A 115,343-nucleotide genomic window follows, 5' to 3' on the forward strand; every position below is an offset into this window, starting at 1 on the left:
TTCGAACCAGCTGAGGCCATGCAGGAGCGCCTCTTTCCAGGGCCCCTGCCAGCCGTGCTGGCCGGCGGCGGCGAAACAATAGGCCTGACGCGGCTGCACGCGGGCGCGACGATCATCGGAAAAAACCGGTTTGGCATCCTGGCCGAGGCGCTCGTAAAAGCCGCCGTTCGGGCGGGCCGAACCTGCCTCCCACCACAGCGGCAGGGCATCCTCATCCAGCCATTTCCGTAATGTCCCGATCTCTTCGGCAAGCGCCTGGGCGGCACTCGGAAATTGCACTGTCATCAGTTAACTCTCTGTTTTTACAGTCGAATGAAAAAATAGATCAATAAAAATACGTGATTATAGAAGCAAGTAGACCATGGGACATATTGCGCTGCAACCGTAAAATCATCGACCTCACCCTGAGCCAACCCGCATTCGTGCGTTTGGTTCCACGGTCCTCAGTGGCAAATAGCGCGTCCAGAGTGATTCGGAATCCACAAAGTGTCGGAAATTACAACGAAAATTTGAGATTGCTTATTCGTAGTCCTCACGTATTTCGTAGCAATGGTCTCGTCATTAGTGATTCGGCCTCTTTTTAATATGGGCGGCGTTGGGGAAATAGAGGGGCACAAGGCAGTGAGATTTTCTGCCTATACTTCATTGCTGTTCTCCATTGTGGTTCTTACGGGCTGCAATACTCCCGCGGGCGTTCGCTCGTTCGGGGGCGCACAGATGTTGTCTCCGTCCGAAGCGCTGGTTTTCCCGCCGCCTGGTGGTCCGGAAATCGTCACCGTGGTCAACCGCACCTATTCCAATGCGGTGGCGCAACAGGTCATATTGCGATCCGAGGCTGCCACGCCCGGACAGAACTACATCAAGGCGGAGTTTTTCGGCCCGCAGCAGGCCGGTGATACCGATCGCGACGCTCTTGGTTTCAGCGGTTTCCGCGCAGCGTCGGTCGCGCGTGAAATCCGCACCGAATTTCCGGGGCAAAACATCGCCTTGTCGGCGAACTACCTGCAGAATGGCTATGGCGCCTTTTCTTATGCCGCCGGCAGCGGCCGGGGTGATGATAACTGCCTTTATGGCTGGCAGGATATACGCTCGCCGGAAAGCATGCGGCAGGATTTCCGCAATCTCGGCCGCATCAAGGTCCGGCTGCGCCTGTGCCAGTCCGGCGCGAGTGTCGAGCGACTTCTGGCGGTCATGTATAATTACACGATCACCGGCACCTATGCGTCTGAAAGCTGGAACCCTTACGGCACGCCGCAGGCGGTGGACAAAAACCTCGGACGGCCGGGCAATCCGGTCTATCCCCTGAAGACAAACGAGGTGCCGATGCAGCCCGGCGGCGAAGTGACTGCCAGCGTGCCGACAACGCCGCCAGTCCGTCGCGCGGTTGCCGCCCCGCCGGTGCAGCCGGAACCACAGCCGCTGCCGCCCGTTGCTGCTGTCAATATTCCGTCGCCCACATCGGCTGGCGCGCCCGTTCAGCCTGCACGACCAGCAGCAATGGGCCAGCGCGCCGAGAGCGGAACGGCAAGGAGCGGCCAGCAACCATCACAGGTTCCGCAGGTGTCCATTCCCTCGCCAGCATGTCTGGCCGGTTCGGGAGTGGCCCAGGGATGCAGATGATCACCGGGAATAAAGCGGAAATTCCGGGCCGAAATTCCGGATGGGGAAGAGAACGGAAAGTTTCTGGATGAACAAGGCCATCACAGTCATTGTCTGGTTGCTTGTGTCGCTTTGCGTTCTGGCCATCGTCACGATGCCGGTCAGCCTGCAGACGCATCTGGTCGCGACCGCGATCTCGCTGGTTCTTCTGGCGACCATCAAAGGGTTCAACGGGCAGGGGGCCTGGCGTCTGGTGGCGCTGGGTTTCGGCACGGCCATCGTTCTGCGTTACGTCTATTGGCGCACCACCAGCACGCTGCCGCCCGTCAACCAGCTCGAGAACTTCATTCCCGGCTTTCTGCTTTATCTGGCGGAAATGTACAGCGTCGTGATGCTGGGCCTCAGCCTTGTCATCGTCTCCATGCCGCTGCCGTCGCGCAAGACGCGGCCCGGCTCGCCGGACTATCGGCCGACGGTCGATGTCTTCGTGCCGAGTTATAATGAGGATGCCGAGCTTCTGGCCAACACGCTGGCGGCGGCCAAGAACATGGATTATCCGGCCGACCGGTTCACGGTGTGGCTGCTGGATGATGGCGGCTCGGTGCAGAAGCGCAATTCCAGCAACATCGTCGAGGCGCAGGCGGCGCAGCGTCGCCACGAGGAACTGAAGCAGCTCTGCGAGGATCTCGACGTGCGTTATCTGACGCGCGAGCGCAACGTCCACGCCAAGGCCGGCAATCTCAATAATGGTCTTGCCCATTCGACCGGCGAACTGGTGACGGTGTTTGACGCCGACCATGCGCCCGCCCGCGATTTTCTTCTGGAGACGGTTGGTTATTTCGAGGAAGACCCCCGGCTCTTCCTGGTGCAGACGCCGCATTTCTTCGTCAATCCGGATCCGATCGAGCGCAATCTGCGCACCTTCGAGACGATGCCCAGCGAAAACGAGATGTTTTACGGCATCATCCAGCGTGGTCTCGACAAGTGGAACGGCGCGTTTTTCTGCGGTTCCGCCGCCGTGCTGCGGCGCGAGGCGCTGCAGGATACCGAAGGTTTCAGCGGTGTCAGCATCACCGAGGATTGCGAAACGGCACTGGCGCTGCATTCGCGCGGCTGGAACAGCATCTATGTCGACAAACCGCTGATCGCCGGTCTGCAGCCGGCCACGTTTGCCAGCTTCATCGGCCAGCGCAGCCGCTGGGCGCAGGGCATGATGCAGATCCTGATCTTCCGTCAGCCTTTGTTCAAGCGTGGCCTCTCCTTCACGCAGCGCCTCTGTTACATGTCGTCGACGCTGTTCTGGCTGTTTCCGTTCCCGCGCACGATCTTCCTGTTCGCACCGCTGTTCTACCTGTTCTTCGACCTTCAGATTTTCGTGGCTTCGGGTGGCGAATTCCTCGCCTATACGGCTGCCTACATGCTCGTGAACCTGATGATGCAGAACTATCTCTATGGCAGCTTCCGCTGGCCGTGGATTTCCGAACTTTACGAATATGTTCAGACGGTCCACCTTCTGCCTGCGGTCGTCTCCGTGATTTTCAATCCCGGCAAACCGACCTTCAAGGTGACGGCCAAGGACGAATCCATTGCCGAGGCGCGGCTATCGGAAATCAGCCGTCCCTTCTTCGTGATTTTCGCACTTCTGGTGGTCGCGATGGCCTTTGCCATCTGGCGCATCTATAGCGAGCCCTACAAGGCCGATGTGACGCTGGTCGTCGGCGGCTGGAACCTGCTCAACCTCATCTTTGCCGGCTGCGCGCTCGGTGTCGTCTCGGAACGCGGCGACAAGTCGGCGTCGCGACGCATCACCGTCAAGCGGCGCTGTGAGGTCAAGCTCGAGGGCAGTGACGCATGGTTGCCAGCCTCCATCGACAACGTATCGGTGCATGGGCTGCTGATCAATCTGTTCGACAGTGCCACGACCGTCGAAAAGAACACGACGGCGATCGTGAAGGTGAAGCCCCACAGCGAGGGCGTGCCGGAAACCATGCCCGTCAAGGTGGTCCGGACGGTGCGCGGCGAAGGACTGGTTTCAATCGGCTGCACCTTCTCACCACAGCGCGCCGTCGATCATCGCCTGATCGCCGACCTGATCTTCGCCAATTCAGAACAGTGGAGCGAGTTTCAGCGCGTGCGCCGCAGGAACCCCGGCCTCATTCGCGGTACGGCTATCTTCCTCGCCATATCGCTGTTCCAGACGCAGCGCGGTCTCTTCTACCTGGTCAAGGCGCTCCGGCCCGCGGCCAAAAACGTCAAACCTGCCGGAGCTGTAAAATGACCGGCGTTAAAAAGATCAGGGGTTCGCTGACAGCATTGATGTGGGGTGCCGCCGCAAGCGGGGCGATGGCGCAGTCCTCGCCCTTTGATATGTCGCCGGAAAGGCCGGCGCAGACTGCGCCTGCACCGGTGTCGCCGCCCGTCGTCGTTCCTCCAGCGGCACCCAGACAGCCGCCTGCCATACCACCGGCGCAGCCGCCCTTTGTGATTCAGCCGGCGCCCGTTTCGCCAGCGCCGCAGCGCCCCGTCGTTCCGCCGGTTACTGTTCCTCCGCGTCAGGAGGGAGTGAGACCAGCTACGGTGCAGACCCCCTTGTCCCCTGCTGATAGCCGCCGCCGTTACATTTTGCCCTATGAGAAGCTCAGCCTTTCCGGCGAGACGGACCGGCGGCAATGGGGCATCTATCTGACGCCGGAGCAGGCCAATGCCGCCGTTTCGCTTAATATCGGGTATCAGAACGCCATTGTGGTTGCGCCTGAAAGCTCGAATTTTCAGGTCAGCCTGAACAATGTTCCACTGGATGTGGCGCGCATTGAAGCGCCTGACGGTGAAGGCAATGTCTCCCTGAAAATCCCGCCCGGCGTGCTGCAGGTCGGATCGAATGTCGTGACGCTCGGCGTGCAGCAGCGACACAGGACCGATTGCACGATCCAATCCACCTACGATCTGTGGACCGACGTCAGTCCGGCGAACACCTATATCGGCTTCAATGCCGATGTTGCCGGCGCTTTCACTAACATAGACGACATTCAGGCAACTGGACCTGATGGTAAAGCCGCGACCTCGATCGAGATCATCGCGCCGTCGCTCGGTAATCCGGCATTTGCGGATTCACTCCTGCGCCTTTCGCAGGCGCTGGCGCTCCGAACCCTGATGCCGAACCAGTCGATCCGCTTCGTGACGGCCCCTTCATCCGAACGCAAGCCCGGAACGCTGACGGTTCTGGTAGGCACCGCCCGTGAGATTGCGGGTATAGCCGGGGCGTTGCCGCCGGAAGCATCGGCGGGCGCCTTTGCCGGTTTTGGCAGTGCGGTGCCCAGCGGGTTTTCGCCGCTTTTCGTCAGCGGCCCCACTCCGCAGGCGGTGCAGGCGGCCATTGAGACACTGTTTTCCTCGATCTCGCGCGCGCCCGGCTCCCAGAGAACGGCTTTTTCGACCCGCAGCTGGCATGCGCCGGACGTTCCGCTCATCACCTCGGATCGCCGCATCGCGCTTTCCGAACTTGGTCTCGAAAGCAGCGAGTTTAGCGGACGTCGTTTCCGCAACGAGTTTTACATCGGCATGCCCGCGGATTTTTATGCGTCCGCCTATGGTGAGGCATCGCTGCTGCTCGACGCTGCCTATTCCTCGCAGGTCTTGCCCGGCAGCCATATCGACATCTACGTTAATAACGAGATTGCTTCGACGGTGCCGATCTCCAACAATGGCGGCGGTATTTTCCGGCATCTGCCCATCAATGTCACGATGCGCCATCTGAAGCCGGGACCGAACAAGATAACGATCGAGGCGGTGTTGATGACGGCGCAGGATCAAGCCTGCGCGCCGGGTGCGCCGGCCAGCACGACCCCGCGGTTTGCCCTGTTCGACACCACCGAAATCCATATTCCGGATTATGCCCGGATCGGTCGCAAGCCCGATCTCGCGGCGATGGCAGGTGCCGGCCAGCCTTACAGGGCTGCCGGAAGCCCGGTTGCCCTCTCGCTCGATCGGTTCGATACGGACACCATGTCGGCGGCGGCAACTCTCGTCAGCCGGCTTGCGAGTGTTGCGGGACATCCGATCAATGTTGAGACCGTCGCTTCGCCCCTGGTCATCGGCGATCGCGATGCACTGTTTGTCGGAACGATTTCGCAATTTCCGCAGGCGTTGATCAGCCAGTTCAATCTCGTTCCCTCCAGCCAGATATCCTGGAAAGTCGGAACCGGTGTCCAGCCACCCGCGCAAAACAGCGAGACCCTGTTCAACGACTGGCGGGAGAGGGTGGATGGCGGCGTCTGGGAGGGGCAGGTCTCGTCCTTCGAGGACTGGATGAAGCGGAATTTCGATCTAAGTTCGGATACGCTGCGTTTCCTGCCGGCCGCCGAGCAGCCCTATGCCCCGCCTGCCAACGCCTCCTTCATGCTGGCGCAGGGGCTCAGCCCCTCTGGAGAAGGCGTCTGGACGCTTGCCACCGCGCCAACGTCGGCAGAGCTTCTCGACGGCATGTCGGCCATGACGCGCGAGAACCGCTGGGGCGACGTCACGGGACGGGTTGCCGCTTACGATGCGGCTGCTGGAAAGGTCGAAACAGTTGAGGTGGAACGGCCGTATTTCTATATTACCGGGGCGTTTTCGCTCTCCAACTGGAGACTGATCGCTGCCAACTGGCTGTCCTCCAATGTGCTTTCCTATTCGCTGGCATTCATTGGCTTCGTGTCGCTTCTGGGCTTTGCCACCTTCGTGATGCTGCGCCTGATGGGACGACATCGATGACGGGCGGGGTTTCGAAACTTGCCCGCATCATCTGCCTGTCCATGATGGCATTGGTTGCCGGCATCTCCGTCGCCCGCGCCGCGTCGGTGTCGCCGGAGGCCTGGTCCGCGTATAAAAGTGCCTTCCTTGATCCCGGCGGGCGCATCATCGATACCGGTAACGGCAATATCAGCCACAGCGAAGGGCAGGGTTACGGCATGTGGCTCGCTGTGCTCTCCGACAACCTTGCCGATTTCGAACTGATCTGGAGCTTTACCCGCACAGAACTGCTGGTGCGCGACGACGGACTTTCCGCCTGGAAATGGGATCCGCGCACAAGGCCGCACGTCACTGATATCAACAACGCAACCGATGGCGATATCCTGATCGCCTATGCGCTGGCGCTCGCCGCGGGCCAGTGGAACCGGCAGGATTATGCCGAGGCATCCGCAGCCATCGCATCCGCCATCCTCAGGAAGACCGTGGTGCAGCGCGGCGGGCGAACGCTGCTTTTGCCGGCTGCCAGCGGTTTTGGTGAGGATGACCGAGGCGATGGCCCGGTGGTCAACCCCTCCTATCTGATTTTCGAAGCGTTTCCGGTCCTTGATCTGGTTGCGCCATCACCGCTGTGGAAAGCGGTTGCCGATGACGGCGTGGCGCAGGTCGGCGCTTTTGCCTTCAGCGACAGAAAGTTGCCGGCCGACTGGGTGTCGGTGAAGACGAAGCCGGAGCCGGCTTCGGGTTTTCCGCCGGAATTCGGTTATAATGCGGTGCGCATCCCGCTTTATCTCTCAAGGGCAAAAATGGGAGCGCCGGAACTGCTTGCGCGGCTGAAGGATGGCATGATGCTGGAAAGCGGTGCCGCAGGGACTTTCGACCTGAAGAGCGGAGCGGTCAAGGACGTCCTGTCGGATCCCGGCTACCGCATCATCCCGGCGCTGGCGTCCTGCGTTGCCGGCGGTCCGGCCATTCCCGCCGAACTTAAAAGCTTCCAGCCAACACTTTATTATCCTTCCACATTGCATCTTCTGGCATTGTCGTTTCTGGCAAGGAATAACGGGGAATGCCGATGAACAAGCCACTGTCGACCTCGGCTCTCATCCTGCTTCTGATTGCGCTTGCCGCCTTCCACTGGCGCGACAGCATTCTCGGGCGGGTGTCTGACGTGCATACGTCGGCGGTTGGCGACAACCGTGCGGTGCCGCGCCCATCCCCGGCTGCGGCCAATCCCGCGCAGATCAATGCCTTCCTGAAAAATCGCGAGATGGCGCAGGTCACGCCGCCCGTCACGGTGCCGGCCGCAACGCCGCCGGTAACGGTGCCGGCGATGGACCGCCCGTCACAGACCGGCTGGCAATCACCACAGCCGCAAATGGCGCAGGCGCCCACTCCCCGCGCGGCTGAGCCGGTTGCGGCCGATATGCCCGAGGTCGATCTCAGCGCGCTGCGTTACTTCGCGGCCAGAGGCGATACCCAGCGCCTTCAGGCCGAGATTGCCCGGCTGCGCACGCTTTATCCGAACTGGACGCCGCCGGCCGATCCGCTCGCCATTCCCGAAAATGGCGATCCCAAACTCGATGCCATGTGGCAGCTTTATACCGACGGCCGTTATGCCGAAGTGCGAAAGGCGATTGCCGACCGCCAGCAGACGGAACCCGGCTGGCAGCCGCCCGACAATCTGACCGGCATGTTGTCTCTCGCCGAAGCGCGCCAGCGCCTCGTCAATGCGTCTGATCTCAAGCAATATGCGACGGTGGTTGATGCGGCGGCAAACAATCCCGGCCTGCTGACCTGCAGCGAAGTCGATGTTTTATGGCGGGTCGCCGATGCATTTGCCAATACCGACCGCATGGGGCGGGCGCGGGACGCCTATCTCTACATTCTCAACAATTGCACGATGCCAAGCGACAGGCTGGCCACGGTGCAGAAGGCATCCGCGCTTTTGCCGGCGGAGATGATGAGCGAGCTGCTGGCCAAGGAAAAGCCCGGCGCCGATGGCCAGCTGGAATTCGAACCGGTCAAGAACGATCTCGCCCGCCAGTTCGTGGCAAAGGCGGGGGAGAAGGAAGGCATTTCCGTTCCTTCCGCTTACCTGATGCGGCTTGAAAGACTTGCCGAAACTGACAGGCTGGCCAGCGACGCCCTGCTGCTCGGCTGGTACAATATTCGCCAGAAAAACATGACAGAGGCGGAAAAATGGTTCCGCAAGGCGCGGGAAGAGGAAGACAGCGCGTCTGCCTCGCAGGGGTTGGCGCTCGCCTTGATCGACCGCAACGAGCCGCGTGAGGCCGAGGACGTCATGTATGAGTGGCGCACCTCTTCCGATGACGCGCTCGCCACCTATCTTGCCGCGACGGCCAATCTTCTGGCGCTTGAACCGCCTGTCGTGCTGCCGCCGGATGTGCTGCAACGCATCGCCGCCGAAACGGTGGCGCGCAAGGATGCGGCGACGGCGCAGCAATTCGGCTGGTATTCGCTCGCTTTCCGGCAGACGCCGCTTGCCTTGCAATGGTTCAGTACGGCGCTTGGCTGGAAACCGGATGACGAACCTTCGGCCTATGGCGTGGCGCTCAGCTATCATGACCTGCGCAATCTTGCCGGTCTGCGCGGCATCCAGCAGCAATGGGCAAGCCGCTCGCAGCGCATCGCCGATGTGGGAACGGCACGCATGGTGGACCAGTCCGGCCAGCCGCTGGCGCCGGTAACCTCACCGCCTGTTGCCGCGGCTTCTCCGATGACAGCACCCGCGCCCTATGTGCCGCAGGCGGAGACAGCGGTGGTGTACAGCCAGCCAGCCGTTCAGCAATCCGCTCCGGAGCCTTCGCGCAAACAGGCACGCCGCCCGGCGCAAGCGCAACGGGAAGCCCGCGCCGCATCGCGCCCCCGTTCCTGCGCAGCCTATCCCGATCCGCAGCGACTGCCGCCGCAGCAGGCGCTCGATCTCGGCTGGTGCCTGATGGAGACAAACCGGCCGGCGGAGGCCCTGAAAGCCTTCGAATCCGCCATTGAAGGTGGCCAGTCGACGGTCAAAAGCGATGCGGCCTATGGCCAGAGCCTTGCTTATCTACGCATGGGGCTGACGGACCATGCGGCCGTTTCGGCGACGAAATCGGGCATGGACCGGTCCCGCGCGACCGAATTGCAGGTCTCGATCCTGGCGGACAGGGCGGTTTCCGCCTTCCAGTCGAAACGCTATGCGGAGACGCTGCTGCTGCTCGATCAGCGTTCTCGGCTTGCCGATGAGCGTGCGGATCTGATGGTGCTGCGCGGTTATTCCTATCTCGCCATGCGCCGTTACGGCGAAGCGACTCAGATTTTCGAAAGCCTGACGTCCATCGGCAATAAGGACGGTATCCGCGGACTGGCGGCGGTGCGCGCGGCCCGGCCGAGCAACGGTCCGCAAGGCGGCTGACGTTGGGCCAGAAGGCGGCGGCCAGAAAATGGCCGCTGTTATCCCGCATCCGTCAGGTTGCGGATGATGCGCATGAAAATGCCTGCGCCGATGCCGATCAGCGCGTCCGGAAAATCATAATCGGGATTGTGCAGGTTGGGATAATCCTTGCCTGCGCCTAAAAAGAACATGGCCGATGACGAGACGGCACGGAAGCGGCCGAAATCCTCGGAAGCGCGCATGGGAAGCCCTTCCGAACTATGGGAGATTTTCTCCTCATCCACCGCCCGCAGGATGTGATCGACCGCGTCAGGCGCATTTTCGCAATGCAGGAAAATATCGTCGTAGGTGATGTCGAGCGTCAGTTTCTGTTCGTCCGCCAGCTTTCTTGCAAGCGCTTCCGCAGCCGCACAGAGCTTTTCCATCCGGTCGTCGGTGAGTGTGCGCAGCGTCGCCCAGATTTCCGCGTCGGCCGGCGAGATGCCGAAGGCCGCTTCGCCCATCACCGCATGGGTGATCGTCACCATCGAAAAATCGGGCTCTGGCGGAAAGCCGGAGCCGAGATCGGTCAAGGCCGGCATCAACTGCGATATCGCCCGCATCGGCGAAACGCCGTGCTCCGGCGAGGAGGCATGCGCCGTCTTGCCGGAAAAACGGATTTTGATGCCACGCGAAGCGCAATTGACCGGCCCTTCCACCACGCTGACATGGCCGAATGGCAGGCCTGGAAGATTGTGGAGGGAAAAGGCGTAATCCGGTTTTATCTCGCCAAAGCGCGGATCGGCGATGACGGCTGCCGCCCCTGCGCCAGTTTCTTCCGCCGGCTGGTAAAGGAGAATGACGCTGCCGGTTTGCGGTCGGTTGCGGGAAAAGCCAAGCGCCAGCGCCGTCAAGATGGTCGAATGGCCGTCATGGCCGCAAAGGTGGCCCTTGCCGTCGGTGCCGGAACGGTGGTCGGCCTCGCTTTTTTCGTGGATGGGCAGGGCATCGAGTTCCGAGCGGATCAGAACCGCCGGGCCGCTTTTGCCGCTGTCATAGACCGCCGCGACGCCATGGCCACCCAGATCGGCATAAAGCCGGTCGGGTTTTGCCTGTTCGAGGAAAGCGCGGATGCGTCGGGCTGTTTCCTTTTCTTCGCCGGAGATTTCCGGATGGCGATGGAGATCATGGCGAAGCTCGATGAGATCGAGCATGTCCTTATTGGTCAGAAACATAAAAATCCCTGCGGGTTGCGGCCGGTTTTTCCTGCCGCAACTTACAGATCATTGCCTTCAATGCAAAACCTTTGGCGGGTGCCAGCGTTTGCCGGTTGTCTTGGGCTTGGCGGCTAGGGTGATGACATCGGCAGGCATAGCGGCCTTTGGTTTGGCCAATTCCAGCCGTGCAAGGGCCGCGCGTGCTTTCTCGGCATATTCCAGATGTGCGGCGTCGTCCGAATGGTAATGCTGCAGCCTGTCGAGGATTTCGGCACCTTCCACCGCCCTTTCGGCGGCGATGAGGGCGACGGCGCATTTATAAAGCGCCTCGCGGTGGAAAGGCGCGCGATTGGTCACCTGCCGGAAAGCCTCTGATGCCTCGTGATAATGTTGCTGCGCCAGCCGCGCCTCTCCGATGCGCATCCACAGCAGAACCGGGTCCTGACCGCTGGCGAGAAGTGCCAGAAAGGCGATTTCCGCCTCCCGGAACTCACCCCGGTCGAAAGACAGGTTGGCGAGACCGAATTGCGCGCCGGAATGGTCGGGTGCTGCCGCCAGCACCTGGGCAAAGGCGATGTTGGCGGCGGGTTTCTTGCCGGTCTTGTAAAATTTGAGACCCTGTTCATAGACGAAACGGATACTGCGTGGATGCAGCGTGCCGCCAAGATTTTCGCCCGAGCGGGTGCGGAACAGCGTGCAGCTGAGCTTCTGCTCTTCCGGTCCGAAGAAATATTTATAGGGCTCGTTACCGCGCAGGAAGTCATAGGTTTTGAAACCCTGCTCGATGGCCCTGCGGATGCAGTGCCCGTGCAGCACGAGGCCGGGCGAGGGGGTCTTCCAGTTTTCGTCGCGGCCGGTGATGTAGAACAGCACAGACTTTTTCTGCCGGTCGATGATGTTGGCGAGTGCACCGAGCGGCTGGTCGCCGAACCACAGGACAGGCACTTCCAGATCGCCTCGGATATAGACATCCATCAGCATCTGCCGTGTTGCGCCGATCAGCAGTTCCGTGCGCTCCTTGCCCTTGTGCGGCGCCCAGCGGATGCGCCAGAAATCGAACAGGATATCCATGTCCCGTTTGATCGTTTCTTTCGTTGCGAAAGTGATGCGATATTCATCGCCGCCCTCCACTTTCCGCAGGAAGCGCCTGAGCTTCTGGCGGGTCTGGCTGCTCATATGGCTGTCGAGATAGCCGTCGAACGTGTCGGGCAGGGCGACCACCGGGCAGATGCAATTGTTGATGTTATAGGGGTTGGTCGGCATGTTGTCGCGAAACATGACGAGTGGCCCCTGCAGCGCACGGACCATCGCACTGTGACGTTCCGGCGGGCCGGAGAGGTAATCGAGCTTCAGTTCGGTCCAGTTCTGCTGGCGAATGTAGGAACAGAAACCGGCGACGGCGTGATTTTCATAGTCCGGCAGGGTGATGAAGCCGGTGTAATCCGCCGCCGCATTGCCGGCCATGACGATGCTGTCATGGAAGCGACCGGTTTTCTTGTCCGGCTCGGTGACGAGGCGCAGCGGGAAAAACGCCACATAGGGCGAGCCTTCCGGGCGTTCACGCAGAGCCAGAATGAACCAGCGCTTGCGGCGTGGCATATAATCCCTGAGCCAGCCCCAGGAGAGGAAATGCCGTGCATGGGGATCGGCCATGAAAACCGCGTCCCAGTTTTGCCGGATCGCCTCGAAACCGGCGTCGGTGTCGATGATGTCGATACGCATTCTTGCCCCCTCCCAATACAGATCACAAATTCGGGAGACTTCATTTTATGGGCAAACGGCCGGCTTCAAATATTCCCTTCGGGTGAAAGGCGCCCATCAAATGGGATTAGCCCGTGGCGGTTTTCTCGCCGGCGCGCCGCGACAAAAAAGCCCTTGTCCACCGGTTGTAACTCTCTAACATGCGGGCTGAATGTTCGATCGGCTCAACGATCCGCATGGCACGGGAGTTTTCAATGGCAGTTCCTTTTATGCTTCTGACCGGCGCCAGCCGTGGAATAGGACATGCCACCGTCAAGCTGTTTCAGGAGAAGGGCTGGAGAATCCTCACCGTATCGCGGCAACCATTCTCGGAGGAATGCCGCTGGCCATCGGCGCGGGAGAGCCATATTCAGGCAGATCTCGAGGACTTATCCGGCATTGAAGATCTGGCGGCGGAGGTGCGTTCGCGCCTGCCGGAAGGAAAACTCGCGGCTCTCGTCAACAATGCCGGGATTTCACCGAAGGGCGAAGGCGGCAGTCGACTTGGTGTGGCGGATACCACGGCTGACATCTGGACGCGTGTGCTCAACGTCAACCTCGTTTCCACGGCATTGCTTGCCCGCGCACTTTTGCCGGAGCTGGAGGCCGCGAAAGGCTCCATCGTCAATGTCACCTCGATTGTCGGCTCGCGGGTGCATCCTTTTGCCGGCGTGGCCTATGCCACCTCGAAGGCAGCGCTTGCGGCGCTGACGCGGGAACTGGCGCATGAATTCGGCCCGCGCGGCGTGCGCGCCAATGCCATTGCCCCGGGCGAAATCAACACCGCCATCCTCTCTCCCGGAACGGCGGAGCTGGTTGAAGCCCAGGTGCCGCTCGGCCGGCTGGGCACCACGGCGGAGGTGGCGCAGACCATCTATTTCCTCTGCTCGGACCAGTCGCGCTACATTAACGGCGCGGAAATTCACATCAATGGCGGCCAGCACGTCTGACGCCTCAGCCCAATCCAACCGAAACGGAGCCCTTACCGATGACCATCCTGCCGAATTCCGTCGAGGCACGCGATATCGCCTATCAGATGCACCCGAACGTCAACCTGCGCAAATTCGAAAAGACCGGCGGTCTGGTGATCGAAAGCGGCGAGGGCATCTATGTCACCGACAGCAGTGGCAAGCGTTATATAGAGGCGATGGCGGGGCTGTGGTCGGTGGCGCTTGGTTTTGGCGAACAGCGGCTGGTGGATGCTGCAACGAAGCAGATGCAGAAGCTACCCTATTACCACACCTTCTCCTACAAGACGCATGGCCCATCCGTTGATCTCGCCGAATTGCTGATCGAGCTTTCGCCGGTGCCGATGTCGAAGGTGCACTTCACCTCGTCCGGTTCCGAGGCGAATGATCTTGCCGCCAAGATGGTGTGGTATCGTTCCAATGCGCTGGGCAGACGAGACAAGAAAAAGATCATCGGCCGCATCAAGGGTTACCATGGCGTGACCATCGCATCAGCCTCGATCACCGGCCTGCCGCGCAACCATGAAAGCTTCGATCTGCCGCTGGACCGTATGCTGCATACGGCTTGCCCCTCCTATGTGCATTTCGGCAAGGATGGGGAAAGCGAAGCGGATTTCACCACGCGTATCCTGAAGGAGTTGGAGGACCTGATCCTTCGCGAAGGTCCCGAAACCGTCGCCGCCTTCTGGGGCGAGCCAGTGATGGGCGCCGGCGGGGTTCTCCTGCCGCCGGAAGGATATTGGGAAGGCGTGCAGGCGATCCTGAAGAAATACGACATTCTGCTTGTCGTGGATGAGGTGATCTGCGGTTTTGGTCGCACCGGCAAGATGTTTGCCTGCGAGACCTATGGCATCAAGCCGGATGTGCTTGTCGTTTCCAAGCAGATTTCGTCGTCCTACATGCCGCTTTCGGCGATCATCATGAATGACAGTTTTTACCAGCCGATCGCCGATGAGTCCGACCGGATCGGCTCCTTCGGCCATGGTTACACCGCTTCCGGTCATCCGGTCGCGACGGCGGTGGGGCTGGAAAACCTGAAGATCATTCAGGAGCGTGATCTGGTCGGCAATGTCGCCCGGCTGGAGGGCAAATTTCTCGATCATCTGAAGGCGCTTGCCGATCATCCGCTCATTCATTCCTCGCGCGGCGTCGGTCTCCTTGGCGCGCTGGAAGTGAAGCCATGGGAAGGCTTGAAGGCCGGCGATACGACGCTCGCTATTGCCGTGGCCATCGAGGAAGAGGGTGTCATCACCCGGCCGATCGGCGAATCCATCTGCTTCTGCCCGCCGCTGATCATCACGGCCGAGCAGCTGGACGAGCTGTTTGCTGGTGTGAAACGTGGTCTCGACAAGGTCGCGGCCGCACGCGGCTAAAGATTCCCGCAGATATTGCCGGTCGGTTCATCCGGCCGGCATCGTTCTATCCCCTGTAGGCCACGAGCACTGCGCCGCAGGCGATCAGGACAACGCCGAGCCAATTGGGCAATGACAGCCTTTCCCCTAGAAACAGCACCGCAAAGACGGCGACGAAGACGACGCTCAGCTTGTCGATGGGGGCGACGCGGGCGGCATCGCCGATTTTCAGTGCCCGGAAATAACATATCCACGATGCGCCGGTCGCCAGGCCTGAAAGCACGAGGAACAACCAGGTGCGCCCGGAAATGGTGGAGGGCTGCTGCCAGTTGCCGGTGATGTAAACCATCAGGCCGGCGGCGGCGAGGATGACGATGGTGCGGATGAAGGTGGCGAAATCGGAGTTGACGTTTTCGATGCCGATCTTCGCAAAAATGGCGGTGAGCGCCGCAAAAGCCGCTGACAGCAGCGCCCAGAATTGCCAGGCGAGAAACAGGTTCTTCATGTGATGCCGACTCCGTTCATCCATTCGCTCCCGTCTGGCTCTATAACATCTGCCCGGCGATAAGAACTGTTTTCACGACTATATCTGAACGTGGAAGGCCGGCGCATCGATCCTGATGCGCCGGCCTTCATGTAAGAGCCTGTCCGGACGGAGCCGCGACAGGCCGGACCTTGGGAGGTCGTATTATTCGGCGGGCTGAACCGATGCCGGCAGTGCCGTATCCACATCGGCGATGCCGGAGATTTCTTCCTGGCCGCTGAGCACGCGGGCAAGCTGGTCCTGATCCAGTTCACCTTCCCAGCGGGCGACGACGATGGTTGCGACGGCGTTGCCGACGAAGTTGGTGAGCGCGCGGCATTCCGACATGAAGCGGTCGATACCGAGGATCAGCGCCATGCCGGCAACCGGAACAGAAGGCACGACGGAGAGCGTTGCAGCGAGCGTGATGAAGCCTGCGCCGGTGATGCCGGCCGCGCCCTTGGAGGAGAGCATGGCGACGAGCAGCAGCAGGATCTGTTCACCGAAGGACAGGTGGATACCGGTTGCCTGGGCGATGAAGAGGGCCGCCAGCGTCATGTAGATGTTGGTGCCGTCGAGGTTGAAGGAGTAACCGGTGGGAATGACGAGGCCGACGACGGAGCGCTTGCAGCCGGCCTTTTCCATCTTGCTCATCAGGCCCGGCAGGGCGGCTTCGGAAGACGAGGTGCCGAGAACCAGCAGCAGTTCTTCCTTGATGTAGCGGATGAGCGCGACGATGGAGAAGCCGTTGTAGCGGCAGACGGCGCCGAGAACCACGAACACGAACAGGGCCGACGTGACGTAGAAGGTGCCGATCAGCATTGCGAGGTTGGTGACGGACGAGATGCCGTATTTGCCGATGGTGAACGCCATGGCGCCGAAAGCGCCGATGGGGGCGGCCTTCATCAGGATCGCGACCAGCTTGAAGATCGGATACATCATGGCATGCATGAAATCGGTGACGGGCTTGCCCTTTTCGCCGACGATGCCGAGCGCGATGCCGAACAGAACCGAGAAGAACAGCACCTGCAGAATGTCACCGCTGGCAAATGCGCCGACGATGGTGGTCGGGATGATGTTCATCAGGAAGCCGGTGATGGTCTGCTCATGGGCCTTGTCGGCGTAGGTCGCGACGGCCTTGGCATCCAGCGTCGAAGGATCGATGTTCATGCCCGCACCCGGCTGCACGGTATTGGCGACGATGAGGCCGACAACGAGCGCGAGGGTGGAGAACACCAGGAAGTAGATCATGGCCTTGCCGGCCACGCGTCCAACCTTCTTCATGTCGTTCATACCGGCGATGCCGGTTGCGACGGTGAGGAAGATGACGGGAGCGATGATCATCTTGACGAGGCGGATGAAGCCGTCGCCGAGCGGCTTCAGCTGCTCACCGAAGGTCGGATAGAAATGGCCAAGCGCGATACCGGCGATGATGGCGACCAGAACCTGGAAATACAGGTGCTTGTAAAATGGCTGCTTGGCGTGGCCTGCGGCCACGGCTGTGCTGTCGATCATGTTTTTTCCTCCTCGGCCTCACCCTGCCTTTATTGGCCTCCCGGGATCGCCGTGACGTTGACGGCTTCGCGCCGATTGCGGAGTCATGTGCAATACGCATGCCAGACTTGCTTATTTGTCTTAACTGCCTGATTTAAAAAGTACTTTTTATTAGTGCTTTGCCGGCTCACAGGCATTTGTGCGGAATTCCGGACAAATTCTCTTGCGGTCTGTGTGTAAATCCGCACAATTAGCGCATGACCTATCAGGATCAGGCACCTCATTCTCAGGCGAAACGTCGCGCGCAGTGGCTGGCGCTGGCCGGCCTGTGGCTGCTCGTCAGTCTTGGTGCCCTGCTGGTGGCCGATGAATTCGCCCGTCATCAGGCAATGCGAACGGCGGGTTTCGAGGCGTCAACCGATGCCGAACTGAAGATTGCGTTGCTGAATGTCGCGCTGGAGCGGCCGCGGGCCATTCCGCTGGTTCTGTCAGGTGATCCCGATCTTTCCACCGCGCTGGATGGCGGCGACGCCGTCGCGGTCGACCGGCTGAACCGTAAGCTGGAAGGGCTGATTGAAGGCACGCAGTCGTCGGTCATCTATGTGACCGGGCCGACCGGTCTCACCATCGCTTCCAGCAACTGGCGGGAGGAGGACAGCTTCGTCGGCTCCAACTACGCATTCCGCGAATATTTTCAGGCGGCAATGAAGACCGGCATGTCCGAACATTACGCGCTCGGCAATGTCAGCCGGCGGCCGGGTCTTTATATTTCCCGCCGCATCGATGCCGCGGACGGGCGGCCGCTTGGTGTTGTCATCGCCAAGGTGGAGTTCAACCGTCTGGAATCGGACTGGAACATTGGCGGCAAGCCGGTTTATGTGGTCGACAGAAACGGCGTCGTGCTGATGACGAGCGTGCCGGAATGGCGCTTCAAGACCGTTGCGCCGATTGACGAAGCGCGGCGAAAGGTGATTTCCGAAAGCCTGCAATTCGGCAATGAGACGCTGGCAACCCTGCCGTTCCGGCCGGCCCGCTCATCGGGCGATGATGTTCCACTCATCCATGTCGATGAGCCGGGGCGGGAGCGCGGCGATTATCTGCGGCTGGAAACGCCGGTGCCGACGACCACATGGACGCTGCATTACCTGCAACCCGTAGCGCCTGCGCTGAACGCCGCAATCCGCGAGGGCCGGGTGGTGGCGCTGGCGACGTTGATGCCGCTGATGGGTCTTTCGGCCCTGTGGCTGTGGCGCCGGCACAAGACGCTCAAGGAAAAGGAAGAGGAGCAGCGCGCCCGCGCGGAGCTGGAAATGAAGGTGCAGGAGCGGACCCGTGACCTGACGAAGACCCGCGACCATCTGCAGGCGGAAATCGCTTTGCATGAAAAAACAACAGGCGAATTGCGCAATGTGCAGCACGAGCTGGTGCAGGCCAACCGCCTTTCGATTCTGGGCCAGGTGGCGGCGGGTGTGGCGCATGAGATCAACCAGCCGGTGGCGACGATCCGCGCCTTTGCCGACAATGCCTGCACCCTGCTGAAACGTGACCGTTTGTCCGAGGCGACCGAAAATCTCGAAAATATCGCGGCGCTGACCGAGCGCATCGGCACGATTACCGGTGACCTGAAGATTTTGGCCCGCAAGGGCCGCACCGCCGCCGAGCCGGTGAGCCTCAAACTGGTCATCGAAGGCGCGGTCATGCTGTTGCGCAGCCGTTTTTCCGGGCAGATGGATGCGCTGGATATCGCGCTTCCGGATCAGGATTTGAAGGTGCTCGGCAGTCGTATCCGGCTGGAGCAGATCCTCATCAACCTTCTGCAAAACGCGCTGGAAGCCACCGAAGAGATTGGCTCTGCCCGCGTGGAAGTGCGCGTGCGCGAGGAAGGCGACATGGTCGTGCTTTCGGTCAGCGACAATGGCGGGGGTATTCCCGAGGCCATCCGCGCTCAGCTGTTTTCGCCCTTCAACACCTCAAAGGAAAGCGGCCTCGGTCTCGGCCTCGTCATCTCCAACGATATTGCCTCGGATTATGGCGGACGTATCGAGGTGACGAGCAGCGGAGCGGGCACGTCTTTTTCCGTATATCTGAAGCGAGCATGACATGACGGTGGATGGAACCATATTCCTGGTGGATGACGACTCGCAGCTGCGCAAGGCGATGGTGCAGACGCTGGAACTCGACGGATTGCCGGTCACCTCCTTTTCCCGCGCCGAACAGGCGCTTGCGGCGCTGAACGAGGATTTCGACGGCATCGTCATCACGGATGTGCGCATGCCCGGCATGACCGGCCTCGAATTCTTCGACCATGTCCGCAAGATCGATGCCGATCTGCCTGTCATCCTCATCACCGGCCATGGCGACGTGCCTATGGCGGTCGATGCGCTTCATAACGGCGCCTATGATTTCATTGCCAAGCCCTTTCCGGCTGAACGCATGGTGGAGAGTGCCCGTCGGGCGCTGGAGAAGCGCCGCCTCGTGCTGGAAAACCGCGCGCTTCGCCGCGCGGCCGGGCAGGCGGAAGACGATCTGCCGCTGATTGGCCAGACGCCGGCCATGGAGCGTCTGCGCACCACGCTCAGGCACATTGCCGATACGGATGTGGATGTGCTGGTGGCGGGTGAGACAGGCAGCGGCAAGGAAGTGGTGGCGACGGCGCTGCACCGCTGGAGCAAGAAGCGCTCGCGGGGAAATTTCGTGGCGCTGAATTGCGGTGCACTGCCGGAAACGGTGATCGAAAGCGAGCTTTTCGGCCATGAGCCCGGCGCTTTTACCGGCGCGCAGAAGAAACGTGTCGGCCGTATCGAGCATTCCAGCGGCGGCACGCTGTTTCTGGACGAGATTGAAAGCATGCCGCTTGCGGTGCAGGTGAAGATGCTGCGCGTGCTGGAAATGCGCGAGGTGTCGCCGCTGGGTTCAAACGAGGAACGACCGGTCGATATCCGCGTGGTGGCGGCGGCCAAGGTCGATCTCGGCGATCCCGCCGAGCGCGGCACCTTTCGCGAGGATCTTTATTACCGGCTGAATGTGGTGACGCTGTCGATACCGCCGCTGCGGGAACGCAAGGCGGATATTCCGCTGTTGTTTTCCCACTTCGTCACCAAGGCCGCCAATCGCTTCAACATGCACGTGCCGCAAATCAGCGCCGGCATTTCCCGTCGGCTTCAGGAGCATGACTGGCCGGGCAATGTGCGCGAACTCGGGCATTTCGCCGAAAGAGTGGTTCTGGGACTGGAAACTGAAGCGGCCGCCGCACCCGTTGCGCAGGCTGCCATTCCCGCATCCGGCACCTTGCCCGAACGCATGGATGCAATCGAGGCGCGGATCATTCGCGAAACGCTGGAACAGTCGAATGGGGATGTGGCGGAGACAATTGCGACGCTCGGCATTGCCCGCAAGACGTTTTATGACAAGCTGCAACGCCACGGCATCAACCGGGCGGATTATGTGAAGAACTGAGGGGGCGTGAAAGAGCCGCAACGCTTTAGACGGCTTTCACACACTCGGTGTCATCCTCGCCCCTGAGGCGAGGATCCATCGGCCCTCGAAAGTGTGGATCCTCGCCTCAAGGGCGAGGATGACGGAGGAGGCATTGGCGCGCATCGCCAGTATGACGCTCAGCTTTTCTGCTGTCGCTCCTGCTGGAAGTCGCTGGCGCTATTAGCCCGCCACGCAGAAATGACGCTGGCCGTCATAATCCGTATAGGTGCCGGTGCGGGTGTTGAAGCTGCGGTAACGCTGCGAGCAATAGTCGTACCAGGCGTTGGTCCACGGCTCGATGGTGCGATAGGTGGCGCGCTGGCCATAGACCGGGCGGCTGTCATAAACCGGCTGCGGGCGATAGACCGGTGCCGGACGATAGACGGGAGCGGGACGGTAGACGGGGGTCGGGCGGTATTCCTGGTAATCCGGCTCGTCATAGACATAGCTCGGCTCGTAACGGCGCGGCGGGTCGATGTAGACGCGCTCATCGTCAACAGGCGCCGGGCGGGAAAGGGCGGAGCCGACGGCAACACCGGCAGCAAGGCCAAGTACGCCACCCAGAATGGCGGCGTCGCGGCGGTCACGGCGACCCCAGTCGTCGGCAGACGCGGTGTTGAAAGGAACGATGGTGGCGGCGGCTACGGCGACGGCCAGAACGGTTTTAGCTGCAAAGGACGACATGGTCTTCTTCCATCCAGATGGCAGGGGCGCTGCCAGTTGCAAATTCGATGGTTAAAGAAATATAGCGCTGCTGCTGAACGGGCGCTGAATGAATTGTGGCGTGTTGACGGCCGAAATTCGCGCGGGCCGGCCTGACTTTCGCAAGCCGCGCCGCCAGGTGGCGGCGCGGCAAGCGTTGATCATGCGGCGTAACGGCTGATCGCCAGATCGTGCGTGTCGATCTCCGGCTTGGTCCCGCTGATGAGATCGGCAAGTACGCGGGCGGAACCGCAGGACATGGTCCAGCCAAGCGTGCCGTGGCCGGTGTTGAGGTAAAGATTGCTATAGCGGGTAGCGCCGATGACTGGCGTACCATCCGGTGTCATCGGGCGCAGGCCAGACCAGAATTTCGCCTGGCTCTGATCCCCCGCGCCACCGAACAGGTCCTCCACCGAATGGGTCAGCGTTCCCTGCCGCGCGGCCGGCAGATCCTTGCTGAAACCGGCGATCTCGGCCATGCCGCCGACGCGGATGCGCGAACCCAGCCGCGTGATCGCCACCTTGTAGGCCTCGTCCATCACGGTGGAGACGGGCGCGCGCTCCTCCTTCACGACCGGAACGGTGATGGAGTAACCCTTGACCGGATAAACCGGCAGGTTGAGGCCGAGCTGGCGCACGAATTGCGGGGAATAGCTGCCGAGTGCAGCGACGAAAACATCGGCTTCCACCAGACCCTTGGTGGTTTCCACGGCCTTGATGCGGCCGGCTTCAACGATAGGACGCATGATGCCGGTATCATAGATGAAGGTAACACCGGCCTCTTCCGCCATGCGGGCGAGCTCGGTGGTGAACATGAAGCAGTCGCCGGTCTCATCGCCGGGCAGACGCAGGCCACCGACGATCTTCTCCTTGGCGGGTGCAAGACCGGGCTCAATGGCAGCGCACCCGTCGCGGTCGAGAATTTCGAAGGGTACACCGCCGGCCGTCAGCACGTCGACATCCTTGCCGATGGCATCGAACTGCTTCTGGGTGCGGAAGACCTCAAGCGTGCCCTGCATGCGCTGGTCATATTGAATGCCGGTCTCGTCGCGCAGCGCCATCAGGCAATCGCGGCTATATTCGGCGACGCGCACCATGCGGCTTTTGTTGATGGCATAACGCGCCGAGGTGCAGTTGCGCAGCATCTGGCTCATCCAGCGCCACGCCGCCGGATCGGCCGTCGGGCGGATGATGAGGGGGGCATGTTTCATGAACAGCCATTTCATCGCCTTCATCGGAATGCCGGGCGCTGCCCATGGCGAGGAGTAGCCGGGGGAGACCTCACCGGCATTGGCGAAGCTGGTTTCCAGCGCTGCGGCCGGCTGGCGGTCGATCACCGTCACCTTGTGTCCGGCTTTGGCCAGGTACCAGGCGGATGTCACGCCGACAACGCCGGCTCCGAGGATAGTGACGTTCATGATCGTCTCACTTATGATTGACTGATGTTGAAGCGGTTACCGGGGGTTTCTCCCGGCTGAATATAGCTGCGGCGGTAACGGCGTCCGAGGCCGGTCAGGATTTCATAGGCAATCGTGCCCGCATCCTCGGCGATGTCTTCCAAAGTCTGGTCAGGCCCTATCATCTGAACGAGGCTGCCCTGGGTTAATGTTCCCTCGGGCAGGGCCGATATGTCGAGAATGATGCTGTCCATCGAAACACGCCCGGCAATTGGCAGGCGAACACCATTATACCACGCCGCCCCGCGATTGCTGAGCGAGCGTGGCAGGCCATCGGCATAACCGGCGGCGATTGTTGCGAGACGTGTGGGGCCTGCGGCTTCGAAAGAGCCGCCATAACCGACCAGCGAGCCGGCGGACACGGTGCGTGTCTGGATGACGGCGAGATCGAGACGCACGACCGGCTTCATCGGGTTCGGGCGGGCAACGGAGGGCGCGCCGCCATAAAGCGCGATGCCGGGGCGCAGCAGATGATTGTGGTAGTCATTGCCGAGAAAGATGCCGCCGGAGTTGGAGAAGCAGACGGGCACATCAGGAAAAGCAATGGCAGCTTTACGCATCACCGCAAGCTGCGCGGCATTGGCGGAATGATCCGGCTCGTCGGCGCAGGCGAGGTGGCTCATCACGAAGGCGATGTCGAGACCTTCGAGCAATTGCGGCTGGGACGTGAGGATTTCCAGCTCTGCGGGGGAGAGGCCAAGACGGCACATGCCGGTATCGATCTGCACCGCCGCCGGCAGTATCCTGCCAAGCTTTTTCGCATGGGCCGACCATTGCGCAATCTGCTCCAGCGAGTTCAGAACCGGGGTGACGGCCATGGCGGCGCAGGAGGTCTCATTGCCGGGCTGAAGACCGTTGAGCACGAAAATCCGCGCCTGTGCCGACAGGCGAAGCCGGAGTGCCAGCGCCTCATCGATATGGGCGACAAAGAAATTGCGACAGCCTGCGTCGAACAGGGTTTGCGAGACGATATCAGCGCCGAGGCCATAAGCGTCTGCCTTGACGACCGCTGCCGTCTGCGATGCGGGGGCCATGGCCGCAAGCGTCAGGTAATTGTCGCGTAATGCGCCGAGATCGATGCTCAGATGGCCGCTTGCACCACCGGCTGCCTGCTGGCGGCTGATCTGCATGTCCATGGTCGTTCACCCTCATTTTTATCCCATGAGAGTATTGCAACGATTATCGAATTTCTTGGCGATTGTTCGAAGGAAATGCGATAGAGTTCAAAATGGCGCAATTTTCTTTGTCTGATTGGAATTTTCTATGTCGTCACTTGATGCGACCGACCGCCACATCATCCGCCTGCTTCGGCTCAACGCCCGTATCAGCAATGCGAAGCTGGCCGCGGAAGTCGGGCTTTCGGCCTCTGCCTGCCTGCGCCGGGTCGATATTCTCGAACGGGAGGGCATTATCCGCGGATATACGGCGCTGACCAGCGGCCTTGCGGGCGGCGAGGTCATCTCGGTCATCGTGCAGATTACGCTCGACCGCCAGACGGAGGATTTTCTCAACCGGTTCGAGAATGCCGTGCGGCGGTATCCGGAAATCCGCGAATGTTACCTGATGACGGGCGGCTCGGATTATTTCCTGCGCTGTGAGGCGGAAAGTGCGGGGGATTTCGAGCGGATTCACAAGGAGATTCTATCGAAACTGCCGGGGGTTTCGCGGATTCATTCGAGTTTTGCGATCCGGAATGTGTTGGCGACACCGAAGGCGAGGTAGCGTCAAGGTTGGGGCTTACCCCCCTCTGTCCTGCCGGACATCTCCCCCTCAAGGGGGGAGATCGACTCGAGGCTAGGTTTCGCTCATCTCAACATTTGCGAATGAAGTGGCGATAAAGCGTCTTGCCGATCTCCCTCCTTGTGGGGGAGATGTCCGGCAGGACAGAGGGGGGTAAGCCGCACGCGCCACCCTCGCTTCGCTACCTCCACCACCGATAAAAATGATGCACCGGCCCCCGCCCATTCCCGACGGCAAGCCCGCGCCCAGCCTCAAGCGCTCCGTTCAAATATTCCTTCGAAAGCCCGACCGCCTCCCGCAGCTCACAACCCCTGGCAATGTGGGCCGTAATCGCCGCCGCCAGCGTGCAGCCGGTGCCGTGGTCGTTCTTCGTGTCCACCCGCGGCGCGGCAAGCGCCAGCATGGTGCCATCAGCAAACAGATAATCCGTGCTCTCCGGTCCATCACCGTGACCGCCCTTGATGAGCACGGCTTTTGCACCGGCCTTGAGGATCGTCTCGGCCTGTCGGTTGATGTCCGTCTGCGTCTGTGCCATCGGCGTGCCGGTCAGCAGCGCCGCTTCGGGCAGGTTTGGCGTGACGATGGCGGCAAGCGGCAAAAGCTCCCGCCGCAATGTCTCGATGGCGTCCTCATGCAGCAGCCGGTCGCCTGATGTCGCCACCATGACGGGGTCGAGCACCACCGGTTGCGATTGCCGCCGCAGCCGTTCCGCGATGGCGGCGATGGTTTCGATGCGTGAGACCATGCCGATCTTCACCGCATTGACGGCGAGATCGGAAAAAACCGCATCCATCTGGGCAACGATGGTGGCCACCGAAATATCCTCCACCGCCGTCACGCCCCTGGTGTTCTGGGCGGTGATGGCGGTGATGACGCTGGCGGCATAGACGCCGAGCGCTGAGAAGGTCTTGATGTCGGCCTGAATGCCGGCACCGCCGCTGCTGTCGGAGCCGGCAATGGTCAATGCAATGGATGTCATGGCTGTCTCGCTTTCAGCGCCGCGTCAATTGCAGAGCGGAAGCCCTTGGTTGCGCTGGCAATATCGCCTGCCCGGAAAATCGCGGAAATGATCGCGACGCCATTCGCGCCGGCCTCGATGACTGACGGTACACGGGCAAGGTCGATACCGGCGATGGCGCCGACAGGCATATCCGGCCGCCATTCGCGCAGCAGGGCGCGAAGCGTCGTAAAACCATCGATACCGACCGGCTTGTCCGGATTCACCTTGGAAACCGTTTCGAACACGCCGCCAATGCAGGCGTAATCGGCGGGCATGGAGGCCGCTCGCTCGGCATCGGCGTGGTTCTTGACGGTGAGACCGATGATCGCCTTTTCGCCGAGAATGCGCCGTGCGGTCTTCGCATCCATGTCATCGGCACCGAGATGCACGCCATCAGCGCCGGAGGCGAGTGCCACATCCACGCGGTCGTTGATAACAAGCGGCACACCGGTGCCGGCGATAGCCTCATGAATGGCGCGGGCGTTGTCGATCATTTCGCGCGTCGAGCCGTGCTTGTCGCGATATTGCAGAATGGTCGCACCGTTGAGCGCGGCCGCCAAAGCAAGCTCGGGTAAGGGCGCGACATCGGCAAGACTGGCATCGACCAATGCGTTGAGGCGGTAATCAACCTTGTTCATGCTCTATCCTCGCGTGGTTGATGATGTCATCACCGGAAATTTCAGAAAGCGCATCCAGAAATGCCGGTTCGAAGGTGCCGGGGCCTTTCGCCTGTTTCGCAGCGAACTCGGCGGAAACCCCTGTCACGGCAAGGGCGGAGGCCGCCGCCGACAGCGCATCTTTCTCCACGGCCATGAAAGCGGCGATGATGCCGCCCGAGAGGCAACCGGTGCCGGTGACCTTTGCCATCCATGGATGACCGTTGACGATCCTGACGCCACGGGTCGTGTCGCGGAGATGATCGACCGGTCCGGTTTCGATCCGCACCGCGTCGGGCACATCGCCGATCAGGCTCATTTCGGCGCGGTTACCGCGCACGATCGTCGGGGAAAGTGCGATGAGTTCGCGGGCAAACTCCAGACGGGATGGCGAATAATCGCAATGGACGGGGTCGACGATCCATGGTTTGCCGGATGCACTGGCGATCTCGATCGCCAGCCGGATGACCTTGCGCCGCTCGGCATCCAGCGTGCCGAGATTGACGGTCAATGCATCCGCCTTGGTGACGAAGCTCTCGATTTCCTCGAGCGAGGTAGTCATCGAGGGAATGCCGCCGACCACGGTGATGCCGTCGGCGGTGAATTTCTGCACCACTGTGTTCATCAGGCAATGCACGCGCGGGCGCGTCTGCCGCACGCGCTCCAGAATCTCGGCGGCTTTTGCCGCTGTCGGGAAATTCCTCGTCATGGCTGCTGCAGCTCCACGGCGATATCGTCCGCCTTCGGTGCCTGCTTGATCAGCTGCATCTCCTGCATGAAGGCGCCGAAGCGGTCGTAGCGCGCGCGGTCGAGTGCGGCGGGACGTTTGGCGAAACGCGGTAGCGTGTCGAAGAAGGCCTGCTTGTTCAGCGCATCGTCAAGGTTCGGATAGGCTTTGATGAAAAGCTGCCAGGAGTCCTGCGGGTGATTGGTGATGAAGATCGCGGCCTGCTCCACGGCAGAGAGGAAACGCGGCAGGCGGCTGTCTTTTACGAGATCGCGATGGGTGACGAAGATCAGCTCGTCATAGGCCGGCACGCCATGTTCTTCCGGGAAGAAGGAGCGGCCCTCATGGCCTTCAAGCTTCATCTGCGTCAGTTCGAAATTGCGGAAACCGCCGAGTGTCGCATCCACCTTGCCGGCGATCAGCGACGGCGAGAGCGAGAAATTGACGTTGATGAGTTCGACATCATCCTTCGTCAGGCCGTCCTTTTCCAGCATGCGCTTCAGCATCGCATCCTCAAAGCCGGAAACGGAAAAACCGACCTTCTTGCCCTTCAGGTCCTTCAGGCTTTTGATCGGCCCATCGGCAAGAACGGTGACGGTGTTCAGCGGGGTTTCGACCAGCGTGCCGAAACGTACGAGCGGCAGGCCGGCATCGTGATCGAGATAGAGGTTCGGCTGGTAATGCACGCCGATATCGGCCTGTTTTGCCGAGACGAGACGCGGCACGGCGGAAGGGTCTGCTGGCGGCACCAGTTCCACCTCCAGCCCGGCATCGGCAAACAGGCCACGTTCCCTGGCTATCACCATCGGCGCATGATCGGGGTTCACGAACCATTCGAGCAATACGGTAAGCTTGTCGGCGGCCTGTGATTGCATGGGGGCAAATGCGCCTGCTGCCGCGACGACGAGGGAAAGAAGCGTTCGTTTCATGGTGCCGAAAGTCTCCGTAAATATCTGAGAGGAATGGTATGTTCTGTTTCCTTGGCCCAGGGGGCCAGATTGGCGGTCGCCCGGTCGACGATGAGCCGCAGCAGCACCGCCATGACGGCAAGAATGGCCATGGCGGCGAACATGGTGTCGGTCTGCATGCGGGCATTGGACTGGATCATGACGAAACCGAGCCCGGCTGAAGCCCCCACCCATTCGCCGATGACGGCACCCAGCGGGGCGAGCGGGGCGGCCACCCTCAACCCGGAAATGAGCGATGGCAACGCCAGCGGTACGCGCAGCCGGGTGAGGATCTGCCAATGGCTCGCCTTCGTCAGCGAGGCGGCGTCGAGAATGGCGCGATCCGTGCGGTTAAGGCCATCGGTGAAGGAGGAGGCGACGGGGAAGAAGATGATGATCGCCGTCATCACCACTTTTGAGGCCATGCCGAAACCGAACCAGAGCACGAGAATGGGCGCGAGCACGAAGACCGGGAAGGCCTGGAGCACCAGAACCATGGGCCAGACGAGGCGGCCAAGACGCGGGATAGCGGCGATGGTGAAGGCGACGAGGATGCCAGCCGTAACACCGGCCGCTAGCCCAAGCGCCATTTCGCCAAGCGTTACCATGGCCTGGCCGAACAGGAAGCCGGGCTGACGCCAGAAGGCGGCGGCGACATCGGCGGGCGACGGGAGGATATAGCGCGGCGGCGCAAACAGCCAAGTGCCTGCCTGCCACAGAAGCAGCAGGAGACCGATACCGTTCAATGCATGAGTGGCACGCATGAGCCGGACCTCAGACGCAAACGCACCATGTGCGAAGGACAGAAGGTTTCAGCATCATCATTCAGTCTCCAGATGTGACAATCACGGAGATCATGGCCAAGCGGAGAAGAGAAAGGGCAGCGCCTGAAGGGTGCGACAGTTTCCGTTCCTACGCCGGCATGACCCGGATCAGGTTCAAGGGTCCGGCTCATCGCCATCTCAGCACCGTGCGGTGCTCCCCTCGGAATGCGTCGGAAACTGTCGCTTTTTTAGCTGGCTGTCAACGGCTCAGATGCTGCGAAGCTGTTCAAACAGGGCGATATGTCGGCTATCGGCTCGATAGAAAACCGCCGGCTGGCCGAGCGGTGCTTCGATGGTGACTTCGCGTCCGCCGGGATGGTGCGCGCCGCTCCACAGGTGCACCCAATCGCCGTTGCCCGGAAGATGAAGCGTGCGCTGCGTTTCGACCGCTTTCCAGATAGGCGCAACCAGCATGTCGGCTCCATAGAGATAGCTGTCCTGAATGGCGTAGGTCTGCCGGTCATCCTCGAAATGCAGGAAAAGCGGGCGTTGCACCGGCAGGCCCGTTTCAGCCGCCTCTGCGGAAAGCGATTTCAGATAGGGGGCGAGCGCGACGTAAATTGCCGTCATGCGGGCGAAATGGGCGAGAACCGTTTCGTCCTGATCGATCTGGAGATTGTCGCGCGGGCGATTGCCCTCATGGGTGCGCATGACAGGCGTGAAGGCGGCCATTTCCGTCCAGCGCATGATGAGCTCCGCTGTCCGGACATTGCCGAACAGGCTGGTGTATCCACCGATATCGGAATGGTGATAGGCGTTGCCCATCAGGCCGGAAGAGAGTGCACCGCAGATGACGGTGACAAGGCCGTCGTGGCGCGAGAAATCGACCGACTGGTCGCCGCCCCAGATCAGCGGGCAATGGGCCTGCACGCCGGTGAAGCCTGCGCGCATGAAGAACAGCGCTTCACCCGTCTTGCCCCGGCTTTCGACGGCCTTCGCGTTAACCTCGGCCCAGAGGGTGGGCCAGGCATTGTGCATCAGCTTGGCATCGACGCCGTTGGAAAGGTTGATGTCGATCGGCAGATATTCGCCAAAATCGGCCATCCAGCCGGAAAGGCCGAAATCCAGCATGTTTTTGCCGATGATCTCTTCGGCAAACCAGTCGGCGGCGGCCGGATTGGTGAAATCGACGACGCCGCAGTCGAATTCGCCGAAATCCACCAGCGCCGTCTTGCCGTCCGCGCCAGTTGCGAAGTAACCGGCTTCTTCGGCGACCGGGAATAGCGGGCCGTCAACGCAGAGATAGGGGTTCACATAGCCCAGGAAACGAATGTCGTGATCGGCCAGCTCGGCGATCTTCTGGCGCAGATGCGGGTAGCGGGTGTCATTGGCCTGCCAGTCCCAGAAGAGACGCGCGCCGAAAGATGTCTGGCGCAGGCCCACCCAGTCCTCGCACCAGAGGCCGGAAACCTTCGTTCCGGCCGCACGGATTTTCTCCAATCGGGCAAAGGAGTTGACGCCGTCCTTTAATCCGATGATCGCGCCGTTATAGACCCATTCCGGCAGTTCCGGCTGGCGTCCGAACCGCAGCGACAGGGCGGAGACGATATCGGTGAAGGCATCGCCGGCGAAGAATTCGATCTTTTCCGGGATCGCCCATATTTCGATTTCGTGGAAATCGCCGTTGCGAAAATCGAACACCGAATAGGCGCTCGTTTCCACATGCAGGGCGTATTTGCGCGACGAGAGATACGTCGGCTGCGGGTAGTTGGTATTGTAATAATCACCACCCGCCTTGCCGCTCACATCGGCCTTGAAGGTGATCTCCGAGGTCTTGTCACGGCCGACGCCGGGTTCAGAAGTCCAGAGCGGAAAACGCCGGCCGCGCATGTCGAAATAGGACATCTGCTCGCCGCCGCCCCAGACGTGCTCGTCCGTTTCCGCGGCAATCCGCAGCCACAGCCGATTGATGGTTTCATCCAGAGCCGTCAGCCTGATGGCGTTGCCGTCCAGCGTCAGGCGAAGACGCGGTGCCTGTCCGGGTGCAGAAGAGAGCGTGACGCTGTCGCCATTCAACTCGGCGTGGCGCAGGGCGGTTCGCTCGATGACATAGTCCTCGATATCGAAATTGCCGCGATACATATCCATCCGCTCGCGGCCGAAACCGGCGAAGAAGGCGGGGTTCTCAGGCGAATGGGACAGGATGGTGCGGCCGCCGATTGCGAGCGTGAAGCCGTCTTTGGTCTTTTCGAAATGCATGACTGTACCTGTTCAGAGCGTTTCCAGTAAAAGCGAGAACGCTTTTACGTCCGGACAACGCGTAAAATCAAAGAGATAGATCGGTTTGGCGATTCGAAGAAAAGCCAAAACGATCTAGCCCTTGAGACCGCCGGCGGTGAGGCCGGAGACAACCCGTTCCTGAAAGATGACGATCAGGATCGCGACCGGCACGATGCCAACCACCAGCGCCGCCGAAATGACCGGCCATGGGAAGGCGAATTCGCCCTGATAAAGCTGGATGCCGACGGGCAGGGTGCGGAGGGCCGGATTGGAATTGAAGGAAAGCGCCAGCAGGAATTCATCCCAGGCATTAACGAAGGCGAGAATACCGGCGGTGAAAACGCCCGGTGCGCAGAGCGGCACGACCACCTTGAACAGCGCGCCGATGCGGGTGCAGCCATCGATCATGGCGGCGTTTTCGAGATCGCGCGGGATGCTTTCGAAGAAGGAGACCAGCATCAACGTGCAGACCGGCAGCGAAAGCACGGTGTAGGGCAGGATCAGCGCCGTCCAGCTGTTGAGCAGGTTCAGCGCCCGCATGATTTCGAACAGCGGCACCAGCAGGGTCACCAGCGGAAAGGTGGAAACGGCGATGATGAGCGAGAGGATCAGCGCCCGGTATTTGAGGTTGAGCCGCGCCAGCGCGTAAGCCGCCAGCACCGAGATCAGGATGGTGAGTGCGGTCGAAAGCAGTGCCACCATGAAGCTGTTGAACAGGAAGAGGTGCAGCGGCTGATCGGAAAAGGCCTGCATGTAGTTGGCCAGCGTCGGCGCATGCGGAAACCAGGTGATCGGCTTCGCCGCCAGTTCCGCTTCGGTCTTCAGCGAGGTGAAGAGGATCCAGATTGCCGGAAACAGGCCGTTGACCAAAAGGATGGAGGCCGCGATGAAGCGCAGCGGCTTGCCGGAGAAGAACGAGGACAGACCGGAATTTGCAACGGTGCTCATGGGATCAGTCCTTCGTCCTGATGATGCGGAGATAAACGGCGGTGACGCACATGGAGAGCGCAAACATCATGACAGCGAGCGCCGAACCGTAACCGAGATCGAGGAAGGAAACGGTGTTCTGGTGAATGTACATGGCAAGCGTCGCGGTGGATGTGCCGGGGCCACCGCCGGTCATCATGTAAGGAATATCAAAGGTCTGCAGCGCCGTGATCGTGCGGAAGATGAGGGCGACGACGATCGAGGGCTTGAGCAGCGGCAGGGTGATTTCGAAGAACTGCCGGATTTTGCCGGCGCCATCCACATCCGCCGCCTCATAGAGCGAGCGCGGAATGGTCTGCAGGCCGGCAAGGATCATCAGCGCCATGAAAGAGGATGTCTTCCAGATGATCGTCAGGCAGATGGCCGCAAACGCCCAGTTGGGGGAGTTGAACCAGATGACGCCTTCAAAGCCCAGCCGGTTCAGCACATCATTGACCACGCCATACTCGTAGTGGAAGAACCACGCAAAGATCAGGCCGGCAAAAGAGAGCGGCAGCGCCCAGGGGATGAGCAGCGACAGCCGCATCGGCCATTGCATGGAAAAGGGCAGGTTGGCGAGCAGCGCGAGGCCAAGGCCCATGAACAGGGCGCCGGGCACGGTAATCAGCGTTATCAGAACCGTGTTCCAGGTCGTTTCCCAGAAGATCGGATCGTCGAACATCGCCGTGTAGTTTTCAAAGCCGATGAATTCCGCCGGCAGGCCCGATGTCAGCGACAGGCTGAAAAACGAGGTATAAACGAGCCGCGCCACCGGATAGACGATGATCAGCGACAGAAGAATGGCAGCAGGCGCCAGCAGAAGCACGGCAAGCGACCGGTCGCCGAGATCGAGCCACCGCGTCCAGCGCGGCAGCTGCTTTTCGTCCACCCGGACCATGGTTCTTTCCGGCATTGTCACACCTGCCACTCCCGCAACTGGATTCACGTCATCGTCTCCCGATCGGACCGGTTCATACCCGGCCCGTTTATCGCACCGCCCGGGCGCGTTTATTCCTGTCCGTCGAAGCAGCCGGAAAGGGCATGAAACCACGCCGCTTTCCGGCCTTGAAGCTTAGCGCAACACGCGCCGCAGACGGCTTTCCATCTGTTTTGCGCCGTCCTCCGGCGTCATGACGCCGGCAAGTACGCCGTTGACGGTGGTGCGGATCGTCTCGCTGACCTCGTTGTAACGCGGCGTCACGGGACGGGCCTTGGCGGTTTCAACCACGGGCAGGGCATCGGCGAACCACGGGATTGCCTTGGTCACGTCGGCATCCTTGTAAAGCGCGGCATAGGTCGGCAGTAGCGTGGCGTTGATGGCCATGAACTTCGACACATCCTGACCGGAGAGATATTCCACCAGCTTCTTGGCTTCATCCTGCTGTTTGGAATAGGCGGAAACGCCGAATTCCCAGCCGCCGAGGCAGGTTGTCTGCTCGCCGCCCTTGACGGCCGGCAGGCGGGCGACGCCAACCTTGTCATTCACCTGCGATTCCTTGCCCTGGAAATGCGTCCAGGCGTAGGACCAGTTGACGGCGAAGAGAACCTTGCCGGCCTGGAATTCCTTGCGGGTGTCGTCGGTCGCGACTTCGGAAATGTTCTTCTTGGAAATGCCTTCATCGACGAAGCTCTTCCAGAGCTTCAGCGAATCCACGGCCGCCTGGTTATCGAAGTTCAGCTTGCCGTTTTCGACCAGCGACTTGCCTTCGCTCCAATAGGGCAGGAGGAAGGTGCAGACCGCGCCTTCGATCGCCTTGCCTTGGAAGGACAGGCCCTGAAGCTCGGGGTTCTTTTCACCCTCCATCACCTTCTTGGATGCTTCCTTTAGCTCGTCCCAGGTGGTTGGCGGCTGAATGCCATATTTGTCCAGCAGGTCCTTGCGGTAATAAAGGAACATGGAGTCGGCGAAGGCGGGCAATGCCACGATCTTGCCGTCAACGGTGTTGGCTTCGGCATAGGTCGGCAGATAGGCGGACATGTCCTTGCCGGAGAAATCGCTGGTCCAGCCGGCGGTGGCGAATTGCGCCGGACGGATGACGTCGAGCATCAGCACGTCGAGGCTGGAATCCTTCGCCGACATCACGGTGTTGAGATATTGCGCCTGCATTTCCGAGGTGTTGCCGCCTGTCTCGATGACAACCTTCACGCCCGGCGTCTTCGCCTCATATTGATCGAGCGCCTTGCGCCAGACATCCGGCTGATGCTGGCTGGAAACGAAAACTTTCAGTTCGGCATCGGCAAAGGCCTGTCCCGAGAAAGTGAGCATGGTTGCGCAGAGCGCTGCCCTGGTTATAGCTTTGAATTTCATGTGTTCCTCCCGTTATTAAACCCGTTGGCCGCAGCGTTTCCACGCCCGGCAATCAGTGGATAGAGCGCTCCGTCGCGGCGTCGAAAAGATGAACCTTGGACGGATCGAGCCCGATCTTAAGCTCCTCGTTCGGCGCCGGGCGAAGCTGCGGCGGCATTCTGGCGGTCAGCGCCGCATCGCCGAGGCTGAAATGGACGAGCGTATCGGAACCCAGCGGCTCCACCACCTGTACCTTGACCGCAAGCTGCGTATCGAAGCCCTCGGCGGGGCCGAAATGTTCCGGGCGAATGCCGACAATGACTTCGCGCCCTTCGAGGCCAGTTTCGCGGGCTGGCCGGATGGCCGCCATCGGCAGGGAATTGCCGTCGGAAAATGTCAGCCGGTCGCCGTTTACCCTGGCGCGGGCGAAATTCATGGCGGGTGCACCGACGAAACCGCCGACAAAGACGCTTTCCGGACGGTTATAGACCTCGTCCGGCGTGCCGACCTGCTCGATATCGCCGCCACGCAGAATGACGATGCGGTCGGCGAGCGTCATGGCCTCCACCTGGTCATGGGTGACATAGATGATCGTCGTGCCGAGCTGCTGGTGCAGCCGCTTGATTTCCGTGCGCACCTGTCCGCGGAGTTTGGCGTCAAGGTTGGAAAGCGGCTCGTCGAACAGAAACACCTGCGGGCGGCGCACGATGGCGCGGCCCATGGCCACACGCTGGCGCTGGCCGCCGGAAAGCTGGCCGGGCCGGCGGTCGAGCAGATGCTCGATGCCGAGCATCTTTGCCGCCTCATCGATGCTGGCATTGGCCTGCGAAGCGCTCACGCCGCGCACCTTCAGGCTGAAACCCATGTTTTCGCGCACGGTCTTGTGCGGATAAAGCGCATAATCCTGAAACACCATGGCGATGTCCCGTTCGCGCGGCGGCAGCCGGTTGACGACGCGGTCACCGATCATGACCTCCCCGCCGCTGATGCTTTCCAGACCCGCAACCATACGCAGCGTCGTGGATTTTCCGCAGCCGGAAGGGCCGACGAACACCACGAATTCACCGTCGTTGATCTCAAGGTCGATGCCCTTGACGATGCGCAGGGCACCGTAACTCTTATCCAGCTTGCGCAGGCTGACTGAAGCCATATTTTCCTCCTCACAACCGACGCGTCCAAAATCCCGATGGACGCAAAAGCCGGTATCAACCTTCAAGTTCCACGTATCGCTCTGTCGAAAATCTGTCCCGATTATCCGGCGATAGCGTGGGATGGCGAAACGCCTGTCTCCCTAATTCCGTGATATTACCTTTCACAAAAAGGAAATCAATAGTGTATCAATTTTATTTCTGACAGAAATCAAAAACTATTAAGTCGTTGATTTAAAGAAATATAGTGGCGAAACTCGCCGCAAGGCAGGTCGTCGCTTCCTTGCCTCCCGTCAAATTCTTGTCCTCATGTGGATCACGCGAATATGCGGCGATCTCAACGTATGCGGGAAACGTAGCGGGCAACCGTATGGTCGAACCATGTCCATGAAACTTCGGCCACCGCGCCATCCTGCGCCTGGCTGAGACGCAGCACGCGCGGCACCGGCGCGCCCGGCTTCTGGCCGAAGGCCTCGGGTGCCCATTCGGGCACGTCGCCCAGATCGATGCGGTCTTCCGCCTTCGAGATCCAGAGATTGAGACGGGTGCGATAATAAAGATAGAGGGATTCCGACATGTTCTCGATGGCGATCGTGTCGACATAAGATCCATCGAGCCAGATTTCCTCGATGGCCGCCGGTTTTCCGGCAATGCGCCGGAGGCGGCGGATGCGATGCCCTTCGGCGGACGTGCCGAAAGCGGGCAGGGCGGCGGGTTTGGCAAGCCGCGCCACATCCAGAACCTCCGCCGTTGGCAGGCCGCCGCCCTCGATCATCTCGAGGCGGAAGAAGGCATAAACGCTTTGCGGATCGCTGACGGCGCGGATGTAATTGCCCGAACCCTGCACGCGCTCCAGCAGACCACGCTCCTGCAATTCGGCGAGTGACTTGCGAAGCGTGCCGACGGCAATGCCGAGATCGGCCGCCATATCACGCTCCGGCGCCAGCTTTTCGCCGTCGATCAGCCGGCCCGCCGCCACCTCGCGCACCAGCATTTCGGCGATCTGCAGATACATGGGCAGGCTGCCGCCAGTGTTTTTCATGATGTCGTTTCCTCCCCGAAACAAAAATTGATACATCATTGATTTACATATTTCTTGATGTTATGCAAGAAAAACAAGAGCGGCCCTGAGGAGGAATTGCATGACCGTCGTACCCGTTACATCCGCTGATCTCGATGCTGCCGAGGTCTCCTGGTTTTCCGCTTTGTGCTCCGATGATTACGCCTATCTGGGCGTGCCTGATGGTAGCCTGCGCTCCAGTTTCGACCATTGCTCCGATATCGTCAAAAAGGCCGAGGAACTCGGTTTTCGCAACATCCTCTGCCCCTCATCCTATCAGGTCGGGCAGGATACGCTGAGCTTCGTTGCAGGCTGTGCGCCGATCAGTGACCGCATCAATTTCCTCGCGGCCATCCGCTGCGGCGAGATGCAGCCGATCATGCTGGCGCGCACGGTGGCGACGCTCGATCACATGCTGAAGGGCCGCCTGACGCTCAACGTCATCAGCTCCGATTTTCCCGGAGAAGTGGCCGATAGTGCGTTTCGTTACAAGCGCAGCCACGAGGTCGTTGAGATCCTGCGTCAGGCCTGGACGCGCGACACCATCGACCATGACGGTGAAATCTACCAGTTCAAGGGCGTTTCCACCGAGCCGGCACGGCCTTACCAGCAGAATGGCGGACCGCTGCTTTATTTCGGCGGTTATTCGCCGGATGCGCTGGAACTCTGTGGCGCGCAGTGTGACGTCTATCTGATGTGGCCGGAAACGAAGGACCAGCTGGCGGACCGCATGCGCGCCGCCAATGAACGTGCAGCCGCCCATGGCCGCACGCTGGATTACGGCCTGCGCGTCCACATGGTGGTGCGCGATACCGAACAGGAAGCGCGCGAATACGCCGAACATCTGGTCTCGAAGCTTGATGACGAATATGGCCAGCTGATCCGCAACCGCGCCCATGACAGTGGCTCGCTCGGCGTGTCGCATCAGGCGCGTGCCCGCGAACTGGCTGACAAGTTCGGTTATGTCGAACCCAATCTGTGGACCGGCATCGGTCGGGCGCGCTCCGGCTGCGGCGCGGCTCTCGTCGGTTCGACGGATCAGGTTCTGTCGACGCTGGAGGAATACCAGAAGATGGGCATTCGCGCCTTCATTCTTTCCGGCTATCCGCATATTGATGAGGCGGAACACTTCGGCACCAAGGTTCTGCCGCAGATGAAAACCTGCTCCCTGCCGCATGCTTACGGCCGGGTACCTTCTGAAACGCCTGCCACGCCGCTCGGCAACGGGGAACGCCACTGATGGAACGCATCGCTCTTTCCGACAAACTCGAACTCAGCCGCATCGTTTATGGCATGTGGCGCATCGGCGACGATAAGGACACTTCGCCCGCCCATGTGCAGGCCAAGATCGAAGCCTGCCTGGCGCAGGGCATCACCACCATGGATCAGGCCGATATTTACGGCGGATACACGGCGGAAGCCATTCTGGGTAACGGCCTCAAGGCTGCTCCGGGACTGCGCGACAAAATAGAGATCGTCACCAAATGCGGCATCGTCGCACCGGCCGGCCGGCATTCCGCCGCCCGCGTCAAGCACTATGATACGACGGCAGGCCATATCAATGCCTCGGTCGAGGCGTCGCTGCGCGACATGGGAACCGATTATGTCGATCTCCTGCTCATTCATCGCCCTGATCCGCTTGTTGATGCGGAGGAAACCGGCAAGGCGCTCGACGCACTGGTCGCGTCGGGCAAGGTGAAGGCCGTTGGTGTCTCCAACTTCCGGCCATGGGATTTCTCGCTGCTGCAATCGGCCATGAAAAACCGGCTGGTGACGAACCAGATCGAAATGAGCCTGCTTGCCACGGATAGTTTCACCAATGGCGATCTCGCCTTCCTGCAGGAAAAGCGCGTTTCGCCGATGGCCTGGTCACCGCTTGGCGGCGGCTCGCTATTTTCCGGCGCCCATGGGGGAACGATGGCGGCGCTGCAGCGCATCGGCAAAGAGCAGGGCGTGGATGCCACCGCTGTCGCCATCGCCTGGCTTTTGCGCCATCCGGCCAAGATCGTGCCGGTGCTCGGCACCAACAATATCGAGCGCATCAAAACGGCGGCCGACGCCCTGCGCGTCACGATCGACCGCCAGACATGGTTTGAGCTTTATACACTCGCAATCGGAAACGAGGTGCCATGATGACAGTGGCAATGGCAGAGGCGATCAAAATGCCCAATGAGCATGTATTTGTTCCCGGCGGCGAGAACAGCCGCAGCTTTCGCAATGCGCTCGGCGCCTTCACGACGGGGGTTACGGTTGTGACGGCAACGACGCCGGACGGACCGATCGGCATGACGGTCAACAGCTTCGCGTCGGTATCGCTTGATCCGCCGCTGGTGCTGTGGTCGCCTGCCAAAAACTCGTCGCGTTATCAGGCCTTCAGCGGTGCCACCCATTTCGCCATTCATGTGCTGAGCGCCGATCAGGACGTGCTGAGCGCCCGCTTCACCCGCAATGGCCGTGCCTTTGACGATCTGGACTGGGAATTGAACGATGAGGGTGTGCCGGTCATTCCCGGAACGCTCGCCCGGTTTGAATGCCGGCAGGCCGCCGCCCATGATGCGGGCGACCACACCATCATCGTCGGCGAGGTTTTGCGCGCCGCACACCGTGATGGCGATCCCCTGTGCTTTTCAGGCGGAGCCTTTGGGCGGTTTTCCCGGCAGTAGTAGAAACTGCCGTTTCCGCTTCGGTTTTCGGCAAAAATCCTGCTGCTCAAGCAATCTTTCCAACTATTTCATGGAGCGTGCCTGTCACGCTCCATTTTATATTTACGCAGACGTTCAGAGCAATTTTTATGCTGTTTATACTATCAATTATCTTTCAGAGTGGGCTAATTGATTTGTCTGAAACAGTGATTCGCCGGTCAGGGCAGGGCGGCGTAATGCGCCGGTGAGGGAGCTTGGATGTCCGGTTGGTTCTGTGGTGTTTCTGAAGAGAAAGATCCGCAGAAGGCGCCCTTGAAGCCAGCGCCCGTATCCTGGCGCTCTCTGCGTGGCTCGACGAGCCTTTTTGCCCTGATGTTTTCCGCCGCACTCGCGTCACCCGCGCTGGCGGAGACGATCGTCTGGGTTGGATCATCGACGGACGACTGGTTCTTGCCCTCCAACTGGTACGGCTATACGCGAGTTCCTGGACCAAACGATACTGCCGGCTTCAATTCCGCGGGGCCGACGATTGCAGCGGGGAAGCATGCCGATATCTCAGATCTGTTGATCGGGATCGACACCGATGGTTCGCTTTCAGTCAATGGCGACCTGACGACAGTCGGGATCGACATTGGCTACAATGCCGGCGTTACCGGAGAATTGAACTTTTCGGGGGGGACCTGGTCGAATGCCGACGATGTAACCGTGGGCGGAAGCGGCGTCGGTGAGCTTTCACTCAGTGGAAGCTCGGCCACGTCTGCGGGAAATATCTACGTCGGTAAGGACGGGTTGGGATATGGCACCGTCAAACTGGACAATTCGTCCAGCTTTGACAATTCCGGCACCGTTTTCGTGGGTTATGGCGGATTCGGTTTGCTGGAGGTGCTGGGCGCAAGCGAGTTTACCACCGGCGGACTGGTTGTCGCCAACGGAGTTGGCTCCATGGGGACCGTATCCGTGGAGGGTGCCGGCAGCACAGTGACAGGCTCCGGCGATATGATCATCGGCGGTGGCGGGCTAGCCTCTTTCTCCATCGCTGGCGGGGGCGTGGTGATCAGCCAAGGCAAAACGGTCGTTGGCAATCTGGGGTCATCGGATGGAAGTGGGCTCAGGATAGATGGCGCTGGTTCCGTATTGGAAACCCAGGGCACATTGGTTGTCGGCAATGAGGGCGCGGCCACTATGGTTGTCAGTACAGCCGCGACCGTCACCAGCGGCGCCGTCACCATCGGCCGCCATTCGATTGCCGTGGTGGATGTAACCGGCGGCGGCACGCAATGGACGACGGGTGATTTGCAGATTGGCGGCGATGCGTCAGACCCGGTGGGAACGCCTGGTTATGGCACGCTGAATGTGAAGTCGGGAGGCGCGGTGGACAGTGCATCCGCGCGTCTCGGCAATGCCGCGGGTGCGACGGGGAATGTTGGCGTGGATGGCAGCGGTTCCGTATGGACGGTCGGCAACGGCAGTCTCGGCGTTGGCGTCAACGGCACAGGCCGCCTGACAATAACCGGCGGCGGGCTTGTCGAAGCGGTCGATACGGTTCTCGGGGTAAATGCCGGCGGCGTCGGCTCCGCCAGTATCTCCGGTTCGGGGAGCGCTCTGCAAAACTCCGGAAATCTCCATGTCGGCAATGCCGGCGAGGGCTCGCTGCAGATCGATACGGGCGGCTCCGTCGACAGCGATACCGGTTATGTCGCAACACTTAGCGGTTCGAGATCTTCCGTGATCGTCGACGGCGGCGGATCGAGCTGGACGGTGGCGAAGACCCTTTTCGTCGGATATCAGAATGATGCCGAGGGAGAGGTGGTGGTCAGTACCGGCGGCGGCATTGAGGCACGGCAGATAACCCTGGGCGAACTTGCCGGTTCTTCCGGCACAATGACTATCGAAGGCACCGGCTCGAATGTCACGGTTGCGGTCGATAACAACCTTGCCGGTTCCGGCTCCATGAATATCGGCCGCTCCGGCAGCGGCTCCGTAACGGTATTCAATGGCGCTTCCCTGAATGCCAATCAGCTTTTTCTCGGCGCGGAGGCCGGTTCGGACGGTGCATTGCAGGTCGTCGGTGCGGGCTCACAAGCGGAGATCGGCAACACCCTCGTTATCGGGAAAAGCGGCAGCGGCATGGTGGAGGTGACAGGCGGCGGTTCCCTTGCCGCGACGACCATCGTGATCGCATCGGCGGCGGGTTCCACCGGCGTTTTGAATATCGGCGCTGCCGCCGGGCAGACGGCGCGTTCTGCCGGGGAGGTTGAGGCGAATGCGATTGCCTTCGGTTCCGGCAACGGCAGCATCGTCCTCAACCACTCGGAAAGCGACTACGAACTTTCCGCGGATATTTCCGGCGCTGGCCGGATCAATGCCGAAAACGGCGTCACGACGCTCAGCGGCAACAACAGCTATTCCGGTGGAACGATGATTTCGGGCGGCACGCTGAAGGGAGCCGCCACCAGTTTCGGTTCGGGCGAGATCGCCAATAATGCGCAGCTTATCGTGGATGGGGCCGGTAGGCTTTCCAATGTCATCAGCGGTTCCGGCTCGTTTGAAAAGACGGGTACCGGCAATCTCCTTCTCGCCGGCGACAACAGCTATTCCGGCGGCACCACTGTTTCGGCCGGCACGCTGACGGGAACCGCAAAAAGCTTCGGCTCGGGGAACATCGTCAATAATGCGAAACTCGCCGTAGATGGTGCCGGCACGTTTTCGAACATCGTCAGCGGCACCGGTGCTTTCGAAAAGACCGGTGAGGGCAATCTGGTCCTTTCCGGAAACAGCACCTATTCAGGCCCCACCGAGGTCTCGTCGGGCAAGCTCAGCGTCAATGGATCACTCACAAGCGTGGTTTCGGTCGGCGGCGGTGCGGTGCTCGGCGGGTCCGGCACCATCGGCGGCCTGACCGTCGCCTCGGGCGGCACGCTTTCGCCCGGCAATTCCATCGGCACGCTCACCTCCACGGGCGATGTGACATTCGCCAGCGGCTCGGCCTATGCGGTCGAAATCGACGCATCAGGCAGTTCCGACAGGCTTGATGTCGATGGCGCCATCACCATCGATAACAATGTCCGTCTCGTCGTCACACCGCTTTCAAACTATGCGGCCTACAGTCTCGACACCCAATATCGAATCCTGACGGCGACGGGCGGTATTGTTGGCACATTCTCCGGTGTGGATGATAATTTCGCTTACGTAATTGCGAGTGTCACAAAGAGCGCAGATAACGGCAACGCCTATCTCTCCTTCAATCGGGCATCATCGGAGAACGGGCTTTTTGCTGCTGCAACATCGTCGGATAACGCGCGCAGCGCCGCCAAGGCCGTCGAGGCGCTTGGGGAGGCTTCCTCGCTTTATCAGGCGGCGTTGTTTCTGCAGGACGGCGAAACCCAATCCGCCTTCTCACAGCTTGCCGGTGAACTGCATCCTTCAATTGCCATGGCATTGATAAACCGCAGTCAGTTGACCCGCGACGTTATTCTCAACCGGCTGCGCAGCGCCTTCAAGGGTATCGATGCGCGTCCGATCCTGCCCGCTGTCGGAAGGGCGGGTGCATCGGATCCGATGAATATCGATGAAGGCTCCCTCACGTTCTGGTCCAATGGTTTCGGGTCGCGCGGACATATCGATGGCGATGGCAACGGCTCGTCGGTCAGTATGAAGGGTGGCGGCGTCTTTTTTGGTCTCGATGGTGATTGGGGCGACGGTTGGCGCGCCGGTGTTGCTGCCGGTTATGGCCGCGATGTCATCAGCCAGAAGTCTTTTTTGGCGTCGGCGGATGTGGACAGCTATTATGCGGCCGCCTATGCGGGCGGGGCAATTGGCCCGGCCTCGCTGCGCCTCGGAGCTATCCATGCTTTTCAGGACGTCGAAACCCGCCGGGCGGTGTCGTTTTCGACATTGCAGGAAAATCTGACCGCCGGCTATGACGCCTCCACAACGCAGGTCTTTGCCGAGGCCGCCTGGCGTTTCGATTTTGATCTCGTCCAGTTCGAGCCCTATGCCAATATCAGCTATGTGAACACACGGTCGGATGCCTTCGGCGAGAAGGGCGGCATGGCCGCCGTTTCTTCCGGCTCCGCCAGCCATGACCAGCTTTATTCGACGCTTGGTGCGCGTTTCAGCCGTGATATCGCATTTGAGGGTATGACTGGGCAGGCGATGTTCGATATTGGCTGGCGTCATGCCTATGGCGATCCGATGGTCGAGAGCACCTTGTTCTACACGGGCGGCCAAGGCTTTTCCGTTACAAGTGCGGCGATGGCGCAGGATGTGGCGTTGATCAATCTGGGACTGCGCTACGACCTCAATCCTGCCGCCACTTTGACATTCCGTTATGGCGCTGTTTTCGGAGCAGGCATGCTGGATCAATCCGCCTCTGCCGAACTGGGAGTCCGTTTTTGATGAGGCGTGGTCAAAACTTGGTTGGGAAGACAACCCTCGCTGCCTTCCTCTTCGCCAGTGTTGCAGCGAGTGCGCTTGCGCAGGAGGCAGCGAAGATTGCTGCGCCCATGCACGAGGTTTATGGAAGCTGGCAGCTCGCCTGCGCGGCGCAAGCGAAAAACGACGAGGCCGATCCGAACGCTTCAGTGGCGGCGGAAAAGCCGGCCTGCGCCATAGCCCAGGTGCAGCTTGAAGAGAAAACCCGCAAACTTGTCGTCTCGGTCGAATTCCGGATTGATGATCCGAAAATGCCGGACAAATTGTCCGGCACCATCGTCATGCCTTTCGGCCTTGCCGTCACAAAGTTGTTTTCGGTGAAATCCGGAACTGTGCGGCTGCAGGAAGTGCAGGTCAGCACCTGCCTGCCCGTTGGCTGCATCGTGTCCTTCACGCCCTTTGTCGAGCTTGTCTCGGCGCTTGAGGCGGGAAAGACATTGACGATTGAAGCCCCCGATCTGCAGGGTCGCGCGGTGTCGTTCCAGTTGCAGGCGGCGGGTTTTTCCGAGGCGCTGAAGCGCCTCGGAAACCTGCGTTAGAGCGTTTCCAGTAAAAGCGGAAACGCTTTTGCGTCCGGACAACGCGTAAAATCAAAACGGTCTAGGCAGCGACGGAATCAGGCTCGCCTTCACCCTCCGGCTTTTGCGGCTCGGCATGCTTGCCGGCTGATTTCTTGCGGGAAAACAGACCGGCGAGGAAGTTGCCGAACCGGTCCATTTCCACGAAGATAACAGGGGTGATGAACAGCGTCAGCAATTGCGAGACGATAAGGCCGCCAACCACGGCGACGCCGAGCGGCTGGCGCAGCTCCGAACTGGCACCCGAGCCAAGCGCGATTGGCAGCGCACCCAGCAACGCGCAGAAGGTCGTCATCATGATCGGCCGAAACCGGCGAACGCAGGCTTCGTGAATGGCGGTGACGGCCGGTTCGGCCTTTTCGCGCATCAATTCCACCGCCACGTCGATCATCATGATCGCGTTTTTCTTGACGATGCCTATCAGCATCAACAGGCCGATAAGCGCGATGATCGAGAAATCCATGCCCATCACCTTCAACGCCACCAGCGCGCCGAAGGCCGCTGCCGGCAGGCCGGACAGAATGGTCAGCGGGTGAATGAAGCTCTCGTAGAGAACGCCGAGAACCACATAGATGGTCAGCACCGCCGCAAGAATGAGGATGCCGGTATTGCCCTGGCTCTGCTGGAAGATTGCCGCCGTGCCGCCATAGCTGGTGAAAACGTCCTGCGGCAGGCCGATCGTGGTTTTGAGCTGATCGATCCGGCTGGTGGCATCGGACAACGCCACCCCATCCGGCAGGTTGAAGGAAATCGTCGTGGAAACGAGCTGGCCCGTCTGATTGATGGTGACCGGTGCCTGGGTGCGGGTGAGGGCGGCGAAATTGGAAAGCGGAACCAGAACGCCGGATTTGGCCGAGAGAATATTGATATCGCTCAGGAAATCATCATTCCACTGTTTCGAACTGTCGAACTCCACGATCACATCATAGCTGTCACCGGTCGACTGGATTTGGGCGGCCGTATAACCGCCGAAGGACATTTCCAGCGTCTTGCGCAATTGGTCATTGGTGATGCCGAAGGCGGCGGCTTTTTCCGGATCGACGGAGATCGTTGCGGCGATGGCGCCGTTCTGGGCGTCGGAAGTGACGGCGGTGAATGTGTGGTCGCGGCGCATCGCTTCCATCAACTTGTTCGACCAGTCATTGGTCGTATCGGCATTCAGGCCCTGAACGACGAGCTGATACTGGCTGGCGGAACTGCGCCCGCCGAAACGCAGGCTCTGCTGCGGATTGATATAGGTGCGGATGCCGGCCACTTTCGATGTGGCCTGCCCCAGTTCCGCCAGCACCTGGCTGAGCGGCGCGCGTTGTTCCTTGGGTTTCAGTTCAACGAACATCGAACCATTGTTCAGCGGATTGCGGGAGTTGCCGCCGACAATGGAGGTGACATGCACAACGGCCGGGTTCTTGCGGATCTGGTCGGCGACCTGTGCCTGAAGGTCCCGCATCGCAGTATAGGAAATATCCTCGCGCGCCTGCGTCGACACGGAAAGGCGGCCAATATCCTCCTGCGGGAAGAAACTGGAGGGCAGGGTCTCGAACAGATAGAGCGAGGCGGCAATCGAGGCCAGAAACGAAGCCAGAACCACACGGCGGTGGGAAAGGCACCAGCCGACTGCACGGCCATAACCACGCAGCGTGCGCTCGAAACCGGCATCAAACCACCGGACGATGGCTGGCGGTCTGGACGAATTGCCGGAAAGGCGCGAGGCGAGCATCGGCGTTACCGTCAGCGACACCAGCGCCGAGGCCATGATTGCGAGCGTGACGACCATGCCGAATTCGTTGAAGAGCCTGCCGATCACCCCACCCATCAACAGGATGGGAATAAACACGGCAACCAGCGAGATGGACATGGACAGGATGGTATTGCTGACTTCGGCCGCCCCCTGAAGGGCAGCTTCCCGCATGGTCAGCCCTTTTTCATGCAGGCGTAATATGTTTTCCAGCATGACGATGGCATCGTCCACCACCAGCCCCACGGACAATGTCAGGCCAAGCAGTGAGATATTGTCGATGCTGTAACCCAGCACATACATGGCGCCGAAGGCGGTGATCAGCGACAAAGGTACGGCAAGGCCCGGAATGATGGTCGCCGTCAGGTGGCCGGTGAAAAGATAGATGACCGCGACGACCAGCCCGATGGTGAGGAAAAGCGTGAACTGGACATCGGAGATCGCATCCGTGATGGCGGTCGAGGCATCATTCATGACGTTGATGTTCACCGAGGGCGGCAATTGCTGGCGAAGTGCCGGCAGCTTGGCCTTGATGGCATCGACAACGTCGACGGTATTGGCGTCCGGCTGTCGCTGGACGGCAAGGATGATCGCCTGTTCGCCGTCAAACCAGCTACCGGCATTGGTGTTGTCGATGCTGTCGGTGACATTGGCGATGTCACCGAGATGGATAGGTGCGCCGTTATTCGTCGCCACGACCAGGGTGCGGAAGGCCGCGGCATCCGTGCGCTGGGTATCGGCCTCGATTGTCAGGCGCTGGTTGTCGTTCTGCAATGCGCCAACGGGCACCTGATTATTCGCCTGCGCTATGGCATTGGTAACGGTATCGACGCCGAGCCCGCGCGCCTGAAGCTGCGCCGGATCGAGGCCGATGCGCACGGCATAGGTCTGCGCACCATAGACACTGACCTGGGCGACGCCGGAAATGGTGGAAAGCAGCGGCGAGATGATATCTTCGGCGATCTCATCCACCTTGCTGGTTGGCAGTTCCTTGCTGTTTATCGCCAGCAACAGCACCGGGGCATCGGCCGGGTTGGTCTTGCGGTAGCTTGGCGTCGTCGTCATGTTGCTTGGCAATTGCCGTTGCGCGCGCGAAATCGCGGCCTGAACATCGGCAGCCGCAGCATCGATATCGCGGTTAAGGTCGAATTGCAGCACGATCGAGCTGTTGCCCAACGTATTGGTGGCGCTGATCTCGCTGACGCCCGGAATGGTCTCGAACTGCTTGACCAGCGGGGTGGTGACCGATGTGGCCATGGTCTGCGGCGAAGCGCCCGATAGCGACGACGAGACGCTGATCGTCGGAAAATCGACCTTCGGCAGTGCGGCGACGGGTAGCAGGCGGAAACCGGCAAGCCCGGCCAGCACGAGGCCGATGGCGAGAAGGGTGGTTGCGACGGGCCGGTTGATGCAGAAATTCGAGATCATGGGGTGCCAGCCTTTTCCTGCGGAACATTGGCGGCCAGATTGCCGTCTGCGCCACCCTTGTCGGAAAACTGCTCGACAACCTGCTGGCCATCGGCGAGTTCCGACTGGCCTTCGATGATGACATGTTCTCCACCGGACAGGCCGCTGGCGATGGCGGTGAGATCGCCGTTCGAACGGGCGACTTCGACCGTTGTCATATGAACACGGTGGTTCTCATCGACGGTATAGACAAAACTTCCCTTCGGCCCCGGCCGAACCGCAACCGTCGGCACGACGATCATCTCTTCATCCGAGACGAAGTGGGCTGTGACGTTGACGGATTGGCCGGGCCATAAAAGGCCGCGATCGTTCTTGAATTCGGCTTTCACCAGCACGGTGCCGGAGGTCTGGTCCACCGTATTGTCGTAAAAGCGCAGTACGCCCTGCATGGCTTCACCGCCGGTTGCCGCCGGATCTACATCCACAGTTGCGCCCTTCTCGAGGCCTTCGCGCAATTGCGGCAGATAACGTTGGGACAGACGGAAACTGACATCGATGGGGTCGTATTTCGTGATCGTCACGATATTGACGCCGGCGCTGAGATAAGCGCCGGGACTGACGCTGATATCGCCCAGCCGACCGTCAAAGGGCGCACGGATTTCCATATTCTCGAGCGTCACCTGGTCGGCGGCCAGTGCCGCGCGGTCAGCACCGATCTTGGCGCTGGCCGAATCCCGCGCCGCCTTGGCGAGATCCAGCACTTGCTGGGCTTCGGCATTCTGCTTGACCAGATTGGCGGCGCGCTGGAAAGCCGCCTCGGCCTGATCGAGCGTCGCCTGATCGGCGGCAATATTGGCCTTGTCCTTATCGACTGCGGCGCGGGCGATGCGGTCATCCATTTTCAGGATCAGATCACCGGCCTTGATATGCTGGCCGTCTTTTGCCGCGATTTCCGTGACGAGACCGGCCTGAAGCGGGGCGATATTGGTAATATCGGCGGCAACCGCCCAGCCTGTCGCCATGGCATCCATCGGCAGCGTCGCCTTTTCGACAGCGATGGTGCTGACGGTGGGCGGTCCGCCATTGCGCCGCCCGCCACCCTGTCTTTGGCCCTGTTGTGGGGCGGCCTGGCCGTTTTGTGCGTGCTGCGCCCTGGTATCAGCCGTGGCAGGGGCCGTCTGTTGCGAGACGCTGGCGAATTGCTTGAGATAGGGAATTTGATCGAGCGGCAGGCGGTCTTTGAAATACCACGCGCCGATGGCTGCGATGGCAAGAACGCTGAGGGCGGTCCAGAAACGTTTCATCTGACGATTCCGCATAATGAGAGCGATACATGTTTCCCGAACATGTGCGGCAAGCCTTGGGAGCAGCTTGCCACCCAGAAGATACCCATTGCGCTGCGAAATCACCTTAAACTTTTGTAATGGCGGCGACAATGGCCACGGCGCTACGCCTTGCGGAGCAGGGGGTGTGGCGGTTCTTGGCCGATGCCGGTCGCCGGCTTACCACGCGACAGCCGCTGCCTGAGCGTCGGCCTCTGCCTCCACGATCAGCATCTGTGTTCACCGGTGCCGTCAGTTGCTGGAGCGGAATGTCGTCGATATGCACCCTGACCGGCAGACAATTCCCGCTAATGGTTTCAGCCAAAAAAGCCGCCTCGTTTCCGGGGCGGCTTTGGTGTCAGCGGGGCGATGCCATGGGTCAGAAGGCCCGGATGGCATTGCGCGTCGCAAGTACATCCTCGGCCACATTGCCCGTCGTTGCGGGAACGGAGCCGACGAGATCGAGGAACTTGTAAAGTTCGGTTGCCTGCGAATTCGTGACGTAGATGATGTCGCGATCCTGCATCGGGAATTTCGTGCTGGCGAAGAAGGTGGACGGATCGCGCAGATTGGCGCGGAAGATGACCGGAACGTCCTGCCCGGGGAACTTGGACGTATTGATGCCGAGTTTGACCAGAAGCTCGCGCTTGACGGTGCGATAGACATAGACCTGGGCCGGATCCGCACGGGAATCGAGCAATCCGCCCGCCTTGCCGAGCGCATCCGAAAGCTTGAGATCGGCGTCCTCGAATTCGAAACGGCCGTTGAGGCCGGAAGCGCCGAAGGCGAGATAAGTGCGGCGCTCACGTTCCACCATGATCGTGTCGCCCGGAACCACATAGATGTTCTCGCTCGGCGTGCTGACGAGGTGATTATAGTTGACGCGCGCAGTCTTGCCGCGGCGGATCAGCGTTACATAGGATTCGATATTGGGCGCGCTGAGGCCCTTGGCATAGGAGATCACGTCAAGAACGCGATCGCCCGCTTCCGACAGCTGGACCTTTGTCGGCTCCTTGACATCGCCAAGCACGGAAGCCTGCGCCGAACGGCTGGAAATCTTGGTGATGAGAACCTGCGGTTCGATGGCGCGGTTGGCAAGTCGCTCCTCGATTTCGCTCTGCACATCCTCGACATTGCGGCCGGTCGCGCGGATCTTGCCGGCATAGGGCACGCTGATATTGCCTTCCCGATCCACCGTCTGGTTGGGCAGGCTGATAAAGTTGCCTGGGCGGCTGCCCGCATCACTCGGGATGAACAGACCACCCGCCTGGCTTTCGAAGATCGCCACCTGCACCACGTCGCCGACACCCATTGGCAGCGCAGGCACACCGCCCTTGCCACCGCCGAAGCTGCCGAGCAGGGTCGTCGTCGTGGTATCGCCGACATAATTCAGGACGGAGCTGTTTATGTCGATCAGCGCGTAGTCCACGCCTGCGGTTTTCTGCTTGTCCTTGGAACCAAATTTTACCGAAGCGTTGGATTCGATTGACGCCGCATCAGGCCCGGACGCCGCTGTGACCGTGCAGCCTGCCAGTGCTGCGGAGGCAAGCAGAATCGAAACATTCAATAAACGCATTTGGTCCTCAAAATGAATTTCGTCCGAAAAGTAAAACAGTCCGGACATCGTATAATTTTTAAAAAATAGACACGTCATAAACAGAGCCGGTAAAGGAAACTCCACCGGTATTACATTCTTTAAGCAGAATCGTATTTAGAAACTGCTTCTGCCCGCATCAGGCATATGCCCAATTCCAGGCGATGCTTCAAGTTCATTCACCGATCATCTGTGCCAGAAAGCTGCAATCGCGCACATTCGTGGTTCAGAGGAGCGTTGATGTCTTTGCTTTTAATATTCAGTCAGAGCCATAATCTCTTCGATTGCTGCATTGCGCTAGTGCAGTTTTGTCACGCTTGCGAAGTTTCTTTATGTCTTGATATCACGAATTGGTAATTATTTGTTTTACGAATGTTTTTTCAGCTTTTTACGGATGCGTCCGAAAGACGGTGTGATGTCGTTTGATCTTCTATGGGCCGAGGCGGGCAATGCCAGCCACTCATGGATGCCAAGGCGGATGGCGGCCATTTGAACGATGGCCGGCAGCGCAACACCGATGATTGTCGTGATTGCCAGAAGGCTTGCCATATCTGTCACCTGAAACAGTTTTACTGCGACAGCCCGGCCAAAGCCGATGGCGATGATGTGCATGACATAAATGCCGACGGACAGTCTCCCAAGCGTTTCAAATACGGACGATATCGCGTTTTCGCTCCTCGCGAGAATTTGCGATAGTGCGATCACCAGAAAGATGCCGAGAACGGCGGAGATAAAAGGGAGCCTTTCGGGAATCTCGGCTTGCCATGACAAATAGGCTGAAATTGCAAAGGCTACGAGCAGTCCGAGAAATGAGCGCGTATCGTATCGTCTCTGCTGAAAACCATATTGTTTCGCGACGATGCCGAGTGTGAAATACACGAAGCCGTAGGCGATATCCCACAGGACGGAATGGCCGAGTGAATAAAGCAATGTGAAAACAACGAGTGCGAGTGCCAGGCGGACAATCGCGGATAGCTGTGTTAAAACAAAGGATGCGAGCTGGCAGAAAAACAGCGCGTAGAGAAACCAGAAGGGACTGATCGGATTCCACAGGATTTCGAGAATTCTGGTAAAATCAATGACCGTATTTGTGAGGCCGAGACGCCCCATGGCAACCATGAGGCTGCCGTGCAGGAGCGACCAGAACAGATAGGGATAAGCGATATTTTTTCCCAGCTTGCCCAGGAAATCTCTGGGGTCCGTCGTTTTGCCGGATGAGAAAAACAGCCCCGAAACGAAGAAAAAAAACGGCATATGAAAAGTATAGATCGTGTAGTCGACAAATCCCAGAAGGCTGAATTGCGGTGGTGCGCCGGAAACGCTTAGTCCCCTTTCCGCGTGACCGAAAACCACAAGGATCATGCACAGGCCTTTGGCGACATCATAACTATTGTCGCGCGACTTTTTCTGTTCCATGTCGGTGCTCTGAAAAGTTTTTGATAAAATCTAAAAGTTCAAAAGAGAATGAGAAATTTCAGGACAAAAAAATCGTGGTCCGGATATACGGTCCGGACCACGATCATTTTAGGCAATGGCGCTGCTAATGCAAATTCTCTTTGAGAGAATTATGCGGTGAACCAGCCGCTGCCGGTAAGGTGAACACCTGAAACGATGATCTTTTCACCCTTGTGCGCGCCGTCCACATGGTAGTCGAGGACGGTGTCGTCGCCGAAGTTCGACAGCGTCCAGTCCGAGATTGTCGTGCCAACCAGCTTGAGCTTGTCCACGCTGGCGTTGAAGCCACTGATGGAGTCGGTGGCAAGGCTCTTGGCCATGTCGCCGAGATTGAACACGAAAGTATCGGCACCGCCGCTGGCGATGATGTGATCGATGCCCTTGCCGCCGGTTACCAGCGACGAAGCGAGCTTGACGCCGCTAAGATCGATCGTGTCGTTGCCGTCACCGGCGTTGATCGTGACAGAGGTTGCGCTACCGTCGGTGATGCCCTTGCCACCGTTTACGACATTGGTGCCGGCAGCAACGCCGCCTGCGCCCGCCGAAGACAGATCATTAAGGGCAGAGCCCGCCTTGACGATGATGGTGTCGTTGCCGGCACCGGTGTCGATGTTGAAGGCGTTTACCCAGGCTTTGTCGTTCGACAGAAGTGAGAGGGTGACCGTGTCATTGCCCGAGCCGGTGGAGATATTACCACGCTTGGCATTGAGAACTTCAACGTTGGAAGCGGTGGTGCCGCCAAGGTGAACGTCAACCTGCACGAAATCCTTGAACGAAAGGTTTTCTGCGGAGTCGGACTTGGCGAGAACGTTTTTCACCGAGTTCCATGCCGACGTCACGTCGAAATTGAAGCTGTTGGTGCTGGCGTTGTATCCAACATCGACCTTGCCGCCCACGCTGCTGCCGGGAACCGAAACGGCGCCGACATCAACGACGCCGGAATTGAGCGAGGAGCCGTTTTTGGTCTGCGTCGTCGATTCCGTGAGGAGCTTGTAAGCTTCCTGATCGATGAGATTGGTGAGCGACGAAACCGTCGAAGCGCCGCCATTACCGAAAGTGACAGTTAATGCCATGTTACTCTCCTATAAATTTTTGAGACTGAAATGAATTGAAATTTACTCTAAACTTAGCAATGCCTACGATATTTAATCCATAAAAAATAATAAAACAAGAGACTAATTTACGCTTATTTTTAACTATACTGAGTGTCTACCCGCATATTTTGTGAATGTTTTCATTCGGATAACCTGCAGCATAAAGAAGCTTATTCCTGTATGAACGTTTTATTAAGTCGGTCCTGAAACGGTTTCACGAAATAGGACAGAACGCTTCTCTCACTCGTCTGTATGAAGACTTCGGCCGGCATTCCCGGGTACAGTTTTCCGCCCGGAAGATGCTGCATCCCGATCTTATCCGGTTTGATCCGCAGGGTGTAAAAGGAGGCCCCGGTTCGGGAATCCATCTGTAGATCGGGAGCGACGACGGCGACTTCGGCAACGACATCAGGTGTCGTGCTCTGGTTGAAGGCCGTGAACCGGATGGTGACCGGCTGGCCGACGTAAATCTGGTCAATGTCCCGCGGAAGTATGTCCGCTTCGATTGCAAGGTCGTCTTTCTCCGGCACCACCAGCATCAGCACTTCACCCGGCTGAATGACGCCATTTATATTGTGCACGGAAAGCTGATAGACACGCCCGGCGATCGGTGAACGAATATCAAGGCGATCCAGCTGATCGCGTGTTGCGGCAAGCCGTTCTTCGTATTCGGCGACCGTTGCCTCGACCGATGTGAGGTCTTTGGTAACTTCAGACTTGCGGTCTTCGTCGAGCTGCAGCAGCTGCAGGTCCATTTCACTCATCTTGCCCACCGTCTGGGCGCGGGCCGCCATATATTGGCCCTGCTGGCCTTCGAGGTTGGACAGCTGCCGCTTCAAGAGATTGAGCCGCTGAAGCGTGACGAGCCCCTTGCTGTAAAGTTCCTGCGTCTTGGAAACATCCTCCTTGACGATGGCAAGCTCGTTTTCGGTTGCCTCAACCTGAACGCCCATGCCTCGCGCTTCGTCAAGAAGTTGCTCCTTGCGCGTTGCCAGCTGTTTTTTCATGCCGGTCAGCGCGCTGAGGCGGCTGTTAAAAAGCCCCTGTTCGCTGTCGATGAATGTCCTGGCGGATTTCGGATTGGTCAATTCCACCAGATCTTCCGGCACGGTGAAAGACGCGGCCTCGGTAATTTCGGCGCGCAGTCGGGCACGGCGCGAATAAAGTTGCGCGAGCGTGTTCTCCACGATGGATAAATTGGCCTGAACGATCGTGTCGCTCAGCCGCAGCAAAATCTGGCCTGCATCGACCCTGTCACCTTCGGCGACCCTGATCTCGCTGACAATGCCGCCGGAAAGGTGCTGGATTTTCTTGGAGTTGCCTTCGACGACGACCCGTCCCGTGGCGACGACTGCGCCGGCAAGCTTTGCCATGGCTGCCCAGCCGCCCAATCCGACGAGCAGGGCGACGGCGAGAACCATCACTGCGGCGGAATGCTTTATGAGAGACGCATTCGTGACGCCGGCTTTTTCCTGCTCAACCATTTTCGCCCACCCGATTTTCGATCCTGCGCGTTTCTTCCTCCGCGGCCGGCACCTGATGCAGGTTTTGCCGCAGGATTTGCGCCAGCACTTCTTCCTTGGTGCCGAAGCGCAGCATCCGGCCGCCGCTCATGACCATCACGAGATTGACGCTTTCAATGGCGCTGGGACGATGGGCGATGACGACAACGATGCCGCCCCGCGCCCTGATGTCGCCGATTGCATTGCGCAGCGCCATCTCGCCTTCGCTGTCCAGATTGGAGTTTGGCTCATCCAGAATCACAAAAAACGGTTCGCCGAAAAGCGCGCGCGCAAGGCCGATGCGCTGCTTCTGCCCGCCCGATAAGGCCTCGCCACGATCGCCGATATAGGTGTCGTAGCCGCTTGGCAGGCTCAGGATCAGGTCATGAACCTGAGCCGCCTTGGCCGCCGCAACGATTGCTTCCGCTGTCGCATCACGGTCAAATCGCGCGATATTCTGCGCGACGGTTCCCGCCATCAACTCCACCTGCTGGGGCATGTAACCGATGGATTTTCCGAGAACCTCGAAATCCCATTGGTTCAACGCTGCGCCATCGAAGCGCACGGAACCGCGCTCATAGGGCCAGATCCCCGTCATCAGGCGCGCCAGCGTTGATTTTCCGGACGCGCTTGGACCAATGATACCAAGCCCGTCGCCAGCATTCAGCGTAAAGGAAATATCGGCAACCGTATCGCGCGCAGCACTCGGCGGCCCACCCGTCACACGATCGACGGCAACGGTATATTGCGGCCGCGGCAGGGAAAGTGGCGGCGGCGGCTCAGGCACCAGTTCAAGAAATTCGTTGATGCGTTTCCAGCCCTGTCGCGCCGTCATGAAACTGCGCCAGTTGGCTATTGCATGTTCGACGGGGCCAAGCGCCTTTGCCGAAAGGATCGAGCCCGCGATGATGCTGCCCGCCGATGCATTGCCATCGATGACCAGCACGGCGCCGATTGCCATGACGCCGGATTGCAGCAGCAGGCGGAATGTGCGCGATATCGCGCCAAGCATGCCCGCCGTATCGGAGGTCGAAAGGGTGACGGCACGATATTGAGAATGCAGATCGCTCCACATCGAGGTCACCGCACCCATCATGCCCATGGTTCTGATGGATTCAATATTGCGCTGACTGTTGCCGACGAGCGTGTTTCTCTGCCCACGCGCGGCATAAGCCTGTTTGGTCGCCTTTTCGGTGAGCCAATTGGTCAAAAGCGTCAAGATGACGAGAATGACGGCGCCGCCAAGCACGGCAAAGCCGATCCACGGGTGCAGGGCAAAACAGATCAGCAGATATATAGGGAGCCAGGGAATGTCGAAAAATGCTCCGGGGCCCGGACCGGACAAAAACTGACGTATCTGATCGAGATCGCCGACGATCTGCAAGCCATCGATCTTGGCGGAGGCAAGAAGAGGAGCGCCGATCGATGCCCTGAAAAGCTTCTGATTGAGCGCGTCGTCGATGGTATCGGCGATACGCGCCAATATCCGGCTGCGCAAAACGTCAAAGCCCATCAGAAAGGCGTAAAGGATGATGAGGAGAACGACCAGCGCGACAAGCGAAGGGATGCTCTTGCTGGGCAAAATGCGATCGTAAACCTCCAGCATGAAGAGCGAGCCGGAAAGATTAAGAATATTCATCAGCGCACTGGCAAGGCCAACAGCGAAAAAAGCGCGCCTATTTTTTGTTAAAAAAGAATTAAATAAAAACATATTAACACCTAAAACTGCGCGAAAATCGCACAATAAATAAAATTAGGCAATGCTGTTTGAGAATGAACTGGATAAACCGATTAACGCATCTTAGGATTAGTGCCGCTGGGCCAACCTGCAACAATAAATCCGGCTAATAATTAGCACTGGCCTTTGTGTGTGTATCCTCGATATTTAAATGCTTCGCGCTGAGGCGGGATCGCTGATCTGGATCTACTTCGGCGCTGTCATTAACAGGCGTGCCGCTAGCGGTTTAGCATTATCGATCGGCACGGCTCGGTCTTCAGCCGCGCAACGGGTCGTCGACGTTCAGGCCCGTTCCGCCAGTGCAAAATTCACGGTATCGGCAAATTCCCGCAGGAAACGTTCCCGTGAGAAGCGGGCGGCATTGTCGATGCAGGCGTTCTTGTCGAAGCGCTCGGAATTATCGACGAATTCCTGCACGGCGGCACAGATCGCTTCCGGTGTCTGTTCGCCGAAATAGAGGCCCGTCGGCTGGTTTGAAGCGCCAAGCGGGATGACCGTTTCAAGCACGCCGCCTCTGCCATAGGCGATAACCGGTGTTCCCAGCGCCTGCGATTCCACCGGCACGATGCCGAAGTCATCTTCTGCCGCAAAAACGAAGGCCCTGGCTTCCGCCATGTATTTATGAAGCTCCTCATTGCCGACGAAGCCAAGGATTTCAACGTTGGGCGCGGCGATGTCGCGAATACGTTTCATGTCGGGCCCGTCGCCGATGACGACGAGGCGCTTTTCGGGCATCTTCGCAAAGGCTTCGACGATCAGGTGCACCTTCTTGTAGGGCACTAGCCGCGAAGCGGTAACGAAATAGTCGCCTTTCCATTCGGAAGGAGACAGATGCGAGGTGTCCACCGGCGGATAGATCACCGTTGAATCGCGCCCGTAACATTTGCGCACCCGGTTGCGAATGAATTTGGAATTGACCGTCATCAGGTCAACGCCGTTGGCGGTGCGTATATCCCACATGCGAATATAATGCAGGATGGCGCGCGCAATCCATGAGGCGAAGCCGCGATTGAGTTTTGTTTCTTTCAGATATTGGTGTTGGAGATCCCAGGCATAGCGGATGGGGCTGTGGATATAGGAGACGTGGAACTGGCCCGGACCGGTGATGACACCCTTGGCGACGGCATAGCTTGAGGAGATCACCAGATCGTAACCGCTGAGATCAAATTGTTCGATGGCAAGCGGCATCAACGGCAGATAGGAACGGTATTTCTTTCGGGCGAAGGGCAGTTTCTGGATGAAAGAGGTGTTGACGGGCCGGCCGCCGAGGAAACCCCGGTCGCGCTCGCTCATGAAATCGACAAGGCAGTAAAGATCCGCGTGAGGATAGATTTCGAGAAGGTTGTGAAGCACCTTTTCAGCCCCACCTCGGTCGGTGAGCCAGTCATGGACGATTGCCGTCTTCATAATTTCCTCAATAATTTCAACGTAATAAAAATTTATAATCCGCCCTGGAAAAAACTCGGCGGTATAGAATGGCCTGCTTGTCTCCAGTCCTGAAAAAGCGGCTGCCGGAGACGGAATGATATGAAAATAATAGGAATGCTAAGCGATGTCGGTCGAAAACTGGTCTTGGTTCGATCTTCAATAGCAGTTTGTTCGCAAATGCGAAATATCCCGACCTGTTAATTCTCTTCTGTCTCGCCCGGAAGATGTGGCCGTCATTCCCAAAAGCTTGGTTTTAACGCTGGCAAAGATTTCCTGCTGGTTCCTCAACCCATGAATTCCGAGATCTCGCCACGAGGTCATTGACAAGGCGTCTTATCAAGATATTCTGTTATAAAGATGCATATAACATAATAATAGAACATCGAGTTGATAAAAAAAGCTGGGAGCTTCAACATGAGACGTAAAATTGCATTTCTCGCCACCGCCGCGCTGTTGCTGGCGCCGGGTGTGATGATGGCTGCGGAGAAGGGTGGCGTCATCAACGTCGCGACGATCGGCGAGCCGCCGACACTCGATCCCATGGCCTCGACCGCCGATCTGGTCGGCATCGTCACGCAGCATATTTTCGAAACGCTTTACACCTTCGACAAGGGCTGGAAGGTGACGCCGCTTCTGGCCGAAAGTCTGCCGGAAATCAGTGCGGATGGCAAAACTTACACGATCAAGCTGCGCCAGGGCATCAAGTTCCATGATGGAAGCGACATGACCTCGGAAGATGTCGTCGCCTCGCTCGGCCGCTGGATGAAGATCGCCTCGCGCGGCAAGCAGGCCGCCGGTTTCATCGACAATATTTCCGCGCCCGATGCCGGAACGGTGACGATCACCCTCAAGCAGGCCTATGCGCCGCTGACCTCGCTTCTGGCTTTCAACAACTCCGCCGCCATCATTCTGCCGGCTGAAAAACAGGCGGAGCCGATGGCCGAATTTGTCGGCACCGGTCCTTATATGCTGAAGGAACGCAAGGCGGACCAATATATCCAGCTCGTGCGGTTCGATGGTTACAAATCCCGTGATGGCGAAAGCGACGGTTATGGTGGTGCACGCCATCAGTATCTCGATGAAATCCGCTTCGTTCCGGTGCCTGATCCGAATACCCGCGTGGAAGCCGCTGTTTCCGGACAATATGACTATGTCGATTCCATTCCGGTGGAATCCTTCGACAAGGTGAAGTCCTCGTCGGCCTCGCAGCCGATGATGCTGAAACCATTCGGTTTCCCGGTCTTCGTGTTCAACACCAAGGAGGGGCTTGCTTCCAAGCTCGAGGTCCGCAAGGCCGTGACCGAAGCTCTGAACATGGAAGACATGCTCGCAGCCGCTTTCGGCAGCACGGATTTCTACGCGCTGGATGGTGCCTATTACCCCGACAATTTCTCCTGGCACACGGAAGAGGGTGTCGAGGGCAATTATAATGTCGGCAACCCGGAAGCCGCCGCCGAAAAGCTGAAGGCAGCCGGTTATAATGGCGAGCCGCTGCGCATCCTCACCAGCCGCCAATACGAGTTCCATTACAAGATGGCGCAGGTGGCGGCGGAATATTTGAAGCTCGCCGGTTTCAAGGTGGATATGCAGGTGGTGGACTGGGCGACGCTGACGCAGCGCCGCGCCGATCCGAAGCTTTGGGACATCTATATCAGCCACAGCCCCTTCCTGCCGGAACCGGCGCTGATGGGAGCTCTGTCCACCAGCTCGCCGGGCTGGTGGGATACGCCGGCACGCAAGGCGGCAGTTGACGCTTTCACGTCGGAAGCCGATCCGGAAAAGCGCCTCGCGCTTTGGGCCAACGTGCAGAAGACGATCTATGCCGAGCTGCCGCTCATCAAGATCGGTGACTTCAATGCCGCAGCGGCCAAGTCCAACAAGCTTGATGGTGTCGACCCGGCTCCGTGGCCGTATTTCTGGAACGCTTCGGTCACGAAATAGGATCAGCTTGGTCTCGGGGTGCTGGGTGCTACGGCCGCACCCCGTCATCCCGGCCTTGAGCCGGGATCCAGCGCGATCAAGTCCTTGATCGCAAGGGATTCTTTTACCACGCCGACGCGTGGTAGCTGGATGCCGGATCAAGTCCGGCATGACGGAAGTAAGCGTTTTTCCCGACCCTGAGTGCCGGAGGTGTCGGCATTCATCTTTAACTCAGTTCAACCGTCGCCTGGTCGCGGCCTATCACCCGCTTCGGAGCCTTGATACGTGATACGGTATATTTTCCAAAGACTTGCAGGAATGATCGTGGTGATGTTCCTCGTCGTCACCATCGTTTTCGTCATCCTGCGCGTCACCCCCGGAGACCCGGCCGCCGTGATGCTGGGGCCGGATGCCTCGGCGCAGGATATTGCCGAGCTGCGCACCCGGCTCGGTCTCGATCAGTCGCTTGGTGTGCAATATGTCTATTATATCGGCCAGTTGCTGAAGGGCGATCTCGGCCAGTCGATCTTCCTCAACATGCCGGTTGGATCGGCACTGCTGGACCGGGCGGAGCCGACTTTCTTCCTGACGATCTTTTCGCTGCTGATTGCCAGCGTCATCGCGCTGCCCATCGGCATCTACGCCGCTTACCGGCGTGGCTCCTTCGTGGATCAGGCAGCCACCACCATTGCAATGCTTGCGGCGAGCATTCCGAGCTTCTGGCTCGGCCTCATCCTCATGCAGGTCTTTGCCGTGCGGCTCGATCTGTTTCCGGTTTCGGGTTATGGCGGGCCGGGTGCCAGCTTCTTGCAGCGCATGTATCACCTGACCTTGCCGGCCATCGCGCTCGGCCTCGTTTCCTCCGCGCTCATTCTGCGCTTCACCCGCGCCTCGATGCTGGATGTTCTCGGTGACGATTATGTCCGCACCGCCAGAGCCAAGGGCGTCAAGGAGCGCCGGGTGGTGATGAAACATGCGCTGAAGAATGCGCTCATTCCCATTCTCACCGTGCTTGGCCTCACCGCCGCCGTGCTGATTTCCGGTGCAGTGGTAACGGAAACCGTCTTCGGCCTGCCGGGCGTCGGCAATCTTGTCGTCTCAGCCGTGCTGCGGCGGGATTATCCGGTCATTCAGGGTGCGCTTCTCATCATCGCCGGGCTTTACGTGCTCATCAATTTTGCAATCGACATGCTTTATCTGCTGGTCGATCCGAGGGTTCGTTACTGATGGCCGATATTGTTTCCACCACCCCGCCGGCGCGCAACCCGACCATCCTGTTCATTCGGCGTCTCCTGAAGCGGAAGACGGTCGCTGCCGGTCTTATCGTTCTCGTCGTCTTCGTGCTGCTTGCCGTTTTCGCGCCGATGATTGCGCCTTATTCGCCGTCGAAACTGTCGATTGTGAACCGTCTGAAGCCGCCGAGCGAAATTTACTGGTTCGGCACCGACGAGTTCGGCCGCGACGTGTTTTCCCGCACCATCTATGCCGGAAGGCTGTCGCTTCTGGTCGGGGCCGCCGTGGTGGCGCTTTCGGCGCTGATCGGCATCACGCTCGGCCTGCTTGCCGGTTTCTTCCAGAAGCTGGATACGCCGATTGCGCGCCTGATCGATGCGATGATGGCCTTTCCGGATATTCTGCTGGCGATTGCGCTGGTGGCGGCACTCGGCCCGTCGCTGACGACTGTCATCATCGCGCTTGCAGTCGTTTATTCGCCGCGCCTTGCCCGCATCGTGCGCGCCTCGACACTGGTGATCCGTGAGTTGCCCTATGTGGAGGCGGCGAAGGCGCTTGGCATTTCCACCTTCCACATCATGACGCGGCATGTGCTGCGCAATCTGGTCTCGCCCATCCTCGTGCAATGCACCTTCCTTTTTGCCAGCGCCATGCTGGCCGAGGCGGGCCTTTCCTTTCTGGGGCTCGGTGTCAGCCCCGAAATTCCCACCTGGGGAACCATGATCTCCGCTGGCCGCCAATATATCGGTCAGGCTGACTGGATGACCTATTTCCCCGGCTTTGCCATCATTCTTTCCGTGCTGTCGCTGCAAATGGTCGGCGACGGGCTGCGGGACATGCTCGACCCAAGACTGCGAAGGGATTTGTAATATGACGTCCGGCGAACAGGCAAACACGCCTCTTCAAGCTCCCATTCTTCTCACCAATGTCAAACCCGTCGGTTTCGGAAAGGGGGCGTCCCAGGCCTCGACCGATATTCTGATCGGCGGCGACGGCAAGATCGCCGCGGTAGGCTCTGCCCTGCAGGCGCCTGCGGATGCACAGCGTATCGATGCCAAGGGCGCCTTCATATCGCCCGGCTGGGTGGATCTGCACGTGCACATCTGGCACGGCGGCACCGATATCTCCATCCGCCCCTCCGAATGCGGGGCGGAACGCGGCGTCACGACGCTGGTGGATGCCGGTTCGGCAGGCGAGGCGAATTTCCATGGTTTCCGCGAATATATCATCGAACCCTCGAGAGAGCGCATCAAGGCCTTTCTCAATCTCGGTTCCATCGGCCTTGTTGCCTGCAACCGGGTGCCGGAACTGCGCGACATCAAGGATATCGACCTTGATCGTATCCTCGAATGTTACGCCGAAAACAGCGAGCATATTGTCGGCCTGAAGGTGCGGGCGAGCCATGTCATCACCGGCTCCTGGGGTGTGACGCCGGTCAAGCTCGGCAAGAAGATCGCCAAGATCCTGAAAGTGCCGATGATGGTGCATGTGGGCGAACCGCCGGCACTCTATGACGAGGTGCTGGAAATCCTCGGCCCCGGTGATGTCGTGACCCATTGCTTTAACGGCAAATCGGGCTCCAGCATCATGGAAGACGAGGACCTGTTCAACCTTGCCGAACGCTGCGCCGGTGAAGGCATCCGGCTGGATATCGGCCATGGCGGCGCCTCCTTCTCCTTCAAGGTGGCGGAAGCGGCGATTGCACGCGGCCTGTTGCCGTTCTCGATCTCGACGGATTTGCATGGCCATTCGATGAATTTCCCGGTCTGGGATCTGGCGACGACCATGTCGAAGCTGCTGTCGGTCGATATGCCCTTCGAAAATGTCATCGAGGCCGTTACCCGCAATCCGGCCTCCGTCATCCGCCTCGATATGGAAAACCGTCTCGATGTTGGCCAGCGCGCCGACTTCACCATTTTCGATCTCGTGGATTCCGATCTGGAAGCGACCGATTCCAATGGCGATGTGGCGCGCCTGACGCGTCTGTTCGAGCCGCGTTACGCGGTCATCGGCACGGAAGCGATTGCCGCCAGCCGTTATATTCCAAGGGCGCGCAAGCTGGTGCGCCACAGCCATGGTTATTCCTGGCGCTGAACCCGAATGGAATGGCGGGGCATACTCCGCCTTCCGCAGACATTACGGGATACCCGTCCCGGCATTATGAGGAATTCGCGTGAAACAGTCTTCGCTTGATGCAGAAGGGCACCTTTCGCCCTATGACCGGCTCGCTGCGCTCGGCATCTCCCTGCCGCCGCCGCCGCCGCCAATTGCCAATTTCGTCACCCATGTGGTGGAAGGCAACATGCTTTATCTCTCGGGCCAGGGGCCACGGGAAGAAAACGGCCATCTCTATGCCGGCAAGGTGGGCGCGGAAATCGGGCTGGAAGAGGCCTATAACCATGCGCGTCTCACCGGCATCAATCTGCTTGCCGTCATGCATGAGGCGCTGGGTGATCTGTCGCGGGTGAAAAAAGTGGTCAAGCTGCTCGGCATGGTCAATGCCGTCAGCGATTTCCGCGATCATCCGAGCGTTATCAATGGCTGCTCCGATCTCTTCATCGATGTATTCGGCGATGCGGGACAACATGCCCGCTCCGCCGTTGGTTTCGGCTCATTGCCGGGCAACATCACCGTTGAGATCGAAGCCATCGTCGCGCTCAAGGGGTGAGGCCGTTTAATGGTTGCGCCAGCCCATCAGCTTTTCGATTCGTTCTGCCGAGACCCTGACCTGTTCGGTGTAATGGTTTTCGTCCGCCAGCACCTTCTGTTCCGGCAGCACGATGGAAATCGTCGCAACGCATTCGCCCCTGTTGTCGCAGATCGGCGAGGCAATGCAGGCGACGGCGTAATCGGATTCGGCGACCTGTATCGACAGCCGGTCATGGAAAGCGGCGCCTGCCGATTGCGACAGGGTCTCCGGGTTGATTTCCGCGCGGCCAGTGGGCGAGGTGCGGGCGCAGCGCTTGAACAGTTCGACACGCTCCGCCTCCGGCAAATGACCGACGAGCAGGCGGCCGGAGGCCGTCCAGTTCAGGGGAACACGGGTGCCGACGCGCGACGCGACCTGAAAATGGCTTGGACCATCGGCCATGGCCAGAACAAGCATATGGTCGCCATCGCGGCCGCAAAGCTGCACGGTCTCGCCCGCATGGCGGCACAGATCGTGCATTTCGTGGGTGGCGACACCCATGAAATCCAGCGAGCGGGCATAGGCAAGGCCATAATGGTAAAGCCGCGCGCCGAGCCAGATATTGCCATCGGCATTGCGTGCCAGCATGTTCTTTTCGACGAGATCGTCAATGATCACATAGACGGTGGAAAGTGGCGCCTTGATCGCCTTGGCAATCGCGTAAGCGCCGGCTGGCGATCCGGTTTCGTAAAGGTAATCAATAACCTGAAGCGCACGGTCGATGCCGCTGACGCGCGAGCGCTTGGCCGTCTTCGCGTCCGGATTTTCCTCCGTGGGAGACACGGCGGTTGAAGGCATTTCGTCCAGTCTATGGGCGTCCAATTTTGGCTCCTCATGGTTTTGAGAAGCTATTACATTATTATGGCATATATGTCGATGCCTATCGCATCGCAAAGACAGGAGAAAGACATGACCGAGGATATCAGAAGCAGGATCGGCCTTCGCCCGGTCATCAACGTCTCGGGCACCATGACCTCGCTCGGCGCGTCGATTGTCGTTCCCGAGGCCGTGCAGGCCATGGCGGCCATCCTGCCGCAATTCGTCGAAATCAATGATCTGCAACGCAAGGCGAGCGCGATCATTGCACGGCTGACGGGCGGCGAGGCCGGTTTCGTCACGGCGTCCTGCTCCTCCGGCATCAGCCTTGCGGTGGCGGGCGCCATTACCGGCAATAATCTGCTGGCCATCGAAAAGCTGCCCGATGTCGCGCCTGAGAAGAACGAAGTGCTGGTGCAGATGGGGCATGTGGTGAGCTATGGCGCGCCGGTGGATCAGGCAATCCGTCTCGGCGGCGGCAAGGTGGTGCTGATCGGGCAGGCGACATCGACCCATCGTTTCCACATGGAAAACGCCATCACCGAAAAGACGGCGGCGGCGGTCTATGTCGTCTCGCACCATGTGGTGAATTACGGTTTGCTGCACCTTTCCGAATTCGTCGAGATTGCCCACGCCAAGGGCGTTCCTGTTATCGTCGATGCGGCGTCCGAATATGACCTGGAGCTGTTTCTGGCGACGGGCGCGGATGTTGTCCTCTATTCCGGCCACAAGTTCCTTGGCGGTCCCACTTCCGGCATCGTCGCCGGCAAAAAGGAACTGGTGCGCAATGCCTTCCTCCAGAATATGGGCATCGGCCGCGGCATGAAGGTCGGCAAGGAAAGCATTTATGGCGTCATGGCGGCGCTGGAAGCCTGGGAAAAGCGTGACCATGACGGCATCCGCGAGCGTGAAACCGGCTATCTCAACCTCTGGAAAAAGACGCTGGATGGACGCCCCGGCGTGACGGCGCTGATCGAGCCCGACCCGACCAATAACCCGCTCGACCGGCTTCGCGTCATCATCGATGCCGAAGAAGCCCATATCACGGCATGGGACCTGACGACGGCGCTGGCCAGAGGTAATCCGCCGATCATTACCCGCGATCACGAGGTGGAACACCGTTATTTCTATCTCGACCCCTGCAACCTGCATCCCGGCCAGGAAACCATCGTGGCTTCCCGTCTGGCGGAAGAGCTGGACAAGGCGCGCGCCTCCAACGAGGTGATCGCCACACCGTTCGAAGACCGCAGCCGCCACCGCTTCGACGGCATGCTGCGCTGGCCGGACTAATAACGACTGCATATGGAACGAGCGGGTGCCGCGAGCTTCTTCTCCCCGAGGGGGAGAAGTCCGCGGCAGCGGGATGAGGGGGCAAGGGTAGAGATATCCGGAGAGCTAGCCCCCTCATCCGACCCTTCGGGCCACCTTCTCCCCGGCGGGGAGAAGAAACAAGCCGCGAGGCCGTGCCTGAGTTCAAACGAGAAGAAATGAAGGGAACGATCATGACCATGCCGCAGGCAGCACCGCTTAGTGCCGAAGATGCCGTGCTTTCCGTCCGCAATCTCACCACGTCCTTTCACGTGGATGGCGGCTGGAAACCCGTGGTGCGTGATATTTCCTTTGATGTCGGGCCGGGTGAGACGGTTGCGATCGTCGGTGAAAGTGGTTCGGGCAAAAGCGTCACATCGCTTTCCATCATGCGGCTGCTGGACCGCGAAAGCAGCAGGGTGCAGGGTGAAATCCTGCTTGGCGGTCGCAACCTGCTCTCGCTTTCCGAGGACGCCATGCGGCGGGTGCGGGGCAATGAGGTGGCGATGATCTTTCAGGAGCCGATGACCAGCCTCAATCCGCTCTTCACCATCGGCGGCCAGATTTCCGAGGCTCTGCTGTGCCATCAGCCGATGTCGAAAGCCGATGCGCGGGCCGAGACGATCCGCCTGCTGGAAAAGGTCCGCATACCCTCCGCCGCCTCGCGTTTCGATGAATATCCGCACCGCTTTTCCGGCGGCATGCGCCAGCGCGTGATGATCGCCATGGCGCTCGCGTCCCGGCCGAAGCTCCTGATCGCCGACGAGCCGACGACGGCGCTCGATGTGACCATTCAGGGTCAAATTCTCGACCTCATCAAGACGCTTCAGGAAGAGGAGGGCACCTCCGTCCTGTTCATCACCCATGACATGGGCGTGGTGGCTGAGATTGCCGACCGTACCGTCGTCATGTATCGTGGCGAACAGGTGGAAGTCGGCGCGACGGCGGATATCTTCCACCGTGGCAAACATCCCTATACCCGCGCACTTTTGTCCGCCGTTCCGGTTCTTGGGTCGATGACGGGTGAGGAAAGACCGCTCCGGTTTCCCATCGTCAACACCACCACGGGTGAAACACAGGAGCCGGCGCGTCCGGCCGATACCGTTGACGCCAGCGCCCAGCCGGTGCTGAAGGTGGAGGGGCTGACCAAGCGTTTCGACATTCACTCCGGCCTGCTGGGTCGGCTCAGCGGCCGGGTGCATGCGGTGGAAAACGTGTCCTTCGATCTGAGGGCCGGGGAGACTCTATCGCTGGTGGGCGAAAGCGGCTGTGGCAAGTCCACCACCGGTCGCGCCATCATGCGGCTGATCGAGCCGGATGCCGGTTCGGTGGTGGTGAATGGCGAGAATATTCTCGCCCTCGACAAGATGGGCATGCGCGAAATGCGCAAGACGGTGCAGATGATCTTTCAGGACCCTTTCGCCTCGCTCAACCCGCGCATGACGGTGGGTGCGGCGATTGCCGAACCGTTTCTGGAACACCGCATGGGCAGCGCCCGCGAGGCGAAGGATGTGGTGGCCGACATGCTGGAAAAGGTCGGTCTCTCGCCGGATATGGCGGCGCGTTACCCGCACGAGTTTTCCGGCGGCCAACGCCAGCGGATCTGCATTGCCCGCGCGCTGGCGCTGAAGCCGAAGGTCATCGTCGCCGATGAAAGCGTCTCGGCGCTGGATGTCTCGATCAAGGCGCAGGTCATCAACCTGATGCTGGATCTGCAGCAAAGCCTCGATCTTGCCTTCCTGTTCATATCCCATGACATGGCGGTGGTGGAACGCGTCAGCCACCGGGTGGCGGTGATGTATCTCGGCGAGATCGTCGAAATCGGCCCGCGTGCGGCGGTGTTTGACAATCCGCAGCACGACTATACCCGCAAGTTGATGGCCGCCGTGCCGGTGCCGGACCCGGATCGCCGCAACACAAGGCGCGGTGCTGCCAATGACGAGCTGAAAAGCCCGATCCGCGCTGTTGATTATGTCGTCAAGCCGCGTGAGTATCGCGAGGTTTCGCCCGGCCATCTCGTCGCCTGTTAAAGTCCAGGCACGTCCGACGTTGCGAAGGGGACGCGATAACCGCGCTTAAAACTTTCCCGCTGTCCAAGCTGGCGATACCACCGCTGTACCGCCACAAAATCATCGAGATTGATTTTGTGGCGCGCGAAACGCGACACCCATGGCCAGATGGCGATATCGGCGATGGAAAAATCTCCCGCCACATATTCCCGCCCCGTTAAACGGTCGTTCAATGTCCGGTAGAGGCGCTCCACATCCGCGGCAAAACGCGTTTCGGCAAAGGGGGCCTCTCCGGCATGATAGGTCAGGAAATAATGGGCATAACCGAGTGTCGGGCCGAAATTGGCGGCCTGCCACATCAGCCATTCGGTGACTGTCAGTCGCTCGGCGCTAGAGGCGGGCAGGAGCCGGCCGGCCTTTTCGGCGAGATAGAGGAGGATCGCGTTTGATTCCGTCAGGACGGTGCCGTTGTCATTGTCGATGATTGCCGGAATTTTCGAGCCTGGATTGATGCGGATATAATCGGCCGCGAATTGCTCGCCTTTTTCGATGTCGATGGCGTGGCTGCGATAGGGCAGGCCGAGTTCTTCCAGCGCAACCGAGATTTTGAGGCCGTTGGGCGTGATCCAAGTGTAAAGGTCGATCATGTCAGTCGAACATCGCCTCATCCAGCGGCAAGGCGCGACGGCCTTTCTTGCCCGTCACATCGGAAAGGTCCTTGTAAAGACCACGCAGGGTCAGAACCAGCTGGATAATGCGCGGATCGGTGACACGATAGATCACCGCCTTGCCTTCCCGGGTGCCTTCAATGATACCGGCGTCGCGCAATTCGGCGAGCTGCTGCGAAAGCGTTGGCTGCTGGATACCAAGTTCATATTCCAGTGCGGAAACGGACGCTTCCGTTTCCATAAGGTAACAGACGATGGCCAGACGGTTGGCGTTGGCGACAAGCTTCAGAAGCTCGCTCGCTTCCACCACGCTGCGGCAGATGAGATTGGAAACCGGTTTCGTCACAACTACTGGTCCCTGTTTCAGACTATAAAAAAGTAAATTGTATGTCGATAAATTTCAATGGCTTGATGTAGGTCGTTTTTAGTCGGCTGCAGAATTTTTAAAATCTACAGGATTAGTAGATTTCTCTTTCGCTTTCCGGCCGAGGATCGCCAAAACGTTCCTCGAAAACACTCTATAAAAAAGTAGATTGATTGCGAAATGAGGTGTCGACATGAAAATCGGGGTCCATCCCAACAATCTGCATTTACGGCTCGCCCGGCTCTGGCCCGGCGCTTTCGAGCAATTTAATCCGGAATTCGTGACCTATCGCGAAGGACGCGATACGGCGGCTCTGCTGGAAAAGGGCGACATCCATTTCGGTGGCACCGGCTCGACGCCGCCCATTGAAGCGGATGCGCGCGGGCTTTCGGCGGTCTATATCGCCGCTTCCGCACCAAGGCCCGCCAATGGCGCAATCCTCGTGCGGCGCGACAGCCCGATCAGTTCTGCCGCTGATCTCTCGGGAAAGCGCATATCGCTGATCGACGGATCGTTTCACACCTATCTTCTAGCCCGCAGCCTGGAAGGGGCGGGTCTTGGTCTTTCGGATGTGACGCGGATTGAAAGCGGTGATAGCGACAGCCTGTTCGACCTCGTGGAAGGCCGTGTCGATGCCTGGGTAACGATGTCGCCACGGCTGGAAAAGGCCCTGACCCATGAGGAGATCAGCCTTCTGGTGCGCTGCGGTTCAACCATTCCCAACCGATCGCTGTTCTGGACGCTGGCGCGTCACAATATAGCGCAGGAGACACGACAGGCGATTGCGGCCGAACTGGACCGCGTCGGCCGCGCCGTCATGGCGGATATCGACAGGGCGGCGGCGCTGCTCGCCGCCGAACCGGGCAGCGAGGGTGATGCGGCATCCTGGGCGAAGGTGCTGCGCTCGCGCGATCTTTCCGTGGTGCCCGCCGCTGAAAATATCCTTGCCGAACAGCAGGAGGAGGCCGATACGCTTTACAGGCACGGCCATTTCTCTTTACCGGTTCAGACCGGGCAAAGCCCGGCCCCGCAATCAGCCAGCGTCGGAGGCGACAGATGAATGTTTTCTGGTACATGTGCGCGCCCGACGGCGCTTATCCCTGGCAGCCGGAAGGCTCCCGCAAGGTTGATCTCGGTTATTACAAACAGCTGGCGCTGGCTTACGATCAGCTGGGTTATACCGGCGCGCTGTTTGCCACCGGCGCGCATGATGTCTGGGTTCTGGCGGGCGCACTGCTGTCCCATACCGAGCGGCTGAAACTGCTGGTCGCCATCCATCCGGGCCTGATTGCGCCGACGCTGCTTGCCAAGATGGCGGCGACGCTCCAGGAGTTTTCGCGCGGCCGCCTGCTGATCAATGTCGTCTCTGGCGATGCGAAAATGCTCGGCGCTTACGGCATGACCATGCCGCATGACGAGCGTTACGATATGGCGGATGAATATCTGCAGATCTGGCACCGGCTTTTCGCCGGCGAGACGGTGGATTTCAAGGGGCGGCATTTCCAGACCGAGGGCGCTAAACTCGCGCTGCCGGTGGGGCAGGGCATCGAGCCGCCGCCCTTGTGGTTCGGCGGTTCTTCGGACAAGGCCATCGACGTTGCGGCCAAACATGTCGAGACCTATCTCTCCTGGGGTGAAACGCCCGATCAGATCGGCGCGAAGGTCGATCTCGTCAAGGCGCGGGCAGAACAGCTTGGCCGCGAACTGGAATATGGCATTCGGCTCTATGTCATCGTGCGTGATACCGATGAAGAGGCCTGGGCCGCCGCCGCCGACCTTTACGGGCGCATGGATGAGCGCGCGATTGCCGCCAACCAGCGTTTTGTCGGCAAGACCGATTCCGTCGGCCAGCAGCGCATGACGGCGATGCATGGCGGGCAGAAACCGGAAAACCTGCGCGATCTGGAAATCGCCCCCAATCTCTGGGCCGGCATCGGGCTTGTCCGTCCGGGCCCGGGAACCGCGATTGTCGGTTCGCCGGATACTGTCATCCGCACGCTGGAGGCCTATAAGAAGGCGGGCGTGAACACCTTTATCCTCTCGGGCATGCCATTGCTGGAGGAAGCCTTCCGCTTCGGCGAAAAGGTTCTGCCTCGTCTCGATGTATCGCGGGAAGTGTCAGCGGCAAAACAATTCACCTGGTCGACCCTGTTCGACCGCGACCTCTCGGCCAAGGCCTCCTGAGCATGGTGCGGGAGTGGAGAAGAACAACATGACGGCAAGTCCGGCAACAACAATCGCGCAACGGCGCTTCGGTCCACAACGCGTGGCCGAACGGGCGCTTGCCGTTCTGGACAAGGCGCTGGGTGCGGTTGCCGCCGCCATCCTTGCGACGCTTCTTGTGGTGGTGCTGGTCAATGTCGCCCTGCGATATCTGTTCCATACCGGTTTCATCGGGGCGGAAGATCTGGGCATCTGGCTCAATGTGGCGATGATCGCAGTCGGCGCGCCGCTCAGCCTCAAGAGCGCTCTGGCCATGCGGCTGGATGTATTCGTGCGCTTCCTGCCGGAACGCTTTCATGCCGCAACCGAAGTTCTGGCCGATGCCTTTTCCTTCGTCGCAGCCCTCATCCTCGCTTTCGGCGGGGTGGAGATTGCGGCGATGCTGGGTGGCACATCGCCAACGCTCGGTCTGCCGGAATGGGTGCGCTTCGGTTTTCTCGGTGCAGGCGGCGCGCTGATCTTTGTCTATCTGGCGCTTCAACGGGTCGGTGAGGGCAAGGCGCTTGCCGTTCTGCTCTCCGTCGCCATCGCGGTCGTTTCTTATGTCGGCCTGCCGGAACTGTTTATCGATACGAGCCTGCCGCCGAGCCTGTTTCTGGCACTCACGGCGGCCGTGGGGCTGGTTCTGGCCGCACCGCTTGCCCATGCCTTCCTCGCCGCCGCCTATGTGGCGATCGCCTTCGGCAGCACCTTGCCGGAGCCGGCCATCGTGTCCTCGACGGTGACGGGCATGTCGAAATTCCTGCTGCTGGCCATTCCCTTCTTCCTGCTGGCCGGCAGCCTGCTGACGGAATCAGGCGTCGCCAACCAGCTGGTTCGTTTTGCCGCCTCCATGGTCGGCCACCGGCGGGCAGGGCTGGCGCAGACGACGCTTCTGACCAGCGTGCTGTTTTCCGGCGCATCCGGCTCCTCGGTTGCCAATGCCGCCTTCGGCGCTTCCACCTTCCAGCCGGAACTGGTGAAGCACGGCTATCCGCCGGCGCAGGCGGGCGCGATCATTGCCGCTACCTCGGTGCTGGACAATGTCATTCCGCCTTCCATCGCCTTTCTCATCCTCGCAACGGCCACCAACCTGTCGGTGGGCTCGTTGCTGGTTGGCGGCTTCTTCGCGGGCGGGCTTATGGCAATCTGCCTTGCGGTGGCGATCCATCTCAGCGTGCGCAGCGTCGATACCCTGCCGCGGGCGACAGGCAGCGAACGCTGGCGTTCGGCCGTGGCCGCCATACCTGCCTTCGGGCTTGGCGTCATCGTGGTGGTCGGCATCCGCATCGGTGTTGTCACCACCACGGAAGCTGCGGCCCTTGCCGCGCTCTATACGCTGTTTCTCGGTTTCGGTTACCGGCTGGGCGCGGGCCGCATTTTCGCGACCTTCCGCCAGTCGGCTGGTGAGGCGGCGGCCATCGGTCTTCTGATCGGCACGGCGGGGCCTTTCGCCTTCCTGCTGGCGGTGGATAATGTCTCCGGCCTCGTCACCGATTTTGTGACGCTTCTGGGCGGCAGCAAGATTGCGGTGCTCCTGCTCTCCAACCTCATCCTGCTTGTGGTCGGTCTGGTGCTGGATATTGGTGCTGCCATCCTGTTGTTCGGGCCGATCCTGCTGCCCGCAGCCGTGGCAGCCGGCATTGATCCCATCCATTTCGGCGTCATTCTCGTGGTCAATCTGATGATCCATGGCCTGACGCCGCCGCTCGGCATGCTGATCTTCGTGGTCAGCGGCGTCACCCGCATTCCGGCGACAGCACTTTTCCGGGCCGTCGTTCCCTATCTCGTCTCGCTTCTCGTTTCCCTCGCCATTCTGTGCGCCTGGGCCATTTTCTTCTAAATTTGGGGTTTCAATCATGACTATTATCGATCGCCGCAATCTCCTCAAACTCTCCGCCATCGGCGCCGCAACGCTCGCCGCGCCTGCCTTCGTGCGCACGGCAAATGCCAGAACCCGCAGCCTCACCGTTGCCTCGCTGTTTGCCGATGACAAGCCGGAGACAAAAATCTGGGTGAAGATCAGCGAGCTGGTGGAGGCAAAGCTGCCCGGCCGTTTCCGTTTCAACATCGTCAAGAGCGGTGCCTTGGGCGGTGAAAAGGAAGTGGCGGAAAATATCCGTCTGGGATCGGTTCAGGCGAGCCTTTCGACAGTCTCTTCGCTTTCGGGCTGGGTGCCGGAACTGCAGATCCTCGATCTGCCCTTCCTGTTCCGTGATGCCGACCATGTGCGCAAGGTGGTGACGGGTGAGACTGGCACTGATCTGAAGACGAAGCTCGCCGCCCAGCAATTCATCGCCGCCGATTTCATCAATTACGGCGCACGCCATCTTCTGACCAAGGAACCGGTCACCCGGCCGGAGCAACTGGAAGGCAAGAAGATCCGCGTCATCCAGAGCCCGCTGCACACCAAGCTGTGGAGCGCCTTCGGCACCACCCCGGTCGGTATTCCGATCACCGAGACCTATAATGCGCTGGCAACCGGCGTGGCTGATGCCATGGATCTCACCAAGTCCGCTTATGCCGGCTTCAAGCTTTACGAGGTCGTGCCCTATCTGACGGAAACCGGCCACATCTGGGCTTCAGGCGTCGTCTATTACGGTGCGACCTTCTGGAACCAGCTGGATGACGAAGAGAAGAAGGTTCTCCTGGAAGCATCGAGCGAAGGCGCGCAATATTTCAACCAGCTGATCGTCGAGGACGAAGTAAAGTCCGTCGAGCTTGCGCTCTCCAAGGGCGGCAAGGTGCTGCAGCCGGAAGCGCTGGACGAATGGCGCAAGGGCGCGCAGGGCGTCTGGCAGGATTTCTCCGGCATTGTTGGCGGCATCGAGAAGATACAGGCTGTGCAGTCGGCCTGATAATACGGCCCATCAAAATCAGGAAACCCCGTGCGTCCTTCGGGCGCACGGGGTTTCTTTTGTTCGGTATCAGTGCGAAGCGCCGGAGCCGCCAACGGCAACGATGGAGTAAGGCTGGCCTTCCACCGCAAGCGTGCGGGTTTCCTTCAGGCTTTCCGCATCCACCACGCGCACAAGCGAATGGCGCGGATCGGAAATTGCGACCTGCCCGTCGGCAACGGCGAGACGCGGACGCGGATCGCGCCAATGGCCATCCTTGCTGTAGGGTTCGGTGACCTTCGCCTTGCGGGTGATGGCGCCTTCCAGCACGTCAAGCACATGCAGGTCGCCATCTTCCGTCAGGATGTAGGCATTGCGCGGATTGGCGGGGTCGAGAATGAAGTCGACGCGCCGGGTCGGCAGTTCGACAAGGCGGAAGGCGTCCTTGCTGTCAGGATCGATCAGGACGACCTTGTCTTCACCGTAGTTTCCAAGGAAAAACTGCATGGATTTGCCGCCGAGCAATGTGCCGGTATAGGCTTTCGGGAAATCTTCCGGATAGGCCAGCATTTCGAGCTTCGGGCCATCCGTGCCGCCCGGCCGGGCAACGAGAATGCCTTCCTTGCAGCCAAAAGCCGCAAGCCGTGCGGATGTCGCCTCGCCGTGCAGATCGGTGCATGTTGCCTGTTCACCAACCTGCTTGCCTTCCCTGTCAAGAACGCGCAGCCCGATGCGGGGTGGCAGCGTGTCGGGTTTGGTTTCGATCTGCGTGTTGGGTACGGATACCAGAACGTAACGGCCCATCGTCACCGCCACGCCGTGATGCGGGGCGGTCGTATCGACGGTGCGGACCTTTGCCTTGCCGTCCAGCAGGGCAGCCTCATCGATGATCTCAGCCTTGCCGCCACGGTCGTAGAACAGGATGGCATGGTCATCATGTGGCACGACGTGGAACGGGCGTTTGCCTTCGAAGGTAACGGGCAGCAGCGCCGTATCTTCCACATCCAGATCGCGATGTTCACCGTGGTCGGAAAAGACGATGCCGGTCTTGATCACATGCACGATATCCGAATCTGACTGTGTGGCGAAAACAGTCTTGCCTGATGCGCTAGCGGTCAGCGCCGCATAGCCCTTCAGGTCGTAGCGTCCGAGTTCCTTGCCGGTTTCGAAATTGATCGCGCGCACCACCGGCTGGGTGTGATCGGCGATGAAGAGACGCCATTCCTTGACGGTGTCGCCGCTTTCTTCCGCCTGCGCCACGCCAGAGGCCAGCGGCAGGGTGAGGGCAAGGCACGTGGCAAGCGCGCTCATGCCAAGGTGCTGTTGAAGGGAAAATCTCATGGTGTTCCTTCCAGACGTTATCATCCCCGTGCGGATAAGAACCGGTATCGGTTCTGAAGGATGACTGTAATGTTATTACGTTACGAGATTGCGTATTAGCATTACGTGCGGGGGCGATGTCAACCGATGCCGACGTCCTGGTACGGAAAAATCTGGATGGGGACCGTGAGGCGGGGGAGGGAGGCGGGCGACGCTTCAGCGTCAGGCCGTATTTCCCGAAGGGCATAAAGCCGAAAAAAAAGGCAGGCGCATCGCTGCGCCTGCCTCAATCAGTTTTAGCGAATATCGTCGGGCAGAACATCCGAAGGGATGTTCTGATAGGAAACCGGACGCATGAAGCGGCGGATCGACATGGTGCCAACAGAGGTTGCGCCGAAGTTCGTCGATGCCGGGTAAGGGCCGCCATGCACCATGGCTTCGGAGACTTCCACGCCGGTCGGGAAACCGTTGGCGAGAACGCGGCCGGCCTTGCGCTCAAGGATCGGCAGCAGCTTGCGGCCAAGCTCGGCGTCGCCGGTATCCAGATGCAGGGTTGCGGTCAGCTGTCCTTCGAAGCTCTTTGCCACTTCCAGCATTTCTTCCGGGCTATCGACCGTCACGATGAGGCCGAGCGGTCCGAAGACTTCTTCGGCAAGAGCGTGGTTGGCAACCCAGTCCTTGCCGGAAACCCGGTACAGATAAGGCGTTGCATTGCGCAGGTTGCAGGTGGTGGTCAGCACGTCGCGCACGCCGTTGCCGGCGGCGATACGGTCGCGGCCGTCGCGATAGGCGGCGGCGATGCCATCGGTCAGCATGACCTGCGGGCCGACTTCGGAAAGCGCGGCACGCGCGGTTTCAGCAACCGCATCCGCCTGCTCGGAGAGAATGACGGCGATGCCGGGGTTGGTGCAGAACTGGCCCGCACCCATGGTCAGCGAACCGGCCCAGCCCTTGGCGATGGCCTCACCGCGAGCGGAAACGGCCTCCGGCAGCAGGAACATCGGGTTCACGGAGCCGAGTTCGCCGAAGAAGGGGATCGGCTCAGGGCGCTGGGCGCAGAGATCGAACAGCGCGCGACCGCCGGCAAGCGAACCGGTGAAACCGACCGCCTTGATGCGCGGATGCTGCACGAGCGCGGAACCGACATCGCGGCGGCCGCCCTGGATCAACGAGAAGACACCGGGATGCAGATTGTGCTTCTTGACGGCGGCAAGAACCGCTTCGGCAACGATTTCACCGGTGCCGGGATGGGCGGAATGGCCCTTGACGACGACGGGGCAGCCGGCGGCCAGAGCAGCAGCGGTGTCACCACCGGCCGTGGAGAAGGCGAGCGGGAAGTTCGACGCGCCGAAGACGGCGACGGGGCCGATCGGGCGCTGCATCAGGCGGATATCCGGGCGCGGCAGCGGCTGGCGATCCGGCAGCGCTTCGTCGTGGCGGCGGTCGAGATAGTCACCCTTGCGGATATGCGAGGCGAAAAGGCGGAGCTGGCCAACGGTGCGGCCACGTTCGCCCTGCAGGCGTCCTGCGGGCAGACCGGTCTCGGACGAACCGATTTCGGTGATGGCATCGGCGCGTGCTTCGATCTCATCGGCGATGGTGTCGAGGAATGCGGCGCGCTCTTCGCGGGTGGTGTAGCCGTAGCTCCAGAAGGCTTCTTCAGCAGCTTCGGCAGCCTTGTTCACCAGATCGACCGTGCCGACCGAAAAATCGAAAGCCTCGCCATGTGCAGGCTCGCTGCGGAATTTTGCTTCCGTTGCGACCCATTCTCCTGCAACCAGATGTTTGCCGTGCGGCTTGAAACTCATTGTGCTCTTCCCTGAAAATCTGATCCTGCGTGGAAAATCCACCCGACACCGTGACATGGACCGAAAGGCGACAGCATAAACGCCATCAGCCGCGATCCTCGCCCGGTTGCCTTCTGCCTTAGCCCGTGCGGGGCCTGAGCGAAAGGCGGTTTCTCAACTATTTGACCAAAAAGTGTGATTAATTGGGCGAGACGTGAAAAACACCCGCTTCCGTTTACGCGCACGGCGTTTTATATGACGTCATGATGACAAATAGACTTCCGAAATACATCGCTTGGTCGGTTTTTCTGCTGATCGTGATCGTTACAATCTGCCCGATCGGCTTTCGGCCTCACACGCTGACGACGGTGGGGATAGACCGTGCCGCCGCCTTCGCTTTCTGCTCGGCCGCCTTCGTGTTTGCCTATCCGCGCCACTGGCTCGCCGTCATCGTTGCGGGCGTCACCGCGGCTTTTGGTATCGAGGCGCTGCAGTTTCTGTCGCCCACACGGCATCCGCATCTGATGGACGCCGCGGTGAAAGCCGCCGGCGCCATAGCCGGTGGGCTGGCTGCTCTTTCCTATCTCCAGTTCAGGTCACGATTGACCGCAGCTTCTGTCATCAGTCATTCCGACTCAAGGCCGTGATGACGGACTAAGGAACTCATTCGGCGCTCGTTCCCAGCCCGAAACGAGGATGTGACAGGGTGCGCTCGATGCCGCGCAGCTCCGCCAACCCCTTAAGGCGGCCGATGGCGGGGTAACCGGGCTGCGCCCCGCGCGTCAGGTCGTCGAGAATTTCCTGCCCGTGATCGGGGCGCATCGGAATGGTGTGATCTTCACGGCCTTCGGCGTGACGGCGGGTTTCCTCCGATAGAAGTGCGGCGATGACGGCGACCATGTCGGTGCCGCCTTCCAGATGTTCGTCCTCGAAGAAGGAGCAGGGCACGGTATCGGTGTCGCGCGTCACATTGCGCAGATGCACGAAATGGATGCGATCGGCAAAACGGCTGGCGATGAAGGGCAGGTCGTTATCCGCCCGAGCGCCAAGCGAGCCGGTGCAGAGCGTCACGCCATTGGCGCGGCTGTCGACCTTTGAGAGCATGTGGGCATAGTCCGCCTCCGTTGAGAGAATACGCGGCAGGCCGAGCAGCGGCCAAGGCGGATCATCACCATGGGCGCAGATGTTGATGCCCACTTCCTCGGCAACCGGTGTCACCTCGGAGAGAAAGTCGATCAGGTTCTGCTGCAGCCTTTCACGGTTGACGCCGTGATAGGCGCGCAGTTTTTCGCGCAGCTGGGCGAGCGTATAACCATCTGCCGAGCCGGGCAGGCCAGCGCCGATATTGCGCCCGAGCGCGGTGATTTTTGTATCCGGCATTTCGGCGAAGCGTTTTGCCGCTTCCTCCAGCAGCCAGTCCGGATAGTCGGCCCCGGCGTCCGGGCGTTTCAGAATATGAATGTCGAAGGCGGCGAAATCGGGAAGATCGAAGCGCATCGCCTTTGCGCCGTGTCTGGTTTCCCAGCGCAGGTCGGTGCGGGTCCAGTCCAGCACCGGCATGAAATTATAGCAGACGGTGCGGATGCCGGAGGCGGAGAGGCGGCGCAGGGTTTCCTGCCAGTTGGCGATGTGATTTTTCCAGTCACCGGTCTGGGTCTTGATATCTTCGGAGACGGGCACGCTTTCAACCACGTCCCAATAAAGCCCGCCGGCATTGATCGCCTCATGCCGTTTGGTGATTTCGTCCACCGGCCAGACGTCACCGGTGGCGATGTGGTGCAACGCGCTGACGATGCCTTCCGCACCCGCCTGAGCCGCATCCTGAACCGTGACCTTGTCGACCGGGCCGAACCAGCGCCATGTATGTCTCATCTTAAATCCTCAAATATCAGTCTGCTGAAAATGTCAGTTGCACCTTGCAGGCGGCGGAGCGGTCTCCGGCCTGTTCAAAGGCTGCTTTCGCCTCGCCGAGCGGGAAGCTGTGGGAAATGATCGGCCGCACATCGATTCCGCGTGTGGAGATAAGCCCGGCGGCGATGGCGAATTCATCATGGAAACGCTGCGAGCCGCGCCAGAGGATTTCCTTGCCCACCAATGCATTGAGCGGAATGGTGATGTCGCCGGTGACCCCCACCTGTACGATGGTGCCGCGCGGGCGCACGCAGGCAAAGGCGGTGCGAAGCGCGGGTGCTGCGGCGGAGCAATCGAAAATGACGTCGAAATACCCCTTGTTTTCCTGGTAGGGCAAAAGCGCCTCGATGTCCTTTGCGACATTGATGGTGCGGTCGGTACCCATGGCGGGTGCGCGTTCCAGCGCGGCATCGGTGAGATCGGTCGCGACGATGGTGCCGGCGCCGGCATGGCGTGCGGCGGCAATGGTCAGCAGGCCGATAGGACCGGCGCCGGTGACCAGCACCTTCGCACCTGTCAGATCGCCGGCCTGGGCGACTGCATGCAGGCAGACGGCGAGCGGTTCGGTGCAGGCGGCCTCGGCGGGTGAGGTCGCGTCTGAAAATGTTGCGCATTGTTTTGCCGGAACCACCAGCCGGTCGCGGAACATGCCCTGTTCATGCGGCAGGCGCATGGCACTGCCCATGAAGCGCATCTCGAGGCAATGGATCGGCTGGCCCTTCAGGCAGAACTGGCAATGGCCGCAGGGCTGCGACGGATTGACGGCGACGAGCTGGCCGATGGCGAGCCCGCTGACGCCAGCGCCCAAAGCCGCGATATGGCCGGATGCCTCATGACCGCAGATGATCGGCTCGCGCACCCGCACCGGGCCGAAACCGCCATCCTGATAATAATGCAGATCGGAGCCGCAGATGCCGCCTGCCGCCATGGTGAGCAGCACTTCGCCGGGGCCGGGAGCCACAAGCTCCTGCGTTTCGACGCGGATGTCCTTAACGCCGTGTAGACGTGCCACGCGTGTCTGCATGACGATGCCCTCATTTATGGGTGTTTTATGGATGAACCCGCGCGGCGAACCGCGCGGGCAATGATGTTTGCGTCAGCGGATCAGGCCCATTTCGGTTGGCAGCCACAAGGTGATTGCCGGAATGAAGGTGATCAGCAGCAGCGCCACGAACAGCGGCACCAGCCACGGCAGGATGGCGATGGTGGTGCGTTCGACGGAGAGTTTCGCCACGCGCGAGAGCACGAACAGCACCATGCCGAGCGGCGGGTGCAGCAGCCCTATCATCAGGTTGAGCGTGATAATCAGGCCGAAATGCACCGGGTCGATATTGAATTGCAGCACCAGCGGCAACAGGATCGGCACGAGGATGGTGATCGCCGCGATCGTATCGAGGAAGCAGCCGACGAACAGCATCAGGAGATTGACCAGCACGAGGAAAATCCACTTGCTGTCGGTGATCGTCAGGATCGCCGCCGACAGAAGCTGTGCGGCCTGACTGACGGTCAGCAGCCATGCGAAGACGGAGGCTGCCGCGACGATGAAGAGCACCGAAGCGGTCGTCTCTATCGTATCGAAGGTTGATTTTGCCAGCGTCTTGAAGGTCATCGTCCGGTAACGGACGAGCCCGAGGAACAGCGACCACAGAACGGCGGCAACGGCGGCTTCCGTTGGCGTGAACCAGCCCATGGTCATGCCGCCGATCAGGATGACAGGCGTCATCAGCGCCATCACGGCGGAGAAGTCGAAATACCAGTCGCAGGCGAGCAGGATGACCAGCACGATCAGGATCGACAGGTTGAGCGACAGGCCGAATGCCGTGAGGATATAGATGCCGAGCGGCACCATCATCACCACGAAGACTTCTATCGATGCGCCGAAGATGGTTCTGAGGCTGAACGGCGTATCGGAGCCCCAGCCCTTGATATAAGCGAAGACCGCAACCGTGATCATCATCAACAGCGTCATGACGACGCCCGGGACGATGCCGGCCATGAACAGCGCGCCGATCGAAACATTCGCCATCATGCCGTAGATGACGAAGGGCAGCGATGGCGGGAAGATCGGCCCGAGCGTTGCGGAGGCGGCAGTAACGCCGACGGCCGCTTCGACCGGATAACCATGGTCCTTCATGGCCTTGATTTCGATGGTGCCGATGCCGGCAGCATCGGCAAGTGCGGTGCCGGACATGCCGGAAAAGATCACCGAGCCGATGATGTTGACCTGTGCGAGACCACCCTTCATCCAGCCGACCAGCGCGACGGCGAAGGAATAGATGCGTCCCGTCACACCCGCCGTATTCATGAGATTGCCGGCAAGGATGAAGAAGGGAACGGCCAGAAGCGGGAAACTTTCCACACCCGCGATGAGCCGCTGCGCCGCGATGATATCAGGCGCGACGTTGTAAAACACAATGTAGAGCAAGGAGGCCGAGGCCATGGAAATGGCGACCGGCAGGCCGATTACCATCAGCAGAAGAAATGAGCCGATAAGAAGCAGCATCTGATCAATCCCCCGCGCTCTGGAATTCTTCGGGTCGTTCCAGAACGGAATAGCCTCGCTGCATATTGGCGATGAACACCTGCACCGACCGGAAGAACATCAAGACAAATGCCGCCAGAACCGTGTAGAAAACGATGTTGCGCGGCAGCGCCACGGTGACCATCTCCTCATCCGCGACAATTTCCAGATAACGCCACATCAGCCAGGATGTGTAGGCGAAGAACAGGATGCGCAGCACATCGACAAGGATCGACATGGCGCGGGCCACCTGCGGCGGCACATAGTGATAAAGCACATCCACCTGAATGTGGCGCGACATGCGCACGCACATGACCGACCCTAAAAACACCACGCCGATCAGGCAGTTGACGGCGATTTCTTCCGTCCAGGCGTAACTGTTGTTGAGCACGTAGCGGGTGAAGAACTGAAGGAACACGCAGCCCGTCATCAGCCAGAAAAGGCCGAGCGTGATCCAGTCCTCGAATGAATAGACCTTGAGATCGACCTCGGGCGGCGCCTCATCGAACGTATGGGCGAGTTCCTCAGGCGTGACCTGAGTATGGATTTCCTGCGACATTGAGATATCCCGTCTGGAGAGAAAGGGCGGTGCGGCAAAGGAGCCGCACCGGATCTTGGCTCACTTGACGGCGCGAATGGCTTCCCAGTCGGCCTTGTCGTAACCGAAGTCCTCGAACTTCACTTTTTCGATGACGTTCTTTTCGAAGTCGGCCTTGTCGACTTCGGCAACGGTCAGGCCGCGCTTCTTGAAGTCTTCGACGAGGCTTTTCTCGCGTTCATCGATGGTCTTGGTGGTCCGCTCGGCGGCTTCCTGCATGACTTCGGTGAAGATTTTCTTGTCGTCATCCGAGAGCTGCGACCACAGGTTCTTCGAGATCACCGTGTTGAGGTGGTCGACGATGTGGCCGGTCAGGACGATGTTCTTCTGCACTTCGAAGAACTTCTTTGCCTCGATGGTGGTCAGCGGATTTTCCTGCGCATCGACGGTGCCGTTCTGCAGCGCCAGATAGACTTCCGCGAATGCAATCGGCGTGGTGTTCGCGCCGCAGGCGCGCGGCATGGCCAGATAGGCCGGAACGTCGGGAACGCGCATCTTCAGGCCCGCCATGTCGGCGCAGGCGGCAATCGGCTTGTTGGATGTGGTGTGGCGCGTGCCGTAATAGCTGACGGCGGCGATGTGGTTGCCGGTCTTGTCTTCATAACCCTTGGCGAGGCGCTTGAAGATATCGCTCTTGGTATAGGCGATCAGATGGCTCGGATCGCGGAAGATGTACGGAAAATAGGTGACGCCGATCGGCTTGAAGTCACGTGCGGCAAAGCTCGAACCCGAAATGATGATGTCAACGGTGCCGATCTTCAGGCCCTGGTTGATATCGGCTTCCTTGCCAAGCTGCGAGGCGGGGAAAACATCCACCTTGTAGCGGCCATCGGTGCGCTTGGCGATCTCTTCCGCCGCCCAGACCGAATCGGTGTGGAACGGTTCGGAGGTCTCGTAGACATGCGCCCATTTCAGCGTGGTCTGTGCCTGCGCCGCCAGGGCGGAAAGCAGGATGGCGGCTGTTGCGCCCATCAAAGTCGACAATCTGATTTTCATTCTTAACTCCTCCCGAATTAAAGCCAGATGTGCTGTTTTTTCCGTTGCCGGTTGCGGCGACGGTCACTCTTCCCCGATCGTTTCCTCCCCGAAACTCTCGGAAAATCTCTTTTGCGACAGCGTCAGATGCTGCCGCATCGCCTCACGCGCACCTTCCGGGTCGTTGGCGGCAATGGCGTCGCGGATTGCGCGGTGCTCCTGCACGGCGAGGTTCCATGTGTGCGGTCCCTCGAAATAGCTGGCGAGCTTTTCGAAAAAGGGCGACAGGCTGCGCTCGTCATAGATCAGGCCGGTAAAGCGATTGAGCGCCGAATTGCCGATGATATCGGCAATCGCGGTGTGGAAGGCCCGGTCGAAATTGAGCGCCTGTGGCGAGCTGTCGAGCGCGCCCGCCATGCGTTCGATGATATCATCGAGCTTGGCGATGCACTCCGGTGTGGCAAGCCGTGCGGCCTCTTCCGCAATCGCACTTTCGATGATGCAGCGCGCCTGCAGGATTTCGAACGGACCATGCGCATCCGGCATTGGCGGCTTTTGCGCGTCCGGTTTGCGTGATGCGTTTACATAAACGCCCGAACCCATGCGGATGTGGATATGACCTTCCACTTCGAGCACGATCAGCGCTTCCCGCACTGTCGGGCGGGATACGCCGAAGCGTTCGGCAAGGTCGCGTTCCGCCGGCAGGCGCTGACCATCCGTCAGTTCCCCGCTCTCGATGAGCAAGCGTATTTGTTCCGCGACCAGCCGGTAAAGGCGGCGCGGCTCCAGAGCCACAAACATGATATCCTCCCAGCGCGAAAGTCTCCCCCCTTCGCGCAAGCGGTAAGATTGTCTTACCAATTTTATTAGGGAACATTTATGCGGTGCTGTCAATCGGACCGTGAGTGGAAAATTGCCTTGCTCCAGATCGAAGAATGTTGGACGCAAGAAACGGGTGGAGACGAACGCGCTTTAGTGGTTTTGTGTGAGGCGTTAGGAGAAATGCAATGAACGCCAACATCATGCTGAATGAAGACATCACCCCCATCGGCACCGATTACGAGACGGTACGCGGGGTTATCGAGCTTTTGACGCTGGATTATCGCGAGCAGCCCTCCCTCGAAGCCATTGCCGCAAGGCTCGGCCAGTCGCCGACGCAATTGCAGAAGACCTTTACCCGCTGGGCCGGTCTGTCGCCCAAGGCATTCTTGCAGGCCGTGACGCTCGATCATGCCAAGAGGTTGCTGCGCGAGGAAGATCTGCCGCTGCTCGAAACCTCGATCGAGGTCGGCATGTCGGGGCCGGGCCGCCTGCACGATCTGTTCGTCACCCATGAGGCCATGTCGCCCGGCGAATGGAAGGCCAAGGGCGGCGGGCTGACGATCCGCTACGGTTTCCACGCCTCGCCCTTCGGTCTTGCATTGGTCATGGTGACGGATCGAGGCCTTGCCGGCTGCGCTTTTGCCGATCCGGGCGAAGAAAGGGCCTGTTTCGAAGATATGGCCGGCCGCTGGCCGAATGCCGATTATGTCGAAGATCGCGAGGCGACCGCATCTTACGCCGCCCGTATTTTCGAACCGTCTTTATGGGCGGCGGACAGGCCGCTGCGTGTCGTTCTGCTCGGCACGGATTTTCAGGTGCGGGTGTGGGAAAGCCTGCTGAAAATCCCGATGGGCCGCGCCGTCACCTATTCCCACATCGCCTGTGATATCGGCCAGCCCACCGCATCCCGCGCCGTGGGTGCCGCGGTCGGCGCCAACCCGGTCTCCTTCGTTGTCCCCTGCCACCGTGCTGTGGGCAAAAGCGGGGCGCTGACGGGCTATCACTGGGGGCTGACCCGCAAGCGGGCGATGCTTGGTTGGGAGACGGGTAAGGTGTGAGCGGGTTGGATTGTCTTTATTGTGTCTGGCTTGGCCTCTTTGACCCCGGTTTGTATTGACAGGGTTCTTCATACGCGACGTCATCCTCGGGCTTGACCCGAGGACCCATGTCCCACCGCTTGTAGATCCTCGCCTCAAGGGCGAGGATGACGGTGGAGGGACGAGGCTGGCGTTGGGGGTGGCGAAAGTGTCCCGCGAATGGCCTGTCGCCCGCAAAATGGCCTGATGAAGCCTAAACCAGCTCCATCAACGCCCGCGCCGCCGCCTCATCCGTGATCAGCGTGTTGCAGCCGGTGCGTTTGATGGTGGCGCGGATGGCGATGGCGCGGTGGGCGCCGCCGGAGGCGAGAACGATGTGTTTGGCCTTGCGCAGCGTATCGAGATCGATCGCCATGGCGCGCTCGTTGATCGGGTGGTCGACGGAGCGGCCTTCCGCATCGATGAAGTTAAACATCGTATCGCAGACGCAGCCGGCATCGATGAGTTCGCGCAGCGTCTCCTTCGAAATGAAACCTTCCGACAGCGATGTGGAATGCGGGCCGATATCGCCGCAGGAAACGATGGCAAGGTCCAGCGTCTCAGCCAGATCGTAAAGTGTGGCGAGCCCGCATTTTTCGATCAGTGCCCGTTTGGTCTCGACGGAATCCACCAGCAGCGGTGCCAGAAACATGTAACATTCCGCCCCAAGCGCGCTTGCCAGCCGCCAGGTGTAGTCGAGCGGGTTGGTCTGGTGCACTGCGACGATACCGCCGAGCAGCGAGACGACCTTGCAGTTTTCCCGTCGCGGCGGGCGGAAGCTGGAAAGCGAGGCGGTCATGGTGCGGCCCCAGCCGACACCGATGGTGGCGCCGTTCGGCACCACCTCGGAGAGGAATTGTCCAAGCGCCAGACCGACCGCCTTGGCGGTGCTTTCGGCGCTTGCCTTCTCGGGACAGGGGATGATGACGGCCTCATCCAGCCCGTAGGCCGTTTCCAGCTGGCCGGCCAGCGCCACGAAATCCTCGATGCCCTCGTTGATCCAGATCTGCACTTCCGAGCGTTTCATCGCCTCGTCGAGCAGGCGGATGACGGTGGAGCGGCTGATCCCCAGTTTTTCGGCGACGTCTTTCTGCGTCATGCCCTGATTATAATAAAGCCACGCGGCGCGCAGCCTCAGCGAAGCCGCTTCCGAATAGGCCGTATGGGTTTCTCTTCTCAGTTTCGCCACGGTTTCCGCCATTCTCTTTATCGTACGAAGTATCGCAGGCGTGAAACTTATGTCAATTGCGATGCGCAAATGTCTTGACTTTCGACCGTGCCGCTTGCGATAGTCGGAGCTGGACAAACCGCGATTTCGGCCTTGGGCGCACCCATGGTGCGGGAACGAAAAGACGGGTGAGCAAGTTTTCAAGAGATCATGAAGGATCATTCGATATGACGTCCAAACTCGAACAACTTCGCGCCATCACCACGGTTGTTGCCGACACCGGCGATATCGAGGCGGTTGCGCGCCTGAAGCCGGTGGATTGCACCACCAACCCCACCATCGTTCTGAAGGCACTCGGCACGCCGGCCTTTGCGGATGCGGTGAAGGAAGCCGTCGCATGGGGCAAGACGCAGGGCGGCCAGTCCGACGCCGTTGTTGCCGCAGTTGCAGACCGTCTTGCCATTTCCGTTGGCGCCGCACTTGCGGGTCTCGTTCCCGGCCGCGTCTCCACCGAAGTGGATGCCGACCTCTCTTTCGATACGCAGGCTTCCATCGCCAAGGCACACCAGATCATCGCGGCCTATAAGGAGCGCGGCATCGAGCGTGAGCGCATCCTCATCAAGCTTGCCTCCACCTGGGAAGGCATCAAGGCAGCCGAGGTTCTCCAGTCCGAAGGCATCGATTGCAACCTGACGCTGCTGTTCTCGCAGGCTCAGGCAATTGCCTGCGCCGAAGCCAAGGTCTTCCTCATTTCGCCCTTCGTCGGCCGTATCCTCGACTGGTACAAGAAGTCGACCGGTGAGAACTACACCGCCGAGACCGATCCGGGCGTTGTTTCGGTGCGCAGCATCTACAACTATTACAAGGCCAATGGCATCAGCACCGTCGTCATGGGCGCGTCCTTCCGCAACGTCGGCGAAATCGAAGCGCTTGCCGGTTGCGATCGCCTGACGATCAGCCCGGCGCTCCTGGAAGAGCTGGACAAGGACAGTGGCAAGCTGGAGCGCAAGCTCTCGCCGGACAATGCCAAGCCAGAGCCGCTTAAGTCGCTCGATGAAAAGGCGTTCCGCTGGGCAATGAATGAAGACGCAATGGCAACCGAGAAGCTCTCGGAAGGCATCCGTCTGTTCGCCAAGGATCTGGTGACGCTGCGCGAAATGGTCCGCAAGGAACTGACGCTGGCTGCGGCCTGATAAAAAAAGGGGAACAATCCACGTTCCCCTTGCGTTTACACAGCATAAATCTCCAGTCACTCAAAACGCGATCGGGCCCCTGCCGGTCGCGTTTTTTTGTTCGCCCTAGTCGGTTCCTTTTCCAGTCGCCGCCTCGGAAATACGCTTTGCCGCATCGCGGATCAGCCCTTCGCAAGTCTCACGCGTGGGCGCCTTGCCACCAAGCGGCGTGATATAGGGGCAGGTGATGACGGCAAGCGCCGTGCCGTCCAACGTCAGCACGGGGGCGGAAATATTGCGGACGCCAGCGGTCTGCAGGCTGTCCATGGATTCGAAACCGTTGCTGCGCACCTGCCGTAGCCGCTCGGTGAGATCGGGGGGCACGGTCTCGCCACTGCCGCGCACCTGTTCGGTGATCATGATCTCGCGCTGCGCTTCGGTCTGGAAGGCGAGCAGCACATGGCCGGAGCCGGTGTGGAACAGGCTCATCTGCGCGCCAACCCGCATGGACATGGCCCAATAGGTGGAGGATTCCTGCTGGGCGATGACGACCACGCTGCCGCGGTCATAAACGGCCAGATGGCAGGCCTGTTCGGCGCTTGCGGAAAAATCACGCATGACAGGGGCGGCAAAAGAAACGAGCCGGCGGATTGGCGCGTGGAAATGCGCCAGCCCGAACATTTTCAGCGTCAGCGAAAAACGGTCGCCCTCAAGCCGCTGCACATAACCCCGGCGCACCAGCCGGTCCAGCATGCGGTAAAGCTCGTTGGGGCTTTTACCGACGGCCTTGGCGATCTCGATCTGCGTCAGCCCGCCATCGGTGCGGGCCAGAAGCTCGAGAATGTCCAGGCCCTTGTCGAGGGCGGGGGCGCGGTATCTTTCGCTGTCGTCTTCTGTCATCTGGCCTCGATGCGTTTTGCGCGTATGCGGCGCAAGTTTGCTTGACGCCATATGAATACCGCGTTTACATATGAATTGTCGATCCATATTTGAGATCACTGAAATTCAGCGGCCTGAACCCGGTGGGCGGGCGCGCTATAGCGGGAGGCTATTCATGGTGCAGGATTTTAACGGCCGGACAGTGGTAATCACCGCCGCCGGTCAGGGTATCGGCCGGGCGACGGCGGAGCGGTTCATCTCGCTTGGTGCGCGCGTCATCGCCACCGATATCAACGAACAGGCGCTTTCCACCTTGAAGGGTGCGGAAACGCGGGTTCTGAACGTGCTGGATGGCGAAGGCGTCAAGGATTTCGCAGCCGATATCGGCCATGCCGACGTGCTGTTCAACTGCGCCGGTTTCGTGCATTCCGGTACCATTCTCGATTGCGAGGAAAAGGACTGGGATTTCTCCTTCGATCTCAATGCAAAGGCCATGTATCGGACCTGCCGCGCCTTCCTGCCTGGTATGCTGGAAAAGGGCAAGGGGGCGATCGTCAACATGTCCTCGGTTGCATCAAGCGTGAAGGGCGTGCCGAACCGCTTCGCCTATACCGCATCCAAGGCGGCCGTCGTGGGTCTGACGAAGGCCATCGCCGCCGATTTCGTCACCAAGGGTATCCGCTGCAACGCCATCTGCCCCGGCACGGTCGATAGCCCGTCCTTGCATGATCGCCTGCGCGCCACTGGCAATTACGAACAGGCACTCGCGGACTTCATTGCCCGCCAGCCGATGGGTCGCATCGCGACGCCGGAAGAAATCGCCGCGCTCGTCACTTACCTTGCTTCGGATGAGGCAGGGTTCACCACCGGCCAGATCCATGTGATCGACGGCGGCTGGACGGGCTGAGCTTTTTTAAAGAAAATAGAAGAGGCGACCGGCGTAAAAGCCGGTCGCCTTTTTTCATTCAGACGACGGCGCTTCCGGCCATCAGTGCAAGCACGAGGAAGACCAGGAAGATCACCACGGCGATGAAGAACAGAATTCGGGCCACGCCCGCCGCCGCTGCCGAAATGCCGGTAAAGCCGAATACGCCCGCGATCAAAGAAATAACAAAGAAAATAAGAGCCCATTTCAGCATGGAGCTTCCCCTTTCGCTTAATTTTCAAGAGTCTGCCGCCTCGCAGCGGACTCTCGAAAATGACGCGCAAAAGGCGAAAATGTTCCATGCGCCCGCAAAAATCGTTGTTTTAAATCCCTTTTTCAGCCGCCGCGTCAATCCGGCGTGCTTTCCAGGTGGTGCGGATGAAGGTTGCGACGAAGGCGATGCTCATGAACAGCACGATGGTGGGGGCCGGCGCACTGTCGATCAGGAAGCTCAGCCATATGCCTGACAGTGATGAGACGACCGCCACGATGATGGCGACGACAAGCATGGCGGAAAAGCGCCGTGTCAGCAGGAAGGCGATTGCGCCCGGCGTCACCAGCATGGCGACCGAGAGGATGATGCCTACGGCTTTCAGCGCGCCGACCACGGTGAGCGACAGAACCATCAGCAGACCGTAGTGCAGAATACGCACCGGCAGACCGATTGCCTTGGCATGTTGCGGATCGAAAGCATTCACCAGCAGATCCTTGCGCAGCAGCCCGAGGAACAGCGTGGCAAAAAGCGCGATCAGACCGGTCTCCAGCATGTCTGACGGGGCAATGCCCAGCATGTCGCCGAAGAGGATGTGATCGAGGTGCATGTCGCTCTGAACCTTCACGTAAAGCACCAGCCCCAGCCCGAACATGCCGGAAAAGACGATGCCAAGCACCGTATCTTCCTTGATGCGGCTGTTTTCCTTGATGAAACCGGTGCCGAGCGCGCAGATCATGCCGGCGATGAAGGCGCCGATCGAAAGCGGAATGCTGACGATATAGGCGATCACCACGCCCGGCAGCACGGCATGGGAAACCGCATCCCCCATCAGCGACCAGCCCTTCAGCACCAGAAAACAGGAGAGCATCGCCATCGGCACCGCGATCATCAGGGTGATCACGAAGGCATATTGCATGAAAGGCAGTTGAAACGGCAGGATGGCGAGTTCGAGATATTCGCTCATGGCGTTTCCTCCAGTGCCTTGCGGGCCTTGGCTCTGGAGGCGAGCAGGCCATGTTTGGGCGCAAATATAAAGGCAGTCAGGAAGATCGCGGTTTGCAGCACAACGATGACGCCGCCGGTGGCGCCATCGAGGAAATAGCTGAGATAGGCGCCGACGAAGCTGGTGGCCGCGCCGATGATGAGGCTCATCAAGATCAGTCGCTCGAAACGGTCGGTCAAGAGATAGGCCGTGGCGCCCGGTGTCACCACCATGGCGACGACGAGGAAGGCCCCAACCGTCTGCAGTGCGGCAACCGTGGAGGCGGCAAGCAGGGTGAAGAAGATCACCTTCAGCACTTCCGGTTTCAGCCCCACGGTGCGGGCATGGTTCTCATCGAAAAACACCACCATGAAGTCGCGCCATTTTAATGCCAGAACCAAAAGGCTGATGCCGCCGATCAGCGCCAGCTGGATGGTGTCTTCGGTGGTGATTGCCAGGATATTGCCAAGCACGATGGTCTGGATATTGATCGAGGTCGGCGACAGCGAGACCATGAACAGCCCCAGCCCGAAAAACGAGGTGAAGATCAGCCCGATGATCGCGTCTTCCTTGAGCCTGGTCTTCTGGTTCAGGAACAGCATGGAGCCGGCGGCAAGCCCACCGGAGAGAAAGGCCCCGAGGGAAAAGGGCAGGCCGAGCATATAGGCGCCGGCGACACCCGGAACGATGGCATGGGAGAGCGCATCGCCGATCAGCGACCAGCCTTTCAGCATCAGATAGGCAGACAGAAAACCGCAGACGCCGCCGACCAGCGCGCTGACCCAGATGGCGTTCAGCATGTAGCCATAGGTGAAGGGCTCAAGAAGGCTGTTTATCATCGACTTTTTCTTTCGGAGCCTGCGGATCATGTCCGTTCTGGCCATTCTTGCCGTAAATCACGAAGGGCCGTTCGTCATCGGTGATGACCTTTACCCGGCGTGGATCGGCATCGTCATGCAGGTCGGCCCCGCCAAGGATGAAGTGGCGCAGGCTGCCGCCGAAGGCTTTCTGCAGGTTCTCCTCGGTAAAGGTATCCTCTGTCCTGCCTGACGCCAGAACCGTGCCCTTGACGAAGACGGCGCGGTCGCAGAATTCCGGCACGCTGCCGAGATTGTGGGTGGAAACCAGCATGACGCGGCCTTCGTCGCGCAGCGCTTTCAGAAGTGCGACGATCTGCTCTTCCGTCGTCACGTCGACACCGGTGAAAGGTTCGTCGAGCAGGATGACCTGACCTTCCTGCGCCAGTGCGCGAGCCAGAAACACCCGCTTCTTCTGCCCGCCGGAAAGTTCGCCGATCTGCCTTTTGCGATAATCGAGCATGTTGACGCGTTTCAGCGCCTCTTCCACCATCTGATGATCGCGTTTGGACGGGATGCGCAGGAAGTTCATGTGGCCATAACGGCCCATCATCACCACATCCTCCACCAGCACCGGAAAGCTCCAGTCCACCTCCTCGGCCTGCGGCACATAGGCAACGAGGTTTTTCCGGAGCGCTTCCTTCACCGGCAGGTCGAAGATCGAGACAGAACCGGCGGCCAGCGGCACGAAACCCATGATCGCCTTGAAAATCGTGGACTTGCCGGCGCCATTGACGCCGACAAGTGCAGTGATCGTTCCGCGGGGAATGGAAAAGCTGGCATTTCTTAATGCGGTGTGGCCATTGCGATAGGTCACTGTCGCATTTTGAACCGTAAGGCCGCCGGCTATTTTTTTACCGCCCATCCTCATGATGACAGGCCTTTTGCGATGGTCTCGCTCGTCACCCGCAGCAGATCGAGATAGGTCGGAACCGGGCCGTCCGCTTCGCTCAGCGAATCCACGTAGAGTATGCCGCCATAGGTTGCGCCGGTTTCCTTGGCCACCTGTTCGGCTGGATCGGCGGAAACCGTGCTTTCGCTGAAGATGACCTGGATATTGTGCTCACGCATGGCGTCGATTACGCCGCGGACCTGCTGCGGTGTGCCCTGGCTGTCGGCATTGACCGGCCACAGGAACAGTTCCTTCAGCCCGAAATCGCGGGCGAGATAGGAGAAGGCCCCTTCACTCGTTACCAACCAGCGCTTGTTTTCCGGGAGAACGGAAAGCGTATCACGAATGGGCTGGACGGTGGCCTTGATCTTGTCCGAATAGGCCTTGGCATTGGCGGCATAGACATCGGCATGGGCAGGGTCGATCTCGGCAAGGCCCTTGCGGATATTTTCCACATAGATCAAGGCGTTATCGGGTGACATCCAGGCGTGTGGATTGGGTTTGCCCTGATAGGCGCCGCCGCTGATCGCCATGGGTTCCACACCTTCGCTCACCGTCACGCTGGGCACGCCGGAGAGGTTCGCCAGGAATTTTTCAAACCACAATTCCAGATTGAGGCCATTGCGCAGCACCAGATCGGCTTTACGGGCTTTGAGGATGTCGCGCGGGGTTGGCTGGTAGTTGTGAATTTCAGCACCCGGCTTGGTAATGCTTTCCACTTCGGCGGCATCCCCCGCCACGTTGCGGGCCATGTCGGCGATGATGGTGAAGGTCGTCACCACCTTCGGTTTTTCCTGCGCCACCGCGGCTGCGGGGAGAAAAAGTGAGAAAGCAAAAAGAGCATGCCGGATTTTCTGGAAGTTCACGTCTGTCACCGAATGTTTGTTGCGATTAATTCGCAATACCATCTGTTATAAAATCACGCTTGTCAACGCTATTGCAAATCATTCGCAATTTAGCGGCATTTGAAAATGTCTGAAAATGGTGCGTTTTTGCCGGCGTTGCGCCGGGGTGGTTAAACTTTTTTCAATGAGAAAGCGGCAGTATCGTAAGGCTCGGACAGCGAGGTTGCGAGCTTTATCCCGCGTGTGTTCCTCATCATCAGAGCCACGTTTCGGGGTGAGGGCGATAAGGCGGGGTACTTGATGTCAGGATGTTGTGGGTGAAAGCTGTATTCGGACGAATGCGGTTTTCGCGCAAACTCGTTGTGATCGTAGGCGGGATCCTGCTTTTGGCGGGTGCGACCGGTTCTGCTGCCGTGTTCATCGGCAGCGATCGGCTGCTTGGCCCATCCTACGCTTCCACCAACGGGCTTTCCTGCGACGCAGTCCAGACGGTCAACATCCGCAAGAACGGTTCCTTATGGGTGCGCAAATTCATCCGCACCGCAGGCGGTGATGGCACGGAGCGGTTGAAGACCGCACTCCGTGTCGCCAAAGCGGTTTACGACAAACAGAAGCCCGACCTGGTGCAGGTTTCTGTGCTCGACAGGAATGGCCCGCAATTGCGTTCGGAAATGCGCGGCCGGGCCATTGCCGCACAGGTCGTCTTCATTCCTGATCCCACCAAGATTCCGCAGGGCGCCGATGCCCAGCGTTATTCCGCTTTTTATTATGATGGCGCGGCCAATGGCAGCGGCCAGTTTTATGGGCTGCGTATCGACCTGCCGCTTGAGGACGCCGAAACCATGGCCGCGAGCCTCAGCGATACCGCCGATTGCGCGACGCCAGCTTCGGATGCCGGTTCGGAAGGCCATGAAGGCAAGGCTGCGAAAGGCGCGGCCGGACATGGCGAAACCAAGGATGAGGGCGGCGGCCATGGTGCAGCACCCGCGGAGGCGGATGAAGGCGGGGCCGGCGCGGAAGCGCATGGAGAACAGCCATCTCCCGAAGCACGGGGCGAACCCGGTGCCGATGAATTGCTGACTTCGACACCGGAAGCCGATGGCGGCAGCATCTTCAGCCTGACCTATCTAAAATCGTTGATTTTCGGAAAAGGCTCAACGACCGCGCAGGCGGCGGAGGAAAAACCGGCGACTGAGACTGCGCCGGCTGAGGAGCCGGCTGCGGGCAAGGCCGGGCATTAACGGTTGTGAGGAAGTGGGCCGGTCCCGAGCTTGAAGAGCGAAGGCGGCCATGCGGCCGCCTTGGTTTTCGTTCGATCAATCCGCCTTGTTGCGGCGGGCCGGGAAGAGGATGACGTCGCGGATCGACGGGGCGTTGGTGAGCAGCATGATCAGGCGATCGACGCCAATGCCTAGACCACCGGCGGGCGGCATGCCCTGGTCAATGGCGTCGAGGAATTCCTCGTCCAGCTGCTTGTCCTTTTCGCCGCGGGCGTGCGCCTGTTCCAGCTGTTCCACCATGCGGCGGCGCTGTTCTTCCGGATCGTTGAGTTCCGAAAACGCGTTGCCCACTTCCCAGGCGTTGCAATAGCTTTCGAAACGCTCGACGAGGCGCGGCTCACCCGGCACTTCCTTGGCGAAGGGCGAAATGTCCTTGGGGAAATGCGTCACATGGCTCGGCTGGATCAGCGTGCCTTCGACCTTTTCTTCAAAGATGAAGGCAAGGCATTCGCCCCAGGTCCAGTCCTTCTCGACGGCAAAACCGGCAGCCTTGGCCGCAGCGCGGGCTTCTTCGTCGGTCTTGAGGGCGAGGAAGTCGATACCGGTTGCTTCCTTCACCGCGTCAGGCATTGGCACGCGCTTGAACGGGCCCTTGAAGGAAATCGTCTGGCCCTGGAATTCTACTTCGGTCGTGCCGTGCAGGGCAATCGCCAGCGTCTCGAACAGCCGCTCCACGAGACCCATGATGTCCTCGTAATCGGCATAGGCCCAGTAGCACTCCATCATGGTGAATTCAGGATTGTGCCTTGTGGAGACGCCTTCGTTGCGGAAGTTGCGGTTGATTTCGAAGACCTTGTCGGTCAGGCCCGAAACCAGCGTGCGCTTCAGGAACAGTTCCGGCGCGATGCGCAGATACATGTCCATCTTCAGCGTGTTGTGGAAGGTCTTGAACGGATCAGCCGTCGCGCCGCCATAGATGGTCTGCAGCATCGGCGTTTCCACCTCGAGGAAGCCTTCGGCCTCCATGAAGCGGCGGATGCCGGAAAGGATTTTCGAGCGTTGCAGGAAGCGCAGCTTGGATTCCTCGTTGGAGAGGATGTCCAGATGACGCTTGCGGTAACGCAGCTCGATGTCGGAGACGCCGTGCCACTTCTCGGGCATCGGCAGCAGCGACTTCGTCAGCATGGTGATTTCTTCGGCATTGATCGTCAGCTCGCCACGCTTGGTGCGGCGCACCTTGCCGGTGACGCCGATGATGTCGCCGATATCGATCATCGGCAGCAGGTTGCGCGCCGCTTCCGGCGTCGTATCCTTGTGGGAGAAGATCTGCACCTTGCCGGATGCATCATGGATATCCATGAACATGCCGGAATTGCGCGAGGAATAAACGCGACCGGCCACCGTCACCGTATCGCCGGTTTCGACGTCGGCTTCGATATCGGCGTATTTTTCCGAAAGCTCCGCATTGCTCATGGTGCGGTGGAAATGCGCCGGATAGACGTCACCGATCTGCTCGCGCAGCAGCGCAAGTTTCTGGCGGCGTACTTCTGTCGCGTCGGAGGAGAGGGCGGTGGTTTCGGTCGTCTTGTCGTTCATGGTGTTGGCCTTTAGCGGGCTTGTTCGTTGCGGGTGGCCTTGGCGCTCTGGGTTACCCCCCTCTGTCCTGCCGGACATCTCCCCCACAAGGAGGGACATCGACAAGCGGCTGGCACCTTGCCCAAGAAACGAGCGGGTTCAGCACCTGATCTCCCCCCTTGTGGGGGAGATGCCCGGCAGGGCAGAGGGGGGTACCCCAAGCAGAGGGATATATTTCAGTGTGCTGCCGTCACCGCCAGCACATAACTATCAGCTTCCGCTGCCAACCATCGTGGCCACAACGGCGATCGCCATCTTCAACCGCTGGCGCACAACGGAGCGGCCGAGCAGCGCCATCGAGTCAAACAGCGGCAGCGAGCGGGAGGAACCGGAGACGGCGACGAAAAGCGGCGGCGTCACAACGCGCAGTTTCTTGCCGGTGCGTTCGGCCACATCGCGCAGCTCGGCCTCGATCGCTTCCACGTTCCAGTCCGGCATCTTTTCGAGGTCGGCGGCAACCGTGGTGAGGATTTCGTGGATTTCCTCCGGTTTGCTCTTCAGCCCGGCAAAGGAAGCCGGTGTCAGGCCGACATCGCTCGCCAGCAGGAAGCCGGCGAGGTTCGGCAATTCGCCGAGTCTCGAAATGCGGCTCTGGGCAAGCTTCAGGCCTTCGGTCAGGCGGGCATTTTCCATCGCCCATTCCAGCGTGCGGGCAATGAACTCTTCCGGGGAAAGCTTCTCACGCAGCCAGCGGCCGTTCAGCCAGTCCAGCTTCTGGATGTCGAAGATGGCACCGGCCTTGGAAAGCGCTTCCGGATCGAACTTCGCCGCCAGCTCTTCCATGGTCAGGAGCTCTTCGCCTTCGGCGATCTGGATGAAGAACAGGCCAAGGAAGTTCATCAGTGCTTCCGGCAGGTAACCCAGCGCGGAATAATAGGAGATCGAGGTAGGGTTCTTGCGCTTGGAAAGCTTCGACTTGTCGGCGTTACGCATCAACGAGAGATGCATGAACACCGGCTGGTCCCAGCCGAAATAACGGTAAAGCAGGATGTGCTTCGGCACGGAGGCCAGCCACTCTTCACCGCGCGCCACATGGGTGATCTTCATAAGATGGTCGTCGATGACGTTGGCCATGTGATAGGTCGGCATGCCGTCGGCCTTGATCAGCACCTGCATGTCGACCGAATCCCAGGGGATCGAGACATCGCCATAAACACCGTCATGGAAATCACACGAGCCTTCGGTCGGGATTTTCATGCGCACGACATTGGCCTCGCCGGCGGCGACGCGGGCGGTGACTTCCTCGGCCTTGAGGTTAAGGCAGTGGCCATCATATTTCGGCGGCTTGCCGGCGGCGCGCTGCGCTTCGCGCATTTCTTCCAGCCGCTCGGGCGTGCAGAAACAGCGGAAGGCATGGCCTTTTTCCAGCAGCTCTTCGGCATAGGGCCAGTACATGGACTTGCGTTCCGACTGGCGGTAGGGGCCGTAAGGGCCGCCGACATCGGGGCCTTCCGACCAGGTGAGGCCGGTCCAGCGCAGGGCTTCCAGCACCTTCTGCTCATATTCAAGGGTCGAGCGGGTGGCGTCGGTATCCTCGATGCGCAGGATGAACTCGCCGCCGTGTTTCTGGGCGAAGAGATAGTTGAACAGCGCGATATAGGCGGTGCCGACATGCGGCTCGCCGGTGGGGGAAGGTGCAATGCGGACGCGAACGCCGGAAGTGGTCATGAAATTCACTCGTCGTGGACGTGGCTGAAATATGGGTGGTTTCACCCGTATATCACGAAGTTTTCGTTTGGATGCGGCAGGAAATCATGTCGAAAGGCACAAATAAAGCACCTTTTGCACATTCCCGTTCGGCATCGGCTTAGGCCATATTATGCCGCAGGCGTCAAGGAAATAAGGAGCTTGCGCCGTCTTCCCCGGGGCGATCCGCGCCTAGTTGACCGGCCAGACGTAAAGCAGCATCGGAATGCTGGCGATGACGATCATGATCGACAGCGGCAGGCCAAGTCGCGGATAATCGCTGAAACGGTAACCGCCCGGGCCCATGACAAGCGTATTGCACTGGTGGCCGATGGGGGTGAGGAAATCGCAGCCGGCACCGATCGCCACCGCCATCAGGAAAGCTTCCGGCCGGAAACCGAGCGTGGTGGCAAAACCGGCGGCGATGGGGGCCATGACCAGCACGGTGGCCGCATTGTTGAGGAACGGTGTTACCGCCATGGCGGTAAGCAGGATCATGCCGAGCGCCGCGAAAGGCGGCAGCCCCTGTGCTGCCTGGCCGAGCCAGGCGGCGATCAATTCACTGGCGCCGCTGGTGCGAAGACTGTCGCTGACGGGAATAAGGGCAGCGAGCATGACGAGGATCGGCCCGTCGATGGATTTATAGACTTCGGCAAGCGGGATTGCGCCGACGACGATCATCAGGAAGGCGGCGGCGAAAAAGGCGACCGAGACGGGCACCAGCCCGCTGCCGGCGGCAAGCATGGCGGCGGCCAGCACGATGACGGGCAAAAGCGCGCGGCGCTGCACGCCAAGCAGGATTTCCCGCTGCGCCAGCGGCAGAAGGGAAAATTCCTGCAGCACCTGCGGCAGGTTCTTGCGGCTGCCCTGCAACAGGATGACGTCGCCCGCCTGCAGGGTCAGTTCGGAAAGCCGCTGGCTGACGCGCTGGCCGCGACGGCTGACGGCGATCAGATTGACGCCGCGCGTATAGGACAGCGAAAGCTCGCGGGCGGAGATGCCACTCAGCACCGATTCATTGCTGATCACCGCTTCCATGGAGATGAGATCGCCGGTTTTCTGGCCGTTTTCGGTCAACGGCTTACCGGAGAGCAGCAATTTCGCCTGCGAAACGATGCGGTCCAGCCCTTCAGGGCTGCCTTCCAGCAGAACCGTGTCGCCGGCCTTCAGCTTGACGTCGGGGAAGGGGGAGATGCGCCGCGGTCCGCGCAGGATAGTGCTGGCGATCACGTCGCCATCGGCCTGTTTCAAGAGTTCGCGCAGCGGCCTGTCGGCAAAGGTGCTGTCGGCCGGCAGCGTTGCCTCCGCCGTATAGGCCGCCTGGTCGAGGGCATCCTCCACCGATGCCTGCTGGCGGTTGCGCACCGGCAAAAGCCGGTAACCGAAGGTCAGGAAGATGATGCCGATCACTGTCAACCCCGCACCGACGGGGGTGAAGTCGAACATCGAAAAGCTCTGGCCGGTCATTTCTTCGCGCAATCGGGAAACGACGATGTTGGGCGAGGTGCCGATCTGCGTCATCAGCCCGCCAAGCAGTGCGGCAAAGGCCATCGGCATCAGATAATAAGAAACGGGGCTGCCGGATTTGCGGGCAAACTGGAAAGCGACCGGCATCATGATGGCAAGTGCGCCGATATTCTTGATGAAGGCCGACATGATGGCGACGACGATCATCAGAAAGGCCAGTTGCAGCCCCTTGGAGTGCATTTCCGGGAAATATTTCTTGATCGTCATGTCAACGACCCCCGAACGCGCCACGGCCGAACTGACAATCAGCGCGCTTGCGACGATGATGACGATATCGTCGGAAAAACCGGAGAAAGCCTTGTTGAACGGCACGACACCAAGCGCCACCGCCACCAGCAATGCACTGCAGGCGATGACGTCGTAACGGAACCTGTCCCAGATGAATGCTGCCATCATGCCGGCGATCACGGTGAAGGCGAGGATCTGGTCGGTCGTCATGCTTGCTTATGCTTTCGAAGGAGAGACGGCGGGAATGACTCTATCGATGAGGATATCGAAGAACGCAAGCCGGGGTGAAGCGGTTCCGGGCTGGAAATGGTCATTCATACTTTTCCGTCATACCTGCCCTGAGCCGGTATCAACCACGCGGCTCTCATGCGACGAGAAGAGTCTTTTCAGCCCAAAGACTTGGGCCGGCTGGATGCCGGATCAAGTCCGGCATGACGGAGCGGAGGCATTGTCAGAGAAGAAAATGAGCAATGTCGTCCCAGGCTGGATTGAGAGTTTCAATCAACTTGATCTTCCATGCCCTCGGCCAGTTTTTTATAGTCTTTTCTCTCGCAATTGCGTCCGTGACGAGATCGTATGTTTCAAACCACACAAGCGTCTTAACGCCATAACGGGTTGTGAAACCAGGCGTCAGGTTGTTCTGATGTTCATATAAACGGTGAGAAAGGTCGCTTGTTACGCCAGTATAGATCGTACCGTTTCTTTTGGATGCAAGAATATAAACGTAACCTTGGCGCATGAGAAACGCTCATGATTTTTGCAAGAAATCAATTTATTTCCGTCATGCCGGACTTGATCCGGCATCCAGCCGACGCGCGTCTGCGCGGCGAGAAGAGTCCTTTCAGCCCAAAGACTTGGGCTGGCTGGATTCCGGCTCAAGGCCGGAATGACGGTGGCGAGATGCCGTTAGTGCGTGTCGCCCGAAGCCTGTGCCTTCTTGCGCTGCCGCGCATTGCGCGCAAACATGTTGAGCACTTCCACCAGCGCCGAAAACGCCATGGCGGCATAGACGTAACCCTTCGGCACATGGAAGCCCATGCCTTCGGCGATCAGCGTGGTGCCGATCATCATCAGGAAGGCGAGCGCCAGCATGACGATGGTCGGGTTGCGCTCGATGAAGTTGGCGAGCGGTGTTGCGGCAAGCAGCATCACGGCAACGGCGACGACGACGGCGACGATCATGATCGGCAGGTGCGGCGTCATGCCGACGGCGGTGATGATGCTGTCGACTGAAAAGACGAGGTCGAGCAGCAGGATCTGGCCGATGGCGGCGCCGAAATTCATCGCCACCGGGCCGCCCACCATGTCTTCCTTGTGATCTTCAGGATCGACATTGTGGTGAATTTCCTTGGTGGCCTTCCAGACGAGGAAGAGACCGCCGGCGATCAGGATCATGTCCTTCCACGAGAAGGCGTGGCCGAAGACTTCAAACACCGGTGTGGTGAGCTGCACGATCCAGGCAACGGTGCCGAGCAGACCGAGACGCATGACGAGGGCAAGGCCGATGCCGATCTTGCGGGCTTTTTCGCGCTGTTCAGGCGGCAGCTTGTTGGTCAGGATCGAGATGAAGATCAGGTTGTCGATGCCGAGCACGACCTCCATGACGATCAGCGTGACGAGCGCCACCCAGGCGGCGGGATCGGACAGAAGAGGGAGAATGGACTCCATCAGGGGAAATTTCCTTTCAGCAACAAGGCCAGCCGAAACATTCGGTGGGTGGAATTTATAGCGCAATACGCGAGAAACAAGCGCATGAGGCCCCCACCACGCAAGATTTCATCGAAATTTCGCGCAGGCCGGGTGTCGGCGCTGGTGCCGTTGCTGAATGAAGTCAGGCCCTGTTGGTTCCGTAAGCCGCCATGAATACCGTGATGGCGCTGTTGATCACCCGGTCGAGTTCCTCTTCGGGAACCGGGCCATCGATTTCGCCGAACAGGCGCAGCTTGAAGAAGGTGCCGGTGGAAAGCTCTATATATTGCCGGGCGGCAAGCTCGACGTCGTCGACTTTCAGGTGTCCGAGCGCGACGTGATGCTCGATGAAATCCTGAAGCACGGTGCGCACATTGTTGGGTGCTGCGATGAAGAAACGCTGCGCCAGCTTCGGCATGCGGTCGATGACGCCGATGACCGAGCGCATGGCGGGGACCATGTCTGAACAGATCATCTTGTTGGCGAAGGCCTTGCCGAACTGCTTCAGGCCTTCGCGCACCTCTTCGGTGCCGGCCAGAATGTTGCGCATGGAGGTGGCGAATTCCTGCCGGTGCTGATCGACGAGGGCGGCGAACAGATCTTCCTTATTGGAGAAATAGACATAGATCGTGCCCTTGGAAACGCCCGCTTCCCGGGTGATGTCGTTCATGCTGGCGGCGTCGAAGCCCTTGCGCTTGAAAACGCGCCAGGCACCGGCCAGAATCTGCCCGCGCTTAGCCGGGTCCTCACCCGCCGCAAAACGCCCGGCGGGGTTTCCGGGACAGCCCGTTTCCATGTCCGCTTCCATATCCATGTTTTCCCCTGCCATCGTTATCGCCTCCTAGCACCACAATGGCGTAAAAAAAATTAACCAGACGTCGAACCAATCGGTTCGATAACACTTGATATGTGTCAGGAAAGAGATTATGTCAATCGAACCGAACGGTTCAGTTCGAAAAACTTTCTTCAATCTATCACGGTATACTCTCATGTCGGCCCAGAAAAATAGCGCGGTTCGCGCCGTCAACGATGCGGAAGAGGCGGATATCTCCGCCAAGGCCGAGACCTCTCCGGCAAAGCCGGCAGATGCCCCGCCGCAACAGCCGCCCCAGACAACCGCTGCTCCGAAGCAGAAGAAGCGTTCGAAGCTTCTGCCGGTCATCGCCGTCGCCCTTCTGGCCGGTGCCGGCTGGTACGGTTACAACTGGTGGATCGATGGCCGCTTCATGGTCTCGACCGACGATGCCTATATAGAAGGTGACATCGCCGTCATCGCGCCCAAGGTGTCTGGTTACGTTGCCAAGGTGAATGTGGTTGAAAACCAGGAAGTCAAGGCGGGCGATCCGCTCGTGACGCTCGACGATGGCGACTATCGCATCGCGCTCGATCAGGCCGAGGCGCAGATCCGCACCGAGGAACTGTCGCTGAAGCGTATCGATGCGCAGATCGTCGGTGGCGAGGCATCGCAGGAACAGGCTGTCGCCCAGAAAGGCGCACTGGATGCCGCCCTTCGTGGTGCCGAAATCACCCAGAAGCGTGCCAGCGAATTGCAGGCGAAGGATGTCGGCACCGTTGCCGCTTCCGACAACGCCCAGGTCGCGCTCGATCAGGCCAGGGCGAATGTCGTAGCCGGCGATGCGGCGATTGCCTCGGCAAAAGCCAATGTCGAGCTGCTGCGCGCCCAGCGCGAGGAAGCCGAGAGCACCATCCGCTCGCTGCAGCTTTCCCGCGACAAGGCCGCTCGCGACCTGTCCTTCACCGTGCTGAAAGCGCCATATGACGGCGTCATCGGCAATCTGGCGGTGCAGACGGGTGATCTCGTCTCGGTTGGCAAGCGTCTGGCTTCGCTGGTGCCGATGAATGAGCTTTATATCGACGCCAATTTCAAGGAAACGCAGCTGGCCAGCGTGGTGCCCGGCTCGAAGGTGCGCGTGCATGTGGATGCATTTAATGATGCGACCATTGAAGGCACGGTGCAGTCGATCTCGCCCGGCTCCGGCTCGGTCTTCTCGATGCTGCCGCCGGAAAACGCCACGGGCAACTTCACCAAGGTCATCCAGCGCGTGCCTGTGCGTATCGTCTTCTCCAAGGAAGACCTTGCAAAGCACAATCTGCGCGCGGGCTTGAGCGTGGTGGTCGATGTCGATACCCGCACGGCGCCGGAAACCACGAAAACGGCGCAAGTTAACCCGCAGGCCAAGTAAGGCTTCGTTGAGGGCAAGATCATGGCGGCTACGGTTGTCGGTACGGGCGGGGCGTCGATCCCCGCCGATCCTCCGATGGACAGGCGCAGGCTCATCGCGTTCTTTGCGATGGTCTTCGGCATGTTCATGTCCATTCTCGATATTCAGATCGTTTCCGCCTCGCTGGCGGAAATCCAGGCCGGCCTCGGCGCGGGGTCGGATGAGATCGCCTGGGTGCAGACTTCCTATCTGATCGCCGAAGTGATCATGATTCCGCTGTCAGGCACGCTGGCGCGCATCCTGTCCACGCGCGTGCTGTTTGCCACCTGTGCGGCCGGCTTCACGCTTTCGAGCGCGCTTTGCGCCACCGCCACCAATATCGACCAGATGATCGTCTACCGGGCGATCCAGGGCTTTATCGGCGGCGGCATGATCCCCTCCGTCTTCGCGGCGGCCTTTACCATCTTCCCGCCGTCGAAGCGCTCCGTCGTCTCGCCGATCATCGGTCTGGTCGCCACGCTTGCGCCCACCATCGGCCCGACGGTCGGCGGTTATCTCTCCAATGCCTTTTCCTGGCACTGGCTGTTCCTCGTCAACATCATTCCGGGCATCATCGTCACCATCCTGACCTGGAGCCTGATCGATTTCGACAAGCCGGAACGGTCGCTCTGGAAGAAATTCGACTGGTGGGGCCTCATCTCCATGGGGGTCTTCCTCGGATCGCTGGAATATGTGCTGGAAGAAGGCAACAACAAGGACTGGTTCAACGATGAACGTATCGTGATCGGGTCCATCGCCATGGTCATCGGTGCGGTGGTGTTCTTCTGGCGCGCCTTCAAGGTGGAATTCCCTGTCGTGGATATCCGCGCCTTTGCCGATCGAAATTTCTCCATCGGCTCGCTGTTTTCCTTCGTCATGGGCATCGGGCTTTATGGCCTGACCTATCTCTACCCGCTCTATCTCGGCCGGGTGAGGGGATATGATGCGCTGATGATCGGCGAGACCATGTTCGTCTCCGGCCTTGCGATGTTCTTCACCGCGCCGATCGCCGGCAAGGTCTCCACCAAGCTCGACCCGCGGGCGATGATGGCCATCGGCTTCATCAGCTTCGGCTGCGGTACGTGGATCATGACGTATGTGACGACCGACTGGGACTTCTATGAACTGCTGATCCCGCAGATCCTGCGCGGTTTTGGCCTGATGATGTGCATGGTGCCGATCAACAACATCGCGCTCGGCACGCTGCCGCCCGCCCGCATCCGCAATGCGTCGGGCCTGTTCAACCTCACCCGTAACCTTGGCGGCGCGGTTGGCCTTGCGGTCATCAACACCATGCTGTCGCAGCGCACCGACGATCACTATGTGCGGCTGGCGGAACATATCAGCTACTCCAATCCGCAGGCGCTGGAATGGCTGAACAATGTCGGCGCGAACTATGATTCCTACGGGCTGGACGGCGCGTCCGTCGCGATCAAGAAACTGGTCGGCATGGTCTCGCAGCAGGCATGGATCCTGGCCTTCGCGGATGTGTTCTTCGCGCTGACGCTTTTGTTCGGCAGCCTGATCTTCATGACGATCCTGATCCAGAAACCCAAGGCAGCGCCGCCGCCAGACGCGGCGCACTAAAAAAATCCCCTCCCATCCACCGCAGAGCTGGGGCCGTCGAAAATGACGGCCCCTTTTTTTGTCTGCCGATGAATATGGAGCGAGTGGTTGCGGCATATTTCTTCTCCCCGCCGGGGAGAAGTCCGCGGCAGCGGGATGAGGGGGCGAGCTCTCCGCAATCCGGCAAGGTTGCCCCCTCATCCGACCCTGCGGGCCACCTTCTCCCCGGCGGGGAGAAGAAACAGGCGGCACCGTTTCGCCAAGAGCCGCCAACCCGATGCCGCCTTTCGATGAAATATGAGGTACGTACATCATTTTTCGGTTTACCTCGGCCCCAAAGCTGGATATTCAAGGGCGAGGGGAGGAGCCATGAAGCCGACAGTTCATGATATTGCCGAGCGCGCGGGCGTCAGCCTCGCCACCATCGACCGGGTGCTGAACATGCGTCCGGGCGTCCACGCCGCCACCCGCGCCCGGGTGGAGGCGGCGATTGCCGAGCTTGGTTATGTGCGCGATATCGCCGCCGCCAATCTGGCCAAGGGCCGCAATTATTCGCTGGTCTTCATCCTGCCGGGCAATGACAATTCCTTCATGGCAACGCTGAGGGCCGAGGTGCGGGCGGCTGCCTCCCGCTCTCATCTGGAGCGCACGGCGATCCGCATCATCGAGGTGCCGCCCTTTAATGCCGCAGCACTGACCGAGGCCCTGGAAGTGGCGCGGCGGGAAAAACCCTCCGGCGTGGCTTTCGTCGCCACCGATTCGCAAGATGTGGCGGAAGCGGCAGACCGGCTGGCGGAAGACGGCATCGCCACGGTGACGCTGGTTTCCGATCTTTCCGGCTCACGCCGTGACCATTATGCCGGTGTGGACAATGCTGCGGCGGGGCGCACGGCGGCGAGCCTGATGGGACGTTTCCTCTCCACCCGTGGCGGCGATATCGCCGTTGTCGCCGGTTCCATGCTGGTGCGTGACCATCGCGAACGTCTGGAAGGTTTTCGCGCCGTCATCGAGGCTGAATTTCCGCAATTGCGGCTTCTTCCGGTGCTCGAGGGCAAGGATGACCCGGCAACCGTCGAGGCGCTGGTTGCCGGAGCGCTGGGCAATGCTGCGCTGTCAGGCATCTACAGCCTCGGCGCCGGTAATCGCGGCCTCATCCGGGCGCTGAGAGTCGCCGGCGGTGAAAGGCCCTTGTCTGTCATTGCCCACGAACTGACCGAAAACACTGCCAATGCGCTGCGGGAAGGCGTGCTTGATGCCGTGCTCAACCAGGACGCCGGCCACGAGGTGCGCAGTGCCATCCGCGTGTTGAAGGCACGTGCGGACGGCCAGTCTGTCATCGCGGCGCAGGAACGTATCCGTATCGACATATTCCTCAGGGACAATCTGCCCTGACAAGCATTTCCAGGAAAAGTGGCCGCCGGTTTTCCATCCGGAAATGCGGTGACTTTTAAAAAACGCTGAAAGTGGCGCATGGAGCGCCGGAATGGAGAAATACATGTATCTCGGTCTCGATCTTGGCACTTCAGGCATCAAAGCCCTGCTGATGGATGGCGATCAGAAGATTGTCGGTTCGGCCAATGGCTCGCTGGAGGTTTCGCGTCCGCATCACGGCTGGTCGGAACAGGATCCGGCGGACTGGATCGCCGCCGCGAAAACCGCCGTCGCCGGCCTGAAGCAAAAGTTCCCGAAGGAGCTTGCCGCGGTAAAGGGCATCGGCCTTTCCGGCCAGATGCATGGCGCGACGCTGATCGACGCGGCCGGCAAGGTGCTGCGCCCCTGCATCCTGTGGAACGACACGCGTTCCCATGCCGAGGCTGCCGCACTCGATGCCGATCCGCGTTTCCGCAAGATAACAGGCAATATCGTCTTCCCCGGTTTCACCGCGCCGAAGCTTGCCTGGGTGGCGAAGAACGAGCCTGAAATCTTCGCGAAAGTGGCGAAGGTGCTGCTGCCGAAGGATTATCTGCGCCTTTGGCTGACCGGCGAATATATCTCCGAGATGTCAGACTCCGCCGGCACCTCGTGGCTCGATACCGGCGCGCGCAAATGGTCGTCCGAACTTCTCGCCGCCACCGGCCTTGATGAAAAACACATGCCGTCGCTGGTGGAAGGCACGGATGAGGCTGGCGTGCTCCGCGCCGAACTCGCGTCCGAATGGGGCATTTCCGGCCGCACCGTGGTGGCCGGCGGCGCTGGCGATAATGCCGCTTCCGCCTGCGGCATGGGCACGGTGAAGGAAGGCCACGCCTTCGTGTCGCTTGGCACATCAGGCGTGCTGTTTGCCGCCAACGCCTCCTATTTGCCGAAGCCGGAAAGCGCCGTGCATGCCTTCTGCCATGCGCTGCCCAACACCTGGCACCAGATGGGCGTCATCCTCTCCGCTACCGATGCGCTGAACTGGTATTCGCGCCTCACCGGCCAATCCGCCGCCGATCTGACCGCCGAGCTGGGAGAGACGCTGCTTGCGCCGACCGGCGTTACCTTCGCGCCCTATCTTTCCGGCGAGCGCACCCCGCATAATGACGCAGCCATTCGCGGCTCCTTCATCGGTCTTTCGCATGAAAGCGACCGCAAGGCGCTGACACAGGCCGTTCTGGAAGGTGTCACCTTTGCCATCCGCGACAATCTCGAAGCGCTGAAATCTGCCGGCACCTCGATTTCGCGTGTTACCGCCATCGGCGGTGGTTCGCGTTCGGCCTATTGGCTGGCTTCCATCGCCACTTCGCTCGGCGTGCCCGTGGATATTCCGGCAGAGGGCGATTTCGGCGCGGCCTTCGGCGCCGCCCGCCTCGGCCTCATCGCCGCGACGGGGGCTGATCCGGTTGCCGTTTGCTCGCAGCCGGAGACGGCGCGGACGATTGAGCCGGTGGCTGATCTGGCTGGGGCCTATGAGGAGGCTTATCGGCGGTATCATGCGCTTTTTCCGGCTATTCGGGCGCTTTCGCATTGAGGGATTGAGGGGGGCTACCCCCCTCTGTCCTGCCGGACATCTCCCCCACAAGGGGGGAGATCGACAAGCGGCGGACACCTCGCCCATGGAACGAGCGAGTACGGCATCTGATCTCCCCCCTTGTGGGGGAGATGTCCGGCAGGACAGAGGGGGGTAACCATACCCTCCGGAATTTCATCTAAACACACCACAGGAGGACCCACCATGAGTACAGGTTTTTTCGGCGATATCGCCAAGATCAAATATGAAGGCCCCGACAGCACCAACCCGCTGGCCTTCCGCCACTATAACCCCGATGAAATCGTTGCCGGCAAGCGCATGGAAGATCACCTGCGTTTCGCGGTGGCCTACTGGCACACCTTCACCTGGCCGGGCGGTGACCCCTTCGGCGGCCAGACGTTTGAGCGTCCGTGGTTCGAAGACACCATGCAGGCGGCGAAGCTGAAGGCAGATGTGGCTTTTGAGTTCTTCTCGCTGCTCGGTTCGCCGTTTTATTGCTTCCATGATGCGGATGTGCGCCCGGAAGGCAAAAACTTTGCTGAGAACACGAAGAACCTCAACGAAATCGTTGATTATTTTGCTGAAAAGCAGGCGCAGACCGGCGTGAAACTGCTGTGGGGCACGGCGAACCTTTTCTCCAACCGGCGTTTCATGTCCGGTGCGGCAACCAATCCGGACCCTGACGTCTTTGCATTCTCCGCCGCCACGGTGAAGACCTGCATGGATGCCACCAAGAAGCTCGGCGGCGCGAACTACGTTCTGTGGGGTGGCCGTGAGGGTTACGAAACCCTGCTCAACACCGATCTGTCACGTGAGCTTGACCAGCTTGGCCGCTTCCTCAATCTGGTGGTGGAATATAAATACAAGATCGGCTTTGAGGGCACGATCCTGATCGAGCCGAAACCGCAGGAGCCGACCAAGCACCAGTACGACTATGATGTCGCCACCGTTTACGCCTTCCTGCAGAAGAACGGTCTGGAAAAGGAAGTGAAGGTCAATATCGAGCAGGGCCATGCCATCCTTGCCGGCCATTCCTTCGAGCATGAGCTGGCCATGGCCAATGCCTTCGGCATTTTCGGCTCCATCGACATGAACCGCAACGATTACCAGTCCGGCTGGGATACCGACCAGTTCCCCAACAACGTGCCGGAAATGGCGCTCGCCTATTACCACGTGCTTGCCGGTGGCGGCTTCAAGAATGGCGGCACCAATTTCGATTCCAAGCTGCGTCGCCAGTCGCTCGATCCGCAGGACCTGCTGATCGGTCATATCGGCGGTATGGATTGCTGCGCCCGTGGCCTGAAGGCGGCGGCGAAGATGGTCGAGGACGGCGCGCTGTCGAAGCCACTTGCGGAGCGTTATGCCAAGTGGGATTCGCCGGAGGCCCAGAAGATGCTGCGCGGCGAACTGAAGCTCGACGAGATTACCGCGCTGGTGGAGCGGGAGGATATCAATCCCGAGCCGAAATCCGGTCGTCAGGAATATCTGGAGAACGTCGTCAATCGTTACGTCTGACGCGCAAGTCCATTGTTGAAAAAGCGGGGCGGGGGATCATCTCCCGCCTTTTTCATGCGCTGTCCATGGCGATCTTGCGCCGGTCTCCCGCCTCCTGTTGTTGCGCAATTGTCACAATCTCCAGCCGTACGTCCTCGGCATTGGTCAATGCCGCAACGGTTTGATCCATCTCAATTGGTGTCTCCCGCCCTTCGCCATAGTGGCCGCGACGGTCGTGGCACCGAGGATTCGCAGCCAGCCGTCATCAGCCGGTTTCTGGGTTGCCCGGTGACGGCTGCGGCATCGGCAAGTTCCGATGCGCCGGTTCGAGAAGGTGAGACGCGCCCTGGGGAATGTCCGAACGGATACAGGCTGCGCTAAAGGAGAGATGGAATGACGAACAGGAACAAAAGAACCGCCTTGCTTGCCAGCGTCGCGGTTAGCGCTGTGGCGATGCTGGTATCGGCCAATGCCATGGCCGCCGATCTGGCCCCGGCCGCCCCGGCGCCCACCGCCGAAGAGGCGATTGCGGCGGCAAGCCCGTGGATGCTGCGCGTGCGCGGTCTCGGCGTCATCACCAATGACAGCGGCAGCGTCGACGGCGTGCCCGGTGCCGGCCTTTCCTATTCCGATACGGTGATCCCGGAACTCGACATCACCTATTTCTTCACGCCGAATTTTGCCGCCGAACTCATTCTCGGCACCACCTATGCCAAGATCAACGGCGAGGGTGTGTTGGCCGGCACGCCGGTTGGCAAGACATGGCTGCTGCCGCCGACGCTGACGCTGCAATATCACTTCACCGATTTCGGCGCTTTCAAGCCCTATATCGGTGCGGGCGTGAACTATTCGCTGTTCTACAACCAGTCCGAACAGCCCGGTTTCAGCAATCTTGATGTCAAGAACAAGCTCGGTGCTGCCGTGCAGGTCGGTTTCGACTATATGCTCGACGAACATTGGGGCGTGAACTTCGACGTGAAAAAAATCTTCCTGAAGACCGACTGGACCGCCGAACTGGGCGGCACGCCGATCAGCGGCAAGGCCAGGCTCGATCCCTGGCTGATCGGTGCCGGTATCACCTATCGCTTCTGATCCCGGGACGCCCTTCAGCGCCGCCTTTGACGGGCGGCCCGTTCTGAGTTATACGGACGGCCACGGGCAGAGAGCCCCGGCCGTCCGCAGGCATTTATGCCCCTGGTGAAGCTCTCATCCCTGATAACGGTCATCCCCATGTTTTGCATGTCGTCGATGGCAACGCGGACCCCCTTCGGAAAATTCGGCATGTCAATGTTGGAGAACCGTTATGAACGTGTCCAAACCGCTTCCCGCCCTTGAGGGGCTGAAAGAGCAGGCAAAACGCCTGCGCACAGCGCTTGAGGAACAGGGACAGGCAATTACCCACTCAAAGGCGCTGGAACTCATCGCCGCGCAATATGGCTTCCGCGACTGGAACACTCTGCACGCAGCAGCCGGCAACCGCCCCGCCTTCAATCCATATCTTCTGGGTTCGAGAGTGGAAGGCCTTTATCTAGGCCAGCCTTTCGTCGCCTCGGTGCTGGGTGTCCAGGCGCTCGGCGGTGACCCGGAACGCTATCGGCTCACCCTGCATCTGGATGATCCCGTCGACGTCGTGACCTTCGAAAGCTTCTCCGCCTTCCGGCAACGCGTCCACTGCAATATCGACACATCCGGCCGCACCGTGGAGAAAACCTCCAACGGCCGGCCGCAGGTGGAGCTGGTGTGGTAGGGAGCTGCCGGAGGTATCTAGCGATACAAGAACACCCGCCGAAGGGCGGGTGTTCGATTTTCGTCGATAAGTTTAGATCCGCTTGCCCGTCGTATCGAACAGATGGAAATTCTTTGCCTGTGCGGCGATCTTCAGTGTCTCGCCAATGCCCAGCTGGGAGCGACCGGGAACGCGGAAGACGATGGTGGTGCCATCGGCGAAGGAGCCGTGTACATAGCTTTCCGCTCCCACCAGTTCCACGGCATCCACCTGCACGGTGCCGGTGAAGGCGGCGTCGGCCGGGGCTTCGGTGGCAAGCGTGATGTCTTCCGGGCGAATGCCGAGTGTGGCGACGGTCTGCGGTAGTGTTGTAACACCGTTCACCGACCAGCCGGTAGAGCCATTGGACGAAGCCGTGCCGTGCGCCAGAAGGTTCATGGAGGGCGAACCGATGAAGGTGGCGACGAAGGTGGTCGCCGGCTTCTCGTAAAGCTCGATCGGCGTACCCATCTGCTCGATGCGGCCGGCGTTCAGCACCACCAGCCGATCGGCGAGCGTCATGGCCTCCATCTGGTCATGGGTGACATAAACGCTTGTCGTGGCGAGCGAGCGTTGCAGGCGGCGGATCTCCACCCGCATCTGCACGCGCAGCTTGGCGTCGAGGTTGGAGAGCGGCTCGTCGAACAGGAAGGCTGCCGGCTTGCGCACGATGGCGCGGCCCATGGCCACGCGCTGGCGCTGGCCGCCGGAAAGCTGGCGCGGCTTGCGCTCCAGGAACTGCTCGATCTCCAGCGCCTTGGCCGCCTCGGTGATGCGCCGCTCGATCTCCTCCTTCGGCGTGTTGCGGTTCTTCAGGCCATAGGCAAGGTTCTGGCGCACCGTCATATGCGGATAAAGCGCATAGTTCTGGAATACCATGGCGATGTCGCGGTCGGAGGGTTCGAGATCATTGACGACGCGGTCGCCAATGACGATCTCGCCGCCCGATATGCTTTCCAGCCCGGCGATCATGCGCAGCAGCGTGGATTTTCCGCAGCCGGAGGGGCCGACCAGCACGATCATTTCGCCATCGGCGATGTCCATCGATACGCCCTTAATCGCATCGACATTGCCGCCATAAACCTTGCGGACGTCTTTCAGCGCAATTTTTGCCATTATTTTTCGGTCTCCACCAAACCTTTGACGAACCAGCGCTGCATCAGCACCACAACCATAATCGGGGGGATGATGGCGAGGATCGCCGTCACCATCACATAATTCCAAGGCGTCGACGCGTCGGTGAAATCCACCATGCGCTTGAGGCCGATGATGATCGTGTTCATCTTGGCATCGTTGGTCACGAGCAGTGGCCAGAGATACTGGGTCCAGCCATAGATGAACAGGATCACGAATAGGGCGGCGATATTGGTTCTCGACAGCGGCAACAGAATTTCGCGCATGAAGCGGAACGGACCGGCATTGTCGATACGCGCCGCCTCGACCAGCTCACCGGGAATGGTCAGGAAGAACTGCCGGAACAGGAACGTTGCCGTCGCAGATGCCATCAGCGGCAGCGTCAGTCCCGCATAGGTGTCGATCAACCCAAGATCGACGATGACCTTGTAGGTGGGCAGGATACGCACCTCCACCGGCAGCATGAGCGTGATGAAGATCATCCAGAAAAAGCCCATGCGGAAGGGAAAGCGGAAGAAGACGATGGCGAAGGCCGACAGGAACGAGATGACGATCTTGCCGATGGCGATGGCGAGCGCCACGACGAAGCTGTTGAACAGCAGCCGCTCGAGGCTGACGCCGACCACTCTTTCGACGCCACCGACCATGGCGTCGGTGTAATTGGCGCTCAGATGATCGCCGGGCAAAAGCGACATGGGTGGGCGGATGATATCCGTCGACGTCATGGAAGAAGCGACGAAGGTGTAATAGATCGGGAAGGCCACAACGATGATGCCGAGAATGAGCATCAGATGGGCGACCATGCGGGCGACCGGGCGATTTTCAATCATTGTGAAATCCTCAGCCGTAATGCACGCGCTTCTCGACGAAGCGGAACTGGAAGGCGGTGAGCGCAATGACGATCACCATCAGGATCACGGACTGCGCGGCGGAAGAGCCGAGGTTCAGGTTCACGAAGCCATCATTATAGACCTTGTAGACCAGCGTTTCCGTCGCCTTGGCGGGGCCGCCGCCGGTGACGGCATGGATGATGCCGAAGGTATCGAAGAAGGCGTAAACCGTGTTGACGACCAGAAGGAAGAATGTTGTCGGCGCCAGCAGCGGGAAAACGATGGTCCAGAAGCGCCGCGAACCGCGCGCGCCGTCAATGGAGGCGGCTTCCAGCAATGATTTCGGAATTGCCTGCAAGCCTGCGACAAAGAACAGGAAATTATAGCTGATCTGCTTCCACGCAGCGGCGGCGACCACCAGCAGCATGGCCTGATTACCGTCAAGCAGCGGGTCCCACATGATGCCGTTGCGGCGCAGGATATAAGAGAAGGTGCCCATGGCGGGGTTGAACATGAACAGCCACAACATGCCGGCGACGGCAGGCGCCACGGCATAGGGCATGATCATCATGGTACGGTAAAAGCCCTTGCCGCGCACCACCCGGTCAGCCGCTGTTGCCAGAAGCAGCGCAAGGCCCATGGAGACGAGCGCGGTCAGCACGCTGAAGATGACGGTGACGTGCAGGGAGTTGAGATAGCTCTCATCCGACAGCACGGCGGAAAAATTGGCCAGCCCGACGAAATTGCTGTTCAGCCCGAAGGCGTCCTCGCGCATGGTCGACTGGTAGAGCGCCTGGCTTGCGGGCCAGAAGAAAAAGACCACCGTCAGGATGATCTGCGGTGCGACCAGCAGATAAGGCAGGATCTTGTTGGGGAATACGACGCTTTGCACGGCGATCTCCTGATGAGATGGAAACGCCGCCCGCACCCTTTTTGAGAATGCGGGCGGTGGCAGGGATCGTTTAGTTGCCGGCGGCCTGCTTGATGGCTGCGTCACCACGCTCGACGATCTTGTCGAGGGCGGCTTTCGCGTCCTGCTTGCCGGCCAGCATCGCCTCGAACTCTTCGTTCATGATGTCGCGCACCTGCGGCAGGTTCACGAGGCGCACGCCCTTGGAGTTTTCTGTCGGCGGCTTGCCCATCATCTGCAGCAGCGGCGTTTCGCGGGCAGGGTTCTTGTCGTAGAAGCCGGATTTCTTGGTTTCCTCATAGGCCGCGATCGTTACCGGCATGTAGCCGGAGACCTGATGCAGGCGAGACTGGATCTTGGTCTGCGAGAGGAAATGGAAGAATTCGGCAACACCCTTATATTCCGCTTCGCTCTTGCCACCGAATACCCAGAGGCTGGCGCCGCCGGGAATGGTGTTCTGCGGACCATGGCCTTCGTAATAGGGCAGCTGGCCGATGCCGTAATTCATGCCGGTCTTGACGATATCGCCAAGGCCGCCGGAGGATTCGGTCAGGATGCCGCATTCGCCGGACATGAACAGCTGCTTGGCTTCGGAGGTGCGTCCGCCATAACGGAAGGTGCCGTCCTTGGCGAGATCGGCAATCGCCTGGAAATGCTCGACGAACAGCGGCGCATTGACCGCAAGCTTCACATCCGTACCACCAAGCCCGTTTTCATTGCTGCCATAGGACACGTTGTTCCAGGCGGCGAAGTTTTCGGTCTGGATCCAGGTAAGCCAGGTGGAGGTGAAACCGCACTGCGCGGCACCGCTGGTCTTGATCTTCTTGGCGGCTTCGAAAACTTCCGGCCAGGTCTTCGGCGGGTTGGCCGGGTCAAGACCTGCCTTCTGGAAGGTGTCCTTGTTGTAATAGAGGATCGGCGAGGATGAATTGTAAGGGAAGGACAGCATGGTGCCGTCGGGCTTGGAATAATAGGCGACGATGCCGGCCAGATATTCATCCTTGTTGAAGGTGTAGCCACCTTCCTTCAGCACATCCGCCACTGGCTTGATGGCGCCGGCGGCACCCATCATCACGCCGGAACCGGCATCGAAGACCTGAATGATGGCCGGCGGCTGCTTGGCGCGGAATGCGGCGATGCCGGCATTCAGCGTTTCCGGATAGGTGCCCTTGAACACGGGCGTGATCTTGTAGTCTTTCTGGCTTTCGTTGAACTCTTTCGCAAGCGCGTCCACGACTTCGTTATTGGCGCCGGTCATGGCGTGCCACCACTGGATCTCCGTCGCAGCGAAAGCATTCGATGTGACAAAAAACGAAAGCGCGGATGCCGCAGCAAGGCGGTAGCTGAGTTTTTTCAAGGCGATTCCTCCCATTGTGAAAACAGTAAAAGATACAGTCCCTTATTACAGCCTTCCTCCTCGATCCAGCTGTGGGCGATCTTTTCTGTATTTGCATTTGGAATTAAAAACGAACTTGAACGAAAATGCAATAGAGCGTGGAACGAATAAAACGAAAGTGAAAGAAACGATTTTATTATTCCATTTTCCCAGCCCATGGTTTTTTCATGCGTCTTTATGCCGGCGCCCCAGGTGGCATGATTTTTTGCAGCCGGGTAACAATGATGAACTGTTGCCGGACGCTTTCAGAATAATATTGATATGTTATTACATTACATATTAAGCTGCCGCTGATTTTATGCGGTTCAAAGGTGCGGATGTGTTTGGAATGACGCGGAAGAAAGCGGTTGCACGAGGAGATGACACGGCTGTCTCCCAGCCCGTCAGGACGGTGCCGGTCACCCTGCTTACCGGCTTTCTGGGTGCGGGAAAGACTACCCTGCTGAACGAGCTTCTGAACGAACCGGCCATGCATGACGCTGCCGTCATCGTCAATGAATTCGGATCCGTGCCCATCGATCACGATCTGGTGCGCAGCGGTTCGGAACGGTATTTCAGAACCACGACGGGTTGCATCTGTTGCAACGCCACCAGCGATATCCGCACCTCGCTTTATGAATTGCATCAGGCCTTTCTGGAAGGGGTGATGCCGGAAATATCGCGTGTCGTTATCGAAACGACGGGACTTGCCGATCCTGCGCCGATCATCAACAGCCTGATTGCCGGCGGCACACCGGCGCTTGGGTTGCGCGACCACATCGTCGCCCGGCACTTTCATCTTTCGGGCGTGGTGACTGTCTTCGATGTCACGTCCGGCCGGGCGATGCTCGACAGCTTCATCGAAGGCTGGAAACAGCTTGCCTTTGCCGACCACATCGTCCTGACGAAAACCGACCTTGCCAATACGACAGCGATGGACCGTGAAGGCCTTGCAGACCTCAACCCCGCCGCCCTGTTGCATGACCGCAAT

The 115,343-nt window shown here is 59.9% G+C and carries 93 protein-coding genes, 1 pseudogene and 1 riboswitch (1 of these 95 running past the window's edge); of the genes and pseudogenes, 39 read left to right on the plus strand and 55 right to left on the minus strand.

Features of this window, described 5'->3' with window-relative positions; all coding sequences use genetic code 11:
* Window positions 1–285, minus strand: a 285-nt coding sequence (locus PL640_RS20870; RefSeq protein ID WP_271363383.1) for an AGE family epimerase/isomerase, incomplete at its 3' end; no start/stop codon positions are given.
* 432 nt (window positions 286–717) lie between these two features.
* Between PL640_RS20870 and bcsN the strand changes: the two genes are divergently transcribed.
* The 5 genes from bcsN to PL640_RS20895 all read left to right on the plus strand — a co-directional run bounded on the left by bcsN (window position 718) and on the right by PL640_RS20895 (window position 9,739).
* Complete coding sequence (bcsN, locus tag PL640_RS20875; RefSeq protein ID WP_271363385.1) at window positions 718–1,620, plus strand: cellulose biosynthesis protein BcsN; 903 nt, start codon at window positions 718–720, stop codon at window positions 1,618–1,620.
* A gap of 67 nt (window positions 1,621–1,687) precedes the next feature.
* Complete coding sequence (bcsA, locus tag PL640_RS20880) at window positions 1,688–3,877, plus strand: UDP-forming cellulose synthase catalytic subunit (RefSeq protein WP_271363386.1); 2,190 nt, start codon at window positions 1,688–1,690, stop codon at window positions 3,875–3,877.
* Entirely contained in the window at window positions 3,874–6,348 is a 2,475-nt protein-coding gene (locus PL640_RS20885) for a cellulose biosynthesis cyclic di-GMP-binding regulatory protein BcsB (RefSeq protein ID WP_271363387.1), read from the plus strand. Before bcsA ends, PL640_RS20885 begins: the two co-directional genes overlap by 4 nt.
* Window positions 6,345–7,400: a glycosyl hydrolase family 8 gene (locus tag PL640_RS20890; RefSeq protein ID WP_271363389.1), complete on the plus strand. Its 1,056-nt coding sequence runs from the start codon at window positions 6,345–6,347 to the stop codon at window positions 7,398–7,400. The genes PL640_RS20885 and PL640_RS20890 overlap by 4 nt, the downstream gene beginning before the upstream one ends.
* On the plus strand, window positions 7,391–9,739 hold the full coding sequence (locus PL640_RS20895) for a cellulose synthase (RefSeq protein ID WP_271363391.1): 2,349 nt from the start codon (window positions 7,391–7,393) through the stop codon (window positions 9,737–9,739). Before PL640_RS20890 ends, PL640_RS20895 begins: the two co-directional genes overlap by 10 nt.
* A gap of 38 nt (window positions 9,740–9,777) precedes the next feature.
* On the opposite strand, the gene PL640_RS20900 is transcribed toward PL640_RS20895, so the two are convergent.
* A complete protein-coding gene (locus PL640_RS20900) occupies window positions 9,778–10,932 on the minus strand; it encodes an amidohydrolase (RefSeq protein ID WP_271363392.1) in 1,155 nt (384 codons plus the stop codon).
* 57 nt (window positions 10,933–10,989) lie between these two features.
* Window positions 10,990–12,636: a GNAT family N-acetyltransferase gene (locus tag PL640_RS20905; protein WP_271363393.1), complete on the minus strand. Its 1,647-nt coding sequence runs from the start codon at window positions 12,634–12,636 to the stop codon at window positions 10,990–10,992.
* A 233-nt stretch (window positions 12,637–12,869) separates the two neighbouring features.
* On the opposite strand from PL640_RS20905, the gene PL640_RS20910 reads away from it, so the two are divergent.
* Window positions 12,870–13,604, plus strand: coding sequence for an SDR family NAD(P)-dependent oxidoreductase (locus tag PL640_RS20910; protein WP_194287719.1), 735 nt, complete (start codon window positions 12,870–12,872; stop codon window positions 13,602–13,604).
* A 38-nt stretch (window positions 13,605–13,642) separates the two neighbouring features.
* Window positions 13,643–14,995: an aspartate aminotransferase family protein gene (locus tag PL640_RS20915; RefSeq protein WP_271363395.1), complete on the plus strand. Its 1,353-nt coding sequence runs from the start codon at window positions 13,643–13,645 to the stop codon at window positions 14,993–14,995.
* A 46-nt stretch (window positions 14,996–15,041) separates the two neighbouring features.
* Here PL640_RS20915 and PL640_RS20920 read toward each other — a convergent pair whose 3' ends face one another.
* On the minus strand, window positions 15,042–15,479 hold the full coding sequence (locus tag PL640_RS20920) for an EamA family transporter (protein ID WP_046800765.1): 438 nt from the start codon (window positions 15,477–15,479) through the stop codon (window positions 15,042–15,044).
* A gap of 183 nt (window positions 15,480–15,662) precedes the next feature.
* Window positions 15,663–17,012 carry a dicarboxylate/amino acid:cation symporter gene (locus tag PL640_RS20925; protein WP_142842708.1) on the minus strand — a complete coding sequence of 450 codons (1,350 nt, stop codon included), beginning with the start codon at window positions 17,010–17,012 and terminating at the stop codon, window positions 15,663–15,665.
* A 236-nt stretch (window positions 17,013–17,248) separates the two neighbouring features.
* Here PL640_RS20925 and PL640_RS20930 point away from each other — a divergent pair, with 236 nt between their 5' ends.
* Together PL640_RS20930 and PL640_RS20935 are read left to right on the plus strand one after the other, a co-directional pair.
* Complete coding sequence (locus PL640_RS20930) at window positions 17,249–19,090, plus strand: sensor histidine kinase (RefSeq protein WP_271363398.1); 1,842 nt, start codon at window positions 17,249–17,251, stop codon at window positions 19,088–19,090.
* 1 nt (window position 19,091) lies between these two features.
* Entirely contained in the window at window positions 19,092–20,447 is a 1,356-nt protein-coding gene (locus PL640_RS20935; RefSeq protein ID WP_271363400.1) for a sigma-54-dependent transcriptional regulator, read from the plus strand.
* 201 nt (window positions 20,448–20,648) lie between these two features.
* Here PL640_RS20935 and PL640_RS20940 read toward each other — a convergent pair whose 3' ends face one another.
* The 3 genes and pseudogenes from PL640_RS20940 to alr all read right to left on the minus strand — a co-directional run bounded on the left by PL640_RS20940 (window position 20,649) and on the right by alr (window position 23,763).
* Complete coding sequence (locus PL640_RS20940; protein WP_271363402.1) at window positions 20,649–21,152, minus strand: BA14K family protein; 504 nt, start codon at window positions 21,150–21,152, stop codon at window positions 20,649–20,651.
* 179 nt (window positions 21,153–21,331) lie between these two features.
* Window positions 21,332–22,588, minus strand: coding sequence for a D-amino acid dehydrogenase (locus tag PL640_RS20945; RefSeq protein ID WP_142842711.1), 1,257 nt, complete (start codon window positions 22,586–22,588; stop codon window positions 21,332–21,334).
* A 7-nt stretch (window positions 22,589–22,595) separates the two neighbouring features.
* Window positions 22,596–23,763 (minus strand): annotated as a pseudogene (alr, locus tag PL640_RS20950) (alanine racemase).
* 127 nt (window positions 23,764–23,890) lie between these two features.
* On the opposite strand from alr, the gene PL640_RS20955 reads away from it, so the two are divergent.
* Window positions 23,891–24,349, plus strand: coding sequence for an Lrp/AsnC family transcriptional regulator (locus PL640_RS20955; RefSeq protein ID WP_003500727.1), 459 nt, complete (start codon window positions 23,891–23,893; stop codon window positions 24,347–24,349).
* 199 nt (window positions 24,350–24,548) lie between these two features.
* On the opposite strand, the gene thiD is transcribed toward PL640_RS20955, so the two are convergent.
* The 11 genes from thiD to PL640_RS21010 all read right to left on the minus strand — a co-directional run bounded on the left by thiD (window position 24,549) and on the right by PL640_RS21010 (window position 36,184).
* The gene (gene thiD / locus PL640_RS20960; RefSeq protein WP_271363406.1) at window positions 24,549–25,346 is read right to left on the minus strand and encodes a bifunctional hydroxymethylpyrimidine kinase/phosphomethylpyrimidine kinase; all 798 of its coding nucleotides are present in this window, start codon (window positions 25,344–25,346) and stop codon (window positions 24,549–24,551) included.
* A complete protein-coding gene (gene thiE / locus PL640_RS20965) occupies window positions 25,343–26,005 on the minus strand; it encodes a thiamine phosphate synthase (RefSeq protein WP_271363407.1) in 663 nt (220 codons plus the stop codon). Before thiE ends, thiD begins: the two co-directional genes overlap by 4 nt.
* Window positions 25,992–26,732: a hydroxyethylthiazole kinase gene (locus PL640_RS20970; protein ID WP_271363409.1), complete on the minus strand. Its 741-nt coding sequence runs from the start codon at window positions 26,730–26,732 to the stop codon at window positions 25,992–25,994. The genes thiE and PL640_RS20970 overlap by 14 nt, the downstream gene beginning before the upstream one ends.
* A complete protein-coding gene (locus tag PL640_RS20975) occupies window positions 26,729–27,679 on the minus strand; it encodes an ABC transporter substrate-binding protein (protein ID WP_271363410.1) in 951 nt (316 codons plus the stop codon). Before PL640_RS20975 ends, PL640_RS20970 begins: the two co-directional genes overlap by 4 nt.
* Entirely contained in the window at window positions 27,676–28,461 is a 786-nt protein-coding gene (locus PL640_RS20980) for an ABC transporter permease (protein ID WP_271363412.1), read from the minus strand. Before PL640_RS20980 ends, PL640_RS20975 begins: the two co-directional genes overlap by 4 nt.
* A gap of 128 nt (window positions 28,462–28,589) precedes the next feature.
* A riboswitch (TPP riboswitch) is annotated at window positions 28,590–28,692 on the minus strand.
* A 36-nt stretch (window positions 28,693–28,728) separates the two neighbouring features.
* The gene (locus PL640_RS20985; RefSeq protein WP_271363414.1) at window positions 28,729–30,720 is read right to left on the minus strand and encodes an alpha-glucosidase; all 1,992 of its coding nucleotides are present in this window, start codon (window positions 30,718–30,720) and stop codon (window positions 28,729–28,731) included.
* 114 nt (window positions 30,721–30,834) lie between these two features.
* Window positions 30,835–31,689: a carbohydrate ABC transporter permease gene (locus PL640_RS20990; protein ID WP_271363415.1), complete on the minus strand. Its 855-nt coding sequence runs from the start codon at window positions 31,687–31,689 to the stop codon at window positions 30,835–30,837.
* 4 nt (window positions 31,690–31,693) lie between these two features.
* Window positions 31,694–32,605, minus strand: a complete 912-nt coding sequence (locus PL640_RS20995; protein WP_271363416.1) for a carbohydrate ABC transporter permease — start codon at window positions 32,603–32,605, stop codon at window positions 31,694–31,696.
* Window positions 32,606–32,779: 174 nt separating this feature from the next.
* A complete protein-coding gene (locus PL640_RS21000; protein ID WP_142842718.1) occupies window positions 32,780–34,015 on the minus strand; it encodes an ABC transporter substrate-binding protein in 1,236 nt (411 codons plus the stop codon).
* 52 nt (window positions 34,016–34,067) lie between these two features.
* Window positions 34,068–35,144: an ABC transporter ATP-binding protein gene (locus PL640_RS21005; protein WP_142842719.1), complete on the minus strand. Its 1,077-nt coding sequence runs from the start codon at window positions 35,142–35,144 to the stop codon at window positions 34,068–34,070.
* Between the two features lie 335 nt (window positions 35,145–35,479).
* On the minus strand, window positions 35,480–36,184 hold the full coding sequence (locus tag PL640_RS21010; protein ID WP_271363418.1) for a GntR family transcriptional regulator: 705 nt from the start codon (window positions 36,182–36,184) through the stop codon (window positions 35,480–35,482).
* Between the two features lie 100 nt (window positions 36,185–36,284).
* On the opposite strand from PL640_RS21010, the gene PL640_RS21015 reads away from it, so the two are divergent.
* The 5 genes from PL640_RS21015 to PL640_RS21035 all read left to right on the plus strand — a co-directional run bounded on the left by PL640_RS21015 (window position 36,285) and on the right by PL640_RS21035 (window position 43,817).
* Window positions 36,285–37,442 (plus strand): LLM class flavin-dependent oxidoreductase, encoded by a 1,158-nt coding sequence (locus PL640_RS21015; protein WP_065117634.1) that lies wholly within the window; start codon window positions 36,285–36,287, stop codon window positions 37,440–37,442.
* Window positions 37,442–38,335 (plus strand): aldo/keto reductase, encoded by an 894-nt coding sequence (locus tag PL640_RS21020; protein ID WP_142842722.1) that lies wholly within the window; start codon window positions 37,442–37,444, stop codon window positions 38,333–38,335. The genes PL640_RS21015 and PL640_RS21020 overlap by 1 nt, the downstream gene beginning before the upstream one ends.
* 5 nt (window positions 38,336–38,340) lie before the next feature.
* Window positions 38,341–38,865, plus strand: a complete 525-nt coding sequence (locus PL640_RS21025; protein WP_142842818.1) for a flavin reductase family protein — start codon at window positions 38,341–38,343, stop codon at window positions 38,863–38,865.
* Between the two features lie 237 nt (window positions 38,866–39,102).
* Window positions 39,103–43,242, plus strand: coding sequence for an autotransporter domain-containing protein (locus PL640_RS21030; protein ID WP_271363421.1), 4,140 nt, complete (start codon window positions 39,103–39,105; stop codon window positions 43,240–43,242).
* Window positions 43,242–43,817, plus strand: coding sequence for an invasion associated locus B family protein (locus PL640_RS21035; protein ID WP_271363422.1), 576 nt, complete (start codon window positions 43,242–43,244; stop codon window positions 43,815–43,817). The genes PL640_RS21030 and PL640_RS21035 overlap by 1 nt, the downstream gene beginning before the upstream one ends.
* Before the next feature lie 61 nt (window positions 43,818–43,878).
* Here the strand turns inward: PL640_RS21035 and PL640_RS21040 are convergent, their stop codons facing one another.
* The 8 genes from PL640_RS21040 to PL640_RS21075 form a co-directional block, all read right to left on the minus strand.
* Window positions 43,879–47,019 (minus strand): efflux RND transporter permease subunit, encoded by a 3,141-nt coding sequence (locus tag PL640_RS21040; RefSeq protein WP_271363423.1) that lies wholly within the window; start codon window positions 47,017–47,019, stop codon window positions 43,879–43,881.
* On the minus strand, window positions 47,016–48,302 hold the full coding sequence (locus tag PL640_RS21045; protein WP_271363425.1) for an efflux RND transporter periplasmic adaptor subunit: 1,287 nt from the start codon (window positions 48,300–48,302) through the stop codon (window positions 47,016–47,018). The genes PL640_RS21040 and PL640_RS21045 overlap by 4 nt, the downstream gene beginning before the upstream one ends.
* Before the next feature lie 397 nt (window positions 48,303–48,699).
* On the minus strand, window positions 48,700–49,896 hold the full coding sequence (locus PL640_RS21050; protein WP_142842727.1) for a polysaccharide biosynthesis/export family protein: 1,197 nt from the start codon (window positions 49,894–49,896) through the stop codon (window positions 48,700–48,702).
* Window positions 49,897–50,280: 384 nt separating this feature from the next.
* Window positions 50,281–51,330, minus strand: coding sequence for an acyltransferase family protein (locus PL640_RS21055; protein WP_271363427.1), 1,050 nt, complete (start codon window positions 51,328–51,330; stop codon window positions 50,281–50,283).
* Between the two features lie 149 nt (window positions 51,331–51,479).
* The gene (locus tag PL640_RS21060) at window positions 51,480–52,442 is read right to left on the minus strand and encodes a rhizobiocin (protein ID WP_271363428.1); all 963 of its coding nucleotides are present in this window, start codon (window positions 52,440–52,442) and stop codon (window positions 51,480–51,482) included.
* Window positions 52,443–52,633: 191 nt separating this feature from the next.
* Complete coding sequence (locus tag PL640_RS21065; protein ID WP_271363429.1) at window positions 52,634–53,947, minus strand: HlyD family type I secretion periplasmic adaptor subunit; 1,314 nt, start codon at window positions 53,945–53,947, stop codon at window positions 52,634–52,636.
* Window positions 53,940–55,676, minus strand: a complete 1,737-nt coding sequence (locus PL640_RS21070) for a type I secretion system permease/ATPase (RefSeq protein WP_142842731.1) — start codon at window positions 55,674–55,676, stop codon at window positions 53,940–53,942. Before PL640_RS21070 ends, PL640_RS21065 begins: the two co-directional genes overlap by 8 nt.
* 309 nt (window positions 55,677–55,985) lie before the next feature.
* Entirely contained in the window at window positions 55,986–57,110 is a 1,125-nt protein-coding gene (locus PL640_RS21075) for a glycosyltransferase family 4 protein (RefSeq protein WP_142842732.1), read from the minus strand.
* Between the two features lie 435 nt (window positions 57,111–57,545).
* Between PL640_RS21075 and PL640_RS21080 the strand changes: the two genes are divergently transcribed.
* The 5 genes from PL640_RS21080 to PL640_RS21100 all read left to right on the plus strand — a co-directional run bounded on the left by PL640_RS21080 (window position 57,546) and on the right by PL640_RS21100 (window position 62,952).
* Window positions 57,546–59,072: an ABC transporter substrate-binding protein gene (locus PL640_RS21080; RefSeq protein ID WP_269699444.1), complete on the plus strand. Its 1,527-nt coding sequence runs from the start codon at window positions 57,546–57,548 to the stop codon at window positions 59,070–59,072.
* Between the two features lie 264 nt (window positions 59,073–59,336).
* Window positions 59,337–60,278 (plus strand): ABC transporter permease, encoded by a 942-nt coding sequence (locus PL640_RS21085; protein ID WP_269699445.1) that lies wholly within the window; start codon window positions 59,337–59,339, stop codon window positions 60,276–60,278.
* A complete protein-coding gene (locus PL640_RS21090) occupies window positions 60,278–61,153 on the plus strand; it encodes an ABC transporter permease (protein WP_065117645.1) in 876 nt (291 codons plus the stop codon). The genes PL640_RS21085 and PL640_RS21090 overlap by 1 nt, the downstream gene beginning before the upstream one ends.
* A gap of 1 nt (window position 61,154) precedes the next feature.
* On the plus strand, window positions 61,155–62,378 hold the full coding sequence (locus PL640_RS21095; protein WP_271363431.1) for an amidohydrolase/deacetylase family metallohydrolase: 1,224 nt from the start codon (window positions 61,155–61,157) through the stop codon (window positions 62,376–62,378).
* A gap of 79 nt (window positions 62,379–62,457) precedes the next feature.
* Window positions 62,458–62,952: a RidA family protein gene (locus PL640_RS21100; RefSeq protein WP_020011822.1), complete on the plus strand. Its 495-nt coding sequence runs from the start codon at window positions 62,458–62,460 to the stop codon at window positions 62,950–62,952.
* A gap of 6 nt (window positions 62,953–62,958) precedes the next feature.
* On the opposite strand, the gene PL640_RS21105 is transcribed toward PL640_RS21100, so the two are convergent.
* On the minus strand, window positions 62,959–63,795 hold the full coding sequence (locus tag PL640_RS21105) for an IclR family transcriptional regulator (protein WP_065117648.1): 837 nt from the start codon (window positions 63,793–63,795) through the stop codon (window positions 62,959–62,961).
* A gap of 87 nt (window positions 63,796–63,882) precedes the next feature.
* On the opposite strand from PL640_RS21105, the gene PL640_RS21110 reads away from it, so the two are divergent.
* On the plus strand, window positions 63,883–65,079 hold the full coding sequence (locus PL640_RS21110) for an aminotransferase class V-fold PLP-dependent enzyme (RefSeq protein WP_142842735.1): 1,197 nt from the start codon (window positions 63,883–63,885) through the stop codon (window positions 65,077–65,079).
* 212 nt (window positions 65,080–65,291) lie between these two features.
* Window positions 65,292–67,127 carry an ABC transporter ATP-binding protein gene (locus tag PL640_RS21115; protein ID WP_271363491.1) on the plus strand — a complete coding sequence of 612 codons (1,836 nt, stop codon included), beginning with the start codon at window positions 65,292–65,294 and terminating at the stop codon, window positions 67,125–67,127.
* On the opposite strand, the gene PL640_RS21120 is transcribed toward PL640_RS21115, so the two are convergent.
* Window positions 67,124–67,753 carry a glutathione S-transferase family protein gene (locus PL640_RS21120; RefSeq protein ID WP_271363432.1) on the minus strand — a complete coding sequence of 210 codons (630 nt, stop codon included), beginning with the start codon at window positions 67,751–67,753 and terminating at the stop codon, window positions 67,124–67,126. The genes PL640_RS21115 and PL640_RS21120 overlap by 4 nt on opposite strands.
* 1 nt (window position 67,754) lies before the next feature.
* Complete coding sequence (locus PL640_RS21125) at window positions 67,755–68,120, minus strand: ArsR/SmtB family transcription factor (protein ID WP_065117652.1); 366 nt, start codon at window positions 68,118–68,120, stop codon at window positions 67,755–67,757.
* 211 nt (window positions 68,121–68,331) lie between these two features.
* Between PL640_RS21125 and PL640_RS21130 the strand changes: the two genes are divergently transcribed.
* From PL640_RS21130 to PL640_RS21145, 4 genes are read left to right on the plus strand one after another with little or no spacing between them, the layout of a single operon-like run.
* The gene (locus PL640_RS21130) at window positions 68,332–69,198 is read left to right on the plus strand and encodes an ABC transporter substrate-binding protein (protein ID WP_271363433.1); all 867 of its coding nucleotides are present in this window, start codon (window positions 68,332–68,334) and stop codon (window positions 69,196–69,198) included.
* On the plus strand, window positions 69,195–70,322 hold the full coding sequence (locus PL640_RS21135) for an LLM class flavin-dependent oxidoreductase (RefSeq protein WP_269699450.1): 1,128 nt from the start codon (window positions 69,195–69,197) through the stop codon (window positions 70,320–70,322). The genes PL640_RS21130 and PL640_RS21135 overlap by 4 nt, the downstream gene beginning before the upstream one ends.
* Before the next feature lie 28 nt (window positions 70,323–70,350).
* Complete coding sequence (locus PL640_RS21140) at window positions 70,351–72,183, plus strand: TRAP transporter large permease (protein ID WP_127755849.1); 1,833 nt, start codon at window positions 70,351–70,353, stop codon at window positions 72,181–72,183.
* A 16-nt stretch (window positions 72,184–72,199) separates the two neighbouring features.
* A complete protein-coding gene (locus tag PL640_RS21145) occupies window positions 72,200–73,198 on the plus strand; it encodes a TRAP transporter substrate-binding protein (protein ID WP_065117656.1) in 999 nt (332 codons plus the stop codon).
* Between the two features lie 69 nt (window positions 73,199–73,267).
* Here PL640_RS21145 and aztD read toward each other — a convergent pair whose 3' ends face one another.
* Both aztD and PL640_RS21155 read right to left on the minus strand, forming a co-directional pair.
* Window positions 73,268–74,518, minus strand: coding sequence for a zinc metallochaperone AztD (aztD, locus tag PL640_RS21150; protein ID WP_271363434.1), 1,251 nt, complete (start codon window positions 74,516–74,518; stop codon window positions 73,268–73,270).
* Window positions 74,519–74,793: 275 nt separating this feature from the next.
* Window positions 74,794–76,305 (minus strand): aldehyde dehydrogenase (NADP(+)), encoded by a 1,512-nt coding sequence (locus PL640_RS21155; RefSeq protein ID WP_271363435.1) that lies wholly within the window; start codon window positions 76,303–76,305, stop codon window positions 74,794–74,796.
* Between the two features lie 245 nt (window positions 76,306–76,550).
* Between PL640_RS21155 and PL640_RS21160 the strand changes: the two genes are divergently transcribed.
* Window positions 76,551–76,931, plus strand: a complete 381-nt coding sequence (locus PL640_RS21160) for an antibiotic resistance protein VanZ (RefSeq protein WP_271363436.1) — start codon at window positions 76,551–76,553, stop codon at window positions 76,929–76,931.
* A gap of 16 nt (window positions 76,932–76,947) precedes the next feature.
* Here the strand turns inward: PL640_RS21160 and uxuA are convergent, their stop codons facing one another.
* The 6 genes from uxuA to PL640_RS21190 all read right to left on the minus strand — a co-directional run bounded on the left by uxuA (window position 76,948) and on the right by PL640_RS21190 (window position 83,090).
* The gene (gene uxuA / locus PL640_RS21165; RefSeq protein ID WP_271363437.1) at window positions 76,948–78,156 is read right to left on the minus strand and encodes a mannonate dehydratase; all 1,209 of its coding nucleotides are present in this window, start codon (window positions 78,154–78,156) and stop codon (window positions 76,948–76,950) included.
* Window positions 78,157–78,172: 16 nt separating this feature from the next.
* The gene (locus tag PL640_RS21170; protein WP_271363438.1) at window positions 78,173–79,219 is read right to left on the minus strand and encodes an L-idonate 5-dehydrogenase; all 1,047 of its coding nucleotides are present in this window, start codon (window positions 79,217–79,219) and stop codon (window positions 78,173–78,175) included.
* 72 nt (window positions 79,220–79,291) lie between these two features.
* On the minus strand, window positions 79,292–80,698 hold the full coding sequence (locus PL640_RS21175; RefSeq protein WP_142842744.1) for a TRAP transporter large permease: 1,407 nt from the start codon (window positions 80,696–80,698) through the stop codon (window positions 79,292–79,294).
* Window positions 80,699–80,702: 4 nt separating this feature from the next.
* Complete coding sequence (locus PL640_RS21180; RefSeq protein WP_271363439.1) at window positions 80,703–81,275, minus strand: TRAP transporter small permease; 573 nt, start codon at window positions 81,273–81,275, stop codon at window positions 80,703–80,705.
* Window positions 81,276–81,335: 60 nt separating this feature from the next.
* On the minus strand, window positions 81,336–82,310 hold the full coding sequence (locus PL640_RS21185) for a sialic acid TRAP transporter substrate-binding protein SiaP (RefSeq protein WP_110760313.1): 975 nt from the start codon (window positions 82,308–82,310) through the stop codon (window positions 81,336–81,338).
* A gap of 63 nt (window positions 82,311–82,373) precedes the next feature.
* Window positions 82,374–83,090 (minus strand): FadR/GntR family transcriptional regulator, encoded by a 717-nt coding sequence (locus tag PL640_RS21190; RefSeq protein ID WP_142842745.1) that lies wholly within the window; start codon window positions 83,088–83,090, stop codon window positions 82,374–82,376.
* Between the two features lie 206 nt (window positions 83,091–83,296).
* Between PL640_RS21190 and PL640_RS21195 the strand changes: the two genes are divergently transcribed.
* Window positions 83,297–84,169 (plus strand): methylated-DNA--[protein]-cysteine S-methyltransferase, encoded by an 873-nt coding sequence (locus tag PL640_RS21195; protein WP_149899115.1) that lies wholly within the window; start codon window positions 83,297–83,299, stop codon window positions 84,167–84,169.
* Window positions 84,170–84,401: 232 nt separating this feature from the next.
* On the opposite strand, the gene PL640_RS21200 is transcribed toward PL640_RS21195, so the two are convergent.
* On the minus strand, window positions 84,402–85,388 hold the full coding sequence (locus PL640_RS21200) for a sugar-binding transcriptional regulator (protein WP_271363440.1): 987 nt from the start codon (window positions 85,386–85,388) through the stop codon (window positions 84,402–84,404).
* Window positions 85,389–85,582: 194 nt separating this feature from the next.
* On the opposite strand from PL640_RS21200, the gene tal reads away from it, so the two are divergent.
* Window positions 85,583–86,548, plus strand: coding sequence for a transaldolase (tal, locus tag PL640_RS21205; protein WP_269699456.1), 966 nt, complete (start codon window positions 85,583–85,585; stop codon window positions 86,546–86,548).
* 105 nt (window positions 86,549–86,653) lie between these two features.
* Here the strand turns inward: tal and PL640_RS21210 are convergent, their stop codons facing one another.
* Window positions 86,654–87,427 carry an IclR family transcriptional regulator gene (locus tag PL640_RS21210; RefSeq protein WP_271363441.1) on the minus strand — a complete coding sequence of 258 codons (774 nt, stop codon included), beginning with the start codon at window positions 87,425–87,427 and terminating at the stop codon, window positions 86,654–86,656.
* Window positions 87,428–87,581: 154 nt separating this feature from the next.
* On the opposite strand from PL640_RS21210, the gene PL640_RS21215 reads away from it, so the two are divergent.
* Window positions 87,582–88,313, plus strand: coding sequence for an SDR family oxidoreductase (locus PL640_RS21215; protein ID WP_153516615.1), 732 nt, complete (start codon window positions 87,582–87,584; stop codon window positions 88,311–88,313).
* 58 nt (window positions 88,314–88,371) lie between these two features.
* Here the strand turns inward: PL640_RS21215 and PL640_RS21220 are convergent, their stop codons facing one another.
* The 5 genes from PL640_RS21220 to PL640_RS21240 form a co-directional block, all read right to left on the minus strand.
* A complete protein-coding gene (locus tag PL640_RS21220) occupies window positions 88,372–88,545 on the minus strand; it encodes a DUF1328 domain-containing protein (RefSeq protein WP_003499086.1) in 174 nt (57 codons plus the stop codon).
* A 109-nt stretch (window positions 88,546–88,654) separates the two neighbouring features.
* On the minus strand, window positions 88,655–89,509 hold the full coding sequence (locus PL640_RS21225) for a metal ABC transporter permease (protein ID WP_271363442.1): 855 nt from the start codon (window positions 89,507–89,509) through the stop codon (window positions 88,655–88,657).
* Entirely contained in the window at window positions 89,506–90,366 is an 861-nt protein-coding gene (locus PL640_RS21230) for a metal ABC transporter permease (RefSeq protein WP_269699460.1), read from the minus strand. Before PL640_RS21230 ends, PL640_RS21225 begins: the two co-directional genes overlap by 4 nt.
* A complete protein-coding gene (locus tag PL640_RS21235) occupies window positions 90,347–91,255 on the minus strand; it encodes a manganese/iron ABC transporter ATP-binding protein (RefSeq protein WP_271363443.1) in 909 nt (302 codons plus the stop codon). Before PL640_RS21235 ends, PL640_RS21230 begins: the two co-directional genes overlap by 20 nt.
* Window positions 91,252–92,142: a metal ABC transporter substrate-binding protein gene (locus PL640_RS21240; protein WP_161991431.1), complete on the minus strand. Its 891-nt coding sequence runs from the start codon at window positions 92,140–92,142 to the stop codon at window positions 91,252–91,254. The genes PL640_RS21235 and PL640_RS21240 overlap by 4 nt, the downstream gene beginning before the upstream one ends.
* A 287-nt stretch (window positions 92,143–92,429) precedes the next feature.
* On the opposite strand from PL640_RS21240, the gene PL640_RS21245 reads away from it, so the two are divergent.
* Window positions 92,430–93,362 (plus strand): hypothetical protein, encoded by a 933-nt coding sequence (locus tag PL640_RS21245; RefSeq protein ID WP_442867053.1) that lies wholly within the window; start codon window positions 92,430–92,432, stop codon window positions 93,360–93,362.
* Window positions 93,363–93,437: 75 nt separating this feature from the next.
* Here PL640_RS21245 and lysS read toward each other — a convergent pair whose 3' ends face one another.
* The 6 genes from lysS to PL640_RS21275 all read right to left on the minus strand — a co-directional run bounded on the left by lysS (window position 93,438) and on the right by PL640_RS21275 (window position 100,935).
* Window positions 93,438–94,937: a lysine--tRNA ligase gene (gene lysS, locus PL640_RS21250; protein WP_271363444.1), complete on the minus strand. Its 1,500-nt coding sequence runs from the start codon at window positions 94,935–94,937 to the stop codon at window positions 93,438–93,440.
* A 249-nt stretch (window positions 94,938–95,186) separates the two neighbouring features.
* Window positions 95,187–96,644 carry a glutamate--tRNA ligase gene (gene gltX, locus PL640_RS21255; RefSeq protein ID WP_271363445.1) on the minus strand — a complete coding sequence of 486 codons (1,458 nt, stop codon included), beginning with the start codon at window positions 96,642–96,644 and terminating at the stop codon, window positions 95,187–95,189.
* A 210-nt stretch (window positions 96,645–96,854) separates the two neighbouring features.
* The gene (locus PL640_RS21260; protein WP_142842757.1) at window positions 96,855–98,627 is read right to left on the minus strand and encodes an SLC13 family permease; all 1,773 of its coding nucleotides are present in this window, start codon (window positions 98,625–98,627) and stop codon (window positions 96,855–96,857) included.
* Window positions 98,628–98,868: 241 nt separating this feature from the next.
* On the minus strand, window positions 98,869–99,156 hold the full coding sequence (locus PL640_RS21265) for a GIY-YIG nuclease family protein (RefSeq protein ID WP_271363446.1): 288 nt from the start codon (window positions 99,154–99,156) through the stop codon (window positions 98,869–98,871).
* A 167-nt stretch (window positions 99,157–99,323) separates the two neighbouring features.
* Window positions 99,324–100,085, minus strand: coding sequence for a TerC family protein (locus tag PL640_RS21270; protein WP_271363447.1), 762 nt, complete (start codon window positions 100,083–100,085; stop codon window positions 99,324–99,326).
* 163 nt (window positions 100,086–100,248) lie between these two features.
* Complete coding sequence (locus tag PL640_RS21275) at window positions 100,249–100,935, minus strand: TetR/AcrR family transcriptional regulator (RefSeq protein WP_271363448.1); 687 nt, start codon at window positions 100,933–100,935, stop codon at window positions 100,249–100,251.
* A gap of 160 nt (window positions 100,936–101,095) precedes the next feature.
* Between PL640_RS21275 and PL640_RS21280 the strand changes: the two genes are divergently transcribed.
* The 7 genes from PL640_RS21280 to PL640_RS21310 all read left to right on the plus strand — a co-directional run bounded on the left by PL640_RS21280 (window position 101,096) and on the right by PL640_RS21310 (window position 110,085).
* On the plus strand, window positions 101,096–102,310 hold the full coding sequence (locus PL640_RS21280) for an HlyD family secretion protein (RefSeq protein WP_271363449.1): 1,215 nt from the start codon (window positions 101,096–101,098) through the stop codon (window positions 102,308–102,310).
* A 21-nt stretch (window positions 102,311–102,331) separates the two neighbouring features.
* Entirely contained in the window at window positions 102,332–103,915 is a 1,584-nt protein-coding gene (locus PL640_RS21285) for a DHA2 family efflux MFS transporter permease subunit (protein ID WP_142842761.1), read from the plus strand.
* 348 nt (window positions 103,916–104,263) lie between these two features.
* Entirely contained in the window at window positions 104,264–105,286 is a 1,023-nt protein-coding gene (locus PL640_RS21290; RefSeq protein WP_271363450.1) for a LacI family DNA-binding transcriptional regulator, read from the plus strand.
* Window positions 105,287–105,389: 103 nt separating this feature from the next.
* On the plus strand, window positions 105,390–106,844 hold the full coding sequence (gene xylB, locus PL640_RS21295; protein WP_271363493.1) for a xylulokinase: 1,455 nt from the start codon (window positions 105,390–105,392) through the stop codon (window positions 106,842–106,844).
* Window positions 106,845–107,048: 204 nt separating this feature from the next.
* The gene (xylA, locus tag PL640_RS21300) at window positions 107,049–108,359 is read left to right on the plus strand and encodes a xylose isomerase (protein ID WP_142842763.1); all 1,311 of its coding nucleotides are present in this window, start codon (window positions 107,049–107,051) and stop codon (window positions 108,357–108,359) included.
* Between the two features lie 372 nt (window positions 108,360–108,731).
* Window positions 108,732–109,430 (plus strand): OmpW/AlkL family protein, encoded by a 699-nt coding sequence (locus PL640_RS21305; RefSeq protein ID WP_271363451.1) that lies wholly within the window; start codon window positions 108,732–108,734, stop codon window positions 109,428–109,430.
* Window positions 109,431–109,641: 211 nt separating this feature from the next.
* The gene (locus PL640_RS21310; RefSeq protein WP_269699469.1) at window positions 109,642–110,085 is read left to right on the plus strand and encodes a glyoxalase superfamily protein; all 444 of its coding nucleotides are present in this window, start codon (window positions 109,642–109,644) and stop codon (window positions 110,083–110,085) included.
* Window positions 110,086–110,157: 72 nt separating this feature from the next.
* On the opposite strand, the gene PL640_RS21315 is transcribed toward PL640_RS21310, so the two are convergent.
* The 4 genes from PL640_RS21315 to ugpB all read right to left on the minus strand — a co-directional run bounded on the left by PL640_RS21315 (window position 110,158) and on the right by ugpB (window position 114,340).
* Entirely contained in the window at window positions 110,158–111,219 is a 1,062-nt protein-coding gene (locus PL640_RS21315) for a sn-glycerol-3-phosphate import ATP-binding protein UgpC (protein WP_271363452.1), read from the minus strand.
* Complete coding sequence (gene ugpE, locus PL640_RS21320; protein ID WP_271363453.1) at window positions 111,219–112,067, minus strand: sn-glycerol-3-phosphate ABC transporter permease UgpE; 849 nt, start codon at window positions 112,065–112,067, stop codon at window positions 111,219–111,221. Before ugpE ends, PL640_RS21315 begins: the two co-directional genes overlap by 1 nt.
* Window positions 112,068–112,077: 10 nt before the next feature.
* Window positions 112,078–112,959 carry a sn-glycerol-3-phosphate ABC transporter permease UgpA gene (gene ugpA / locus PL640_RS21325; protein ID WP_142842768.1) on the minus strand — a complete coding sequence of 294 codons (882 nt, stop codon included), beginning with the start codon at window positions 112,957–112,959 and terminating at the stop codon, window positions 112,078–112,080.
* Window positions 112,960–113,029: 70 nt separating this feature from the next.
* Window positions 113,030–114,340: a sn-glycerol-3-phosphate ABC transporter substrate-binding protein UgpB gene (gene ugpB / locus PL640_RS21330; RefSeq protein ID WP_271363494.1), complete on the minus strand. Its 1,311-nt coding sequence runs from the start codon at window positions 114,338–114,340 to the stop codon at window positions 113,030–113,032.
* A gap of 361 nt (window positions 114,341–114,701) precedes the next feature.
* Between ugpB and PL640_RS21335 the strand changes: the two genes are divergently transcribed.
* Window positions 114,702–115,343, plus strand: partial view of a CobW family GTP-binding protein gene (locus PL640_RS21335; protein WP_237681442.1) — the 5' portion only. 465 nt of this gene lie beyond the right edge of the window; 642 of the gene's 1,107 nt are visible here — the first part of the coding sequence; its start codon is at window positions 114,702–114,704; the stop codon falls past the right edge of the window.

Origin of the sequence: Agrobacterium sp. ST15.16.024 (genome assembly GCF_027956545.1) — a bacterium.
GTDB classification, from domain to species: Bacteria; Pseudomonadota; Alphaproteobacteria; order Rhizobiales; family Rhizobiaceae; genus Agrobacterium; species Agrobacterium cucumeris.

Excerpts from the sequence above, each read along its gene's own strand:
- bcsN (WP_271363385.1), top strand. The coding sequence starts at position 718 with ATGTTGTCTCCGTCCGAAGCGCTGGTTTTCCCGCCGCCTGGTGGTCCG.
- bcsA (WP_271363386.1), top strand. The coding sequence starts at position 1,688 with ATGAACAAGGCCATCACAGTCATTGTCTGGTTGCTTGTGTCGCTTTGC.
- PL640_RS20885 (WP_271363387.1), top strand. The coding sequence starts at position 3,874 with ATGACCGGCGTTAAAAAGATCAGGGGTTCGCTGACAGCATTGATGTGG.
- PL640_RS20890 (WP_271363389.1), top strand. The coding sequence starts at position 6,345 with ATGACGGGCGGGGTTTCGAAACTTGCCCGCATCATCTGCCTGTCCATG.
- PL640_RS20895 (WP_271363391.1), top strand. The coding sequence starts at position 7,391 with ATGCCGATGAACAAGCCACTGTCGACCTCGGCTCTCATCCTGCTTCTG.
- PL640_RS20900 (WP_271363392.1), bottom strand. The coding sequence starts at position 10,932 with ATGTTTCTGACCAATAAGGACATGCTCGATCTCATCGAGCTTCGCCAT.
- PL640_RS20905 (WP_271363393.1), bottom strand. The coding sequence starts at position 12,636 with ATGCGTATCGACATCATCGACACCGACGCCGGTTTCGAGGCGATCCGG.
- PL640_RS20910 (WP_194287719.1), top strand. The coding sequence starts at position 12,870 with ATGGCAGTTCCTTTTATGCTTCTGACCGGCGCCAGCCGTGGAATAGGA.
- PL640_RS20915 (WP_271363395.1), top strand. The coding sequence starts at position 13,643 with ATGACCATCCTGCCGAATTCCGTCGAGGCACGCGATATCGCCTATCAG.
- PL640_RS20920 (WP_046800765.1), bottom strand. The coding sequence starts at position 15,479 with ATGAAGAACCTGTTTCTCGCCTGGCAATTCTGGGCGCTGCTGTCAGCG.
- PL640_RS20925 (WP_142842708.1), bottom strand. The coding sequence starts at position 17,012 with ATGATCGACAGCACAGCCGTGGCCGCAGGCCACGCCAAGCAGCCATTT.
- PL640_RS20930 (WP_271363398.1), top strand. The coding sequence starts at position 17,249 with ATGACCTATCAGGATCAGGCACCTCATTCTCAGGCGAAACGTCGCGCG.
- PL640_RS20935 (WP_271363400.1), top strand. The coding sequence starts at position 19,092 with ATGACGGTGGATGGAACCATATTCCTGGTGGATGACGACTCGCAGCTG.
- PL640_RS20940 (WP_271363402.1), bottom strand. The coding sequence starts at position 21,152 with ATGTCGTCCTTTGCAGCTAAAACCGTTCTGGCCGTCGCCGTAGCCGCC.
- PL640_RS20945 (WP_142842711.1), bottom strand. The coding sequence starts at position 22,588 with ATGAACGTCACTATCCTCGGAGCCGGCGTTGTCGGCGTGACATCCGCC.
- PL640_RS20955 (WP_003500727.1), top strand. The coding sequence starts at position 23,891 with ATGTCGTCACTTGATGCGACCGACCGCCACATCATCCGCCTGCTTCGG.
- thiD (WP_271363406.1), bottom strand. The coding sequence starts at position 25,346 with ATGACATCCATTGCATTGACCATTGCCGGCTCCGACAGCAGCGGCGGT.
- thiE (WP_271363407.1), bottom strand. The coding sequence starts at position 26,005 with ATGAACAAGGTTGATTACCGCCTCAACGCATTGGTCGATGCCAGTCTT.
- PL640_RS20970 (WP_271363409.1), bottom strand. The coding sequence starts at position 26,732 with ATGACGAGGAATTTCCCGACAGCGGCAAAAGCCGCCGAGATTCTGGAG.
- PL640_RS20975 (WP_271363410.1), bottom strand. The coding sequence starts at position 27,679 with ATGAAACGAACGCTTCTTTCCCTCGTCGTCGCGGCAGCAGGCGCATTT.
- PL640_RS20980 (WP_271363412.1), bottom strand. The coding sequence starts at position 28,461 with ATGCGTGCCACTCATGCATTGAACGGTATCGGTCTCCTGCTGCTTCTG.
- PL640_RS20985 (WP_271363414.1), bottom strand. The coding sequence starts at position 30,720 with ATGCATTTCGAAAAGACCAAAGACGGCTTCACGCTCGCAATCGGCGGC.
- PL640_RS20990 (WP_271363415.1), bottom strand. The coding sequence starts at position 31,689 with ATGAGCACCGTTGCAAATTCCGGTCTGTCCTCGTTCTTCTCCGGCAAG.
- PL640_RS20995 (WP_271363416.1), bottom strand. The coding sequence starts at position 32,605 with ATGGTCCGGGTGGACGAAAAGCAGCTGCCGCGCTGGACGCGGTGGCTC.
- PL640_RS21000 (WP_142842718.1), bottom strand. The coding sequence starts at position 34,015 with ATGAAATTCAAAGCTATAACCAGGGCAGCGCTCTGCGCAACCATGCTC.
- PL640_RS21005 (WP_142842719.1), bottom strand. The coding sequence starts at position 35,144 with ATGGCTTCAGTCAGCCTGCGCAAGCTGGATAAGAGTTACGGTGCCCTG.
- PL640_RS21010 (WP_271363418.1), bottom strand. The coding sequence starts at position 36,184 with ATGAAAAACACTGGCGGCAGCCTGCCCATGTATCTGCAGATCGCCGAA.
- PL640_RS21015 (WP_065117634.1), top strand. The coding sequence starts at position 36,285 with ATGACCGTCGTACCCGTTACATCCGCTGATCTCGATGCTGCCGAGGTC.
- PL640_RS21020 (WP_142842722.1), top strand. The coding sequence starts at position 37,442 with ATGGAACGCATCGCTCTTTCCGACAAACTCGAACTCAGCCGCATCGTT.
- PL640_RS21030 (WP_271363421.1), top strand. The coding sequence starts at position 39,103 with ATGTCCGGTTGGTTCTGTGGTGTTTCTGAAGAGAAAGATCCGCAGAAG.
- PL640_RS21035 (WP_271363422.1), top strand. The coding sequence starts at position 43,242 with ATGAGGCGTGGTCAAAACTTGGTTGGGAAGACAACCCTCGCTGCCTTC.
- PL640_RS21040 (WP_271363423.1), bottom strand. The coding sequence starts at position 47,019 with ATGATCTCGAATTTCTGCATCAACCGGCCCGTCGCAACCACCCTTCTC.
- PL640_RS21045 (WP_271363425.1), bottom strand. The coding sequence starts at position 48,302 with ATGAAACGTTTCTGGACCGCCCTCAGCGTTCTTGCCATCGCAGCCATC.
- PL640_RS21050 (WP_142842727.1), bottom strand. The coding sequence starts at position 49,896 with ATGCGTTTATTGAATGTTTCGATTCTGCTTGCCTCCGCAGCACTGGCA.
- PL640_RS21055 (WP_271363427.1), bottom strand. The coding sequence starts at position 51,330 with ATGGAACAGAAAAAGTCGCGCGACAATAGTTATGATGTCGCCAAAGGC.
- PL640_RS21060 (WP_271363428.1), bottom strand. The coding sequence starts at position 52,442 with ATGGCATTAACTGTCACTTTCGGTAATGGCGGCGCTTCGACGGTTTCG.
- PL640_RS21065 (WP_271363429.1), bottom strand. The coding sequence starts at position 53,947 with ATGGTTGAGCAGGAAAAAGCCGGCGTCACGAATGCGTCTCTCATAAAG.
- PL640_RS21070 (WP_142842731.1), bottom strand. The coding sequence starts at position 55,676 with ATGTTTTTATTTAATTCTTTTTTAACAAAAAATAGGCGCGCTTTTTTC.
- PL640_RS21075 (WP_142842732.1), bottom strand. The coding sequence starts at position 57,110 with ATGAAGACGGCAATCGTCCATGACTGGCTCACCGACCGAGGTGGGGCT.
- PL640_RS21080 (WP_269699444.1), top strand. The coding sequence starts at position 57,546 with ATGAGACGTAAAATTGCATTTCTCGCCACCGCCGCGCTGTTGCTGGCG.
- PL640_RS21090 (WP_065117645.1), top strand. The coding sequence starts at position 60,278 with ATGGCCGATATTGTTTCCACCACCCCGCCGGCGCGCAACCCGACCATC.
- PL640_RS21095 (WP_271363431.1), top strand. The coding sequence starts at position 61,155 with ATGACGTCCGGCGAACAGGCAAACACGCCTCTTCAAGCTCCCATTCTT.
- PL640_RS21110 (WP_142842735.1), top strand. The coding sequence starts at position 63,883 with ATGACCGAGGATATCAGAAGCAGGATCGGCCTTCGCCCGGTCATCAAC.
- PL640_RS21115 (WP_271363491.1), top strand. The coding sequence starts at position 65,292 with ATGACCATGCCGCAGGCAGCACCGCTTAGTGCCGAAGATGCCGTGCTT.
- PL640_RS21120 (WP_271363432.1), bottom strand. The coding sequence starts at position 67,753 with ATGATCGACCTTTACACTTGGATCACGCCCAACGGCCTCAAAATCTCG.
- PL640_RS21130 (WP_271363433.1), top strand. The coding sequence starts at position 68,332 with ATGAAAATCGGGGTCCATCCCAACAATCTGCATTTACGGCTCGCCCGG.
- PL640_RS21135 (WP_269699450.1), top strand. The coding sequence starts at position 69,195 with ATGAATGTTTTCTGGTACATGTGCGCGCCCGACGGCGCTTATCCCTGG.
- PL640_RS21140 (WP_127755849.1), top strand. The coding sequence starts at position 70,351 with ATGACGGCAAGTCCGGCAACAACAATCGCGCAACGGCGCTTCGGTCCA.
- PL640_RS21145 (WP_065117656.1), top strand. The coding sequence starts at position 72,200 with ATGACTATTATCGATCGCCGCAATCTCCTCAAACTCTCCGCCATCGGC.
- aztD (WP_271363434.1), bottom strand. The coding sequence starts at position 74,518 with ATGAGATTTTCCCTTCAACAGCACCTTGGCATGAGCGCGCTTGCCACG.
- PL640_RS21155 (WP_271363435.1), bottom strand. The coding sequence starts at position 76,305 with ATGAGTTTCAAGCCGCACGGCAAACATCTGGTTGCAGGAGAATGGGTC.
- PL640_RS21160 (WP_271363436.1), top strand. The coding sequence starts at position 76,551 with ATGACAAATAGACTTCCGAAATACATCGCTTGGTCGGTTTTTCTGCTG.
- uxuA (WP_271363437.1), bottom strand. The coding sequence starts at position 78,156 with ATGAGACATACATGGCGCTGGTTCGGCCCGGTCGACAAGGTCACGGTT.
- PL640_RS21170 (WP_271363438.1), bottom strand. The coding sequence starts at position 79,219 with ATGCAGACACGCGTGGCACGTCTACACGGCGTTAAGGACATCCGCGTC.
- PL640_RS21175 (WP_142842744.1), bottom strand. The coding sequence starts at position 80,698 with ATGCTGCTTCTTATCGGCTCATTTCTTCTGCTGATGGTAATCGGCCTG.
- PL640_RS21180 (WP_271363439.1), bottom strand. The coding sequence starts at position 81,275 with ATGTCGCAGGAAATCCATACTCAGGTCACGCCTGAGGAACTCGCCCAT.
- PL640_RS21185 (WP_110760313.1), bottom strand. The coding sequence starts at position 82,310 with ATGAAAATCAGATTGTCGACTTTGATGGGCGCAACAGCCGCCATCCTG.
- PL640_RS21190 (WP_142842745.1), bottom strand. The coding sequence starts at position 83,090 with ATGTTTGTGGCTCTGGAGCCGCGCCGCCTTTACCGGCTGGTCGCGGAA.
- PL640_RS21195 (WP_149899115.1), top strand. The coding sequence starts at position 83,297 with ATGAACGCCAACATCATGCTGAATGAAGACATCACCCCCATCGGCACC.
- PL640_RS21200 (WP_271363440.1), bottom strand. The coding sequence starts at position 85,388 with ATGGCGGAAACCGTGGCGAAACTGAGAAGAGAAACCCATACGGCCTAT.
- tal (WP_269699456.1), top strand. The coding sequence starts at position 85,583 with ATGACGTCCAAACTCGAACAACTTCGCGCCATCACCACGGTTGTTGCC.
- PL640_RS21210 (WP_271363441.1), bottom strand. The coding sequence starts at position 87,427 with ATGACAGAAGACGACAGCGAAAGATACCGCGCCCCCGCCCTCGACAAG.
- PL640_RS21215 (WP_153516615.1), top strand. The coding sequence starts at position 87,582 with ATGGTGCAGGATTTTAACGGCCGGACAGTGGTAATCACCGCCGCCGGT.
- PL640_RS21220 (WP_003499086.1), bottom strand. The coding sequence starts at position 88,545 with ATGCTGAAATGGGCTCTTATTTTCTTTGTTATTTCTTTGATCGCGGGC.
- PL640_RS21225 (WP_271363442.1), bottom strand. The coding sequence starts at position 89,509 with ATGAGCGAATATCTCGAACTCGCCATCCTGCCGTTTCAACTGCCTTTC.
- PL640_RS21230 (WP_269699460.1), bottom strand. The coding sequence starts at position 90,366 with ATGATAAACAGCCTTCTTGAGCCCTTCACCTATGGCTACATGCTGAAC.
- PL640_RS21235 (WP_271363443.1), bottom strand. The coding sequence starts at position 91,255 with ATGAGGATGGGCGGTAAAAAAATAGCCGGCGGCCTTACGGTTCAAAAT.
- PL640_RS21245 (WP_442867053.1), top strand. The coding sequence starts at position 92,430 with ATGTTGTGGGTGAAAGCTGTATTCGGACGAATGCGGTTTTCGCGCAAA.
- lysS (WP_271363444.1), bottom strand. The coding sequence starts at position 94,937 with ATGAACGACAAGACGACCGAAACCACCGCCCTCTCCTCCGACGCGACA.
- gltX (WP_271363445.1), bottom strand. The coding sequence starts at position 96,644 with ATGACCACTTCCGGCGTTCGCGTCCGCATTGCACCTTCCCCCACCGGC.
- PL640_RS21260 (WP_142842757.1), bottom strand. The coding sequence starts at position 98,627 with ATGACGACCGACCAGATCCTCGCCTTCACCGTGATCGCCGGCATGATG.
- PL640_RS21265 (WP_271363446.1), bottom strand. The coding sequence starts at position 99,156 with ATGCGCCAAGGTTACGTTTATATTCTTGCATCCAAAAGAAACGGTACG.
- PL640_RS21270 (WP_271363447.1), bottom strand. The coding sequence starts at position 100,085 with ATGGAGTCCATTCTCCCTCTTCTGTCCGATCCCGCCGCCTGGGTGGCG.
- PL640_RS21275 (WP_271363448.1), bottom strand. The coding sequence starts at position 100,935 with ATGGCAGGGGAAAACATGGATATGGAAGCGGACATGGAAACGGGCTGT.
- PL640_RS21280 (WP_271363449.1), top strand. The coding sequence starts at position 101,096 with ATGTCGGCCCAGAAAAATAGCGCGGTTCGCGCCGTCAACGATGCGGAA.
- PL640_RS21285 (WP_142842761.1), top strand. The coding sequence starts at position 102,332 with ATGGCGGCTACGGTTGTCGGTACGGGCGGGGCGTCGATCCCCGCCGAT.
- PL640_RS21290 (WP_271363450.1), top strand. The coding sequence starts at position 104,264 with ATGAAGCCGACAGTTCATGATATTGCCGAGCGCGCGGGCGTCAGCCTC.
- xylB (WP_271363493.1), top strand. The coding sequence starts at position 105,390 with ATGTATCTCGGTCTCGATCTTGGCACTTCAGGCATCAAAGCCCTGCTG.
- xylA (WP_142842763.1), top strand. The coding sequence starts at position 107,049 with ATGAGTACAGGTTTTTTCGGCGATATCGCCAAGATCAAATATGAAGGC.
- PL640_RS21305 (WP_271363451.1), top strand. The coding sequence starts at position 108,732 with ATGACGAACAGGAACAAAAGAACCGCCTTGCTTGCCAGCGTCGCGGTT.
- PL640_RS21310 (WP_269699469.1), top strand. The coding sequence starts at position 109,642 with ATGAACGTGTCCAAACCGCTTCCCGCCCTTGAGGGGCTGAAAGAGCAG.
- PL640_RS21315 (WP_271363452.1), bottom strand. The coding sequence starts at position 111,219 with ATGGCAAAAATTGCGCTGAAAGACGTCCGCAAGGTTTATGGCGGCAAT.
- ugpE (WP_271363453.1), bottom strand. The coding sequence starts at position 112,067 with ATGATTGAAAATCGCCCGGTCGCCCGCATGGTCGCCCATCTGATGCTC.